The sequence below is a fragment of the Roseisolibacter agri genome (assembly GCF_030159095.1).
GTDB classification, from domain to species: domain Bacteria; phylum Gemmatimonadota; class Gemmatimonadetes; order Gemmatimonadales; family Gemmatimonadaceae; genus Roseisolibacter; species Roseisolibacter agri.
The window spans coordinates 341,238-456,131 of record NZ_BRXS01000005.1 but is presented as its reverse complement, the minus strand read 5'-3'; the positions used below and the strand labels follow the sequence as shown (position 1 = coordinate 456,131).

Annotated in this window: 95 protein-coding genes (2 of these 95 running past the window's edge); 47 read left to right on the top strand and 48 right to left on the bottom strand. The window is 74.5% G+C overall.

Going from position 1 to position 114,894, the window contains the following annotated elements; translation table 11 throughout:
* The 7 genes from rosag_RS17560 to rosag_RS17530 all read right to left on the bottom strand — a co-directional run.
* Positions 1-394 carry the 5' portion of a PEP-CTERM sorting domain-containing protein gene (locus tag rosag_RS17560; RefSeq protein ID WP_284351468.1) on the bottom strand. It extends 260 nt beyond the left edge of the window, so 394 of the gene's 654 nt are visible here — the first part of the coding sequence; it begins with the start codon at positions 392-394; the stop codon falls past the left edge of the window.
* Between the two features lie 166 nt (positions 395-560).
* Positions 561-1,883, bottom strand: a complete 1,323-nt coding sequence (fahA, locus tag rosag_RS17555; RefSeq protein ID WP_284351467.1) for a fumarylacetoacetase — start codon at positions 1,881-1,883, stop codon at positions 561-563.
* Complete coding sequence (locus rosag_RS17550; protein ID WP_284351466.1) at positions 1,880-2,827, bottom strand: hypothetical protein; 948 nt, start codon at positions 2,825-2,827, stop codon at positions 1,880-1,882. The genes fahA and rosag_RS17550 overlap by 4 nt, the downstream gene beginning before the upstream one ends.
* A gap of 388 nt (positions 2,828-3,215) precedes the next feature.
* Positions 3,216-3,908: a YiaD family glycine zipper/OmpA-like lipoprotein gene (locus rosag_RS17545; RefSeq protein ID WP_284351465.1), complete on the bottom strand. Its 693-nt coding sequence runs from the start codon at positions 3,906-3,908 to the stop codon at positions 3,216-3,218.
* Positions 3,909-4,105: 197 nt separating this feature from the next.
* Positions 4,106-4,888 carry an enoyl-CoA hydratase/isomerase family protein gene (locus tag rosag_RS17540; protein WP_284351464.1) on the bottom strand — a complete coding sequence of 261 codons (783 nt, stop codon included), beginning with the start codon at positions 4,886-4,888 and terminating at the stop codon, positions 4,106-4,108.
* 82 nt (positions 4,889-4,970) lie between these two features.
* Positions 4,971-5,732, bottom strand: a complete 762-nt coding sequence (locus tag rosag_RS17535; protein WP_284351463.1) for a hypothetical protein — start codon at positions 5,730-5,732, stop codon at positions 4,971-4,973.
* Between the two features lie 194 nt (positions 5,733-5,926).
* The gene (locus rosag_RS17530; RefSeq protein ID WP_284351462.1) at positions 5,927-6,481 is read right to left on the bottom strand and encodes a hypothetical protein; all 555 of its coding nucleotides are present in this window, start codon (positions 6,479-6,481) and stop codon (positions 5,927-5,929) included.
* A gap of 154 nt (positions 6,482-6,635) precedes the next feature.
* Between rosag_RS17530 and rosag_RS17525 the strand changes: the two genes are divergently transcribed.
* The gene (locus tag rosag_RS17525; RefSeq protein WP_284351461.1) at positions 6,636-7,211 is read left to right on the top strand and encodes a YybH family protein; all 576 of its coding nucleotides are present in this window, start codon (positions 6,636-6,638) and stop codon (positions 7,209-7,211) included.
* 323 nt (positions 7,212-7,534) lie between these two features.
* Here the strand turns inward: rosag_RS17525 and rosag_RS17520 are convergent, their stop codons facing one another.
* The 4 genes from rosag_RS17520 to rosag_RS17505 all read right to left on the bottom strand — a co-directional run bounded on the left by rosag_RS17520 (position 7,535) and on the right by rosag_RS17505 (position 12,326).
* Positions 7,535-8,200: a CHRD domain-containing protein gene (locus tag rosag_RS17520; protein WP_284351460.1), complete on the bottom strand. Its 666-nt coding sequence runs from the start codon at positions 8,198-8,200 to the stop codon at positions 7,535-7,537.
* Between the two features lie 214 nt (positions 8,201-8,414).
* Positions 8,415-9,650, bottom strand: coding sequence for a carboxylating nicotinate-nucleotide diphosphorylase (nadC, locus tag rosag_RS17515; protein ID WP_284351459.1), 1,236 nt, complete (start codon positions 9,648-9,650; stop codon positions 8,415-8,417).
* Positions 9,647-10,672 (bottom strand): quinolinate synthase NadA, encoded by a 1,026-nt coding sequence (gene nadA / locus rosag_RS17510; RefSeq protein WP_284351458.1) that lies wholly within the window; start codon positions 10,670-10,672, stop codon positions 9,647-9,649. Before nadA ends, nadC begins: the two co-directional genes overlap by 4 nt.
* Positions 10,673-10,790: 118 nt before the next feature.
* On the bottom strand, positions 10,791-12,326 hold the full coding sequence (locus rosag_RS17505; RefSeq protein ID WP_284351457.1) for an L-aspartate oxidase: 1,536 nt from the start codon (positions 12,324-12,326) through the stop codon (positions 10,791-10,793).
* A 227-nt stretch (positions 12,327-12,553) separates the two neighbouring features.
* Here rosag_RS17505 and rosag_RS17500 point away from each other — a divergent pair, with 227 nt between their 5' ends.
* The 7 genes from rosag_RS17500 (at position 12,554) to rosag_RS17470 (ending at position 21,544) form a co-directional block, all read left to right on the top strand.
* Positions 12,554-13,978 carry a tetratricopeptide repeat protein gene (locus rosag_RS17500; RefSeq protein WP_284351456.1) on the top strand — a complete coding sequence of 475 codons (1,425 nt, stop codon included), beginning with the start codon at positions 12,554-12,556 and terminating at the stop codon, positions 13,976-13,978.
* 402 nt (positions 13,979-14,380) lie between these two features.
* Entirely contained in the window at positions 14,381-15,454 is a 1,074-nt protein-coding gene (locus tag rosag_RS17495) for a BMP family lipoprotein (RefSeq protein ID WP_284351455.1), read from the top strand.
* Positions 15,455-15,512: 58 nt separating this feature from the next.
* Positions 15,513-17,108 (top strand): ABC transporter ATP-binding protein, encoded by a 1,596-nt coding sequence (locus tag rosag_RS17490; protein WP_284351454.1) that lies wholly within the window; start codon positions 15,513-15,515, stop codon positions 17,106-17,108.
* Complete coding sequence (locus tag rosag_RS17485; protein WP_284351453.1) at positions 17,105-18,241, top strand: ABC transporter permease; 1,137 nt, start codon at positions 17,105-17,107, stop codon at positions 18,239-18,241. Before rosag_RS17490 ends, rosag_RS17485 begins: the two co-directional genes overlap by 4 nt.
* Positions 18,238-19,131 carry an ABC transporter permease gene (locus tag rosag_RS17480; RefSeq protein WP_284351452.1) on the top strand — a complete coding sequence of 298 codons (894 nt, stop codon included), beginning with the start codon at positions 18,238-18,240 and terminating at the stop codon, positions 19,129-19,131. Before rosag_RS17485 ends, rosag_RS17480 begins: the two co-directional genes overlap by 4 nt.
* Complete coding sequence (locus tag rosag_RS17475; protein WP_284351451.1) at positions 19,128-20,402, top strand: MFS transporter; 1,275 nt, start codon at positions 19,128-19,130, stop codon at positions 20,400-20,402. Before rosag_RS17480 ends, rosag_RS17475 begins: the two co-directional genes overlap by 4 nt.
* 17 nt (positions 20,403-20,419) lie before the next feature.
* On the top strand, positions 20,420-21,544 hold the full coding sequence (locus rosag_RS17470; RefSeq protein ID WP_284351450.1) for a 2'-deoxycytidine 5'-triphosphate deaminase: 1,125 nt from the start codon (positions 20,420-20,422) through the stop codon (positions 21,542-21,544).
* 269 nt (positions 21,545-21,813) lie between these two features.
* On the opposite strand, the gene rosag_RS17465 is transcribed toward rosag_RS17470, so the two are convergent.
* Positions 21,814-22,149: a nucleoside triphosphate pyrophosphohydrolase family protein gene (locus rosag_RS17465; RefSeq protein ID WP_284351449.1), complete on the bottom strand. Its 336-nt coding sequence runs from the start codon at positions 22,147-22,149 to the stop codon at positions 21,814-21,816.
* A gap of 261 nt (positions 22,150-22,410) precedes the next feature.
* Between rosag_RS17465 and rosag_RS17460 the strand changes: the two genes are divergently transcribed.
* Entirely contained in the window at positions 22,411-22,659 is a 249-nt protein-coding gene (locus tag rosag_RS17460) for a hypothetical protein (RefSeq protein WP_284351448.1), read from the top strand.
* Positions 22,638-23,852, top strand: coding sequence for a tRNA epoxyqueuosine(34) reductase QueG (queG, locus tag rosag_RS17455; protein WP_284351447.1), 1,215 nt, complete (start codon positions 22,638-22,640; stop codon positions 23,850-23,852). Before rosag_RS17460 ends, queG begins: the two co-directional genes overlap by 22 nt.
* Here queG and rosag_RS17450 read toward each other — a convergent pair.
* Together rosag_RS17450 and rosag_RS17445 are read right to left on the bottom strand one after the other, a co-directional pair.
* A complete protein-coding gene (locus tag rosag_RS17450) occupies positions 23,838-26,468 on the bottom strand; it encodes an ADOP family duplicated permease (protein ID WP_284351446.1) in 2,631 nt (876 codons plus the stop codon). The two genes, queG and rosag_RS17450, sit on opposite strands and share 15 nt — an antisense overlap.
* 89 nt (positions 26,469-26,557) lie before the next feature.
* On the bottom strand, positions 26,558-26,917 hold the full coding sequence (locus rosag_RS17445; RefSeq protein WP_284351445.1) for a PadR family transcriptional regulator: 360 nt from the start codon (positions 26,915-26,917) through the stop codon (positions 26,558-26,560).
* Between the two features lie 99 nt (positions 26,918-27,016).
* On the opposite strand from rosag_RS17445, the gene rosag_RS17440 reads away from it, so the two are divergent.
* Entirely contained in the window at positions 27,017-27,367 is a 351-nt protein-coding gene (locus rosag_RS17440) for a hypothetical protein (protein WP_284351444.1), read from the top strand.
* 185 nt (positions 27,368-27,552) lie between these two features.
* A complete protein-coding gene (locus rosag_RS17435; RefSeq protein ID WP_284351443.1) occupies positions 27,553-28,260 on the top strand; it encodes a type 1 glutamine amidotransferase domain-containing protein in 708 nt (235 codons plus the stop codon).
* Positions 28,261-28,269: 9 nt separating this feature from the next.
* Here rosag_RS17435 and rosag_RS17430 read toward each other — a convergent pair whose 3' ends face one another.
* A complete protein-coding gene (locus rosag_RS17430) occupies positions 28,270-28,677 on the bottom strand; it encodes a MerR family transcriptional regulator (RefSeq protein WP_284351442.1) in 408 nt (135 codons plus the stop codon).
* An 85-nt stretch (positions 28,678-28,762) separates the two neighbouring features.
* Between rosag_RS17430 and rosag_RS17425 the strand changes: the two genes are divergently transcribed.
* Positions 28,763-30,004 carry an NADH:flavin oxidoreductase/NADH oxidase family protein gene (locus rosag_RS17425; RefSeq protein WP_284351441.1) on the top strand — a complete coding sequence of 414 codons (1,242 nt, stop codon included), beginning with the start codon at positions 28,763-28,765 and terminating at the stop codon, positions 30,002-30,004.
* Between the two features lie 74 nt (positions 30,005-30,078).
* Here rosag_RS17425 and rosag_RS17420 read toward each other — a convergent pair whose 3' ends face one another.
* Both rosag_RS17420 and rosag_RS17415 read right to left on the bottom strand, forming a co-directional pair.
* Entirely contained in the window at positions 30,079-30,639 is a 561-nt protein-coding gene (locus rosag_RS17420) for a hypothetical protein (RefSeq protein WP_284351440.1), read from the bottom strand.
* A 106-nt stretch (positions 30,640-30,745) separates the two neighbouring features.
* Complete coding sequence (locus tag rosag_RS17415) at positions 30,746-31,585, bottom strand: hypothetical protein (RefSeq protein ID WP_284351439.1); 840 nt, start codon at positions 31,583-31,585, stop codon at positions 30,746-30,748.
* Between the two features lie 205 nt (positions 31,586-31,790).
* On the opposite strand from rosag_RS17415, the gene rosag_RS17410 reads away from it, so the two are divergent.
* A complete protein-coding gene (locus rosag_RS17410; RefSeq protein ID WP_284351438.1) occupies positions 31,791-32,972 on the top strand; it encodes a class-III pyridoxal-phosphate-dependent aminotransferase in 1,182 nt (393 codons plus the stop codon).
* 26 nt (positions 32,973-32,998) lie between these two features.
* Here rosag_RS17410 and rosag_RS17405 read toward each other — a convergent pair whose 3' ends face one another.
* From rosag_RS17405 to rosag_RS17390, 4 genes are all read right to left on the bottom strand, one after another.
* Positions 32,999-35,698 (bottom strand): PAS domain-containing protein, encoded by a 2,700-nt coding sequence (locus rosag_RS17405; RefSeq protein WP_284351437.1) that lies wholly within the window; start codon positions 35,696-35,698, stop codon positions 32,999-33,001.
* Between the two features lie 90 nt (positions 35,699-35,788).
* Positions 35,789-36,970: a zinc-dependent alcohol dehydrogenase gene (locus rosag_RS17400; RefSeq protein ID WP_284351436.1), complete on the bottom strand. Its 1,182-nt coding sequence runs from the start codon at positions 36,968-36,970 to the stop codon at positions 35,789-35,791.
* A 24-nt stretch (positions 36,971-36,994) separates the two neighbouring features.
* Positions 36,995-38,053 carry an SRPBCC family protein gene (locus rosag_RS17395; protein ID WP_284351435.1) on the bottom strand — a complete coding sequence of 353 codons (1,059 nt, stop codon included), beginning with the start codon at positions 38,051-38,053 and terminating at the stop codon, positions 36,995-36,997.
* A gap of 32 nt (positions 38,054-38,085) precedes the next feature.
* On the bottom strand, positions 38,086-38,757 hold the full coding sequence (locus rosag_RS17390) for a type 1 glutamine amidotransferase domain-containing protein (protein WP_284351434.1): 672 nt from the start codon (positions 38,755-38,757) through the stop codon (positions 38,086-38,088).
* 371 nt (positions 38,758-39,128) lie between these two features.
* On the opposite strand from rosag_RS17390, the gene rosag_RS17385 reads away from it, so the two are divergent.
* Positions 39,129-41,198 (top strand): PAS domain S-box protein, encoded by a 2,070-nt coding sequence (locus rosag_RS17385; RefSeq protein ID WP_284351433.1) that lies wholly within the window; start codon positions 39,129-39,131, stop codon positions 41,196-41,198.
* A gap of 17 nt (positions 41,199-41,215) precedes the next feature.
* Here rosag_RS17385 and rosag_RS17380 read toward each other — a convergent pair whose 3' ends face one another.
* The gene (locus rosag_RS17380; protein WP_284351432.1) at positions 41,216-41,980 is read right to left on the bottom strand and encodes a response regulator; all 765 of its coding nucleotides are present in this window, start codon (positions 41,978-41,980) and stop codon (positions 41,216-41,218) included.
* Positions 41,981-42,317: 337 nt separating this feature from the next.
* Between rosag_RS17380 and rosag_RS17375 the strand changes: the two genes are divergently transcribed.
* On the top strand, positions 42,318-43,457 hold the full coding sequence (locus rosag_RS17375) for a hypothetical protein (RefSeq protein ID WP_284351431.1): 1,140 nt from the start codon (positions 42,318-42,320) through the stop codon (positions 43,455-43,457).
* A 72-nt stretch (positions 43,458-43,529) separates the two neighbouring features.
* A complete protein-coding gene (locus rosag_RS17370) occupies positions 43,530-46,265 on the top strand; it encodes a PAS domain S-box protein (protein ID WP_284351430.1) in 2,736 nt (911 codons plus the stop codon).
* Here rosag_RS17370 and rosag_RS17365 read toward each other — a convergent pair.
* From rosag_RS17365 to rosag_RS17355, 3 genes are all read right to left on the bottom strand, one after another.
* Positions 46,262-48,394, bottom strand: coding sequence for a PAS domain-containing protein (locus rosag_RS17365; RefSeq protein WP_284351429.1), 2,133 nt, complete (start codon positions 48,392-48,394; stop codon positions 46,262-46,264). The genes rosag_RS17370 and rosag_RS17365 overlap by 4 nt on opposite strands.
* Before the next feature lie 408 nt (positions 48,395-48,802).
* Positions 48,803-51,511, bottom strand: a complete 2,709-nt coding sequence (locus rosag_RS17360) for an ABC transporter permease (RefSeq protein WP_284351428.1) — start codon at positions 51,509-51,511, stop codon at positions 48,803-48,805.
* 22 nt (positions 51,512-51,533) lie between these two features.
* Positions 51,534-51,869 (bottom strand): PadR family transcriptional regulator, encoded by a 336-nt coding sequence (locus rosag_RS17355; protein WP_284351427.1) that lies wholly within the window; start codon positions 51,867-51,869, stop codon positions 51,534-51,536.
* 197 nt (positions 51,870-52,066) lie between these two features.
* Between rosag_RS17355 and rosag_RS17350 the strand changes: the two genes are divergently transcribed.
* The 5 genes from rosag_RS17350 to rosag_RS17330 all read left to right on the top strand — a co-directional run bounded on the left by rosag_RS17350 (position 52,067) and on the right by rosag_RS17330 (position 58,924).
* Positions 52,067-52,498 (top strand): GntR family transcriptional regulator, encoded by a 432-nt coding sequence (locus rosag_RS17350; RefSeq protein ID WP_284351426.1) that lies wholly within the window; start codon positions 52,067-52,069, stop codon positions 52,496-52,498.
* Positions 52,495-53,412: an ABC transporter ATP-binding protein gene (locus tag rosag_RS17345; RefSeq protein WP_284351425.1), complete on the top strand. Its 918-nt coding sequence runs from the start codon at positions 52,495-52,497 to the stop codon at positions 53,410-53,412. The genes rosag_RS17350 and rosag_RS17345 overlap by 4 nt, the downstream gene beginning before the upstream one ends.
* Positions 53,409-54,359 carry a hypothetical protein gene (locus tag rosag_RS17340; protein WP_284351424.1) on the top strand — a complete coding sequence of 317 codons (951 nt, stop codon included), beginning with the start codon at positions 53,409-53,411 and terminating at the stop codon, positions 54,357-54,359. The genes rosag_RS17345 and rosag_RS17340 overlap by 4 nt, the downstream gene beginning before the upstream one ends.
* Before the next feature lie 87 nt (positions 54,360-54,446).
* Positions 54,447-55,358, top strand: coding sequence for an ABC transporter ATP-binding protein (locus rosag_RS17335; protein WP_284351423.1), 912 nt, complete (start codon positions 54,447-54,449; stop codon positions 55,356-55,358).
* Complete coding sequence (locus rosag_RS17330; RefSeq protein WP_284351422.1) at positions 55,355-58,924, top strand: M1 family aminopeptidase; 3,570 nt, start codon at positions 55,355-55,357, stop codon at positions 58,922-58,924. Before rosag_RS17335 ends, rosag_RS17330 begins: the two co-directional genes overlap by 4 nt.
* Positions 58,925-59,211: 287 nt before the next feature.
* Here the strand turns inward: rosag_RS17330 and rosag_RS17325 are convergent, their stop codons facing one another.
* The 4 genes from rosag_RS17325 to rosag_RS17310 form a co-directional block, all read right to left on the bottom strand.
* Positions 59,212-59,583 (bottom strand): hypothetical protein, encoded by a 372-nt coding sequence (locus rosag_RS17325; RefSeq protein ID WP_284351421.1) that lies wholly within the window; start codon positions 59,581-59,583, stop codon positions 59,212-59,214.
* A gap of 209 nt (positions 59,584-59,792) precedes the next feature.
* Positions 59,793-60,461, bottom strand: a complete 669-nt coding sequence (locus rosag_RS17320) for a response regulator (RefSeq protein ID WP_284351420.1) — start codon at positions 60,459-60,461, stop codon at positions 59,793-59,795.
* On the bottom strand, positions 60,458-61,999 hold the full coding sequence (locus rosag_RS17315; RefSeq protein ID WP_284351419.1) for a PAS domain-containing sensor histidine kinase: 1,542 nt from the start codon (positions 61,997-61,999) through the stop codon (positions 60,458-60,460). Before rosag_RS17315 ends, rosag_RS17320 begins: the two co-directional genes overlap by 4 nt.
* A gap of 103 nt (positions 62,000-62,102) precedes the next feature.
* Positions 62,103-62,816, bottom strand: coding sequence for a hypothetical protein (locus rosag_RS17310; RefSeq protein ID WP_284351418.1), 714 nt, complete (start codon positions 62,814-62,816; stop codon positions 62,103-62,105).
* 126 nt (positions 62,817-62,942) lie between these two features.
* On the opposite strand from rosag_RS17310, the gene rosag_RS17305 reads away from it, so the two are divergent.
* A complete protein-coding gene (locus rosag_RS17305) occupies positions 62,943-63,602 on the top strand; it encodes a TetR/AcrR family transcriptional regulator (RefSeq protein ID WP_284351417.1) in 660 nt (219 codons plus the stop codon).
* 5 nt (positions 63,603-63,607) lie between these two features.
* Positions 63,608-64,309, top strand: a complete 702-nt coding sequence (locus tag rosag_RS17300; RefSeq protein ID WP_284351416.1) for a peptidylprolyl isomerase — start codon at positions 63,608-63,610, stop codon at positions 64,307-64,309.
* A 5-nt stretch (positions 64,310-64,314) separates the two neighbouring features.
* Here the strand turns inward: rosag_RS17300 and rosag_RS17295 are convergent, their stop codons facing one another.
* Both rosag_RS17295 and rosag_RS17290 read right to left on the bottom strand, forming a co-directional pair.
* Entirely contained in the window at positions 64,315-66,699 is a 2,385-nt protein-coding gene (locus rosag_RS17295; protein WP_284351415.1) for a PAS domain-containing sensor histidine kinase, read from the bottom strand.
* A gap of 193 nt (positions 66,700-66,892) precedes the next feature.
* The gene (locus rosag_RS17290; protein WP_284351414.1) at positions 66,893-68,371 is read right to left on the bottom strand and encodes an Ig-like domain-containing protein; all 1,479 of its coding nucleotides are present in this window, start codon (positions 68,369-68,371) and stop codon (positions 66,893-66,895) included.
* Between the two features lie 192 nt (positions 68,372-68,563).
* On the opposite strand from rosag_RS17290, the gene rosag_RS17285 reads away from it, so the two are divergent.
* Positions 68,564-69,643 carry a hypothetical protein gene (locus rosag_RS17285; RefSeq protein WP_284351413.1) on the top strand — a complete coding sequence of 360 codons (1,080 nt, stop codon included), beginning with the start codon at positions 68,564-68,566 and terminating at the stop codon, positions 69,641-69,643.
* 7 nt (positions 69,644-69,650) lie between these two features.
* On the opposite strand, the gene rosag_RS17280 is transcribed toward rosag_RS17285, so the two are convergent.
* Both rosag_RS17280 and rosag_RS17275 read right to left on the bottom strand, forming a co-directional pair.
* Positions 69,651-72,260 carry a serine/threonine-protein kinase gene (locus rosag_RS17280; protein ID WP_284351412.1) on the bottom strand — a complete coding sequence of 870 codons (2,610 nt, stop codon included), beginning with the start codon at positions 72,258-72,260 and terminating at the stop codon, positions 69,651-69,653.
* Positions 72,257-72,802, bottom strand: coding sequence for an ECF-type sigma factor (locus tag rosag_RS17275; RefSeq protein WP_284351411.1), 546 nt, complete (start codon positions 72,800-72,802; stop codon positions 72,257-72,259). Before rosag_RS17275 ends, rosag_RS17280 begins: the two co-directional genes overlap by 4 nt.
* Positions 72,803-72,948: 146 nt before the next feature.
* Here rosag_RS17275 and rosag_RS17270 point away from each other — a divergent pair, with 146 nt between their 5' ends.
* Together rosag_RS17270 and rosag_RS17265 are read left to right on the top strand one after the other, a co-directional pair.
* The gene (locus rosag_RS17270; RefSeq protein ID WP_284351410.1) at positions 72,949-73,515 is read left to right on the top strand and encodes a cupin domain-containing protein; all 567 of its coding nucleotides are present in this window, start codon (positions 72,949-72,951) and stop codon (positions 73,513-73,515) included.
* Between the two features lie 207 nt (positions 73,516-73,722).
* The gene (locus tag rosag_RS17265) at positions 73,723-74,223 is read left to right on the top strand and encodes a MarR family winged helix-turn-helix transcriptional regulator (RefSeq protein WP_284351409.1); all 501 of its coding nucleotides are present in this window, start codon (positions 73,723-73,725) and stop codon (positions 74,221-74,223) included.
* Here rosag_RS17265 and rosag_RS17260 read toward each other — a convergent pair.
* Positions 74,220-74,777 carry a DUF3455 domain-containing protein gene (locus rosag_RS17260; RefSeq protein WP_284351408.1) on the bottom strand — a complete coding sequence of 186 codons (558 nt, stop codon included), beginning with the start codon at positions 74,775-74,777 and terminating at the stop codon, positions 74,220-74,222. The two genes, rosag_RS17265 and rosag_RS17260, sit on opposite strands and share 4 nt — an antisense overlap.
* Positions 74,778-74,958: 181 nt before the next feature.
* On the opposite strand from rosag_RS17260, the gene rosag_RS17255 reads away from it, so the two are divergent.
* From rosag_RS17255 to rosag_RS17240, 4 genes are all read left to right on the top strand, one after another.
* Complete coding sequence (locus tag rosag_RS17255; protein ID WP_284351407.1) at positions 74,959-75,822, top strand: class I SAM-dependent methyltransferase; 864 nt, start codon at positions 74,959-74,961, stop codon at positions 75,820-75,822.
* Between the two features lie 52 nt (positions 75,823-75,874).
* A complete protein-coding gene (locus rosag_RS17250; protein WP_284351406.1) occupies positions 75,875-77,071 on the top strand; it encodes a vanadium-dependent haloperoxidase in 1,197 nt (398 codons plus the stop codon).
* A gap of 197 nt (positions 77,072-77,268) precedes the next feature.
* Positions 77,269-77,850 (top strand): sigma-70 family RNA polymerase sigma factor, encoded by a 582-nt coding sequence (locus rosag_RS17245; RefSeq protein ID WP_284351405.1) that lies wholly within the window; start codon positions 77,269-77,271, stop codon positions 77,848-77,850.
* A gap of 22 nt (positions 77,851-77,872) precedes the next feature.
* A complete protein-coding gene (locus rosag_RS17240; protein ID WP_284351404.1) occupies positions 77,873-80,695 on the top strand; it encodes a tetratricopeptide repeat protein in 2,823 nt (940 codons plus the stop codon).
* Positions 80,696-80,713: 18 nt separating this feature from the next.
* Here rosag_RS17240 and rosag_RS17235 read toward each other — a convergent pair whose 3' ends face one another.
* Entirely contained in the window at positions 80,714-82,294 is a 1,581-nt protein-coding gene (locus tag rosag_RS17235; protein WP_284351403.1) for a hybrid sensor histidine kinase/response regulator, read from the bottom strand.
* A 262-nt stretch (positions 82,295-82,556) separates the two neighbouring features.
* Between rosag_RS17235 and rosag_RS17230 the strand changes: the two genes are divergently transcribed.
* Entirely contained in the window at positions 82,557-83,180 is a 624-nt protein-coding gene (locus tag rosag_RS17230; protein WP_284351402.1) for a response regulator, read from the top strand.
* On the opposite strand, the gene rosag_RS17225 is transcribed toward rosag_RS17230, so the two are convergent.
* The 4 genes from rosag_RS17225 to rosag_RS17210 form a co-directional block, all read right to left on the bottom strand.
* Positions 83,161-84,984 (bottom strand): sensor histidine kinase, encoded by a 1,824-nt coding sequence (locus rosag_RS17225; protein ID WP_284351401.1) that lies wholly within the window; start codon positions 84,982-84,984, stop codon positions 83,161-83,163. The two genes, rosag_RS17230 and rosag_RS17225, sit on opposite strands and share 20 nt — an antisense overlap.
* A 16-nt stretch (positions 84,985-85,000) precedes the next feature.
* The gene (locus rosag_RS17220; protein ID WP_284351400.1) at positions 85,001-85,372 is read right to left on the bottom strand and encodes a response regulator; all 372 of its coding nucleotides are present in this window, start codon (positions 85,370-85,372) and stop codon (positions 85,001-85,003) included.
* A 72-nt stretch (positions 85,373-85,444) separates the two neighbouring features.
* Positions 85,445-86,074 carry a response regulator transcription factor gene (locus rosag_RS17215; protein WP_284351399.1) on the bottom strand — a complete coding sequence of 210 codons (630 nt, stop codon included), beginning with the start codon at positions 86,072-86,074 and terminating at the stop codon, positions 85,445-85,447.
* Positions 86,074-87,633: a PAS domain-containing sensor histidine kinase gene (locus rosag_RS17210; protein WP_284351398.1), complete on the bottom strand. Its 1,560-nt coding sequence runs from the start codon at positions 87,631-87,633 to the stop codon at positions 86,074-86,076. The genes rosag_RS17215 and rosag_RS17210 overlap by 1 nt, the downstream gene beginning before the upstream one ends.
* A 124-nt stretch (positions 87,634-87,757) precedes the next feature.
* On the opposite strand from rosag_RS17210, the gene rosag_RS17205 reads away from it, so the two are divergent.
* Entirely contained in the window at positions 87,758-89,683 is a 1,926-nt protein-coding gene (locus tag rosag_RS17205) for a serine/threonine-protein kinase (protein WP_284351397.1), read from the top strand.
* Positions 89,684-89,795: 112 nt separating this feature from the next.
* Here the strand turns inward: rosag_RS17205 and rosag_RS17200 are convergent, their stop codons facing one another.
* Positions 89,796-90,290, bottom strand: coding sequence for a hypothetical protein (locus rosag_RS17200; RefSeq protein WP_284351396.1), 495 nt, complete (start codon positions 90,288-90,290; stop codon positions 89,796-89,798).
* 196 nt (positions 90,291-90,486) lie between these two features.
* Here rosag_RS17200 and rosag_RS17195 point away from each other — a divergent pair, with 196 nt between their 5' ends.
* The 4 genes from rosag_RS17195 to rosag_RS17180 all read left to right on the top strand — a co-directional run bounded on the left by rosag_RS17195 (position 90,487) and on the right by rosag_RS17180 (position 94,932).
* Positions 90,487-91,086, top strand: a complete 600-nt coding sequence (locus rosag_RS17195) for a hypothetical protein (protein ID WP_284351395.1) — start codon at positions 90,487-90,489, stop codon at positions 91,084-91,086.
* Between the two features lie 186 nt (positions 91,087-91,272).
* On the top strand, positions 91,273-92,202 hold the full coding sequence (locus tag rosag_RS17190; RefSeq protein WP_284351394.1) for a DUF5715 family protein: 930 nt from the start codon (positions 91,273-91,275) through the stop codon (positions 92,200-92,202).
* Between the two features lie 34 nt (positions 92,203-92,236).
* Entirely contained in the window at positions 92,237-94,564 is a 2,328-nt protein-coding gene (locus rosag_RS17185; RefSeq protein ID WP_284351393.1) for a PAS domain S-box protein, read from the top strand.
* A gap of 155 nt (positions 94,565-94,719) precedes the next feature.
* Positions 94,720-94,932 (top strand): hypothetical protein, encoded by a 213-nt coding sequence (locus rosag_RS17180; protein WP_284351392.1) that lies wholly within the window; start codon positions 94,720-94,722, stop codon positions 94,930-94,932.
* A 55-nt stretch (positions 94,933-94,987) separates the two neighbouring features.
* Here rosag_RS17180 and wrbA read toward each other — a convergent pair whose 3' ends face one another.
* Both wrbA and rosag_RS17170 read right to left on the bottom strand, forming a co-directional pair.
* Positions 94,988-95,587 carry an NAD(P)H:quinone oxidoreductase gene (gene wrbA / locus rosag_RS17175; protein WP_284351391.1) on the bottom strand — a complete coding sequence of 200 codons (600 nt, stop codon included), beginning with the start codon at positions 95,585-95,587 and terminating at the stop codon, positions 94,988-94,990.
* 208 nt (positions 95,588-95,795) lie between these two features.
* Positions 95,796-96,437 (bottom strand): helix-turn-helix transcriptional regulator, encoded by a 642-nt coding sequence (locus tag rosag_RS17170; protein WP_284351390.1) that lies wholly within the window; start codon positions 96,435-96,437, stop codon positions 95,796-95,798.
* A 148-nt stretch (positions 96,438-96,585) separates the two neighbouring features.
* Between rosag_RS17170 and rosag_RS17165 the strand changes: the two genes are divergently transcribed.
* Both rosag_RS17165 and rosag_RS17160 read left to right on the top strand, forming a co-directional pair.
* Complete coding sequence (locus rosag_RS17165) at positions 96,586-97,122, top strand: DUF4142 domain-containing protein (protein WP_284351389.1); 537 nt, start codon at positions 96,586-96,588, stop codon at positions 97,120-97,122.
* 2 nt (positions 97,123-97,124) lie between these two features.
* Positions 97,125-98,312 carry a c-type cytochrome gene (locus rosag_RS17160; protein ID WP_284351388.1) on the top strand — a complete coding sequence of 396 codons (1,188 nt, stop codon included), beginning with the start codon at positions 97,125-97,127 and terminating at the stop codon, positions 98,310-98,312.
* Positions 98,313-98,337: 25 nt separating this feature from the next.
* Here rosag_RS17160 and rosag_RS17155 read toward each other — a convergent pair whose 3' ends face one another.
* Together rosag_RS17155 and rosag_RS17150 are read right to left on the bottom strand one after the other, a co-directional pair.
* Positions 98,338-98,982 (bottom strand): class I SAM-dependent methyltransferase, encoded by a 645-nt coding sequence (locus tag rosag_RS17155; RefSeq protein WP_284351387.1) that lies wholly within the window; start codon positions 98,980-98,982, stop codon positions 98,338-98,340.
* Complete coding sequence (locus rosag_RS17150; RefSeq protein ID WP_284351386.1) at positions 98,979-100,025, bottom strand: YeiH family protein; 1,047 nt, start codon at positions 100,023-100,025, stop codon at positions 98,979-98,981. The genes rosag_RS17155 and rosag_RS17150 overlap by 4 nt, the downstream gene beginning before the upstream one ends.
* A 69-nt stretch (positions 100,026-100,094) precedes the next feature.
* Here rosag_RS17150 and rosag_RS17145 point away from each other — a divergent pair, with 69 nt between their 5' ends.
* Positions 100,095-100,994, top strand: coding sequence for a LysR family transcriptional regulator (locus rosag_RS17145; RefSeq protein WP_284351385.1), 900 nt, complete (start codon positions 100,095-100,097; stop codon positions 100,992-100,994).
* The gene (locus rosag_RS17140; protein ID WP_284351384.1) at positions 100,991-102,100 is read left to right on the top strand and encodes an NAD(P)-binding domain-containing protein; all 1,110 of its coding nucleotides are present in this window, start codon (positions 100,991-100,993) and stop codon (positions 102,098-102,100) included. Before rosag_RS17145 ends, rosag_RS17140 begins: the two co-directional genes overlap by 4 nt.
* A 78-nt stretch (positions 102,101-102,178) precedes the next feature.
* On the opposite strand, the gene rosag_RS17135 is transcribed toward rosag_RS17140, so the two are convergent.
* Positions 102,179-102,646, bottom strand: coding sequence for a DoxX family protein (locus rosag_RS17135; RefSeq protein ID WP_284351383.1), 468 nt, complete (start codon positions 102,644-102,646; stop codon positions 102,179-102,181).
* 164 nt (positions 102,647-102,810) lie between these two features.
* Positions 102,811-104,883 carry an acyltransferase family protein gene (locus rosag_RS17130; RefSeq protein ID WP_284351382.1) on the bottom strand — a complete coding sequence of 691 codons (2,073 nt, stop codon included), beginning with the start codon at positions 104,881-104,883 and terminating at the stop codon, positions 102,811-102,813.
* Between the two features lie 247 nt (positions 104,884-105,130).
* Between rosag_RS17130 and rosag_RS17125 the strand changes: the two genes are divergently transcribed.
* From rosag_RS17125 to rosag_RS17110, 4 genes are all read left to right on the top strand, one after another.
* Entirely contained in the window at positions 105,131-106,102 is a 972-nt protein-coding gene (locus rosag_RS17125) for an NAD(P)-dependent alcohol dehydrogenase (protein WP_345784851.1), read from the top strand.
* A gap of 78 nt (positions 106,103-106,180) precedes the next feature.
* Positions 106,181-107,773: an amidase gene (locus rosag_RS17120; protein WP_284351380.1), complete on the top strand. Its 1,593-nt coding sequence runs from the start codon at positions 106,181-106,183 to the stop codon at positions 107,771-107,773.
* 91 nt (positions 107,774-107,864) lie between these two features.
* Positions 107,865-108,392 (top strand): hypothetical protein, encoded by a 528-nt coding sequence (locus rosag_RS17115; protein ID WP_284351379.1) that lies wholly within the window; start codon positions 107,865-107,867, stop codon positions 108,390-108,392.
* An 85-nt stretch (positions 108,393-108,477) separates the two neighbouring features.
* Positions 108,478-109,143: a hypothetical protein gene (locus tag rosag_RS17110; RefSeq protein ID WP_284351378.1), complete on the top strand. Its 666-nt coding sequence runs from the start codon at positions 108,478-108,480 to the stop codon at positions 109,141-109,143.
* Here the strand turns inward: rosag_RS17110 and rosag_RS17105 are convergent.
* On the bottom strand, positions 109,130-109,618 hold the full coding sequence (locus rosag_RS17105) for a VOC family protein (protein WP_284351377.1): 489 nt from the start codon (positions 109,616-109,618) through the stop codon (positions 109,130-109,132). The two genes, rosag_RS17110 and rosag_RS17105, sit on opposite strands and share 14 nt — an antisense overlap.
* Positions 109,619-109,822: 204 nt before the next feature.
* Between rosag_RS17105 and rosag_RS17100 the strand changes: the two genes are divergently transcribed.
* Complete coding sequence (locus rosag_RS17100) at positions 109,823-113,458, top strand: ABC transporter permease/M1 family aminopeptidase (RefSeq protein ID WP_284351376.1); 3,636 nt, start codon at positions 109,823-109,825, stop codon at positions 113,456-113,458.
* Here rosag_RS17100 and rosag_RS17095 read toward each other — a convergent pair whose 3' ends face one another.
* Positions 113,459-114,073, bottom strand: a complete 615-nt coding sequence (locus rosag_RS17095) for a class I SAM-dependent methyltransferase (RefSeq protein ID WP_284351375.1) — start codon at positions 114,071-114,073, stop codon at positions 113,459-113,461. It abuts the gene before it with no gap.
* A 74-nt stretch (positions 114,074-114,147) separates the two neighbouring features.
* On the opposite strand from rosag_RS17095, the gene gluQRS reads away from it, so the two are divergent.
* Positions 114,148-114,894: the 5' portion of a tRNA glutamyl-Q(34) synthetase GluQRS gene (gene gluQRS, locus rosag_RS17090; RefSeq protein WP_284351374.1), read on the top strand. It continues 174 nt past the right edge of the window; 747 of the gene's 921 nt are visible here — the first part of the coding sequence; it begins with the start codon at positions 114,148-114,150; the stop codon falls past the right edge of the window.

Here is a 114,894-nt window from a genome sequence, read left to right as displayed (position 1 = left end):
CCGGCATCGGGGTCGCGAACGTGGAGCCGAACACGTACGTCCCGTCGAAGCTCCGCGGGCTGTGGTAGCCGGCCGCGGCCCAGTCGAACAGCTGCACCGCGCGGGTCGCGTCGCCCGAGCTGCCCGGCATGTAGAGCAGGTACAGGCGCAGGTCGCCGGCGGCGGCGTCCACGAAGCCGTTCAGCCGCACGAAGACGTTCTGCCCCGTGAAGGGCACCGTGCCCGCGTCGGTGATCCGGATCGACGACGAGGTCTCGAAGTTGTCGCGCACCGAGATCGCGCCGCCGTGGTAGACGGTGCCCTCGGGCAGGGCCTGCGCGGCGGCCGGCGACGCGGCGGCGAGCGCGATCGCGAGTGCGGCGCGGGGACGGGCGAGCGATGCGGAGAGGCGCATGGGCGATGATGGCGACGGGTCGGGCCTGCGATGGAAGCGTCAGCTCCATCGTAGGCCCGACCGGTTTCCTCCCGACATCCGCCAGCTGACCCATGAGGCGCGGCTGCATCACCGCGCCTCGCGCTCACACCGCCGCGCTCACACCGCCGCGCTCACACCGCCGCGCTCACACCGCCGCCGTCACCACGCCGCGGCACTCGCCGAAGCCGATGCGCGCCGTGCCCTCGCGCGCGCAGTGCGCGCGCAGGATGACCTCGTCGCCGTCCTCGAGGAACGCGCGCGTCTCGCCGCCGGGCAGCGCGACGGGCTCCGCGCCGCGCCACGTCAGCTCCAGCAGGCAGCCGCGCGCGTCGCGCGCATCGCCCGAGATCGTGCCGCTTCCCAGCAGGTCGCCCGGCCGCATGTTGCAGCCGTTGCTCGCGTGATGCGTGAGCAGCTGCGCGACCGTCCAGTACATGTCGGCGAACGCGCCCTGCGACAGGCGCACCGCCGGCGCATCGGCCTCGCGCATGCGCGCGGTGCGCAGCCACGCCTCCACCGTGATGTCGTAGCCGCCGCGCGCCTGGTCGATCACCGACGTGAGGTACGGCAGCGGCTGCGGATCGCCCGCGGCGCGCGTGCGCGCCGGCACGCGGAACGGCTCCAGCGCCTCCAGCGTCACGACCCACGGCGACACGGTCGTCGCGAAGCTCTTGGCGAGGAAGGGGCCGAGCGGCTGGTACTCCCACGCCTGGAGGTCGCGCGCCGACCAGTCGTTGAGCAGCGCGAGGCCGAACAGGTGCGACTCGGCCTCGTCGATCGGGATGCGCGCGCCGAGCGGCGTGCCCGGTCCCACGAAGGCGCCGAGCTCCAGCTCGTAGTCGAGCGAGCGGCTCGGGCCGACGACGGGCGCGTCGTCGTTCGCGCCCTTCCGCTGGCCCGTCGGGCGGCGCACCGGCGTGCCGCTGGCGACGATGCTCGACGCGCGGCCGTGGTAGCCGATCGGCACCCACTTGTAGTTGGGCAGCAGCGGCGCGTCGGGACGGAACATGCTGCCGACGTTCGTCGCGTGCGACACCGACGCGTAGAAGTCGCTGTAGTCGCCGATCTCCGCCGGCACGAACAGCTCGGCCTCCGCCTGCGGCACGAGGATGCGCGCCGCGCGGTCGCGGTCGTAGCGCGACGGCGAGCCGCCCGCGCGCAGCACGCGGCTCACCTGCCGCCGCAGCATCGTCCAGTGCGGGCGGCCGAGCGACATCAGCGTGTTGAGCGACGGCGAGGCGCACGCGAGCGCGACGGGGCTCTCCTGCAGCTCGTCGAACAGGCTCTCGCCCAAGCATGCGCACAGGTCGAGGATCTGGTCGCCGATCGCGACGCCCACGCGCGGCATCTCGGTGGTGCCCGCGCGGCGGAACACGCCGAACGGCAGGTTCTGGATCGGGAAGTCGGTCGCGGGATCGTGGGCGGACTCCACCCAGCTCACCAGCGTCGGGTCGTTCGTGTCGGTCATGCGGGCGTGTGGCTCGGCCACCAGCCGAGCGTCGTGAGGTCGTGCACCGGCTCTTCGAACGAGCAGGAGCCGAAGGCGACGAGGCGTCGCGCGCGCGCGTCGGCGATCGTCGCGACGTCCACGCGCGATCCGCGCCACGATGCGCCGGCGTCGTCGAACGCGAACGCCGCCGGATCGCGCTCCTCCAGCAGCGGCGCGACGTCGGCGCTCGCGTGGCCCGCGCGCAGCAGCGCGGCGGCGAGGAAGACGTTGACGAAGCCGAACATCGTGCCGCGCGCGCATCCGGGCTCGTAGGTCAGCGCGTGCTCCGCCCGCAGCGGGTGGTGCAGCCCCGCGGTGCACTTGGCGGTGACGTCGTGCCTCTCGCACGCCGCGAGGAAGTCGAGCACCGCGGCCGGCGGCGGGAACGCGTCGGCGGTGACGCCGCCGGTGCGCAGCTTGAGGCGCACGCCCTTCGCGGCGGCGACCGCCGCGAACGGTGCGGCCGCGGCGCCGAACGGCAGCTCGACGTACAGCGTCGCGCGGTCGCGCAGGCCCGCGCGCGCGAGCGCGTCGGCCAGGCGCGCCACGTCGTCGGGCACCGCGGCGCGCGCCTCGAGCGCGTCGATGACCGCGCGGCCGCCCTCGGCGCCGGGCGCGTGGCGCGCGTTGAACGCCACGACCGCGCGCAGGTCCGACTCGGCCTCCGGCCCGACGAGCGCGGTCAGCGTCCACGGCTCGGGCGCGTCGGGCGGCTCGGCGTTCACGGGGAGGATCGCACTGGTCGCGGCCTCGAGCTCCTCCAGCCGCGCCACCGGGACCACGAAGCGGCCGAGCATCCACCGCGCGTCGCCGCCGCGGTAGGCGGCGTACAGGCGCGCCGCTGGCGCCATGGCCAGTCCGGCCGGCGGGAAGAGCCCGGCGTAGTCGACGACGTGCGCGAGCAGCGTGCGGAGGGCGAGCATGCGGTCATACTAACACGGCTGCGGACCGCGGGCTGCGGGTCCTTTCGTTCCGCGCCCTCGGCAACCGGCGTCGCGCCCGGGCTATTTGCCGTTGGTGAGGATGCGGATGCTCCGGATCGGAACGGATCATTCGGATCGCTCCGCGCGGTGCATGGGGCGTCGCCGCCATGCGGAACGATCCGAAGCATCCGTACCATCCGGAGCATCCGCATCCCTCCAAAGGCACAGGGGTCCGGCGCGCCGGGCCGAGACCGCGAGAGCGGACAGGATGACAGGATGACGAAGAGGCTCCGTGCAGCGCATGGAACGTCGCGCCGCACGGAGCCTCCTGGTCATCCTGTCCAAGCAGTTCGTCGTTCGGATCCGCAGCCCGCGGTCCGCAGCCGTGTTACGGTGCTGCCTGCCGCTGCGCCTGCGCCTTCGCCGCCTCGCTGGCCGTGATCGCGACCTCCACGCGGCGGTTCTGCTGGCGGTTCGCGTCGGTGTCGTTCTGCGCCACCGGCTCGGACTCGCCGCGGCCCGCGGTGCGCACGCGCTCGCGCGGCACGCCCTGCGACGCGAGGTACGTGGCCGCCGACGACGCGCGGCGCTCCGACAGGCGCTGGTTGTACGCGTCCTCGCCCTGCGCGTCCGTGTGGCCGACGATCAGCAGGTCCGTGTCGGGATAGCTCTTGTAGCCCGCCGCGAGCTCGCGCAGGTTCGCGCGCGCGGTCTCGCGCAGCACGTCGGAGTCGAAGTCGAACAGGAGCCCGCTGTCGAACGTCACCAGGATCCCCTCGGCCACACGCTCCACGCGCGCGCCCTTGATGTTCTGCTCCAGCGTCTTCGCGCGCTGGTCCATCTGGTGGCCGATGATCGCGCCCGCGGCACCGCCCACCGCCGCGCCGATGATCGCGCCGCGCGACGTGCTGCCGTTCGAGCGGCCGATCAGGCCACCCGCCACCGCGCCCGTCGTGGCGCCGATGACCGCGCCCTTCGCCTTGCTCGACTCGAGCGACGCGCACGCGGTCGCCCCCACGGCCAGCGACGCCGCGCTCACCACCAGCGCCGTCCGGCGCATCCACACGTTCGAAAGCTGCATCAGAACCTCATATGCTCGGGTGAGGGAGCGCGGCGGCGATCGCTCGCCCGCGCTCACCAACGATACCCCCCTCCCAAGGCAGGGTTCGTGCGCGGCCGGCCGGCACCGTCATTCCGTGACGCAGCGCACGCGGCGTGTCGCACGTGTGCGACACGCGTCACGCGCGACTACGCGCGGCTGCGCGCGGCTGCGCGCGCTCACGCGAAGCGCGGCGCGCGCTTCTGCAGGAACGCCGTCACGCCCTCGACGAAGTCCGCGTGGTGGAAGCACGCGTCCTGGTGCACCGCCTCGAACTCCAGCGCGCCCGCGAGGTCGCTCGTCTCGCCGTGCTGCAGCCCCTTCTTGATCGCGGTGATCGCCGCGCGCGGCGCGCGCGCGAGCCGTGTCGCGAGCTCCTCCACCGCGGCATCGAGCTGCTCCGCGGGCACCACGCGCGACACGATCCCCAAGCGCTCCGCGTCGCGCGCGGTCACGAGGTCGCCGAGCGCCATCAGCTCGAATGCCTTGTGGTAGCCGACGAGACGCGGGAGCAGGTACGTGCCGCCACCGTCGGGCATGAGGCCGATCTTCACGAACACCTGCCCGAACGTCGCGGCCTCGCTGGCGACGATCAGGTCGCACGCGAGCGCGAAGTTCATCCCCACGCCCGCGGCGGGACCGTGCACGCGCGCGATCACGGGCTTGGGCAGCGCGCGGATCGCCTGCACGACCGGGTTGTTGTGGTCGCGCAGCGCCGCCGTGACGTCGAAGCGCGCGATCTCCTCCGCGCTCGTCGCGGCCAGGTCGGCGCCCGCGCAGAACGCGTCGCCCGCGCCGGTCAGCACGACCACGCGCCCCTCGTCGGCGCCCGCGGCCACGAGCGCCTCGCGCAGCGCGGCGAGGGTCGGCAGGTCCACCGCGTTGCGGCGCGCGGGCCGGTCGATGGTGATGCGCGTGACCGCGCCTTCGCGGGCGACGTGGACGGTGGCGGCGGTGCTCATGCGCCGAAGTTATCCGCGCCCCGAACGCACGCGAGCCCCGGCCGCGTGATGGCAGCCGGGGCTCGCGTCGGTGTCGTCTCGGTCAGCGCGGGCGGCCGACCTGCGTCGCCACCTGCCGCAGGATCGTCCCCGCGGCCCCGCCCATCGGGCCGCCCCAGCCGCCGTTGGGCAGCCCCGGGAAGCGCCGGTTGATGGCGCCCTGCACCCCGCCGCCCATCCCGCCGCCCATCCCGCCGCGCCGGCCCGGCGCGTCGCGCTCGCAGTGGTCGATGTCGCCCATCCCGCCGCGGATGATCACGCCGCCCCAGCCGCCACCACCGCGCCCGCGCCGCCCGCGATCCCCCTCGTCGCGGTCGCCCTGCGCGACGCCCTCGTCGCCGCGGCCGACGGCCACGGGACGCTCGTCCACCGGCGCCGGCACGACGGCCGGCGCGGGCGTCGGCGTCGGCGTGTCCTCCACCCCGACCGCCGCTGGCGCCTCGACCATCGCGACCGTCGGCGCCGGCTCCTCGGCCACCGCGGGCGCGGGGCGCACGTCGGCGACGCGCCGCACGCCCTTGGTGGGCGCGCGGTGGCGCGCCGTCCCGCGGCGGTCGGCCACGGTCGTCTCGCGCCCCTCGCCGCGCGGCTGCCCCTCGGCCGCGCTCACGAACCGCGCGGTCGAGGCATCGCGGTTCGTCGCCAGCTCCACGCTCGCCGCGGCCGCCAGCTGCAGGTCGCGGCGCAGACCGTCGTCGAGCCCCGCGGTGGCCGTCGTCCCGCCACCGCCGCTGCACGCTCCCACCACCAGCACCGCGGCCATCGGGGCCGCCGTCCATCCGAGTCGTCTGCCGATCCGTCGCACGGGCTCCTCCCGCTGTCGCGTGTCCTGTCACGCGTCCTCGACCGCGCGCGATCGCGCACGGTGCGAGGCTCACCGAGGGCATGGGCCGAGCCGCGACCGCTCCCCAGGGAACCTTTCGAAAATCGCGCGAAAGCGTCCTCGCGCGGCGACGACACCCGTCCCCGCGCGGGGACGCCGTCGCCGCGCACGGACGCCTAGAACGGCGGCGCGAAAGGCACCGCGCCGGGCGATCGCGGGCCGGCCGGGACGCCGCCCAGCCGCACCGTCGTCGCGCGGTAGCCGAGCGTGGCCGGGGCGGGTCGGGCATGCGGCAGCGCGCGCTCGCAGTGGTCGTCGCCCACCGCGCCGCCGCGCAGCACGACGCCCACGAGCATCGACGACGCGCCCTCCTCGGCGGCGTAGCGCTGCATGCGCTCGGGCACCGGCTCGGGTGTGGGCGCGAGCGGCTCGACGACCGGCGCGACCGCGACCACGGGCACCTGCGCCGCGTGCGCCCGCGCGCCCACGCGGCGCACCGGACGGACGCGCCGCTCGGGCGCGACGTGCGGCGCCTCGTCAGCGGCGGGGAGGAAGCGCGCGGCCGGCGCGGCCGGCGTCGCGAGCGAGACCGTCGTGGCGGTGGCCAGCCGCAGGTCGCGCTGCAGCGCCGCGTCGACCCGTGCTGCCGGCGCGGCCCGGTCGCCGCACCCCGACACCAACAGCCAGGCGGCCAGCGCGCCGCCGAGCGCACCACGTCCCCGTGTCCTCATGGCCCGGTCCTCGAACGAGGGATCGGCGCGCGGGCGTGCGGGCACTGGCCCGCCGCTCGCGGGTATGCGCGCCGGCAGCGCTCGCCCGCCGCACGGACGGGGCCACGGCGCGCGCCCGTGCCGGCCGCACCACCCCCTCCCTTCCGCGCCTCCCATGCGCCGCCTCCGCTCCCTTCCCGCCGGCCTCGCGCTGACCGCCGCGCTCGCGCTGGCCGCCTGCCGCACCGAGAGCGCCGAGCCGGCCGCCGCGACCGGCCGCGCCACGGCCTCCCGCGCCACCGACGACGCGCGCGCCGCCGCGCTGGCCGACACGCTCGGCACGCTGCTGAGTGACGCGTACGACTTCTCGCGGCCGGACGTCGTCGCGCGGCTGATGGCGCTCTACGCGACCGAGGACCCGGTCGTCTCGGCGGCGGCGGGGCGCGTCACGACGTCGCGCGCCGCGCTGCAGCTGCAGATCCAGCGCTTCTGGGAGCGCGTCGGCCAGAACATGCGCGATCCGCGCTTCCTCCTCGGCACGCCGCACGTCACGGTGCTCGGCCCCGACGCGGCGGTGCTGACGACGACGTACGCGATCCCGCACCGCACGCCGGAGGATCGACCGCACACGCTCGCTGGCGCGTGGACGGCGGTGTTCCAGCGCCGCGGCGGCCGGTGGGTCATCGTGCAGGAGCATCTGTCGGATGCCGCGCCGACGACGACTTCGCCCGCGCCGAGTCCCGCGCGATAGGTGCTGCGGACTGCGGGCTGCGGATCCCACTCCGTGCCCTCGGCATCCGGCGTCGCCCCCGGGCCCTCTCCTGTTGGTGAGGATACGGATGCTCCGGATGAAACGGCTCGAACGGATCTGCTCCGCACCCGCGCGTGGAACGTCGCCGCCATGGGGAGCGATCCGGAGCATCCGCTCAGATCCGGAGCATCCGCGTCCTCCCCAATAGGAACAGCGGTCCAGCGCGCGAGACCCGAACGACGACTGCAGCAAGGATGAAAGTCCGAGAAGATCTTATCCTTGGTGCTGTTGCCGTTCGGGTCCGGCGCGTCGCACGGCGCGGACTAGATCCGACGACGCCGCAGCGCCGCGAGCCCCACGCCGGCGATCCCCGTCGCCATCAGCGCGTACGTCGACGGCTCGGGCACGACCTGCGTGATCTGGCCGCGGATCTCGCCGCCGGTGAACTGCGTCGTGTGGAAGTTGATGTAGGCCTCGTTGTTCAGCAGGTTGGGGAGCGACGTCGCCAGCGTCTGCCCGGCGTTCCCCTCCGTGAGGTCCCACGTCGAGCTGAACGTGCCGCCCACCGCGCCGCCGGGCAGCGGCGTGATCACCAGCTGCTTCGGGCTGATGTCGTTGTCGGGCATCCCGAAGAAGCCCCACCGCACGCCCGCCGCCCCCGGCGGGTTGGTGAGCGCCAGGCAGCAGTGGATGTGCGCCGCCTGCAGGTTGTCGTTGGCGTCGTTGGGCGTCTGCAGGCCGTTGATGTCGATGTTGAAGATCGTGGCCGTGAACGTCAGCGCCGTGCGCTCGGCGTTGAGCGTGAACGTCGCGGTGCCGAACGACAGCGGGCGCGGCGCGCCGGTGCTCGTCGTCGGCGGGATGGAGCTGATCGCCGGCGGCTCCTGGTCGTGCGTCAGGTTGGCCGTGAACTGCACGGCCTGCGCGGCCGCGGCGGCGGGGAGCAGCAGGATGGCGGCGACGGCGGACAGCACGCGAGCACGAGGCATCGGTCCCTCCGGTGGACGTCACGATCGGCGCGTCCCGCGGATGTGCGGACGCGCGGCCTGGAGCTGCAGCAGGGCGTCGCGCTGCGCGAATCGTGCCCGCACGGCACCGACCGGAACGCGCGGAATGACCCGTGAATGCAGAGACGGCACGGGCCGCGGATCTATTCCGCGGCCCGTGCCGTCTGCCTGCTGATCGGGTGTCGCGCGCCGCGCGCTACTCGAAGTCGAGCGCGAGGTCCAGCGCCGGGGCCGAGTGCGTGAGCGCGCCGACCGAGATCCAGTTCACGCCCGTCTCCGCGATCGCGCGCACCGTGTCGAGCCGCACGCCGCCCGACGCCTCGGTGATCGCGCGGCCCGCGCACAGCGCCGCGCACTCGCGCATGTCGTCGAGCGACATGTTGTCGAGCATGATGACGTCCGCGCCCGCCTCCAGCGCCGCCTCCACCTGCGCGCGCGTGTCGCACTCGACCTCCACGCGCGCGCCCTCGGGCGCCAGGTCGCGCGCGCGGCGCACCGCGAAGGCCACGTCGCCGTCCACCGCCGCCAGGTGGTTGTCCTTGATCAGCACCGCCGTCGCGAGGTCCAGGCGGTGGTTCATCCCGCCGCCCGCGCGCACCGCGAACTTCTCCAGCTTGCGCCACCCCGGCGTCGTCTTGCGCGTGTCGAGGATGCGCGCGCCCGTGCCCTCGACCGCCTTCACGTAGCGGTTCGTGAGCGACGCGATGCCCGACAGCCGCTGCAGGAAGTTGAGCGCCACGCGCTCCGCCGAGAGGATCCCGCGCGCGTGGCCCGACAGGAAGAGCACCGGCATGCCCGGCGTCAGCGCGCCGCCGTCGACGACGTCCACGCGCACGTTGATGCGCGGGTCGATCTGCCGGAACGCCTCGATCGCCAGCGCCACGCCCGCCAGCACGCCCGGCTGGCGGGCGACCAGGCGGCCGCGCGCGTGTCGTCCGCTCAGCACCGTGGCGAGCGTCGTCACGTCGTTGAACGCCTCGTCCTCGTGCAGCGCCTCGCGCACCAGGAGCGCGGTCTGCGCGGGCGTCAGCGGATAGTACAGCGGCTCGGTGGGCACGACGCTCGGGTTGCCGAAGAGGACCTGTCCCGCCACGCCGTCGCGCTCGGCCTCGCGCATGGCGTCCCCGGTGCCCTGCAGCATCCGGGAGAGATACGAATCGGCGCCCGACGCACCACCGGCGCCCGATCGCCGCTCCGCGCTGCGCCGCTCGGCCGCGCGGCGCGCGTCGCCGCGGCGGTCCGCGCCCCGTCGCTCGGGGCCCCGTCGGCTCGCGTCGTCCCGCCCGCCCAGCGCGTCCGCGAGCGGATCGCGCTCGAACGCCAGCGGGGCGTCGCCGCCGCGCAGCTGGTCGCCCAGTCGGCCGCCCAGCGGCCCGAACTCGGGAAGGTCGCCGGGATGCGGATCGCGCGGGCCGAGCGGGGGCGTCGTCATTCGCCGGGGTCCTCGTCCGAGGTGCGGAAGGGGGAGAGCGCCGGGCCGCCGCCCTGCCCTCCGATGGCGATCATGCGCTCGATCGACCGCCGGGCCCTCGCCGCGACGTCGTCCGGCACCGTGATCTCGTGCGACAGCGTCTCCAGCGACCGCAGGACCTTCGGCAGCGTCGTGACCTTCATGTACGCGCACTGCGCGCGGTCGTTCGCGGCGAAGAACGTCTTGCCCGGGTTCTCGCGCCGCAGGCGGTGCAGGATCCCGAGCTCGGTGGCGACGATGAACTCGTCGACCGGGCTCACCTGCGGGCGCTTGATCATCCCCTCGGTCGAGAGGATGTGCACGTCCTTCGGATCGATCGCCCCGGCCGAGATCGCCTCCACCACCGGCGTCGCGCAGCCGCACTCGGGGTGGATGAGGAACTCCGCTCCCGGGTGCGCCGCGCGCTGCAGGTTGATGTGCTCCGGGTCGATGCCGGCGTGCACGTGGCACTCCCCCATCCACACGTGGATGTTCTGCCGCCCCGTCACCCGGCGCACGTGCGCGCCCAGGAACATGTCGGGGAGGAAGAGGATCTCCCGGTCGGCCGGGATGGCGTTCACCACCTCGACCGCGTTGCCGCTCGTGCAGCAATAATCGCTCTCCGCCTTCACCTCGGCGGTGGTGTTCACGTAGGCGACCACCACCGCGCCCGGGTGCTCGGCCTTCCACGCCCGCAGCTGCGCCGCATCGATGGTCGCGGCCAGCGAGCAGCCCGCCGCCAGGTCCGGCAGCAGCACGGTCTTGCCCGGCGACAGGATCTTGGCCGTCTCGGCCATGAAGTGCACGCCGCAGAAGACGATGACGTCGGCGTCGGTCTTCGCGGCCTCGCGCGACAGCCCCAGCGAGTCGCCGACGTAGTGCGCGACGTCCTGGATCTCGGGGCGCTCGTAGTTGTGCGCCAGGATCACCGCGTTGCGCGCCGCGGCGAGCTCGCGGATGGCGTCGTGGAGGGCGGGATCGGTATGGGTCTCGAGTACGGTCATGGGAGGGGCAAATCTATTTCGGGCAATGGCTTTGGTAACCCTTCAAGCGTCGAGCGTCGAGCGGCGAGCGTCGAGCGTCGCGCATCACCCCTCGCCGCTCGACGCTCGACGCTCGCCGCTACCATTCGATGTGCCTGCCCGCCCACTTCCGCTTCGCCCGCGGGAAGTCGCTCCGGTAGTGCCCGCCGCGCGACTCGGTGCGCAGCAGCGCCGCCTCGGCGATCAGCCGCGCGGTCTGCACCATGTTGCGCTCCTCGGTCATGCCGGGCGTGAGGCGGCGGTCGATGTCGGCCAGCCGCGCCAGGCACTGCTGCAGCCCGCGCGCGTTCCGGTCGATCGCGGCGTGCTCCCACATCGTCGAGCGGATCGCGTCGGCGGCCACCTGCGCGGCGCCGCGGTCGGCCAGCGGCGGCACCTCCCACGAGCCGCGGCGGCGCGGCGCGCGCGGCAGCGGCTCGCGCGTCACCAGGTCGCGCGCCACCCGCTCCGCGAACACCAGCCCCTCCAGCAGGGAGTTCGACGCCAGCCGGTTGGCGCCGTGCACCCCCGTGCGCGCCACCTCGCCGGCCGCGTACAGCCGGTCCAGGCTCGAGCGCCCCGCGAGGTCGGTGACGATGCCGCCCATCAGGTAGTGCGCGGCCGGCGTCACGGGGATCGGGTCGCGGTCCGGGTCGATGCCGCGCGCCGTGCACAGCGCGTGGATCCCCGGGAAGCGCGAGCGGAAGCCGCCCTCCGCCGCCGCCAGGTGCCGCGCGTCGAGGAAGACGCGCCCGTGGTCCTGCTGCTCGCGGAAGATCTCGCGCGCCACGACGTCGCGCGGCGCCAGCTCGGCCAGCCGGTGGCGCTTGGGCATGAAGCGCTCGCCGCGCGCGTTCACCAGCGTCGCGCCCTCCCCCCGCACCGCCTCCGAGATCAGCACGAGCGGGTTCTCGGGCGTGTCGAGCGCCGTCGGGTGGAACTGCACGAACTCCATATCCGAGAGCGTCACGCCGGCCCGGAAGGCGATCGCCAGCCCGTCGCCGGTGGCCACCTGCGGGTTGGTCGTGTAGCGGTAGACCTGGCCGCAGCCCCCGGTCGCCAGCACGGTCGCGTCGGCGAGGATCTCGGTCGCGCGCCCCTCCACGCTCGCCCGCACGCCGACGCACCGCCGGTCGTCGCCCTCCCCCTCGACGATCAGGTCGAGCACGCGGGCGTGCTCCAGCACCCGCACGCGCGGGCTCGCGTGCACCCGCTCGATCAGCGTGCGGGCGACCTCGGCGCCGGTCTGGTCACCCTGCGCGTGGACGATGCGACGCCGCGAATGCGCCGCCTCCTTGCCGAGCTTGAAGCGGCCGGCATCGGTGAGGTCGAAGTCGGCGCCGGCGGCGTGCAGCTCGCGCACCCGGTCGGGGCCTTCCTCCACCAGCACCTGCACGGCGGCCGCGTCGCAGAGGGCCGCGCCGGCCGCGAGCGTGTCGTTCCGGTGGAGCGCCGGCGAGTCCCCGGCGCCGAGCGCGGCCGCGATGCCGCCCTGGGCGTAGGCCGTCGCGGAGTCGAAGAGGGTGCGCTTGGTGAGCAGGAGGACGTCGTCGCCCTGCTCCGCCACGCGCCACGCGGTGTGCAGGCCGGCCACGCCGGTCCCCACCACGAGGAAGCGGGTGCGGAGTCGATCCATGGGGCAAAGCTAAGGCGGCCGCGGCCGCGAGGGCGACGGTCGCCGGGACGGGCGACGGGACGGAATGGCGCGCGCACGGCACCGGCCGCTGGCCGGCGCGTCAGCCGCCCGCGCACGAATGGGGCCGTGGATCGGAACCGACGCGCGCACATTCGGTATATTTTGCGGCTGTCCCTCGCGCGCCCGGTCCCCGCGGCGCGTCGTCCGCGACCCGTGGTCCCTCTCCAATGAACCGTTCCTTCCGTCGCGCCGTGCCCTTCCTCGGCGCGCTCGCGCCCGCGCTGTTCGCCGTCGCCGCCCCCGCGGGTGCGCAGGGCGCCGCGGCCTCGTGCGACGTCGACCAGAACAAGCCCGGCTCGCTCGCCCAGGCCGTGTTCACGATCACGCGCGTGCAGTCCGCCACGGACACCGCCGTCAAGAACAAGGCGCTGCGCGACGTCATCTCGAAGGTCTCCGGGGACCCGAAGGCCGCCAAGGAGAACCCGGTCGGCACGGCGTTCACGCTGGCGCAGGCGTACACGATGCTCGCCCAGGACGTGCGCCTGGCCAACCACGCGACGCGCGCGGACCTCGGCCTCGCCGGCAGCGAGCCGGTGGACCTCCTCAAGCTCGTGGACTCGACGGTGAAGGTCGTCGAGGCGGCGAAGCCGGGCTGCGCGGAGAACGCGCTGCAGGTCCGGCAGTTCGCGTGGCGCAACGTCATCAACGCGGCGCTCACGAACCTCAACAACCAGCAGCTCGACTCGGCGCAGTACTACGCGACGCGCGCCGCGATCGTGGTGCCGGAGAGCCCGTTCAGCCACCACATCCTCGGCTCGGTGGCGCTGACCAAGAAGGACTACGCCGGCGCCGGCCAGCACTTCGACCGCGTGCTCGCGCTGACGGCGAACGACACGTCGATGAAGGACCTGCGCGTGGCGGCCGAGCAGAACATCCAGGCCGTGCGCTTCACGCAGGCGAACGCGATGATCGAGTCGGGCAACTACGACGCGATCCTCGCCGACCCGGCGAAGTTCGGCGACATGGCGCTGACGCAGGCCGGCGTCGCGGCGTCGCAGGCCAACAAGCACGAGGCGGCGGCCAAGCTGTTCGCCGCGGCGCTGGAGCAGAACAAGCTGCAGCGCGACGCGCTGAACAACCTGGCGGCGACGTACATGCAGCTGAAGCAGTACGAGCCGATGCTGCCGATCACGCAGCGCCTGGTCGAGATCGACCCGGGCAACCCGGACAACTACCTCTTCATCGCCATCGCCTACCAGGGCATCGCGAACGCGTCGAAGAACCCGGCGCAGAAGAAGGCGTTCACGGACTCGCTCCTGAAGTACAACCGCCTCTCGAGCGAGATGCCGGTGAAGGTCACGTTCACCGAGTTCACGCGCGGCGACGCGAAGTCGACGCTCGGCCTGAGCGTGGAGAACCTGGCGAAGACCGCCGCCGCCGCGCCGGCGCGCGCCGGGGCGAAGCCCGCCGCCGCGGCCGCCGCGGGCCCGAAGACGTTCAACCTGACCGTCGAGTTCCTGGACAAGGCGGGCGCGGTGATCGACACGCAGCAGGTCAGCGTGGGCCCGGTCGCGGCGGGCGAGAAGAAGACGGCGAAGGTCGAGGTGGCCAAGCCGGGCGTGCAGTCGTTCCGCTACAAGATCGCGAGCTGACCGCAGGCAGCAGCTGACGTCAGCACGGGGCCGGGCGACGACGTCGCCCGGCCCCGTGTCGCATTCAGGCCGCTCCTCTCGTTCAGGGACCGGTGCGCCGGACCTGTTGGCCTGTTGGTGAGGAACGGATGCTCCGGATGCGCCGGATCATGCGGATCGCTCCGTGTGGCGCATGGGACGTCGCCGCCACGCGGAGCGATCCGGAGCATCCGCAACATCCGGAGCATCCGAAACCTCCCCAAAGGCCAGGAAGCCAGAGCACGTCGGTGCGTGCCGGGCGCGCAGCCCAGCCTCTCCGGGGACTGGAGCAGATCGGGCCCACACCGCCCCGACACCCGGATGACGGGTCCGCCCGCCGTGCGGCTTGCCCCGGCTGTGCGGCGGCGTGACCTTTGGAGACTCATGCGCAAGCTGCTCCTCCTGATCGGCGCGCTCCTCGCCGTCCACGTCGCCCTCCTCCTCGTCCGCCCGTCGGGCGCCCTCGAGCCACCCTCCGACGAGGGGCTCGACGTCGGCATCGTCTTCGACGTCGGCGGCCGCGGCGACAAGTCGTTCAACGACGGCGCCTACCTCGGCGCCACGCGCGCCGCCGAGAAGCTCGGCGCGCGCGTCCGGTTCATCGAGCCCGGCGAGGGCTCCGACCGCGAGGCCGGCCTCCGGCTGCTGGCGGCCGAGGGGATGGATCTCGTCGTCGGCGTCGGCTTCATCTTCACCGACGACCTGACGCTGCTGGCGAAGGAGTACCCGAACGTCCGCTTCGCGGGCGTGGACCTCGCCGTCGCGAGCGACTCCGCCGGCCGCCCCATCCCGCCGCCGCCCAACCTCGCGGCGCTCAAGTTCCGCGAGGAGGAGGGCTCGTACCTCGTCGGCGCGCTGGCGGCGCTGCTGTCGCGCGAGTCGCGCATCGGTGACCGCGCGTACCGTCCGACGACGCGGGTCGGCTTCGTGGGCGGCATGGACATCCCGCTGATCCACAAGTTCGAGGCGGGCTACCGCGCCGGCGTGACGCACGTCTGCCCGACGTGCACGGTGGTCGCGCAGTACGCCGGCGTGACCCCCGAGGCGTTCCGCAATCCCGGCCGCGGCAAGGAGCTCGCGCTCAGCCAGTACCAGTCCGGCGTGAACGTGATCTTCCACGCCTCCGGCTCCACGGGCCTCGGCGTGTTCGAGGCGGCGCGCGCGACCGGCAAGCTGGCCATCGGCGTCGACGCCGACCAGTTCGCGGAGGCGCCGGGCTTCATCCTCACCTCGATGGTGAAGGGCGTGGACGCCGCGGTGTTCGACGCCATCCAGCGCGTGCAGGCGGGCACGTTCACCGGCGGCATCCAGCAGTTCGGCCTCAAGGAGCAGGGCGTCGGCTACGTGTACGACGCGAACAACCGCGCGCTGATCCCCGAGGCGCTGCGCGCGCGGCTGGAGACGCTGCGCGACTCGATCATCGCGGGCGCGATCACCGTGCCGTCCGACCGGCAGTGATGGTCGAGCGTCCAGCGTCCGGCCGCACGCGGCGCTCCCCTTCCCTTCATCGCAGCCTGTGACGTCGGCAACCGCCCTCCGCCTGCGCGGAGTCCAGAAGTCCTTCGGCCCCGTCGTCGCCAACCGTGACGCGTCGCTGGAGGTCGCCGCCGGCGAGATCCACGCGCTCGTCGGCGAGAACGGCGCCGGCAAGTCCACGCTCATGCGCATCCTGAGCGGGATGTACGGGCCCGACGCGGGCACGATCGAGGTCGCGCCCAACGGCACCGGCGCGCTGCGCGACGTCACCGGCTGGAGCACCAACGAGGCGATCGCCGCCGGCGTGGGCATGGTGCACCAGCACTTCATGCTCGTGCCGACGCTCACCGTCGCCGAGAACGTCGTGCTGGGCCAGGAGCTGACGCGCGGCTGGCAGCTCGACCGCGCGCGGGCGGAGGCCGAGGTGCGCGCGCTCTCGGAGCGCACCGGGCTCGCCGTCGCCGCCGACCGGCTGGTGTCGGAGCTGAGCGTCGGCGAGGCGCAGCGCGTCGAGATCCTGAAGGTGCTCTACCGCGGCGCGCGCATCCTCATCCTCGACGAGCCGACCGCCGTGCTGTCGCCGCCCGAGGTGCAGGAGCTGTGGACCGTGCTGCGCGGCCTCGCGGCGCAGGGCGGCACGGTGGTGCTGATCACGCACAAGCTCGACGAGGTCGTGGACATCTCGGACACGATCACGGTGATGCGCGCCGGCACGACGGTGGAGCGCATCCGCACCGCCGACACGACGCCGCAGGCGATCGCGCGGGCGATGGTGGGACGCGACGTCGCGCTCGCCCTCGATGCCGTCGGCCTGCCGGATGGCGACGGCGCGCGCCGCGACGACGACGCGCCGGCCACCGCGCGCGGCACGCCGCTGCTGTCGGTGACCGATCTCGTCGTCCCCGGCGCGCGACGCGCGAACGAGGTGGACGGCGTCTCCTTCACCGTCGCCCCCGGCGAGATCTTCGGCATCGCCGGCGTCGAGGGGAACGGCCAGACGGAGCTGCTGGAGGCGCTCGCGGGCCTCGCGCGCCCGACGTCCGGCCGCATCGCGCTCGCGGGCCAGGACGTGACCGCGCTCGGCGTGCGCGCGCGGGCCGACGCTGGCCTGTCGCACATCCCAGAGGACCGGCACCGCCGCGGCCTCGTGCTCGACTACTCGATCGCCGACAACCTGATCCTCGGCCTGCAGCACCGCTTCGCGAGGGGCGTGCGGCTCGACCAGCCGCGCGTCGCCGAGAACGCGCGCCGCCTCGTCGCGGAATACGACATCCGTCCCGCCGACCCGTCGCTGCCGGCGCGGGCGCTCTCCGGCGGCAACCAGCAGAAGATCGTGATCGCGCGCGAGATGACCGGGCGCGACTACCACGTGCTCCTCGCCGCGCAGCCCACGCGCGGCGTGGACGTGGGCGCGATCGAGTTCATTCACGACCAGCTCCGCCGCGCGCGCGCGGCCGGGAAGGCCATCGTGCTCGTCTCCGCCGACCTGGCCGAGATCCTCGCCCTCGCGGACCGCGTGGCGGTGATGTACCGCGGCCGCTTCGCCACCGTGCTCCCGCGCCGCGAGGCGTCGGCCGAGCGCCTCGGCCCCTACATGACCGGCGCGGCCGGCGCCGCGGGCGAGGTGGCCGCGTGAGCGCGCCGGCCGCCCAGATTCCCGGCACCGGATCGCTGCAGGCCGGTCGCGACGCGCGCCGCCGCACGCTGTTCGAGGAGGCGATCCTGCCGCCGCTCGTGGCGCTCGGCATCGCGCTCGTCGTGGGCGACCTGCTGATCCTCACCTTCGGCCAGGCGCCGGGCGCGGTGTTCCGGCTGCTGCTGGAAGGCACGTGGGCCAACGCCTACGGCTTCGGGCAGGTGCTCTACAAGGCGACGACGCTGACCTTCACGGGGCTCGCGTTCGCGATCGCCGCGCGCGCGGGCCTGTTCAACATCGGCGCCGAGAGCCAGCTCGCCGCGGGCGGCTTCGTCGCGGCGCTGGCGGGGCTCGCGCTGCCCGCGGGCACGCCGTGGCTGCTCGCGGTGCCGCTGTGCATCGTCGCATCTGCGATCGGCGGCGGCGCCGTGGGCGCGGTGCCCGGCGTGCTGAAGGCGCGCTTCGGCGCGAGCGAGGTGATCGTCACGATCATGCTCAACTTCATCGTGCTGGCGCTGCTGAACTACGTCGTCGCGGCGCACCTGCACGTGCCGGAGACGCTGCACACGCCCGAGATGGCGGTCGGCGGCGTCGTGCGCCTCGCCGACGTGAGCGACGCGTTCCGCGGCTCGGCGGCGAACGCGATCCTGCTGCTCGCCATCGCGACGGCGGGCACGGTGTGGTGGTACCTGTTCCGCACGCGTCCCGGCTTCGAGCTGCGCGCGGTGGGGCTGCAGCCCGACGCCGCGGAGTACGGCGGCGTGCACGTCGGCCGCGTGTGGGTGCGCGCGATGATGCTCTCGGGCGCGCTCGCGGGGCTCGGGGGGCTGAACTACGTCCTCGGCTACAAGCACTACTACGAGGAGGGCTTCGCGGCCGGCTCCGGCTTTCTCGGCGTCGCGGTCGCGCTGGTCGGACGCAATCACCCGCTCGGCATCATGCTGGCCGCGCTGCTGTTCGCCACGCTGTCGCAGGGCGGCCTCGCGGTGAACGCGCTCGTGCCCAAGCAGATGGTCGAGGTGCTGCAGGCGGTCGTGATCCTCGCGGTCGTGACGTCGGTGCCCGAGGTGCGGCGCGTGCTGCGCGCGGCGGTGCGGCCGGCGGCAAAGGCCGACGCGAAGGTGAGCGCATGATCCTCCTCGCCTTCCTCGCGCAGACGCTGCGCATCGTCATCCCGTACCTGCTCGCCGCCGCCGGCGGCGTGCTGAGCGAGCGCGCGGGCATCGTCGCGCTGACGCTCGAGGGCTTCATGCTCACGGGCGCGTTCACCGCGGCGCTGGGCAGCTACTACGCGGGCTCGCCGTGGGTCGGGCTGCTGACCGGCCTGCTGGGCGGCGTCGCGCTCGCGCTGCTGCTGGCGCTCGCGACGGTCCGCTACAAGGCCGACCAGGTCGTCGCGGGCATCGCGCTCAACCTGCTCGCCATCGGCGGCACGCGCTTCTTCCTGCGCTACGCCTTCGACAGCTCGTCCAACTCGCCGCGCGTGCCGGGCTTCGGCGGCGAGAGCGGCGGCGCGACGGGCGTGCTGGCGACGCTCGCCGCCTCCGCGCAGAACCCGCTCGTCTGGATCGGGCTCCTGATCGTGCCCGCGACCGCGTGGCTGCTCTACCGCACGCCGTTCGGCCTCCGCATCCGCGCCGCCGGCGAGAAGCCCGAGGCCGCGCGCTCGCTCGGCGTGCCGGTGGCGCGCGTGCGCGTGCTGGGCGTCGCGTGCGCGGGCGCGCTGGCGGGGCTCGCCGGCGCGTACCTCGCGCTCGACCAGCACCAGTTCACCGACGGCATGACGGCCGGCCGCGGCTTCATCGCGCTCGCCGCAGTGATCTTCGGACGCTGGGACCCGAAGCGCGTCGCGCTGGCGTGCGTGCTGTTCGCGGCGGCCGAGACGTTCCAGATCCAGCTGCAGGGCGCGCAGCTCATCCCGTCGCAGTTCGTCGAGATGATCCCCTACGTGCTGACGATCGTCGCGCTGGCCGGCGTGGTGGGCCGCTCGGCGGCGCCGGCCGCGCTGGGGAAGGCGGAGTGAGCGACCGGCAGGAGGGCGGCGCGGGCGTCGGCAAGCTGGTCGCGCTGATGTTCACGGCCTTCCTCGACATGGTCGGCCTGCTGATGGTGATCCCGCTGATCCCGTTCTACGCCCAGCACCTCGGCGGGAACGGGATCGACGTGGCGCTCGGCTCCATCCGCTACCACCTGGGCATCGGGCAGATCACCGCGCTGCTGGTGAGCGCGTACACGGTCGCGCAGCTTCTCAGCGCGCCGCTGTGGGGCCGCTTCTCCGACCGCTACGGCCGGCGCCCCGCGCTCGTCGTCGCGCTCACCGCGTCGGCGGTCGCGTACATCATCTTCGGCTACGCGACGTCGCTCGTCGTGCTCTTCCTGTCGCGCGTGGTGCAGGGCGCGGGCGGCGGCACGGTGGGCGTGATCCAGGCCTACGTGGCCGACGTCGCGCGCCCCGACGACCGCGCGAAGAGCCTCGGCTGGCTCTCCGCCGCCACGAACGCCGGCGTCGCGCTCGGCCCCGTGCTCGGCTCGTGGATGCAGGGCGCGGGCAAGGCGGCGCCCGGGCTGCTCGCGGCGGCGCTCTGCCTCGTCAACATCCTCTTCGTGTGGCGCTTCCTGCGCGAGTCGCGCGAGGTCGAGCGCACCGCGACCGGCTCGCACAAGGCGATCGTGCCGCGCCAGCGCTCGCACCAGGCGGTGGCGCGCGTGCTCACGCACCCGGGCGAGCCCGCGTCGCGCCTGATCTCGATCTACGCCATTGCCATCGGCGCGTTCCAGGGCGTGACGTCGATCCTCGCGCTCTTCCTGGCGGCGCGCTACGGCGTCACCGAGCGCACGATCGGCTACTTCTTCATGTACATCGGCATCATCTCGGTCGTCACGCGCGCCGCGATCCTCGGCAAGCTGGTGGACCGGCTGGGCGAGGCGCGGCTGGCGCGCCTGGGCCTGACGCTGATGGCGATCGGCCTCGCGGCGCTGCCGCTCACGAACGGCTACCCGACGCTCGCGGCCGCCGTCGCGCTGATGCCGCTCGGCACCGCGTTCACCTTCCCCTGCGTGACGGCGATGCTCTCGCGCGTGACGCCCAAGGAGGAGCGCGGGCTGTACATGGGCGTGCAGCAGACGTTCGGCGGCGCGTCGCGCGCCATCTTCCCGATCATCGCCGGCCTCGCGTTCGACAAGCTGGGCGTCGGCGTGCCGTTCTTCATCGCGGCCGCGCTGGTCGCCCTGACGCTGCTGCTGGGCGCGGACCTGGAGCGCTACGCCAAGCGCGAGTCCGCGGCGCCGGCCTGACGTACTCGCCCCACCACATGACGACTCCCGACGCCCGTCCGTCCCGAACGCGCGCCGGCGTGCTGGCCGCGCAGCACCTCGAGGAGCTGATCGCCGCGGGGCGCATCACCGGCGAGCCGGCCGTGCAGCCCGCGCAGGTGCAGCCCGCGAGCGTGGACCTGCGCCTGGGCGCCACGGGCTACCGCGTGCAGGCGAGCTTCCTCCCGGGCGAGCGCGCGACGGTGCGCGAGCGGCTGGACGAGCTGGTGATGCACGAGATCGACCTCACGCGCCCGTGCGTGCTGGAGAAGGGGTGCGTGTACCTGGTGCCGCTGGCGGAGACGCTGGACCTGCCCGAGACGCTCTCCGGCAAGGCGAACCCGAAGAGCACCACGGGGCGGCTCGACATCTTCACGCGGCTGATCGTCGACCACGCGACGGAGTTCGACGTCGTGCCGGCCGGCTACCGCGGGCCGCTCTACCTGGAGATCGTGCCGCGCACGTTCAGCGTGCTGGTGACGCAGGGCACGCGGCTGAACCAGCTGCGCCTCGCGCTCGGCGCGCCCGAGTCGAACGACGCGCTGCTCGACGAGCTGCACGACCGCGAGGGGCTGGTGTTCGTGGGCGACGCGCCGATCGACGCGCGCATCGCCGGCGGCCTCTGGATCGGCGTCGACCTCGTGGGCGCCGACGCGACGAGCGTCGTCGGCTACCGCGCGCGCGCGCACGCGCCGCTTATCGACCTGTCGCGCATCGCGCACTACGATCCGCGCGACTTCTGGGAGTCGATCCCCCGCCCCGGGAAGGGCCGGCTGATCCTCAACCCGGACGACTTCTACATCCTGATGTCGCGCGAGCGCGTGCGCGTGCCGGCGCGCTACGCGGCGGCGATGGTGCCGTACGAGCCCGCGATCGGCGAGTTCCGCGTGCACTACGCGGGCTTCTTCGACCCGGGCTTCGGCCACGGCCCGCACGCGCCCACGGGCACGCGCGCGGTGCTGGAGGTGCGCTCGCACGAGGTGCCGTTCGTGCTGGAGGACGGGCAGATCGTGGGGCGCCTGCTGTACGAGCGGCTGCTCGACGAACCCACGAAGCTGTACGGCGCCGACATCGGCTCGTCGTACTCGACCCAGCTGCTGCGGCTGGCCAAGCAGTTCCGCTGAGGGGTTCGGCGCGGGGTCTGGTGCGCCGGCGGGGACGCGCGGCATGCGCTCCGGCTCCCGGCGATCGCGGCCGCTGCGGAGCCTCACCGCTTCGCGTGAGTCTCCTTGCTGCGATCGAGGTCGCCTCCGCGCACGCCGCGCGTCCCCGCCCCACACGTCGGCGCTCGGCGCTCGGCGCTCGGGCTGCCGCCACGCGTGGGTCGCGCGCACGCGCAGCCGTCAGGCCGAGGTGAGGAGCGCGCGCCTGCTCGACGCTCGACGCTCGACGCTCAGGTATCGTCCGCCGCGCGATTCAAGCTCCGGTGCTCCTCGAATCCCTCGGGGTATCGCCGCCGCAGCTTCTCGATGTTCGTCGTGCCGATCTCGTCGAGCGACACGCCCACCGCGCCGGCCATCGCGGCCACGTACCAGAGGATGTCGCCCAGCTCCTTCACGACCGCCGTGCGGTCGAGCGGGCCGCCGTGGAAGAGGTGCTTCTTCACGTGCTCCGCGACCTCGCCTGCCTCGCCCGTGAGGCCGAGTGCCCAGTTGGCGAGCGCCTGCTCGGGCGGGCGGCCGGGGCGGATGGTGCGGGCCGCCAGCTGCTGGTAGTCGTCGAGCGTCATCGGGGGCGCAGTACGGGTGGGGCCTGCATGGTCCGCTAGCTGCACTCCGGGCCGCGGACGCATGCGACGGAGGCAACGTAATGGCGGACTCGAGGGGCCGGAAATCGAGCTGGGTGCTGGTAGCGCTCGCGCTGGTGCTGGTGGTGGGGTGGGTGGCGATGAACCTCTTCGGCTCCGCGGCCAGCCAGCGCTGACGTCAGGGCGCCGCGACCGCGCCCGGTGAGTTGAAGGGGGTCGGCGGCGAGGCGAGATTTCGGGGTCATGTCCTGGCCCCGCCTCGTGCTCGCCGTCGCGTCCCGCGCGCTCGTCTCGCCCCCGCTCGCCATCGACCTGCTGCGCGTGGCGTGGCGGTTCCGCGTGCGGCGCTGGTGGGCGCGCCCGCCGTTCCTGCCCGTGCCGTCGCGCGACTACGTGCGCTGGCGCATGCACACGGCCTACGGCGACGAGGGCGCGATCCCGCCGGCCGAGGACGTGATCCGGTACGCGCGATGGGTGGGACGGCAGCGCTGACGGCGCCCACGCCGGACGCGTCGGACGCGTCGGACGCCGCGGACGTCGCCGCGCTCACGACGCTGCTCAAGGGGCAGGCGTTCGGCCTCGGCTTCGACCTCGCGGGCGTGGTGCGGCTGGGCCCCGCCGAGTCGGCGGACGCGTTCGACGCGTGGATCGCGGCGGGCTACGCGGGCGAGATGGACTACCTCGCGCGCGGGGCCGAGAAGCGCCGCGACACGCGGCTGACGGTGCCGGCGTCGCGCGCGCACACGACCGAGCGCGCCGCCGCGGTGAGCGCGCTCGTCGTGGCGCTCGACTACGGCGGCCGCGAGCCCGACGGCCCGGTGGCGCGCTACGCGCGCGGCGACGACTACCACGACGTGATGCAGGCGCGCCTGGAGGCGCTGCACCGCTGGGTGGAGGCGCGCGTGGGCCGCGCGGTGCCGGGCCGCGCGTACGTCGACACGGGCCCGCTGCTGGAGCGCGACCTCGCGCGGCGCGCGGGACTCGGCTGGTTCGGGAAGAACACGAACCTGATCAACCCGCAGCGCGGCTCGTTCTTCTTCCTGGGCGCGCTGCTGCTGGGGATCGAGCTCGCGCCCGACGCGCCGTTCGCGGCCGACCGCTGCGGCACGTGCACGCGCTGCCTCGACGCCTGCCCCACCGACGCGTTCGTGGGGCCGCGCGTGCTGGACGCGACGCGCTGCATCTCGTACCTGACGATCGAGCAGCGCGGCGCGATCCCCGAGGCGCTGCGCGCGCGGATCGGCGCGCACGCGTACGGGTGCGACGTGTGTCAGGACGTGTGCCCGTGGAACGTGCGCTTCGCGAGCGAATTGAAGGAGCCGACGTTCGCGCCGCGCGCGGCGATCGCGGGGAAGGACGCGCGCGCCTTCGCGCGCGACGTGCTGGCGATGGACGTCGACGCGTACCGCGCGGCGTTCCGCGGCTCGCCGATGAAGCGCGCGAAGCTGCCGGCGATGAAGCGCAACGCGGCCGTCGTCCTCGGCAACGTAGGAACGGCGGACGACGTCGACGTGCTCACCCGCGTTCTACACGAGGAGCCCGACTCCATCGTCCGCCAGCACGCCGCGTGGGCGCTCGACGTGCTCGACGCCCGAAACTCGGCGCCTGGTCGACCCGGATCGCCACGCCAGCCAGCGCCGGATCCCCGCCCTGATCGCGAAGGGGCCAGCTCAGTTCTCGAGTAGCGACTGCGCTGGCTCGATCCCGGCGACGCGACGGGCGGGGAGGTAGCAGGCCACCGCGGCGACGAGCGCCAGACCGACCGCGACGGCGCCGAGCGTGAGGGGATCGAACGGGGAGACGCCCACCAGCACGCCGCCCACCAGGCGGCTCGCGAGGTAGATCCCCGGCGCCCCGATGAGCAGTCCCAGGCCGACCAGGCGTGCCCCCTCACCGAGGATCAGCCGCAGCACGCGGCGGTGGTCCGCACCGAGCGCGAGCCGCACCGCGATCTCGTGCCGCCGACGGCTCACCGATCCCGCGATGACGCCGTAGAGGCCCATGGCCGCGAGGAGCAGCGCGCCCAGCGAGAAGCCCGACAGGAGCACCGCGCTCAGGCGCGGCTGCTGCACCGCCGCGCTCACGATCTCGTCCATCGACCGGACCTGCGAGACGGCGAGCTGCGGATCGACCCGCGCGATCGCGGCCCGCACCTCCGGCACGAGCCCGGTCGGCGAGCGGTCGCTGCGGAGCGCGAAGCTGAGCGCGTTCTCCGTGTAGTCCTCGTCGCGCACGTAGAGCTGCGGCCGGCCGTCCTGGTGGACGTCGTGGAGCCGCGCGTGCTCCACGACCCCCACGACGCGGAGCGTGTCGTCGAAGAACTCGAGCGTCGCCCCGACCGCGCTGCCCGTCGGGAAGAACCGCTGCGCCAGCGTCCGGTCGATCACCGCCTCGCGGACACCGCGCGACGGCGTCGGCTCGAACGCGCGGCCGGCGAGCACGCGGATGCCCAGCGCCTCGAAGTAGCCCGCGCGCGTCTGCACGTAGTCGACGAGCGGGCGGTCGCGCTCCGTGTCCCCCGAGTTGCCCGGCGCGCCCGGGAAGTGGACGGTCGACTGGGCCGGGTCGCCGCTCAGGGGGAGCGCTCCCGACGCGCCCACGGCGGTGATGCCGGGGATCGCCGCGAGCGCGCGGTGCAGCCGCTCGTGCACCGCCACCACCTGCGTGTCGGTCGGGTAGCGCGCGCCGGGCACCGGCACCCCGAACGTGAGCACGCCGGCCGGCGAGAACCCGGGGTCGATGCGGAGCAGGTGCTCGAAGCTCCGGACCACGAGGCCGCCCGCGCTGAGCAGCACGAGCGAGAGCGCCACCTGGGCGACGACCATGGCGCGCCGCAGCGGTCCGTAGCCTCCCCCACCCCCGCGCACCGCGGCGTTCCGGAGCAGCGTGGCGAGCCCCGCGCGCGTGGACCACACGGCCGGCAGCGTGCCGGCGAGCGCGCCGAGCAGCGCGCCGACGCCGACGACCACCGCCGCCAGGCGCCAGTCGACGGCGATGGTCTCCCGGCGCGGGAGGTCCAGCGGCGCGAGCGCGACCAGCGCGCGCGTGCCCCACACCGCCGCCAGCGCGCCCAGCGCGCCGCCCGCCGTGCCGAGGAGCACCGCCTCGAGCAGCGTCGCGCGCACCAGCGCCAGGCGGTTCGCGCCGAGTGCGCGTGAGATCGCGAGCTCCCGCTCGCGCTGCGCCGCGCGCACGAGCAGCAGCGTCGCCATGTTCACGCCGAGCACGAGCACGAGGAGCACGCCCGCGGCGCCGAGCACCAGCAGGGGCGCTCGCACCGCGTCGAGCAGGTCGGCCTTGATCCCCACCGGGTAGAGGCTGATCCCCTTCCCCTGGAAATCGCGCTCGTCCACCATCTTGCCGACCGCACCGACGGCCGACGCGACCAGCGCCGGCGGCGTGCCGGCCCGCGCGCGGATCATCACGCTGTAGCTGCCGGCGCCCGGGTTCGTCTCGGCGAGGTTCACGAGGTGGGTGACGTACGCGTCGGACGCCAGCTCCCCCTCGAGGCGGAAGTCCGGCCCCAGGACCCCGATGACCTGGTACGGCGTGCCGTCGAGCACGACGTCGGCGCCGACCACGTCGCGGCGGCCGCCGAAGCGCCGCTGCCACAGCTCGTGCCCGAGCACGACCAGGGCCGGCCGGCCGGGTCCGGCTTCCCCCGCCGCGAACGTCCGCCCGAGCGCCGGTCGGACGCCGAGCAGGTGGAAGAGGTTGGGCGAGGTGATGAGCACGCTCACCTGCTCCGGGGCGGTGTCGTCCGACCCGGATCCCGCCGCGGTCAGCGTCGCCCGCGCCCGGTCCACGCCCGCCGCGCCCTCGATCACCCCGCCGGCGGCCCCGAGCGCCACGACGTCGGTCCCCGCCAGGCTGCCGTGCTTGAGGTCGAAGACCTTCCCGTAGTCGCGCCACACGAGGTACAGGTCGTCCGGGCGCTCGTACGGCAGCGGGGCGAGCAGGACCTTCTGCACGACGGTGGCGACCATCGCGAACGCGCCCAGGCCCACGGTGAGCGTCGCGATCATGCTGAGCGTGAACAGCGGCGCACGCACCAGCCGGCGGACGGCGCGCTCGGTGTCGCGCCCCCAGTTGCCGCTCCGGCGCCAGCCGACCGCCGGCCGCATCCGCTCGCCGAGGCCGTTGCGCGTGGAGTCCGCCAGCGACAGCAGCCAGACGCCGGCGAGCGCTGCCACGCCTCCATCGCGGACGGCCGCCCGGCTGCGGTCGCGATAGGTCTCGAGGAAGGCCTCCCCCATCTCGTCGCGGAAGTCGGCGGGGTAGAGCCGGAGCAGGAGGCGCATCCAGCGGTCCGAGGCCCGGACCAACCGCTCCTCGTTCGCGCGACCGCCATCCGTGGGCACGTGCCGCTGCTTGGACATGACGTGGAGGGTCACGTGGCTACCGCCTCGATCAGCCCGCTGGCCGCGGCCGCGCGCATCAGCGCGGCCAGGCGCCGCGCCTCTGCCCGGGCGACTTCCAGCCCCAGGGGCGTGATCTGGTAATAGTGCCGGCGCTCGTCGGCGCTCTCCGGCACGTCGCGGCGCGCCGAGGCGCCGATCAACCCCTGGTCCTGCATCCGGCGGAGGGCGCGGTAGAGCGTCCCGACATCGGGCACGGCAGTCGCGCCGCGCGCCTCGCTGTCGAGAATGATCCCGTAGCCGTGCCGCTCACCGGCCGCCAGGCTCAGCAGCACGTCGAACTCGACGGGCCGCAGCGGCAGGAACCGCTCGACCGAGCGATCGCGATCCATCCCCATTCCAGAGCCCCCTCGAGTCCGCGCCCCGGTTGCTTGCGCAACGCATATTTGTGCGACGCATACTGGCGCGCTGCATATGTACGTGATGCATGCATGGAGGTCAAGCCGCGGGCCGCCGGCTGGGGTCAGGGCGACGCGCGTCCGTGGGCCGCGGCGATCGCGGGCGGGGACGCGCGCCTTCGCGCGCGACGTGCCGGGGATGGACGTCGACGCGTACCGCGCGGCGTTCCGCGGCTCGCCGATGAAACGCGCCAGGCTGCCGGCGATGCAGCACAACGCGGCCGCGGCGCTCGGAATGTGGGCACGGCGGACGACGCCGGGGTGCTGACGCGCGTGCTGGACGAGGAGCCTGATCCCATCATGCGCGGGCACGCCGCGTCGGCGCTCCGGCGGCTCGACGGCGATCGTGACACGCCCTCCGCCCCCGGACGCGGGCGGTTCTGAAGCCCGGCGAGCGACGGCCGTGAGACGCGGACGCCGAGTCGGGTCAGCGACGGTTCCCACGTGCGCGGCACCGTTGAACGCGCACCCTTGACCCTGATGTCGGGTTCAGGGTTAGCGTCATCGAGGGCGGCGCCACGGCGTTCTCGCCACTTCGGCGCTGCAACACGCGGGGAAACGTGGGCACCATGAGCAAGCGCATCCTCCACGTCGTCAGCAACGTGGCGCACTACGACGACCCGTCGCACCCGACCGGCCTGTGGCTCTCCGAGCTGACCCACGCATGGGACGTCTTTGACGACCGGGGCTACGAACAGCGGATCGTCAGCCCGCGGGGCGGACGGTCGCCGCTGGAGCCCCGCGCGTTGAAGTGGCCGCTGCTGGATCGGTCCGCGAAAGCCTGGCTCGACGATCCGGCGCGTATGGCGCTGCTGGCGTCGACCGCGCGGCCCGACGAGATCGATCCGGCGGAGTTCGACGCGATCTACTTCACCGGCGGCCATGCGGTGATGTGGGATTTTCCCGACAGCGAGGGCCTGCAGACCATCACGCGCGCGATCTGGGAGCAGGGCGGTGTCGTCTCCGCCGTCTGCCACGGCTACTGCGGGCTGCTCAACACTCGGCTGTCGGACGGGACGCTGCTCGTGGCCCACCGGCGGGTGACCGGCTTCTCCTGGACGGAAGAGGTGCTGGCCGGCGTGGCGAAGCGCATGCCGTACAACGCCGAGGCCGAGATGACGCGACGCGGCGCGGAGTACCGCAAGGCGCTGCTGCCGTTCGTCTCCCACGTCGTGACCGACGGCCGACTGGTGACCGGCCAGAACCCGTTCTCGGCGAAGGCGACCGCGAACACGGTGGCCGAGCGTCTGGAGCGGCTCGCCAGCGCGTCTCGCTAGCGCGTCTCGCTAGTCGCCGTCGAACAGGCTCGCCAACACGCGTCGCGCATTGTCGGCGCAGTCGATGTCGTCCGGCCGCGCCTCGATCTCGTCGATCAGCGTGACGAGCTGCGCCCTTCGCTGCGCGAGCCGCAATGCGAGCGCGTCGATGTCGGCGACCTTTCGCCGCAGCGTATCGGTCAGCGCGTCGTGGTCCCAGTGCGCTCGGTCGTCCGGCAGCAGCGTGCGGATCTCGTCGAGGCTGAACCCGGCGGACTGGGCGATCGCGATCACCCTGAGGATGACGAGCGCCTCCGGCGGGTAGACGCGATACCCGTTGGCCCGGCGCTCGACCGTCGTCAGCAGCCCGATCCTCTCGTAGAAGCGGATGCGCGACTGCGTCAGTCCGCTCCGCTTCGCCAGCTCACCGATCGTCATCGCTCCCGCAGGCCTCAGGTGTCCCCTTGACCTTCAACTTAACTCCAAGGTTATGCTTCGAGCAAGTTGACCCAGGAGCCCTGCCATGTCCCTGTTCGCACCGCTCACGCTGCCCAACGGAGCGATCATCCCCAACCGCATCGCCAAGGCGGCGATGGAGGAGAATCTGGCGGACGCCGACCACGCGCCGTCGGCCGCGCTGATCCGCCTCTACCGCGCGTGGGGCGAGGGCGGTGCGGGCCTCATCATCACCGGCAACGTGATGGTGGACGCGCGCGCCATGACCGGCCCGGCCGGCGTGGTGCTGGAGGATGACCGGCACCTCGACCGCTTCCGCGCCTGGGCGGGCGCCATGCGGGCAGGCGGCGGGCAGGCGTGGATGCAGATCAACCATCCCGGCCGCCAGACGCCGGCCGCACTGGCCCAGGACGCGCTCGCGCCGTCGGCGATCGCGCTCGACCTCGGCGCGCAGTCGAAGCGGTTCCCCGTGCCGCGTGCGATGACGGCCGACGACATCGCGGACGTCGAACACCGCTTCGCGACCACCGCGGCGCTGGCGGAACGGGCCAGGTTCACGGGCGTCGAGATCCATGCCGCGCATGGCTATCTGCTCAGCCAGTTCCTCTCTCCGCTCGCGAATCACCGTGCCGACCGGTGGGGTGGGAGCTTGGAGAACCGGGCGCGGTTGCTGGTCGATGTGGTGCGCGCGGTCCGCGCGGCGGTGTCGCCGGGGTTTGCGGTCGCGGTGAAGCTCAACTCGGCGGACTTCCAGCGCGGCGGCTTCTCGCCCGAGGATGCGCGGGCGGTGGTGGCGATGATCGGCCCGCTCGGCGTCGACCTCGTGGAGCTGTCCGGCGGCAGCTACGAAGCACCGGCGATGATGGGCGCGTCACGCGACGAGCGCACGCTGGCGCGCGAGGCCTACTTCCTCGACTTCGCGCGCGACATCGCCGCCGTCGCGACCATGCCGCTGATGGTGACCGGCGGCATCCGGCGGCGTGCGGCCGCCGAGCAGGTGATCGCCGGCGGCGTCGCGATGGCTGGCATCGCCACGGCGATCGCGATCCAGCCCGACCTTCCGGAGCGGTGGCGGCGTGGCGGCGACGACGCGCCGGCGCTCAGGGCCATCACCTGGAAGAACAAGCCGCTCGCCTCGTCGGCGCACATGTCCGCCGTGCGCTACCAGCTGGCCCGGCTCAGCCGGGGAAGGCTCACCGCTCCGAACGTCTCGCCGCTCTGGGCGCTCATCACCGCACAGCTCGCGGCGAAGCGGCGAGCGAGGCGCTATCGCCGCTGGATCACCGCCCGCGCGGCGAACGCGCCGTGACTGCTTCACGACGGCGACACGGCGGTGAAGCATGAGGGCCCACGAAAAGCGCTGAGCCCAAGGGCCATCGAGCCTCAGGCCACGAGCTTCTCGGCCTCCACGTTCAGCATCTCCAGGTCGGGCATCGAGCCGAGCAGGGTGAGCGCGTGCTTCGCCAGCTCGCGCGGAACGCCGCCGGCAAGGTGGGCGAATCGGCCGCCGTTGTCCGGAAAGACGTCGAAGATGCCGTATTCGCCTTCATCGGTGTGGATCGCGAACCACGCCGTGGTCCTGGGCTCGTCCATGACCACCGGCTGCGCGTCACGCAGAAACTGCTCGACTTCCGGCTCGTGTCCGGACTTCGCCCGGAACGTGAGCAGCAGGCCTTTCGTGTCCGGCTCGCGCGTGCCGGCCGTCGGCAGCTTGTTCGCGAGCACGACGAGCTTCCGGATGCGCGGTGCGTTCGCGAGGAGCTCACCGCCGCGCTGCTCGAGCGCCTGGGCCACCGGTCCGGCGAGGTGCGCGTCACGTGCCGCGTCGTCCTGAAAGACGTCGAAGATGCCGTACTCGCCGCGCCCGAAGCGCACGGCGAACCACGCCGTGGTTCCCGCTTCCCGCTGCACGAGGGGCAGCGCGGCACGGAGGAACGCTTCCACGTCCGCCTCCTTCCCCGCTCTGGCTTCCAGTCGAACGAGCAGACCACGGCTGACCATCGAGTGCCTCCAGTCATGTCCGAATGTGCGTCGCACGCGCGTGCCGGGGTCAGCGCATCCCGGCGTCGCGCTCGTCCGGTCCCCGCGGCGGCCGCCGGTCGGCGTCCGGACGGTCCCCGCCGTGGATGTCGATCGTCGGCTCGCCGTCCGGTCCGGCGGTGAGGCCGCCGAGGAGCTGGCCGTCGCGGTAGACGAGCTCCGAGCCGCCCGCCTCGTCGTAGTCGCCGCCGCCGAGCGCCCCCTCCATGCGCACCTCCGCGTCCGGCGGGACGCCCTCGGCGCCGCGCGGCCAGACGCCCGTGCGCCCGCCGATCTCGTCACGGCGGCCCTGTCCGCCGCCGGGCTGCCCGCTCTCACGCCGCGCCGCGTCGCCGCCGCGCGTGCGATCGGTCTCGTGCTCACCCATGCGTCCTCCCGTGCTCCCACGTGCGGAGCGCGTCGTCGCGGCCGCGCCGGGGCGCCCGGTCGCCGGATACGGCTCCTCGGGCGGCAGCGCACCGCGGTCGTACGCGATGCCGGACTCTCGCAGCAGGATGTGCCAGCGCTCGCGCACCCAGTGGTCGAGCCGCGCATCCAGCGTCGCGCGCTCCGCCGCAGTGATCGCGGGCGGCTCCGGAGCGCTCGGCGGGTCGACCTCGGCGTACGGGCGGCCGTCGTTCCAGCGGAAGCGCGCGACCTCGCGGTCGGAGACCCGTGCGTCGGCGCGCGGAGCCGCCGGACGCCATCCCTCCGGGAGCTCGTCCTCCCGCACGGCCACGCGGATCACGTCGAACTCGGCCGGCGCCCACCGCAGCACGCCGAAGTCGGGGCGCGCATCCGCACCGTGGCCCAACTGCTCCCACTGCTCGCGCGTGAGTGGGATCCCCAGATCCAGGTTGTGCATCGTCATGGCGTCTCTCGCGTCTCGATACGTCTCTCGCGCGCCGATGCCCGGCACCGAACACTGACGTCGGCGCGGCGCCGCCGCTGCCGGGAAACCGGGAAGCCCGTCGCGCACGTCGATCGGGGACGGAACGCCCGAGGCCCGGGCCTGGCATGCCTACTGCCGCACGCCAGCGGGCAGATCCCGCACGTTCGCTTCACGGGGGGACTGAATGGCGATTCCCCGCGCCGTGCGCCGCTACGTCGTCAGCGATCGCGAGCCGGAGCTGCAGATCACGCGATCGAGCGGCAGCCACGTCTTCGACGAGCGCGGACGGCGATACGTCGACTTCCTGACGGGATGGTGCGTCGGGAATCTCGGGTGGGGACATCCGCCGCTCGAGCGCGTCGCGCGGTCGTTCCGGGGTCCCGACTACGTGTACCCGGGCTACGCGTACGAGCCGTGGGGTGAGCTGGCGCAGCTGCTCGTGTCGGTCGCGCCACGCGGCCTCGCCAGGTGCGCTCGCGCGACGGGCGGATCGGAGGCCGTCGACATCGCGCTGCAGGCAGCGATGATCCACACGGGCCGTCGCCGCTTTCTCTCGCTCGAGGACAGCTACCACGGCAACACGATCGGCGCGCTCAGCGTCGGCGAATCGAGCTACCGCGAGCACATGCCCGCGCTGCTGCCGAACTGCGCGAAGATCCGGACGCCGCTCGACGAGCGCGCGCTCGAGCGCATCCGGAAACGGCTCGCACGCCGCGACGTCGCCGCGTTCATCTTCGAGCCCATCTCGATCAACCTCGGCGTGACCGAGCCGACGCGCGAGATCGCGCAGGAGATCCAGCGCCTGTGTCGCCGCTTCGGCACGATGCTGATCGCCGACGAGGTGGCGAGCGGCTTCGGGCGCACCGGACGCCTCTTCGCGTGCGAGCACTTCGATCTCGAGCCCGACATCATGACGGTGGCGAAGGCGCTCACCGGCGGCGTCTCGGGCATCGGCGCGGTGCTCATGACGGAAGACGTGGCCGCGTCGCTCCGCGAGCATGGCAACGTCTATTCGACGTACGGCTGGCATCCACGAAGCACCGCGGTCGCGATCGCGACGATGAAGTATCTCATCCGGCGGCGCGGCCCCCTCCTGCGCGGCGTCGAGCGGATGAGCGAGTACTTCCGCGAGCGATTCCTGCAGATGCCCTTCGACGACGAGCCCGAGCTCCGCATCCGGGGCATGGCGCTCGCCGTGGACATCCACGACGAGGCGCGCGCCGACGCGATCCAGAAGCGCTGCCGCCGGAACGGCCTGCTGCTCGACACGAACGATGGAGCGCTGCTGCTGCTGCCCGCGCTCACCATCGCGCGCGACGTGGCGGAGGAGGGGCTCGACCTCCTCGTCGAGTCGATCGCGGGCTGACGGCCCGGCGTCGCGGACGATCGCGCCTAGCCCTCGCGACGCGCCGTCCGGCGCAACGCCGCGCGCACCGCGTCGAGCAGGCGCTCGGGGGTGAACGGCTTCTCGAGCAGCGCCATGGTCGGCACCACGAGCCCTCGCCGGACGATCTCGTCGTCCGTGTACCCGGACATGCAGAGCACCCGCAGCTCCGGGTAGCGCGCGGTGAGCTGCTCCACGAGCTCCCGGCCGTTCATCTCGGGCATCACGATGTCGGTCAGCACGAGGTGGATCGGCCGCGCGGAGGCTCCGGCCACGCGAAGCGCGTCCCGGCCATCGGTGGCCGTGAGCACGGTGTAGCCAGCGCGCGTCAGGATCCGGCCGACGCCCGCGCGCACGGCCGCGTCGTCCTCGACCAGCAGCACCGTCTCGGTGCCGCGCCCCACGCCGGGCGCGGCGGTCTCCGCCACACCGGACGGCGCGGGGGCGGCCGCGGCCGGCAGGTCGATGTCGAACCGCGTCCCGTCGCCCGGCGCGCTCGTGACCCACACGTGCCCGCCCGACTGCTTCACGATGCCGTACACCGTCGAGAGGCCGAGCCCGGTCCCCTGGCTGGACGCCTTCGTGGTGAAGAACGGCTCGAAGATGCGGGCGACCGTCCCCTCGTCCATGCCGACCCCCGTGTCGCGCACCGTCAGGCGCACGTAGGCGCCCGGCTCGACCACGTCCCCGCGGTGAAGCGCCTCGACCGCCGCCGCGTCGACGTTGGCGGTCTCGATCCGCAGGGTGCCACCGTTCGGCATCGCGTCGCGCGCGTTGACGGCGAGGTTCATCAGCACCTGCTCGAGCTGCCCCGGATCGGCGACGACCGGAGCCAGCGACGCGCCCGGCATCGTGAGCACCCGGATGTCCTCGCCGATGAGCCGGCGCAGCATGGGCGTCACGCCCTCCACCACGCGGTTGAGGTCGAGCACCTCGGCCTTGAGCAGCTGCTTCCGGCTGAACACGAGGAGCTGCCGCGTGAGCTGGACCGCACGGGCCGTCGCCTCCTCGACGGCCGCGAGCTCCTCGGCCGCCGGGGTTCCGGAAGGGAGCGTCTCACGCGCGAAGCGGGTGCTGGCCATGATGACCTGCAGCAGGTTGTTGAAGTCGTGCGCCACCCCGCCGGCCAGCTGCCCGACCGCCTCCATCTTCTGCGCCTGCCGGAGCTGCGACTCGAGCCGGCCGCGCTCGCTCACATCCAGCCCCAGCCCGACGACCGACCCGTCCGACAGCGCGACCGTCGCCCAGCTCGTCTGCAGCATGCGACCGTCGCGACTCCGCATCCGGAACTCGCCGGGACGGCCCGTGGCGGCGCGCGTGAACTCCACGACCCGCGCGCGCTCCGCCGGATCGGGATAGAGCTCGGCGAGCAGGTCCAGCGTGCGCGCCTCCGCCCAGCTCCAGCCGCTGAGGCGCGTCCACTCCGCGTTCGCGAACACGGGCTCGCCCGTCGCGCTCGTCACGGTCACCATCGCCGGGATGTGGTCGAGGATCGCCTGCAGCAGCTCGTACTGCCGGCGCGCGAGCGCCTCGGCGCGCCGGCGGTCGGTGACGTCGAGCAGCAGGCCGTCCCACAGGATGCTGCCGTCGGGCTGCCGCTGCGGCTGCGCCGCGCCCTGCACCCACCGCTCCTCGCCGCTGGGCAGCAGCAGGCGGCCCTCCCAGCCCCACCGCTCGAGCGTCGCGGCCGACGCGGCGACCGTCCGCGCCCACTCGGCACGGTCGTCGGGGTGCACGAGGGCGAACGCCTCCTGCGGATCGCGCTGCATCGCCTCGGGCGAGAGCCCGTAGATCTCGCGCGCCCCCGCGCTCACGTACGGCAGCGCCTCGGTGCCGTCGGGGGCGAGGACGTACTGGAAGACCATGCCGGGCACCTTCGCCGCGACACGGTCGAAGCGCGCCTGGCTCTCCTGCAGCGCCTCCACCGTGCGCACGCGCTCGGTCACGTCCTGGCAGCTCCCGGCGACGCGCACGACGGCGCCCTCGGGCCCGCGCGTCACGCGACCGCGGCAGTGCAGCGTGCGCTCGGTGCCGTCGGGCCGGACGATCCGGTAGTCGTGCGCGAACGCGCCGCCGACGCGCACCGCGTCGGCGTGGTCCGCCGTCACCCGCGCCCGGTCGTCGGGATGCACGAGGCCGATGAACCGCTCGTACGAGGCCTCCACGCCCCCCGGCGCGAAGCCGTGGATGCGGTACAGCTCGTCCGACCAGGTGGTCGCCCCCGTGCCGACCTCCCAGCTCCAGCTCCCGATGCTCGCGATCTCCTGCGTCTCGCGGAGGAGCGCTTCGCTCGCCCGGAGCCTCGCCTCGGCCGTCCGCTGCGCGGTGACGTCGGTGGCGATGCTGTGGCAGCGCCCCTGCGCGTCCGGCGCCGAGACGATCCACGAGAGCCAGCGATAGGACCCGTCGCGGCACCGAAAGCGGTTCACGAACGGGTCGAGCGCGCCGTCGGAGCGGACCGTCCTGCTCGCCGCCAGGGTCGCCACGCGGTCGTCCGGGTGCACGAAGTCCAGCAGCGGCCGCCCCAGCAGCTCGTCGACCGTCCACCCCAGCGCGCGCTCCCACGCGGGATTCACGTGCAGGAAGGTCCCCTCCGGTCCGGTGACGCAGAGCAGGTTGCGCGTGAGGGCGAAGAGGCGGCCGACCACCTCGACGGGCACGGCGCCGGTGGCGCCATCCGGGGCGGCGGGTGGCGGAGGGTGCGACATCGGCGCGAAGGGGACGTGCGGCGGTTACGACGGGGATGCGAGCTCCGGCCCGGGCGGCGGGGCGCTGCTCCCGCCGCCCGGCCCCGGTCGTCACGCCTTGAGCACGACCTTCTCGCAGCCGTCCATCTTGTTGACGAACATGTCGTACCCCTTCGGAGCGTCGGCCAGCGGGAGGATGTGGCTGATCACCATCGTCGGGTCGATCTCCCCGCGCTCGATGCGGCCGAGCAGCGGCTTCATGTAGCGCGGGACGTGCGTCTGCCCGGTCTTGATCGTGATCGCGCGGTTCATCAGGGAGCCTAGTGGGAACTTGTCCACCATCCCGCCGTAGACGCCGATGATCGAGACCGTGCCGCCGCTGCGACACGCCATGATCGCCTCACGGACCGCGATCGGCCGGTCGATCTCGAGCTTGAGCGCCTGCTTCGTGCGGTCGTAGGCGTAGGCGAGGCCCGGCGCGTGCGCCTCCATCCCCACCGCGTCGATGCACTTGTCGGGGCCGCGGCCGCCGGTCAGCTCCTTGAGCGCGTCGACGACCGTCGTGCCGTCGAGCTGCTCGTAGTTGATCACGTCGGTCGCGCCGGCGCGCGCGACGGCGCGCTGCAGCCGGTAGTCGAAGCGATCGATCGCGACCACGCGCTCGGCGCCCAGCAGCTTCGCGCTCGCCATCGCGAACAGCCCCACCGGGCCGGCGCCCCACACCGCGACGAAATCGCCGGGCTGGATGTCGCACATCTCCGCCGCCATGTAGCCGGTCGGCAGGATGTCCGACAGGAAGAGCACCTGCTCGTCGGTGAAGCCGTTCTCGATCTTGAGCGGCCCCACGTCGGCGTACGGCACGCGCGCGTACTCCGCCTGCCCGCCCGCGAAGCCACCGGTCAGGCGCGAGTAGCCGAAGAACCCGCACAGCGGATGGCCGACGACGGCCTCGGAGACCTGCGGGATCGGGTTCGAGTTCTCGCAGCACGAGAAGGCCTCGGCCCGGCAGGCGTTGCACACCCCGCAGGAGATCGTGAACGGGACGACGACGCGGTCGCCGACCTTGAGGTTCTTGACCGCGCGCCCGCACTCGACCACCTCGCCCATGAACTCGTGGCCGAGGATGTCGCCCTTCTCCATCGTCGGCATGAAGCCGTTGTAGAGGTGGAGGTCCGACCCGCAGATCGCGGTGCTCGTGATCTTCACGATGCAGTCGCGCTCGTTCAGGATCTGTGGATCGGGGACGTCGCGGACTTCCACGCGCTGCGTGCCCATCCAGCAGTTCGCTCTCATGTCATCCTCCTCTCGTGGGGCGGGTCAGAGGCGCGGCATCGCGCTCGACGGGCGGGGCTCGCCCGGCGGGGTGCTCGAGGCGCGGTCCCGGTTGCTCGTCGTGGCCGCCGTGTCGGCGGACCGCTCGGCGAGGATGGCCTCCTCGCGGTCGTACAGCTGGGGCGCCTGTCCCTCGGGCGGATGGGCGGGGCGCAGCCCGCTGGCGATCGACGCGTCCGAGTACAGGACCTCGCCGACCTCCAGCACCTGCTTGAAGCGCCGCAGGTCGCCGTCCACCTGCTGACCCGGCTCGTCGCCGAACAGCTTCGCGACGAGGGCGCCGAGCTTGCCCGCGGGCGGATCGTAGCGCAGGTCGACGTGGATCTCGGTGCCGCGCCCGCCGGGCGCCTGGAGGAAGCGCACCACACCGGCGTTGGGCACCTCGGCGCCCTCGACCGAGCGCCAGGCGATCAGCGCGTTCGGCCGGTCGTCGGTGATCTCCGCGTCCCACTCCACGCTCGTCCCGGCCGGGGCCTTCGCCCTCCAGTGCGACCGCCCGCCGCCGGTGACCTGCACCGACTCGAGGTTCTTCATGAAGCGCGGCAGGTTCTCGAGGTTGCGCCAGAAGGCGTAGACCTCGTCGGCCGGCCGGTTCACGGTGACGCTCTTGCGGACCCGGATGCCTTCCTGCCGTTCCGCGTCGACTGCCGTCGTCATCGGGGCTCTCCGTGTGTTGGTGAGGCGCTGGGCGCAGTACACGTCCAGCGCGGTGATCCCGAACAGCAGGGCCAGCGTGGTCGCCGCTCGGGGTCGGTCGTTGTCGTCCGAGTTGAGGGCGTCGCCGACCAGCACGAGGTCCATCGCGTCGCCCGCGACCCGCCCCCATGCCCACTGGGTCGGGCGGGGCTGCGAGAGGAGGCCCACGCCCGCCGCGATCTCGCGCACCCCGATGGCGCGCATCGTCGCCGTGCTCTTTCCGTCGGGGTCGACGCCGATCAGCCGATTCATGCGCCGCGGGGCCGCCAGCTGCGCGACCCCCAGCCCGATGCTGAACCACCCGAGCGCCTTCGCGAGCCGTTCGCCGTCGCTGCGTTGCGCTGCCATCCGTCCCTCCGGAGTGGATGCCGCCACCGCGTTCACCGCGCCCGCCACGCCTGTCGGGCCACGAGGCCGACCGTCGCCGCCGCGACGCTGCCCGCGAGGAGCCGCTGCCACGACCCGTCGCGCGCCGCGGCCGGCGTGGTGCGGCCGGTGTGGGCGGCGCCCTGGGCGAAGTGCTCGACGATGGCCTTGTCGAACGCGTGCAGATCCTGGGGCCCGCGGCTGGAGACCCAGTTGCGGTCGTGCACCACCGGCGAGTCCACCCACACGCCGCCCGCGTTGCGCACGTCGTCCTTGATCCCGGGCCACGACGTGAGGCGGCGCCCCCGCACGAGACCCGCCGAGACGAGCACCCACGGGCCGTGGCAGATCGTCGCGATCGGCTTGCCCGCGGCCTCGAACGCGCGCACGAACTCGAGCGCCTCGTCGCTCTGCCGCACGAAGTCGGGGTTGATGAACCCGCCGGGGATGTGCAGGCCGTCGTACGCGGCGGGGTCCGCGGTGAACACCGTCCGGTCGACGTCGATCTTCTTGCCCGGGTAGAGCAGGTTCATCCCCTGGATCGACCCCGGGCGGAGCGACACGATCTCCACCTCCGCCCCGTGCTTCTCCAGTGCCTTGACGGGCCGCGTCACCTCGACCTGCTCGAACCCGTCCGCCGCCAGCACGGCGATGCGCACCCCGTCCAGCTCCTGGCTGTCGAACATGGCGTAGCCCTCCCGATGCATCCTGATGCATCCTGATGCGGCGTCGTCTGCGTCGGGCGGTCGCACTCGCGCACGGCGACACACCACAGCACCGCTTCGCTCCGGGAGGCTATCCGCACGCCCGCGCGCGCGCTGCCGGACGACCGCGAACCGCCAAGTTCGTGGTTCCCCGACAGCGCTCGTGGCGCGGGCGCGCGAGATGCGCCGCGCCGCATTGCGCGGCGCCCGATCACGTCCCATGCTCCCAACTGTTGGGGACCCATGAGACTGCCGCGCACCCGATCATCGACGCGGAGGCCGCCATCGTCCATCACGCAGCCGATGCTGCTCGGCATGCCATCCGCCCGGGCGACGGCGAGCTGGCGCTCCGGATGCGCCTCCAGTTCGAGCGCATGCCGCTCGGCTGCATCGTCCTCGACGCGGCGCATCGCATCGTCGACTGGAACCCCGCGGCGGAAGCGATCTTCGGCCATCGACGCGAGGACGTCCTCGGCCAGGACGGGCCCGCGGTGCTGCTTCCGCGCGGCGCCCACCCGTCGCTCGACGCGATCCTGCACCGCCTCGCGGCCGGCGACATGGCGGCGCACTCGGTCAACGAGAACGTCACGCGGGACGGCCGCACCATCGTCTGCGAGTGGCACAACACGCCGCTGCGCGGCGCGGACGGCGCGATCGTCGCGCTGCTGTGCATGGTCCAGGACATCACCGAGCGCGTGCGCGCGGAGGAGGCGCTGCGCGCGAGCGAGCGGGCGCTCGCCGCGGAGCTGACGGCGATGGCGCGGCTCCAGGAGGTGAGCACGCGCCTCGTCGGCGCCGAGGGCGGGACGCCGCTGCTCGAGGAGATCATCGACGCCGCGATCACGATCACCGGCGCGGAGCGCGGCCTCATCCAGCTCCTGGACGCCGACGGCGCGGGACTCACGATGGTCGCGAGCCGCGGCTTCGACGCGGGCTTCCGGGAGCGCTTCCGGCACCTGCGCGGCGTGCGCGCCGCCTCCACGGAGGCGGCACGGACCGGCGAGCGCGTGGTGGTGGAGGACGTCGCGGAGAGCCCGCTCTACACGGGCACGCTCGCGCGCGACGTCAAGCTCGTGGCCGGCGTGCGCGCCGTGCAGTCGACGCCGCTGATCGCGCGCTCCGGGCGTCTCGTCGGCGTGCTCTCCACGCACTATCGCCAGCGCGGCCGCCCGGCGGAGCACCACCTCCGCGTCGTCGACCTGCTGGCACGCCAGGCCGCGGACTGGATCGAGCGCACGCAGGCCGAGGACGCCGTCCGCGTGAGCGAGGAGCGCTACCGCGCGCTCGTCTCCCAGGTGCGCGAGTACGCCATCTTCTCCACCGACGCGCGCGGCGTGATCACGACGTGGAACGAGGGCTGTCACCACGTGCTCGGCTACGCGCGCGACGACTTCGTGGGCCTCGACCTGGCCGCGCTGTTCACGCCGGAGGACCGCGCCTCCGGCGTGCCGCGGACGTACCGGCGGCGGATCGGCCGCGGACGCGCCGTCCAGGACGAGCGCTGGATGGTCGCCGACGGCGGCCGCCGGTTCTTCGCGATGGGAGCCGCGACGGCGCTGCGCGACGCCGCCGGGCGGCCGCTCGGCGCCAGCATCGTGCTGCGCGACGTGACGCGGATGAAGCTCGCCCAGGATGCGCTCGCGCACCGGGGCGAGCGCCTCGAGCGTCTCGTGAGCGAGCGCACCGACGCGCTGCAGCGGGCGACCGAGCGGCTGCGCGCCTCGGAGCGCATGGCGTCGCTCGGCACGCTCGCCGCGGGGCTCGGGCACGACCTCGGCAACCTGCTGCTCCCGCTGGAGGCGCGCCTCCAGCTGCTGGAGCGCGCGGCGCTGCCGGCCGAGCTGCGCGAGCAGGTCGTCGGCATCGCGAGCTGCGTGGAGTACCTCCAGCGGCTGTCGGGCGGCCTGCGGCTCCTCGCGACCGACCCGGGGGACACGCGGCTCACCGAGCCCACGGAGCTCGGGGCCTGGTGGAAGGACATCAGCCGGCTGCTGAAGAACGTGCTGCCGCGCGACGTCGCGTTCGAGGGGACCATCCCGCCCACGGAGAGCTGGGTGTCGATGGGCCGCGCCGGGCTGACGCAGGCGGTGTTCAACGTGGTGCAGAACGCGGCGGACGCGCTGCGCGAGCGCGGCGCCGGCCATGTCGGCGTCCGCGTGGAGTCCGGCCCGCGCCCGTCGACGGTGGCGATCGACGTCACCGACGACGGGCCGGGCATGACGGCCGACGTCCTCCATCGGTGCGCCGAGCCGTACTTCAGCACCAAGCCGCGGGGCCTCTCCACCGGCCTCGGACTGGCGCTGGTGCACGGGCTGGTGACGGCGGCCGGCGGGGAGCTGTCGATCACGTCGACGCCGGGCGCGGGCACCGCGGTGCGGCTCGTGCTGCCCGGCGCGATCCTGCCCGAGCGCCGACCGCCGTGAGGGCGGCCGACCGTCCGCTACGCGCCGAGGATCTCCGCCTCGATCGCGAACCGCACGTACTCCGTGCGATGCTGCAGCCCGAGCTTGTCGTGGATGCGATGCTTGTACGCATCCACGGTCTTGGTGCTCACGTCGAGCTGGCGCGCGATCTCGGCGCCGCTGTACCCCTCGGCGACGAGGCGGAGCACCGTCGCCTCGCGGTCGCTCAGCGCCCGGAACCGGTCGCGCGCCGACGTGGCCGCGCCCTTCGGCGCCACCGCCGTGGCCAGCAGCCGCGCGACCGCGGGTCGCACGTACACGTCGCCGCTGGCGACGACGCGGATGGCCTCCACGAGCTCGCGCGACGCCGCCGCCTTGGTGAGGTAGCCCCGCGCCCCGCCCGCCAGCAGCGGCACGAGCCGCGTCTGCTCGGGATACATCGTGAGGATCAGGACGCGCACCTCCGGCAGCTGGCTCCGCAGCGCCGCGAGCACCGATTCGCCGTCGGCGCCCGGCATGTCGAGGTCGAGGACGACCACGTCGGGCACGGCGCGCCGGGCGAGCTCCAGCGCGGCGGCGCCGTTCTCCGCCTCCCCGACGACGGCGATGTCGGGGGCCGACTGGAGCAGCACGCGCACCCCCTCGCGGATCAGCGTGTGGTCGTCGACGAGGATCACGCGGATGGTCTCGTCGCGGACGGGGACCCCGCGAACCGCGTACGAGCGCGCCGCGAGGGCCGCCCCCAGCTGCGCCAGGACGCGCGGCGAATCGCCGCCTCCGGCTTCCCGTCTGTGCGTGGTCATGACAGCGCCACTCCGAGTCTCGCGCCCGGCCCCGGCCGACCCGTGCTCGACCACGGCCCGAGCGTCCGTCGCCGGTAGTATCGACGGCGGCCCGCGGCGTCGCTACCGGGGAACCGCGAAGTCGCGGCGATCGCCGCGACGGTCCGTGCCGGGCAACGTGGAGGCGCCGCTTCCCGGATTCCCGGCACCGTGTGCCGCGCCCGCCCGCTAGCGTGCCGGGCGTTCGACTCGATGCACGGACGCCCGGAGGATCTCGGATGCGCCAGACGCGCGACGAACGACGACACCCGGTCCGGCACGCGGGCCGGCGCGAGACGCCGCGGAGCAGGCGGGCGTGATGGCACTCCTGGAACAGGCGCTCGGCGTCGTCGTCACGCTCGTCTTCCTGCTCGACGTCTTCCTGACCGTGCTCTACGCCCGGATCGGGACCGGCATCGTCAGCCCGTGGATCGCGCGGCTCATCTGGCGCACGATGCGCGGAATCGCGGCGCCGTTCGGCCGCCGACGCGGCGCGGTGCTCTCGTTCTGCGGGCCGATCATCCTGGTCGCGTTCCTCACCGTCTGGACGCTCGGGCTGACGCTCGGCGCGGCGCTCCTCATCCATCCCGCGCTCGGCACGGGCGTCCGCGTCTCCGAGGGGCCGACGCCGACGGACTTCGTGGCCGCCCTCTACGCCGGCGGGACCAGCCTGGCGATCACCGGGTCGAGCGAGTTCTCGCCGCAGACGAGCGGGTGGCGGCTCGTCTACCTGTTCCTCTCGCTCGTCGGCACGTCGGTGGTCTCGCTGACGCTGACGTATCTCATGCAGGTGTACAGCGCGCTGCAGCGTCGCAACGCGCTCGGGCTGCAGCTCCACGCGCAGTCCGGCGAGTCGGCCGACGCCGCGGAGCTGCTGGCGCGGCTCGGACCCGACGGGCAGTTCAGCGGCGGGTACAACAACCTGTCGGAGGTGGCGACGCAGCTCACCGAGGTGAAGGAGGCGCACCATCACTACCCGGTGCTCTTCTACTTCCGCTTCAGCGAGCCGTACTACTCGGCGTCGCGCATCACCCTGCTCGCGCTGGACACGACGACGCTGATCGGGAGCGCGCTGAGCGACGACGAGTACGGGTGGCTCCCGCGATCGGCCGCCGTGGCCCAGCTCCGACGCGTGTCGCTGATGCTCCTCACGTCGCTCGAGGAGAACTTCGTGACGCACGACGCGCCGAGTGGCGAGCCGCAGCCCGACGAGCGCACGCAGGAGCGGTGGCGTCGGCGGCAGGCGGCCGCGGTGCGGCGGCTCCGGCAGGCGGGCATCGCGACGGTCGCCGACGAGCGGGGCGGCGCGGAGTCGTACGTGGCGCTGCGCCGGGAGTGGGACGGGCACGTCGCGACGCTCGCGCCGGCCATGCTGTACGACATGGACGAGATCGACCCGGCGATGTCGCGGGCTGGCGAGCCCGGCAGCCGCGCCGCGCGGGCGCACGTCGCCCGATAGCTCGGGCGGCCGACGCGGGGCCAAGCGCGGGGTCGCCGTCAGGGCACGGCGGATGAAGTACGTTCGGCCTCGATGCCAGCAAGAGACCCGGCGCGCCCTGCAGCCAGCGCAGACGTCACGGCCGAACACGAGCGACTGACCGTCCGCGCGGCCCGGCTGCGCGCCCATCCCGCCGCCCGATACGGGGCGGCGGTCGCGCTGGTGGCCGTGGGCACGCTCGCCACCGCGGGTATCGGGCCGGAGATCGAGACCTACACGGTCAACGTCTACGTGATGGCCCTGGCGCTCGCCGCGTGGTATGGCGGGCTCGGCCCCGGGCTGCTGGGCACCGCGCTCTCGGTGCTGGCGCTGACCTACTTCTTCGTCCCGCCGTACTTCGCGCTCTTCCCGCTCACCCGCAGCGACGCGATCCGGGTCGCCCTGTTCGCGGCCTCCGGGGTGACCATCTCGTGGGTGAGCCACCTGCTGCGGCGGGCGGTACGGGAGGTCGCGGCGGGCGTCGAGCGCGCGGCCACGCGCGAGGCGCTGTTCCGGCACACCTTCGAGCAGGCCGCCGTGGGCATCGCCCACGTCGGCCTCGATGGCCGCTGGCTGCGGATCAACGCGCGGCTGGCGGAGATCCTCGGCTACGCCCCGGAGGAGCTGCTCGCCCGGACCTTCCAGGACGTCACGCTGCCGGAGGACCTGGACGCCGACCTGGCGCACGTGCAGGCGCTCCTGCGCGGCGAGGCCGCCCACTACGCGATGGACAAGCGGTACCGCTGCCGCGACGGCTCGACGGTGTGGGTGCGGCTCACGGTCGCGCTGGTGCGCGACGCCGCCGGGCGGCCCGACTACTTCATCTCCGTGGTGGAGGACATCGGCGCGCAGAAGCGCGCCGAGGCCGAGCTGCAGGCCGCCGCCGCGCAGAACGCCCACCTCGCCGAGACGGAGCGCGAGGCGCGCGAGGAGGCGGAGGCGGCCGCGCTGCAGCTGCAGGAGCAGGCGAGCGAGCTCGAGATCGCCAACCAGCAGCTGCAGGACGAGGCGGCCGAGCGCGCCCGCGCGGAGGCCGCCGCGCGCGAGAGCGAGGCCCGCTTCCGCAACGTGGCCGACGCCGCGCCCGTCATGCTCTGGGTGACGGCGCCGGACGGCCGGTGCACCTTCCTCAACCGCCAGTGGCTCGAGTTCACCGGGCAGACGCTGGCGGAAGGGCGCGGCTACGGGTGGCTCGACGCCGTGCACCCGGAGGACCGTCCGCGCGCCGAGCAGCAGTTCGTCGAGTCGAACGCGCGACGGGCGCCGTTCCGCGCCGACTACCGGCTCCGGCGCCACGACGGCGCGTACCGATGGGCCGTGGACGCGGCCGCCCCGCGCTTCACCCCCGACGGCGAGTACCTGGGCTACGTCGGCTCGGTGATCGACATCGACGAGCGGACGCGGCTGCTGGAGGCCGAGCGGGCGGCCCGCGTCGCGGCCGAGGATGCGCGCGCGACGGCGGAGGCGCTCGGCCGGCGCGCGGAGACGTCCGAGGTGCTCGCGCGGCAGCTCTTCGCGCTCTCGCCGCTGCCGAAGTGGGTCTACGACGCGGAGACGCTCGCCTTCCTCGACGTGAACGACGTCGCGGTCCGGCGCTACGGATACACGCGCGAGGAGTTCCTCTCGATGACCATCCGCGACATCCGGCCGCCCGAGGAGGTGCCGCGCATGCTCGACCTGGCGCGGGCGCCGCACCGCGCCGAGGGGTCGCAGGGGGTCTTCCGCCACCGCACCAAGGGGGGCGAGCTGCTCGACGTCGAGGTCTTCCTCCGCGACGTCCCGTACGAGGGTCGGCGCGCCGTCATCGCGGTCGTGCAGGACGTGACGGAGCGCCAGCGCGCGGACGCGGCGCTGCGAGAGGCGACGCGGGCCGCCGAGGCCGCGCGCGACGAGGCCGAGGCGGCGCAGCGCGGCGCGGAGGCCGCGAACCGGGCGAAGAGCGAGTTCCTCGCCAACATGAGCCACGAGCTGCGCACGCCGCTGAACGCCATCGGTGGCTACGCGCAGCTGCTCGAGATGGGGCTGCACGGCCCGGTCACGGGGGAGCAGCACGCCGCGCTCGGACGGGTGACGCGCGCGCAGCAGCACCTCCTCGGCCTGATCAACGACGTGCTCAACTACGCGAAGCTCGAGGCCGGCCGCGTCGAGTACGACCTGCAGCCGGTCGACCTGAACGAGATGGCGGCCCAGGTCGCGCCGCTCGTCGAGCCGATGGTGCGGGCCAAAGGCTTGGTGCTCGAGGTGCGGCCGTCCGCGCCCTGCCTCGTGTGGGCCGACCGCGAGAAGCTCTCGCAGGTGCTCGTCAACCTGCTCTCCAACGCGGTCAAGTTCACGGACTCGCCCGACCCGCGCACCGGCGCACCGGGCCGGGTGACGATGAGCATCACGTCGCGCGACGACGGAGACGCCCCCCAGCCGGGGCTCGGGTTCGTGCGGGTCGCGGACACCGGCGTGGGCATCCCGCGGGACCAGCAGGACCGCATCTTCGAGCCGTTCGTCCAGGTGCGCGCCGCCGCCCGAAGCGCGTACGCGCAGCCGGTCGAGGGGACGGGCCTCGGCCTCGCGATCAGCCGCGACCTGGCGCAGGGCATGGGAGGCGACCTGCGCGTCCGGAGCGCGCCGGGCGAGGGGTCGACGTTCACCGTCTCGCTCCGCCGCGTGGTGGACGCGGCAGGGCAACCGACCGACCGCCGAGTGGACGGCGAGCGACGCGGCGACGAGCGCCGCGTCCGTCGTGCCCGTCGTGGCGACGCGGTCGAGGTTGCGCCCGCCGACACCGGGACCGACTAGGCGCGCGGCAGCGTGAGGCTGAAGGTGCTCCCCACGCCAGGGACGCTCGCGGCGGTCAGGTCGCCCCCCATGCCGCGTGCGAGGTCGCGGCTGATGGCGAGACCGAGCCCCACCCCTTCCTGCGCGCGCGTGAGGCGCTGGTCGGCCTGGACGAACGGCTCGAAGATGCGCTCGAGCTGCTCGGGCGCGATGCCCACGCCGGTATCGCGCACGTGCAGGTGCACCCGCTCCTCGTCGACCGTGCACGCCACCTCGATGCGCCCCGGCACGCCGTCGCGCGGCCGCGTGAACTTCACGGCGTTGCCGAGCAGGTTGAGCAGGATCTGCTGCAGCTTCTCGCGGTCGGCGCGCATGTGCAGCTCCGGCGGCGCGCCCGACCACGCGTAGCCGAGCCCCTTGGCCCGGAGCTGCGGGGCGACGAGCGCCTCCGCTTCCGCGACGGCCTCGCCCACCGGCACGTCGGCCAGCCGGTACGTCACCGCGCCGGCCTCGACGCGCGAGTAGTCGAGCACCCCGGCGATGAGCCCGAGCAGGTGGCGCTGGCTCTGCTGGATGCGCGCGAGGGCCGTGCGCTGCGCCTCGGTGACCGGCCCGTGGATCCCGAGCTCGATGAGCTCCGCGTAGCCGCCGATCGCGTTCAGCGGCGTGCGCAGCTCGTGCGACATCACCGCCAGGAACTCGCTCTTGCCGCGGTTCGCCTGCTCCGCCTCCGCCCGCGCCCCCTCCGCGCGTGCGACGGCCGCCTCGCGCGCCGCCTCCGCCGTCTTGCGAGCCGTGATGTCGCGGAAATAGCACGCGAGCCCGCCACCGGCCTCGGGATAGATGCTCACGTCGATCCAGAGGTCGGTGAGCGGCGAGATCGTCTCGTAGTGCACCGGCCGGCGCTCCGACATGACCTGGTGGTGCATCCGGTAGCTCTCGCTCCCCACGGCGGCGGGGAACTCGCTCCAGTAGTGCCGGCCGATCAGGTCCTCCCGGCAGCGCTGCCAGAGCGCCTCGGCCCGCCGGTTCACGTACGTGAAGCGGAACTCGGCGTCGACGGCGTAGAAGGCGTCGCCGATGCTCTCGAGCACCGCCGTCACCCGCGCGCGCGCGGCCTCGCTCTCCGCGAGGAGCCGCTCGCGCTCGGTCACGTCCACCGAGGTGACGAGCGCGCCGTCCACCCGCCCGTCGGCGTCGCGCACCGGCGCCGCGCTCAGGCTCACCAGCCGGCGCGCCCCGTCCGGGCGCTCGATCTCGACCAGCTCGTCCTGCACCACCTCGCCCTGGGCCAGCGCGCGCGCGAGCGGCCACTCGTGGCTCGCGATCCGCCGCGCCGCCTCCTCGGGGGAGCCGGGCGCGCCCGGGCCGGGCCGGAATCCGACGAAGTCGCGGCTGTACGCGGCGACCTCCGGCGACGCGGGGACCACGCCCCAGATCGCGACCGCGGCCGGGTTGCTCACGGAGTGCCGGCCGGCCGGGGCCTCCGCGAACGTCACGCCCACGGGCAGGTGCTCGAGCACGGCCGCCAGCCGCTGGCGCTCGCGCTCGGCGGCCAGATGGGCGCGCGTCTGCTCGGTCACGTCCACGCCGTAGCTGAGCAGTGCGAACACGCGCCCCTCGGCGTCGCGCACCGGCTCGTAGCGCAGGTCGAAGTAGGCGTCCTCCAGGCCGGCGCCCAGCCGGTCGTAGCGCACCGGGACGGCCGTCGCGGCCCACGGCTCGCCGGTGGCGTAGACGCGGTCCTGGATGTCGAAGAACGGCTGGCCCTCGAGCTCCGGGAACGCCTCACGGTACGTGAGGCCGGTGACGTCGCGCCCGCCGCTCACGCGCTTGTACGCATCGTTGACGAGCTCCAGCCGGTGCTCGGGGCCCACGAGCAGCGCCATCGGCGTCATCGCCTGCAGGAGCGCGGCGCGGAGCTGCCCCCGCTCGGCGGCCAGCGCGGCGACGAGCCGCGCGCGCTCGGCCTCCGCGTGCACGCGCTCCGTCACGTCCTCGACGTAGTGCACCAGGTAGCGCACCGCGCCGTCCCGCCCGACGACCGGGCTGTTCCGCGGCGCCCAGTGGCGTTCCTCCCACGCCCCGTCGGGGCGGCGCACGTCGTAGCGCTGGACCGGCATCGCGTGCGGCGCGCCGGTGCGGAGCACCGCGTCGAGCGGGCGCGGAGGTTGGCCACGCCCGTGGGGGCCAGGTTGCCCGGGTTCGCGTCGGGGAGCGCCTCGAACACCGAGCGCCCCACCAGGGCGTCGCGCGACTGCAGCGTGGCCTGCAAGTACGCGTCGGTCGCCCCCACGATCGTGAAGACGGGCGCGTCGGGCCGCAGGACCAGCAGCGCCGCCGGCGCCGCGGCGAAGAGCGCCGGGAAGTCGTCCAGGTCGAGCGCGGGACTGGCGGTCACCGGGGGCGGCGTGGCATGCGGCGCGGGCGAGGGCGGTCGGCGGCGGAGCTCGTCCCGAGTGCACCGGGTGTGCCGCGGGCGAGCCCGGGCGCGTCGCGCGCGCGGCCGGACGGCTCCCCGATGCGGTGCGCGAAGGTGCCGGCGATGACGGGTCGACCTAGTCGACCCGCATCGCCACGGTCGGCTCCACCCGGAGCGCGCGCCGCGTGGGGACGATGCAGGCGAGCAGGCACACGCCGAGCATGAACACCGAGTACGCCAGCGCTCCCGCGAGGGCGGCGGGGGTCGCCTCCTCGACATCGCGCAGCAGCACGGTGAGCACGCCCCCGGCGACGACGCCGAGCGCCACCTGCGCCAGCGGCCGCGCGAACACCGAGGCGACGAGGCGCCGCCGACTCGCACCGAGGGCGACGCGGATCCCGATCTCGCGCGTGCGCCGCGCCACCGTGAACGCCATCACCGCGTAGATCCCCGCCATGGAGAGGAGCATCGCCACCGCGCTCACGACACCGAGGAGCCGGACCCAGAACATGGAGAACGCGATCCCGGCGTCGCTGAGGGTGTCCATGCGGGCGACGTCGTCGACGCGCAGCGTGGGGTCCACCGCCGCGGCGACGGCGCGCAGCCGCGGGGCGAACGCCGCCGCGTCGCCCCCGCGCACGCGCACCGCGACGTGGAGCGGCACGACGACGTCCGCCGCGAGCGGGTGGTAGAAGCCCGCGACCTTCGGGTCCGCCGCCGCCGACATCCCGAGGTCGGGGACGACGCCGACGATCTCGTACCACGGGGCCGGCCCAGCGCTCTCCGAGAGCGGCCCGCTCTCGTCGTTCCGCCAATCATAGCGGAGGTGCCGGCCGATCGGGTTGCGTCCGCCGAGCACGAGCCGGACGAACGACTCGTTCACGATGACGACGCGGGAGCCGGGCGCGAGGTCCCCGGCGTGGAACGCGCGACCGGCGCGCACCGGCACGCCCAGCACGTCGAAGTAGTCCGCGTCGACGGCCGCGGAGCTCGTCCGGTAGCCGCCCGGGAATCTCGGGTCCTGCGGCGCCGCGCCGCCGGAGTCCACCTCGATCCAGTGGGGCAGGTGGTGCATCCGCGGCAGCCGCTCGGCGAACGTGACCCCGACGACCCCCGGCTCCGCGTGCAGCCGCCGCTCCAGCTCGCGCGCGGTCGCCCGCCGGCGCGCGACGAACGCGGCGAGCGACGTGTCCGCGCCCGGCGAGGCCTCCCGGTCGAGCGCGATGCGCGCGGAGAGGAACTCCGCCGCCGGGAAGTCGGCCACCATCGTGCGGGCTCCCCTCACGCCGCCGTAGACGCTGAAGGCGACCACGGGGAAGCCGAGGGTGACCGCGATCTGCGCGACGATCACCGCCGTCCAGATCCCGCCGAACCTCAGGCCCCCCGCCCCCGCGGCCGTCTGGCGCAGCCGCGCCTGCAGCCCCCGCGTCACCTTGAGCCCCGGCAGCACGCCGGCGATCGCCGCGCCGAGCACCGTCAGCAGCACGGCGTAGAGCACCGTCCACGGCGACAGGCCCGCGTGGAACCAGAACGGGAGGCGGCCCGAGTGCGCTTCGAAGGCGCGGACGAGCAGGCGCACACCGAGGCCGGCGGCTCCGAGCCCCACCGCCGCCGCGACGCCGCCGAGGACGAGCGCCTCGGCGAAGAGCTGCGCGACGATCCGCCGGCGGGTCGCGCCGAGCGAGTTGCGGACGGCGATCTCCCCCTCGCGCGTCGCCGCCCGCGCGAACATGAGCAGCGCGACGTTCCCGCAGATCAGCACGACCAGCATGACGAAGAAGACGTAGCTCGACTTCGTCACGAGCAGCGCCGACCCGTCGACGAGGGCGACCGACTGCGCGTACGGCATCACCCGCGGACGCAGGTGCCGGTGCGTGCCCGGGAAGTCGGCGGCGGCGCGTCGCCCCCACGTCGTCAGCTCCGCCTGCGCCTCGTCCAGCGTCGCGCCGCGGGCGAGCCGCCCGAAGATCGTGATGGCGGGGCCCGCACCGCGCGGGTAGTCGAGCGGCGACAGGCGGAGCGGCACCCACAGGCTCTGCGCCACCGGGAACGCGAACCCTTCCGGCATCACGCCCACCACGGTGGTCGGCGTCCGCCCGAGCCGCACCTCGCGCCCCACGACGCCGGAGTCCGCGCCGAAGCGCGCGCGCCACACGTCGTGCCCGATCACGGCGACGGCCGGCGCGTCGGGCCGCTCGTCGGCCTCGCTCAGCGCGCGGCCGAGGAGCGGGCGGGCGCGCGCGACGCGGAAGGCCGCGGCGCTGATCTCCGCCACCTCCGTCGGCAGCGACTCGCCGTCGGCGGTAATGAGGTTGCGCTGCGCCAGCCGGTACGCCCCGAGCTCGGTGACCGACCTCAGATCGGAGCGCCAGGCGGCGAAGTCGTGCAGCGCCTGCGGCTGGGCGCGCCCCGCGGCCGCGTCCCAGCGCTCGAGCGCCACCACGCGGTCGGCATCGGGGAGCGGGAGCCGCGGGAAGAGCACCTGGCCGGTGAACTCGAACGCGCCCGCGGCCACCCAGATGGCGAACGCCATGGCGAGCCCGCCGACGGCCGTCAGCCCCGGGTACTTCACCAGCATCCGCCCCCCGAGCCTCAGGTCGAGCGCGAGGCCACCGAGCCAGGCGAGGCCCCGCCCGTCCCGCATCGCGTCCTCGTGCTGCGCGGCGAGGCCGAAGGCGATCACCGCCCGGCGCCGCGCCTCCGGCGGCGTGAGCCCCTCCTCGCGCACGAGCCGCTCGGCCTCCATGTCGAGGTGGAAGCGGAACTCCTCGCGCATGCGCGACTCCGCGTCGCGCCGGGCGAAGAGGAGGCGCAGGCGCGCGCGCGCCGCGTGGACCAGTCGCATGCGGGGCTCCGGGAGTGGCCGGTCAGGTGGTGCGGAGGACGGCCTCGAGGCCGGCGGCGAAGCGGCGCCAGCTCTCCAGCTCGGTCCCGAGCGCGCGGCGGCCGGCGGCGGTCAGGCTGTAGTAGCGCGCCCGCCGGTTGTGGTCCGTGGTGCTCCACGCGCTGGTGACCAGCCCCGCCTTCTCCAGCCGCTGCAGCGCCGGGTAGAGCGAGCCCTGGTTGACCTCGAGCACGCCGTCGGAGATCTGCTGGACGCGCTGGCTGATCCCCCAGCCGTGCATCGGCTGGAGCGAGAGCGTCTTGAGCACGAGCAGGTCGAGCGAGCCGCGCAGGGCGTCGCTCGGCGGACGAGTGGTCACGGGCGGGTCGGTGCGGGGTTCCTGTCGCCGTCTGGAGGAAGGTGCGGCCCCGTCCTGTAGACGTCAAGAGAAACTCGGGACGCGAGGGCCGCGGGTAGACCGGCATCCGTCGATTCCTGCCCGGGCGACGCGCGCACCGCTTGTGCGCCGCGCACGCCAGATGTAGTGTGGTACACACACCGCAACACCGACCGCTGATGCTTGTCACTCTCGACCCGCGCGACGAGCGGCCGCTGTACCTGCAGATCGTGGATCAGGTCCGGCGTGCGCTCCTGGACGGCACGCTCCGGGCCGAGGATCCGCTGCCGTCGGTCCGGGAGCTCGCCGGCCAGCTGGTGGTGAATCCGCGGACGGTGTCGCAGGCCTACCGCGAGCTGGAGGGCGAGGGCGTGATCTACGTGCGACGGGGACAGGGCACCTTCGTGGCGCCCACCATCCACCCCGACCGCCGGGAGCGGCGCGCCCTCGTCCGCGGGGTGGCCGAGCGCGCGCTGCTCGAGGCGCGGCGCAACGGGCTCGGCGTGGACGAGCTCGTCGGCATGATCTGGGAAGTGGCGGCCGAGGACGAGGGGGAGGGCTCCCCGTCGGCCTCCGCCGCGAGGACGGGCGAGGAAGGAGGAGCCGCGTGACGCACAGCGAAGCACGAGCCGGCGACCACGCGGTGGCCACCCATGGGCTGTCCAAGCGGTACGGCCGCGACTCCGCCCTCGAGAGCGTGGACCTGCGCGTCCCCGACGGCGCGGTGTACGTGCTCGTCGGGGTCAACGGCGCCGGCAAGAGCACGCTGTTCAAGGTGCTCATGAACCTGGAGCGCCCCGACGCCGGCTCGGCCGAGGTCTTCGGGCTCGACACCGGCCGTGACGGGCCCGAGGTGCGCGCGCAGGTGGGCTACGTCCCCGAGCGCCAGGATGCGCCCTACCGGTCGATGACGTGCGCTGGCCTGCTGCGGCACGCGTCGGCCTTCTATCCCGGGTGGGATCACGCCTACGCGGACCACCTCGCGCGCGCCCTCGGCGTCCGGCCGGAGAAGCGGGTCGGCGGGCTCTCGAAGGGCGAGACGCGGCGCCTGCAGCTCGTGCTGGCGCTCGCGCACCGACCGCCGCTCCTGCTGCTCGACGAGCCGACGGACGGCCTCGACCCGGTGGTCCGGCGGCGCGCGCTGGCGCTGCTGGCCGAGCATCTGGCCGACGCGCCGACCACGGTCGTGGTGTCGACGCACCACATCCACGAGCTGGAGAGCCTCGCGGACCACGTCGGCGTGCTGCGGGACGGGCGCCTGGTGGCGCAGATGCCGCGCGAGGAGCTGCAGCGCACGGTGCGCAGCTACCAGCTGGAGGTGCCCGATGGCTGGTCGCCACCGCCGGAGCTGCAGCCGACCGGCCTGCGGCGCTCCAGCGCCGGGCGCGACGTTCGATGCACGCTGGTGGGCGACGAGCGCGACGTCGCGCGGCGCCTGGCCGCCACCGGCGCCCGCGTGCGCCAGGCGAGCACGCTGGCGCTCGAGGACGCGGCGCTCGCCTTCCTACCGGAGGACCCGTCGTGACGACGGCGCCCGCCTTCCGGACCGACGAGCGGCCGGCGCGCGGCACGCGGCCGCGGCTGCCGCATCCGCGAGCCGTGCTGCGCGAGCAGCTCCGCACGACGGGGCACGCGCTGCGCTGGCCGGCGCTGGTCGTGGCGGCGCTCGTCGCGCTCGCGACGCTCCGACTCGCGTCCCGGATCCTGAGCCGCGGCGCGGCGGTCGAGCTCCACGATGAGCCGACGGCGCTGCTCGGGCTCGTGGGCGCGCTGATGCCGATCGCCGTGTGGGCGCGCGACGAGCGCTTCGGGCCGGGGTTCCTCTGGACGCTCCCCGTGGACCGCCGCCGGCACGCGCTCATCAAGGTCCTGGCCGGGTGGCTGTGGCTGATGGGCGGCGTCGCGCTCCTCGCGCTCTGGATGCTCGTGCTCGCCGTCGCGTCCGGCGGCCGCGTGCTGCCGCTCGAGACGCTGCAGGTCCTCGGCGGGCCGGCTCCCGTGGCGGGCGCGCTCGACCCGGCGGCGCTGCGGACGGTCCAGTGGGCGCCCGGCCCGGTGATCTGGGCGGTCCCCTTCACCGCGGCGACCGTCAGCTACCTGCTCGCCAGCGCGCTCGCGCTGGGCACCCGCCACCCGCTCCGGTGGGTGGTCGGCACCGCGCTCGCCTTGCCGCTCTCGTCCATCGCCGGCGAGGTGGCGGGCGAGCAGCTGGGCATGAGCTGGCTGGCCAACGCGCCGCCGCGCGCGCTGGAGCTGCTCATCGAGAGCCGCTTCGGGCTCGACGCGGTGCTCACCGCGCGGACGTCGTCGCTCGACGACGCGGCGACGCTCACGACCGGCCAGCAGGTCATGGTCTGGTCGGCGGTGCCCGATCTCGCCGACTGGCGCACCGCCACCCTGCTCTGGACCGGCCTCGGCCTGCTCGCCCTCTGGGCCGCGGCCTCCCGACACCGCGAGCGCCGGCGCGCCTGAGCGCGCCCTCCCCTCCTCTCCCGCCCTGCCCCGCCCGGGCGCCGCCAGCTGGCGACGCCCCGGGTCCCCCATTGCCCGAGATCCGCCATGGAACTCCGGATCGAGCACCTCTCCAAGACGTACCCCAACGGGGTGCACGCGCTGCACGACGTCACGCTCACGATCCCGAGCGGGATGTTCGGGCTCCTGGGCCCCAACGGCGCGGGCAAGTCGAGCCTCATGCGCACGCTCGCGACGCTGCAGCAGCCCGACACGGGCAGCATCCATCTCGGCGCGATCGACGTGCTGGGAGCGCCCGACCGGCTGCGGCAGACGCTCGGCTACCTGCCGCAGGAGTTCGGGGTGCATCCCAAGGCGAGCGCCGAGGAGCTGCTGACGCACTTCGCGATCCTCAAGGGGATCACCGATCGCCGCGAGCGCCGCGCGACGGTCGAGCGGCTGCTGCGTCAGGTGAACCTGTGGGATGCGCGGCACCGGAAGCTCGGCGGCTACTCGGGCGGCATGCGCCAGCGCTTCGGCGTCGCGGTCGCGCTGCTCGGCGATCCCACGCTGCTCATCGTCGACGAGCCGACCGCGGGGCTCGATCCGGCGGAGCGCGTGCGCTTCCTCAACCTGCTCGCGGAGCTGGGCGAGCGCGCGGTCGTCATCCTCTCGACGCACATCGTGGAGGACGTGAGCGAGCTGTGCACGCGCATGGCGATCATCGACCGCGGGCGCATCCTGCTGGAGGCCGAGCCGCTGCGCGCGGTCGCCGCGCTGGAGGGGCGCATCTGGCGCCGCCTGGTCGACCGCGACGCGCTGCCGGAGATCGAGCGCGCGCACGCCGTCGTGTCGATGAAGCTGCTCGCCGGCCGCACGATGGTGCGCGTGTTCGCGAGCGAGTCGCCGGGCCCGGAGTTCACGCCGGCGGAGCCCGACCTCGAGGACGTCTACTTCTGCACGCTGGGCGGACACCTCGCCCGGACGGACGCGCCGCCCGCGCTCGTGGAGGTCGGATGAGGCTCCGCGAGACGATCCGCTACGAGCTGTGGTACCAGGCGCGCCGCGCCACCACGTGGCTCTACATCGGTGCCGTGCTGGCGCTCGCGTTCCTGCTCGCGCGCATGGAGGTCGGCGGCGTCGTGGACGTCGCCGACGGCGAGGCGCCGATCAACGCGCCGTACATGCTGGCGATGATGATGCGCCTCGCGAACATCGCGGCGCTGCTGCCGATCGGCGTGATCGCGGGCGAGGCCGCGGGGCGCGACGCGATGACGCGCATGGCGCCCCTCGTCTACACGGCGCCGGTGGCGAAGGCGACGTACCTCGGCGGCCGCATCGTCGCGGCGCTGCTCCTCGGCGTGCTGGTGTCGCTGGCGGTGCCGGCCGGCACCCTGCTCGCGGTCCTGCTCTCCGGCGCCCCGGCCGACGTGCTCGGCCCGCTGCGCGTCGGGTCGTACGCGTCCGCGTGGCTCGTGATGCACCTGCCCAACGCGGTGGTCGCGACGTCGCTGGCGTTCGCGATGGCGACGTTCGCGCGGCGTCCGATGGTCGGCTGGGTGGCGGGCGCGCTGCTGTTCATCGGGTCGATGCTGTGCCTGACGATGTTGCCGGACATCGGGCAGTGGACGCTCGCCTCGCTGCTCGACCCGCTCGGGATCGCGACGCTCCAGGAGATGAGCCAGTCGTGGACGCCGGAGGCGAAGCGCAACGACGTCCCGTGGCTCATGACGAGCTTCCTCCGCAACCGCGCGCTCTGGCTCGGCGCCGGTGCGGCGGTGCTCGCGCTGACGCACCACCGCTTCCGGCTCGCGCATCACGTCCCTGCACCGCGGCGGACGCGCGCCGCGACGGAGCCGCCGGCGACCACGCCGATCGCGCTCGCCCCACATCCACCGCGGCCGCGCACCTTCGGCGCGGGCACGCACGCGTCGCAGCTGCTCGCCGTCGCGCGCGAGTCGTGGCGCGTCGTCGTGATCGGTGGCGGCGGGCTCGTGATGCTGCTCGTCGCCGCGCTCGTCGTCGCGGCGGCGCCCGGCGAGCTGGCGGTGAACGGCGTGCCGCTCGCTCCGTCGACCGCGATGCTGGCGGACACCGTCGCCGATCCCGGCGCGCCGTTCACGATGATCGCGCTGCTGCTCCTCCTCTTCTACGCGGGAGAGCTGGTGTGGCGCGATCGCGAGGCCGGACTCGGCGAGATCGCCGGCGCGGCGCCGGTCCCCGAGTGGGCGCAGCTGCTCGGACGCGTCACCGGCCTCGCGCTCGCGCTGGCGACCTTCCAGGCGGTGCTGATGATCGCGGCGATGGCCGCGCAGCTGCGGGTGGGATACCGCCCGATCGAGCCGTGGCTGCACGCGCGCCTCTTCCTCGGCATGCGCCTCGCCGACTACGTGCTGCTGGTGGCGCTCGCCATCGTCGTGCACGTGATCGTCGCGCACAAGTACGTCGGGCACCTCGTGACGCTCCTCGTCTACGGCTTCGTGCTGTTCGCGGCGAAGCTCGGCGTGCAGCACCGGCTGCTCGTCTTCGCGGCCGACCCGGGCTGGTCGTACTCCGACATGCGCGGCTTCGGCGGCGCCGTGGGGCCGTGGCTCACGCTCCAGCTCTACTGGGCCGCGTGGACCGCGCTGCTCCTCGTCGCGGCCTCGCTCCTCTGGGTGCGCGGGCGCGAGGACGCCCTCGCCGCGCGACTGCAGGCGATGCGCCGCCGCGCGACGCGGCGCGCGCTGGGCGTGGCGGCCGGCGCGTCGGCGCTCGTGCTCGCGCTGGGCGGGTTCACGTTCTACAACACGAACGTCCTGCACGAGTACCTGACGCCGACCGACGTCGCCGCGCGGAAGGCCGAGTACGAGCGCCGGTACGCGCGTCACGCGCGCGCGCCGCAGCCGCGACTCGAGGGCGTGCGGCTGCACGCGGAGCTCCATCCCGAACAGGGCCGCGCGGAGATCCGCGGCACGTACCAGCTGGTGAATCGCGAGGCCGTGGCGATCGACACCCTGCACGTCACCACGTCGCCCGACGTCGCCACGGGCGCGATGACGCTCGATCGCGCCGCGACGCCCGCGGTCGCGGACGACCGGCTCGGCTACCGCGTCCTCGCGCTGCGCGCGCCGCTGCAGCCCGGCGACACGCTGCGGCTGCACTGGGTCGTGCGCATCGGCACGCGCGGCTTCGCGAACGACGGCGTGCCGCAGATGGTGACCGCGAACGGCACGTACATCCGCAACTTCGAGCTCCCCTGGATCGGCTACCAGGACTGGCGCGAGCTCGGCGAGGCGAGCGCGCGCGCCGCGCACGGCCTTCCGGCCAAGCCGGCCACGCCGTCGCTGGACGACGAGGCGGCGCGGCGCGACCTGCGCGCGGCCGCCGAGCGCGTGATGGTCGAGGCGACCATCGGCACGAGCGCGGAGCAGCATGCGGTGGGGCCGGGCGCGCTCCGGCGGACGTGGACCGCCGATGGCCGCCGCTACTTCGCGTACGCGACCGAGCGGCCGATCCGCAGCGACTTCTCGCTCTTCTCCGCGCGCTACGCCGTGCGTGCCGCGACGTGGAACGGCATCGCGATCGAGGTCGTGCACCACGCCGCGCACGCGGCGAACGTCGACCGCATGCTCGCGAGCGCCCGCGCGTCGCTCGAGCACCTCTCCGCGACGCTGGGCCCGTACCCGCACCGCCAGCTGCGGCTCGTCGAGCATCCCGGCACGGGCGGCCTGCACGCGTCGCCGATCAACATCTCGTATCAGGAAGGCGCGGCGCTCTTCGATCCCGAGCGCGACGAGCGCGGGCTCGACTTCCCCTTCGCCGTCGTGGCGCACGAGCTGGCGCACCAGTGGTGGGGGAACCAGCTCACGCCGGCGCGCGTGGAAGGCGCCAACGTGATGAGCGAGAGCCTCGCGTGGTACTCGGCGATGGGCGTCGTGGAGCACGCGCGCGGCCGCGCGGAGCTGGAGCGGCTGGTGGCGTTCATGCGCGAGGCCTGGATGCCGCCGAAGGCGCCGTCGGATCCGCCGCTGCTGCGCGCGACCGACTGGTTCCTCGGCTACCGCAAGGGACCGCTCGCGCTCTACGCGCTGCGCGAGTACGTGGGCGCCCAGTCGGTGGACGTGGCGCTGCGCCGGCTGCTCGCGGCGCACGCGGAGGCGCGCCCGCCGCTGCCCACCACGCGCGATCTCTATCGCGAGCTCGAGGCGGTCACGCCCGACTCGCTGCGTCCGCTGCTGCACGACCTGTTCGCCGCCAACACGCTGTGGGACCTCACCACCGAGCAGGTGTCGGCCGCGCCCGCGCCGGGCGGGATGGTGGCGCTGACGCTGACGGTGCGCGCGCGCAAGATCGTGATCGACACCAGCGGCACGGTGCGCGAGCTCCCGATCCACGACCTCGTGGAGATCGGCGCGTTCCGCGATGGCGGCGGCAAGGCGCGTGGAGCGGAGGTCCACCGGCAGCTGCACCGGATCCGCTCGGGCGTGCAGCGCATCACGCTCACGGTGCCGGCCGGCGCCACGTGGGCCGGCGTGGATCCGCGCGCGCTGCTGTTCGACCTGAAGCCGTGGAACAACGCGAAGCGGCTGCCAGCGGAGCCGTGAGGGCTGCGGACACGGTGCAGGGGTCGACGTCTATGCGCGGGACACGCCCCGCTCCGTCCGCAATGCCGCCGCCGCGCGACGCACGACCGCGCTCGTCGACCGCGCCTCCGCACTCCGCTCGCGCGCGGCCCGGGCGCGCTCCGTCAGCGCCCGCCGCGCGCTCGCGAGCGCCGCGCTCCGCGCCCCCAGCTCGCGGAGCGCGTCGAGCGACGCCACGTGCGGCCGCGGTGGCGGTGGCGTCAGCGGCGCGCGGAGCGGGACGCGCTCGCGTGCCCCCGCGACCGGCGTCACCGGTCGTAGTACGCGTCGATGCTCCAGCCGACCACGGCGTCGGTCAGCTCGCGCATGCACTCCGGGTCGCGCCAGCCTTCGGCCGCCAGCGCATCGCGCACCATCGCCTTCACGCGCACGAGCATCTGCTCCGGCGGCGCCCCGTCCGCCCGGAGGCGCACGACGAAGCGCGTGGTCACCGCGCGCAGCTCGGCCAGCAGTCCGACGAGCGGATCCGAGGCGGCGCCCTCGGGGATGGCGAGCAACGCGACCGGGGCGTCGTGCACCGTCCGCCGCCGCCGCTCGCTCTCGATGCGCAGCTCGTGCAGCGCGCGCCGGACCACGGGCTCCGGGCCGGCCGGATCGGTGGCGGGTGCCGTGCGATGCATGGTGTCGAGATGATCTGGGATGCGAACCATCCGGTCGGCTGCGGCGTGCGTTGCGTCGCGACGCGACACACCCGCGACGTGCGGGGTTCGGCGACCTTCTGAGGGTATCCGCCGCCGGGGTCGGCCCCCATCCGGAGATGCCGGGGCGCCGGATCGGGCGTCCCCCGCCCCCTCAGGGAGATCCCCGAGACGCGCCGCCCGCGTCGCGGTCAGTCCTCGGCGAGCCACCCCTGGTCGAGCGCGAAGCGCACGAGCGCCGCGCGGCTGGTCAGCCCGAGCTTCGCCATCGCGTTCGCCTTGTGCGTCTCGACCGTCTTCACGCCGATCGCGAGCGACGCGGCGATCTCCTTGTTCAGGTGCCCGCGGACGACCAGCTGCAGCACCTCCGCCTCGCGAGGGGTCAGCGCGCCCGGCCCCGCGGCGCCCGGCGCGCCCCGCGCCGGCTCCACGAGCAGCGCGGCGGCGATCGACGGATCCACGTAGGTGCCGCCCGCGGCCACCACCCGGATCGCGCGCACCAGCTCGGCGCCCGCGGTGCGCTTGACCAGGTAGCCCGCCGCGCCCGCGCCCAGCAGCCGCGTCACGTAGCCCCGCTCCTCGTGCGCGGTGAGCGCGAGGATCCGCACGCCCGGGCAGTCGCGCGCGATCCGCTCGGCGCCGTCGATGCCGGTCACCCGCGGCATCGACAGGTCGAGCAGGAGCACGTCCGGCTTGAGCTCGCACGCGCGGCGCCACGCCTCGTCGCCGTCACCCGCCTCGCCGACGACCTCGAGCCCCGGCTGTGCCTCGATGAGCGAGCGCAGCCCGTCGCGCACGATCGCGTGGTCGTCGGCGATGACGATCCGGATCACGCCGGCACGCGTCGTCGGCTGCGTCACGGCGGGGACTCCGCGATCGAGGTGTCGGCCGCCTGCGCGCGGGGAGCCGGCGCCCGCATCGGGATGCGGACCAGCAGCGTGGTGCCCGCGCCGGGACTCGACTCGATGGCCAGCGTCCCGCCCGCGAGCGCCGCGCGCTCGCGCATCCCCGCCATGCCGAGCCGCCGCTCCGCGCGCACCCGGACCGCCGTGTCGTCCGCGTCGAAGCCGCGGCCGTCGTCCTCCACGAGCAGCCGCACCTCGCCGTTGGGCTTCTCCAGGATCACGCTCACCTGCGACGCCTGCGCGTGCCTGGCGACGTTGGTCAGCGCCTCCTGCACGATGCGATAGAGCGCGCTGCCCGCCTCGGCCGGCACATCGTCGTCCACGGCGCCCAGCACCGCCAGCTCCGCCGCCACCCCGTGCCGCTCGCCCCAGTCCCGCACGTAGGTCGCGAGCGCGCTCGCGAGGCCCACGTCGTCCAGCTCCGGCGGGCGCAGCTCCAGCGCGAGGCTGCGCGCGTCGCGCGTCATCAGCCGCGCGAGCTCCTCCAGCTGGTCGAGCCGGGCGTCGGCGGGATTGCCCGCCGCCAGCTGCCGGCGCACCTCGCCGAGCCCCAGCGCGAAGCCGGTCAGGTGCTGGCCGAGCTGGTCGTGCAGCTCGCGCGCGAGCCGGCGCCGCTCGGCCTCCTCCGCGGCGGCGAGCGCGCGGCGCAGCTCGTCGCGCGCGGCCGCCAGCCGCCGCTGCTCGGCCGCCTCCGCGGCCAGTCGGCGCTCCGTGAGGTCGCGGCTGATCTTCGTGAACCCCGCCAGCTGCCCGTCGGCGTCGCGGATCGCGGTGGCGATCTCGTTCACCCAGAAGCGCTCGCCGCCCTTGCGCACGCGCCACGCCTCGCGCTCCGCGCGCCCGGTCGCCGCCGCCTCGGCCAGCTCGCGCTCGACCTCGCCCGCCGCCACGTCCTCCGGTGGATAGAACAGCGCGAGGTGCCGGCCGACGACCTCCCGGGCGGTGTACCCCTTCACGCGTTCGGCGCCCGCGGTCCACTCGGTGATGATGCCCGCGGGGTCGAGCAGGAAGATGGCGTAGTCGCGCACGTTCTCGACGAGCGTGCGGTAGCGCGCCTCGCTCGCGCGCAGCGCCTCGTCCAGCGCGCGACGCTGCGTGACGTCCTGCCCGACCTTGAGGAAGCCGCGCAGCGCGCCCTCCCCGTCGCGCAGCGCGCGCGTGGTGCCCTCGATGAAGACGCGCGCGCCGTCGCGGCGCTGATGCCAGCGCACGTCGGGCGCCATCCCGTCCCGACGCGCGATCTCCAGCTCGAGCCGCGGCACGCCGACGGCGCGGTCCTCGGGCACGAACGTCATGGCCGAATCCTGGCCCACCGCCTCGCGCGCCGTCCAGCCGTACACGGCCTCCGCGCCGGGGGACCAGGTGGCGATCCGCCCCTCGGTGTCGGTGGTGAGGATCGCGTAGTCGCGCGCGCCGTCGACGATCAGCCGGTACTGCTCCTCGCTCGCGGCGAGCGCGGCCTCGACCTGTCTCGCGCGACGATCCTCCTTCACGGGCGCCTCCCACGGTCCGGCCCTGCGCGGCGCACGGCGGCTCCGTACGCCCCGCAGGGCGGCCATGACGCACGCGCAGGTAGCGCGCCGCGCGCGACCGATCCTACTCGTGCGCGTGGGCCGGCGCCTTGTGGCTCGCGCACGAGACGCGCGGGTTGAACTGCGCGAACGTCCCGTTCGGGTTCTCGCGGTACAGCCAGGCGTGCAGCTCGTAGTGCGGCTCGAAGCCGTGCGCCTCGTCGGCGGTGGTGAGCGGGTTGTCGATCATGTGGTAGTACTCCTGCCCGGCGAACTGCGGCGGCTCGGTGTTGCCGGCGGCGCGCCACGCCTTCTCGAACACCAGGTTCTCGACGGCGACCAGACGGAGCGATCCGTCGGGCTGCGGCTCGTAGATCAGCACCCCGGGCGTGCGAAAATCGGTGTGCGTCCCCGTGCCGCTGACGCGCGGGTTCGGCGGCGCGGTGATCCCCAGCAGGTCGGGGCGGAAGTAGTGGATCCCCATCCCGCCCAGCTGGCGCGGCATCCCCTCCATCTCCGCGACCATGCACATCGACGACGGGTCGCGCACGTAGCCCTCCTTGAGCGCGACGCGCACGTCGCGGAAGCGCGCCGTGGCCGCGCGCACGGCCGCCAGCGTGGGCGCCGCCTCGACGTCGCGGACGGCCGTGGGGCCGGAGACGTTGGCGGCCGCCCGCGTCTGCGCGGCGGCGGGAACGGCGAGAAGGGCGCCGGCCAGGGCAGCCGTCAGGATCGCGGTGCGGCGGATCGGCGTGCGGTCGAGCTGCGAAAGCTGTGGGAGCTGCTGCGTCGTGGACATGGGATCGCCTCCGGAGCGAGAGGTGGAAGTCAATTTCAACAGACATCACTGTTCACCGAACGGAGGCGACGATACGGACGGCGCGCGCGCTTGTCAAGAGTTCAGTGAACAGGTATGTTCACCGGCATGACGACCCAGCGAGCTCCCCGGAAGTACGAGCAGAAGCGCCGAGCCGAGCAGCAGGCGGAGACCCGGCGCCGGATCGTGGAGGCGATGGTGGCGCTGCACGCCGAGGTCGGCCCGGCGCGCACCACCATCAGCGCGATCGCCGAGCGGGCGGGCGTGGAGCGGCTCACGGTGTACCGCCACTTCGGCGACGAGACGGCGATGTTCGAGGCCTGCTCGTCGCACTTCGCCAGCGAGGTCGTGTCGCCACCCGACCCCGCCGCGTGGGTCGGGATCGAGGACGCCGCGGAGCGCCTGCACGCGGCGCTGCGCGCCTTCTACGCGTACTACCGGCGCGCGGAGCGGATGCTCACGCACGTGCACCGCGACCTGCCCACGCTCCCGGCGCTGGCGGCCGTGATGGCGCCGTGGGACGCGTTCGTCGCCGACGTGCGGGACGGCGTCGTCGCCGCGTGGGCGCGCGAGGGGCTCGACGGAGCGGCCGCGCGCGCGCGGCTGGCCGCGGTGGTCGCGCACGCGCTCCGCTTCGAGACGTGGCGGTCGCTGGCGGGCACCGGCGCGGTGGACGCCGCGATCGGGGACGCGGACGTCGCGGAGCTGATGGTCGCGCTCGCGCGCGCGGCCGCGGCGCCCGCCGACGTCCCGGCCGTGCGGGGCTGACCCCCATGCGTCGCATGCTCCTTCTCGCGGGCGTTCTCGCGGTCGCGACGCAGCAGTCGCGCGCGCAGGCGCCGGCTCGGCGCCCCGCCGCGGCGCCGCCCGCCGCCGCGCCGCTCGACTCGGCCCGACTGCGCGGCATGCTGTACTGGCCGACCGATCCGTACTGGGCGACGCGGGCGCCGGACACCGTGCTGATGGACGTCCAGACCAACCGCGGCACGATCACCATCGAGCTGCGACGCGCGTGGGCGCCGCACGGCGTCGACCGCGTGTACAACCTCGCGCGCGCCGGCTACTTCGACGACTCGCGCTTCTACCGGGTGGTCGACGGCTTCATCGCGCAGTTCGGCCTCGCGGGCGATCCGGTGATCGCCGAGCGGTGGAGCCACCAGACGCTGCCGCCCGACGCGCGGCGCGCGTCGAACACGCGCGGCACGGTCACGCTCGCGCAGTTCAAGCCGGACGACCGCACGACCAACGTCTTCATCAACCTGCGCGACAACTCGCGCCTGGACGCGATGGGCTTCGCGCCCATCGGGCGCGTGGTGAAGGGGATGGCGGTCGCCGACCGCCTGTACGCCGGCTACGGCGAGCGGCCGATGGCGGCGGCCAACACGAAGCGCGTGTACGGCGAGGCGAACCGGTTCCTCGACGCGAAGTACCCGAAGCTCGATCGCATCCGGAAGGTCACGGTCCGCACGCGCTGAGTCGGTCACCCGGACTTCGTCGCGTCGCCCTCCGCCGTCGCCGGCGGCAGCCAGAGCGTGAAGGTCGCGCCGCGCCCCGCCGCGCTCTCGACGGTGAGGTCGCCGCCCAGCAGCTGCGCGATGCGCCGGCTGATCGCGAGCCCGATCCCCGCCCCCGGCTGCGCCGTGGGGTCGAGCCGCGTGAACTCCTGGAAGATCGACGCCTGCTTCTCGATCGGGATGCCGGGACCGGTGTCCCTCACGCTGGCCGCCACCCACGGCCCGGGTCGCGGACCGCCCGACGGGCGCAGCGTCGTCTCCACCGTGACCGTGCCCGTCGGCGCGTACTTCACCGCGTTCGAGAGGAGGTTCGCGAGGATCTGGCGCAGCCGCGTCGGGTCGGTGTCGGCGAGCACGCCGTCCGGCAGCTGGCACTCGACCGCGAGCCCCACGCCGGTCGCCTGCCCGCGGAAGTCCTCCACCACCTCGCGCGCCGCCGCGCTCACGTCGGTCGTCACGCACTCGACCTCCAGCTGCCCCGCCTCCGCCTGCGCCAGCTCCAGCAGGTCGTGGATCAGCCGCAGCGACGTGTGGATGGAGCGGCGGATGCGCCGCACGCTGGCGCGCTGCTTCTCCGTGAGCTCACCGAGGATCCCCTCCTCCAGCAGCTGCGCGTGGCCGTCCGCGGCGCCGAGGGGGTTCTTCACATCGTGGCTGAAGCCGCGCATGAGGCGCGTGCGGCTCTCGGTCACGCGCTCCAGCTCCTCGCGCCGCCGCACCGCCTCGGCGCGCGCCTCGATCTCCGCGGTGATGTCCGTGTTCGTGCCGAACCAGCGCAGCACCCGGCCGCCGGAGTCGCGGATCGGCACGGCGCGCGAGAGGAACCAGCGATACTCGCCGGTGCGGCTGCGCAGCGGGAACGTGTCCTCCCACGGCGTGCCGCTCTCGAACGCGTGGCGGATGCGCTCGACGACGCCCGCGACGTGCGCGGGGTGGTGGACCTTCTGCCATCCCCACCCTTCCATCTCCGCGAGCGTGGTGCCGGTGTACTCGTGCCAGCGCTCGTTGTACCAGAAGATCCAGCCCGCGGCGTCGGCCATCCACGCGAGCTGCGGGATGCTGTTGGCGAGCGCGCGGAAGCTCCGCTCGCTCTCGCGCAGCCGCTCCTCCGCGACGCGCCGCGCCGTCACGTCGCGGAAGAACACCGAGAGCCCGTCGTCCGACGGATACGCGCGCGCGTTCACCCAGAGCCCGATGGTCGGGGCGTACGCCTCGAAGTCGACCGTCGTGCGTTCCGCGGCGGCGCGGTGGTACTCGCGATGGAAGGCCGAGCCGACCGCGTCGGGGAACTCCTCCCACATGACGCGGCCGAGCAATTCCTCGCGCGGGCGCTTCAGCAGGCGTTCGGCCTCGCGGTTCACGTGGGTGAAGCGCCACTCCCGGTCGAGCGCGTAGAACGCGTCGGTGATGCTCTCGAGGATCGTCGTGACCTGCGCGCGCGCCGCGCGCTCGCTCGCGAGCAGCCGCTCGCGCTCCTCGTCGAGCTGCTTCCGCTCGGTGATGTCCGTCGCCGTCCCGAACCACTCGACGATCTCGCCGGCGTCGTCGCGCAGCGGCATCGCCTTGCCGAGGAACCAGTGGTACGCGCCGTCGGCGCCGCGGAAGCGGTACTCGATCTCGTAGGGCTCGCCCGTCTGCAGCGAGTGCTTCCAGCGCGCGTGCATCCGATCGCGGTCGTCGGGATGGATGTACCGCGTCCACGCCTCGCCGTGCGACTCCTCGGGCGTCGCGCCCGTGAACGCGTACCACCGGCGGCTGAAGTACGTGTGGTGCCCCGTCGCGTCGGTGGTCCAGATGTTCTGCGGGATCATGTCCGCGAGCAGGCGGTAGCGCGCCTCGCTCTCGCGCAGCCGCGCGAGGATCGCCTCGACCGACACGCGCGCCTCCGTCTCGCGCGTGAGCCGGCGGCTCGCCTCCGCGGCCACCGACTCCAGCGTCCGCAGCCGGCGGTGCGCGAGCACCTGGTCGGTGACGTCCTCGACCCGGTGGATGATCGAGACGAGGGCCCCGCTCGCGTCGAAGACGGGCGCGTTCAGCGGCTCCCAGTACCGCTCCTCGAAGGCGCCGCCGGGGCCGCGGATGTCGTACTTCTGCAGCGCCATGCGGTGCGGCTGCCGGGTCCGCAGCACCTCGTGCAGCGACGCGCGGAGGTTGCGCACGCCCGTCGCGCCGAGCTCCTCGGGGTTGTCGGGGAACACCTCGAAGAGCGGCCGGCCGATGACGTCCTCGCGGCGCGTCCCCGTCGCGCGCAGGCGCGCCTCGTTGGCCGCGAGCATCGTGAAGCGCGGCGGGTCGGGCGCCAGCAGCAGGTAGACGTCGGGCGCGCCGTCGAACACGGCCCGGTAGTCCACCACGGGCGCCCCTTCCGACGTGCTCGGGCCCCCGCCCCGCCCCCGCCGCTCCGATCCGGAGCGGACGTGCCCGTCCGCCCCCGCGGCAGCGGGATCGGCCGGTCTCGTCGTCGACTCTCCTCGGGACATGTCGGAGCGAACGTGCAGCCGGCATGCCCCGGCGAGCGCGGGCCTCGCGGGAGGCGGCAGCGCGCTACGGCACGCGCTCGATCTTCAGCGTGTATGCGCCGTAGGGAGCGCTCGGGCCGCCGTTCTTGAAGACGACGACCTCGTGGTAGCTGTCAAAGGTGGCCGTCCAGTCGAGCGTCACCGTACCGGGCGTGGTGCTCGAGGCGACCTTGAGCGTGGGAGACGCCGGGCCGAGCCGGTCGTCGCGCAGCACGAGGCCCGGAGGCATCGTGGTCGTGGTGAGGGTGACGCGGACCCGGTCGCCGGTGCGGAGCGGGAGCACGATCCAGTCCTCGTAGGTGCCGGCCACGACGGGGCTCTCACAGTCCTTCGCCGGATCGAGCGCGCTGGCGATCGTGACGCCGAGGGTGGCCTGCAGCTGGGGGCGGCAGACGACGTCGGTGTTGGACTCGACCGTGGACTGCAGCGTGTAGCCGCCCGTCGCGCCGGCGGCGCCCGCCTGCACCTCGACGACGTAGGTGTCGGGGGCGAGCACGACGCGCTGGACGAGCGTGTCCCCGACCGTGGTGATGAAGGGGCCGCCGAGGGAGAGCGTGACGTAGTCGTTCGCCCCGCTCTTCCGGCGGATGCGCAGCGTGCGCGACCCGGACGCCGCCAGCCGGAACGCGATCGTCTGCTGCGCGGCGAGGGTCAGCTCGTACTGGTCGTAGAGCGCGCCGACGGGATCGAACACGCCGCGCGCGCCGGGCGAGGCGCAGTCGCCCGCGGCCCAGGCGCCCGGGATCCGCGCGCCGACGACGTACGGGGCGGCGGTGCAGCCGGTCGGCAGCGCGCCGGTCGCGCTGAACGTCGTCGCGAGCGTGCCTGCGCTGGCGCGCAGCGTCTGCGCCCCCGGCTCGACGCCGAGGGTCCAGCCGCCGACGGTGGCGGTGCCGGTCGCGTCGGTGGTGGCCGTGGCGCCGCTGACCGTGCCCCCGCCGGTGGCGACCGCGAAGCTGACCGTCACGCCCGCGACCGGGTTGCCGTACTGGTCCTTCACCTGCACCGCGGGGCGGCTCGCGACGGCGGCGCCGGTCAGGGCGTCGTTGGTCGCGCCGGCGACGGCGGTGATGCTCGCCGCGGCGGCCGCGGTGGCGCTCGCCGTGAAGGTCACCGTGCGCGCGCCCGCCGTGGCGACGACGGTCTGCGCGCCCGCGCCGGTGCCGAGGGTCCAGCTCCCCACGCTGGCGGTGCCGCTGGCGTCGGTGGTGGCGCTCGTGCGGCCGATCGCGCCGCCGCCGGTGACCGTGAACGTCACGGGGAGCCCCGCGACGGGTCGGCCGCCAGCGTCGGTCGCCTTCACGCTGGGCGCCGGGGAGACCGTGGTGGCCACGGTACCGCTGACCTGCGCCGCGCTGCTCGCGGTGAAGCTGGCCGTGGCCTGCTCGGGGCCGAGCGGCGCGTCGCCGCCCCCGCCCGAGCACGCGGTGGTCGCCGCGAGCGCCGCGGCACCGGCCAGGAGAACGACGCGCTGCAGCAGGGGCCAGGTCGGAGATGTGCGCATGACGTGGGAGCGAGGAGAGCGAACGGGGGTCCAGCCCGTGCCCGCCGAGGAGTGGCGGGCTCGACCACGCGAAGGGACGATTCCGCCTGCACCCGGGAAACGCCCCAGAGTCCGCGGCGGCGTTAACGCGGCCGGCCGCCGGGCGTCTGTGGCGCCACGGATCACCACGCCGCTCCCTGCTCGCGCCCCCGGATGAAGCTCCGCTCGCTCGCCCTCCCGATCGCCGCCGTCGCGGCGGCCGCCTGCTCCTCGGCCTCCGCCCCGACCGACGTCACGACCTCCCCGGGCGTGAGCGCCTGCGCCGGCCGCCGCGACACGACCAGGGTCCCGCTGAACGACCTCGGCGCCGGCTGCTACCTGTCGTTCCAGGGCGGGCTCTACCCGGACGGCGCGAACGACGTCCCCGCCGCGCACCTCGCCGCCGGCCAGGCCGCCGCGGCGCGCATCCGGCCGCTGGACGTCGCGGGCAATCCCAGCCCGACCGGCCGCTACGTCCTGCTGTCGATCGGGATGTCGAACACGACGCAGGAGTTCTGCTCCGGCGGCGGGCTCCCCGGCTCGTGCGAGCCGTGGAGCTTCGTCGGCCAGGCGAACGCCGATCCGGCGGTGAACCACACGACGCTCGCGCTCGTGAACGGCGCCTTCGGCGGACGCGCCGCGCCGTCGTGGACGTCCCCGACCGCGCCCGACTACGACCGCATCCGCGACACGTGGCTGCGGCCGATGGGGCTCAGCGAGCAGCAGGTGCAGATCGTGTGGCTCAAGCTCGCGAACTCGCAGCCGCGCGTCGCGCTCCCCGACAGCGCGGCGGATGCGTACGTGCTGGAGCGGCAGCTCGGCGACGTCGCGCGCGCGCTGAAGGTGCGCTACCCGAACCTCCGCCAGGTCTTCCTCACGAGCCGCATCTACGCGGGCTACGCGACGTCGCAGCTGAACCCCGAGCCGTACGCGTACGAGACGGGCTTCGCGGTGAAGTGGCTCGTGCAGTCGCAGATCGAGCAGATGGCCGGCCGCGCGGGCGACGCGCGCACGGGCACCCTCCGCCACGACGGCAACGTCGCGCCCTGGCTGGCGTGGGGCCCGTATCCGTGGGCGGCGGGCGCGAAGCCGCGCTCCGACGGGCTCACGTGGGTGCCGGGCGACTTCAATCCGTCGGACTACACGCACCCCGCGCAGGGCGCGCGGCAGAAGGTGGGCGCGATGCTCCTGCAGTTCTTCAAGACGTCGCCGGCCACGCGCTGCTGGTTCCTCGCAGGGCAGAGCTGCGCCTGACCGCGCGTCAGCGCAGCCCCATCTCGCGGTCCACGCGCGCGTTCAGGCGCGCGAAGCGCGGATCGGCGCGCACGGGATCGAGCCCGGGGTCGTAGCGGTTCCCGCGGTGCGGCCAGCGCCAGTCGGCGCGCTCGAACCACGCGAACGCGGTGTCCGCCTCGCCGAGCGCGACGTGCGCGCGACCGATGGAGAACGCCGCGTTGCGCAGGCGCTGCTCGTCGGGGAGCGACGCGACCTCGTGCAGGATCCGGCGCGCCTCGTCGCGACGGCCGGCGAGGGCCAGGACGTACGCCAGGTCCGCCCGGAAGTCCGGCACGAGCGGCGCCGCCTGCACGAGGCGCCGGAGCTCGCGCTCGGCGTCCGCGTGCCGCCCCGTCAGCGCGTGGAGGATGCCGAGCGCTCGACGCGAGAAGGGGTGGCTCGGATCGATCTCGAGCGCGCCGCGCGCGACGGCGATGGCGCCGTCGTACTCGCGCGCGAGCACCAGCTGATCGGCGTAGTTGGTGTGGCCCGAGAGGTTGAACGGGTCCAGGTCGTAGGCGCGGCGCGCCTCCCGCACGGCCTCGTCGATGCGCCCCGTGAGCCCGAGCAGCGCGCCGTACCAGTTGTGCGCCATCTCGTCGCCGGGGTTGAGCGCGAGCGTGCGCTGCAGCTCGCGCTCCGCCGCGGGCCAGTCGCGCTGCCAGAAGCGCAGCATCGCCAGCGCGCGGTGCGCCGGCGCCGAGGCGTCGTCGAGGGCCACCGCGCGCTCGGCCGCCCACTTGAGGTTCGCGTACGTCTCCACCTCGCGGTCCGCGAAGCCCGGGATGTACTGCGCGTAGCCGGTGAGGTACACGACCGCGAGCCCGGCGTACGCGTCGGCGTAGCCGGAGTCCCGCTCGATCGCGCGCCGGTAGTACGCGACGGCCTGCTCGTGCCCGGCCTGCGTGCGCTTCTGCCAGTGGTAGCGCGCGCGCAGGTACAGCTCGTACGCGCCCGGGTCGCGCGTCCCGCGCGCCGGGGCCGCGGCGCGCGGCGCGGCGAGCGTCAGCGCGAGGGCGTCGGCGACCTCGCGCGCGATGGCCTCCTGGACGGTGATGACGTCCACGAGCCGCCGATCGTAGCTCCGCGACCACAGGTGCTGATCGGTGCGCGCGTTGATCAGCTGCACCGCGATGCGCACGCGGTCGCCGTCGCGGCGCACGCTCCCTTCGAGCACGTGCGCGACGCCCAGCTCGTCCGCGATCTGCCGCAGCGGCGCGCGGCTCTGCTTGTAGTGCATCGCCGAGGTGCGCGAGATGACCTTGAGCGACGGCACGGCGGCGAGCTGCGTGATGAGCTCCTCGGTGATGCCGTCGCTGAAGTACTCGTTCCCGGCGTCCGCCGTCATGTTGGCGAACGGCAGCACGACGATCGACGGCGCCGCCGACGATGCGCGCTCCACGGGCGCCGGCGAGCGCTCCAGCGACACCGCGGTGCCGATCGCGACGACCGTCGCGACCACGGCGGCGAGCGCGCCGACCGTCGCGCGTCGCGAGAGGCGGAGTCGCGCGCGCACCGGCAGGAGCATCGCCTCGCCCGTCGCGAGGCCGAGCGCCAGCAGCTCGCGCTCCATCGCCCGCGCGGACTGGTAGCGCGCCTGGGGCGCCCGCGCGAGCGCGGTGTCCACGATCGTCGCGAGCGCGGGCGGCACGTCCCGGCGGTGCTCGACGAGCGGGTCGTGCCTCCCCTGCTGGATCCGCTCGAGCACCGCGCTCGCGACGTCGCCCGGGAACGGCCGCCGCCCCGCGAGCATCTCGTACAGCACCACGCCCAGCGACCAGACGTCGGAGCGATGGTCCACCGCGTCGCCGCGCGCCTGCTCGGGGCTCATGTACGCCACGGTGCCCATCGGCCCCACGGCGCCGCTCGCGGTCAGCGACGCGTCCGCGAGCTTCGCGATGCCGAAGTCGAGCAGCTTCACGACCCCGTCGGCCGTGAGGAAGACGTTCGACGGCTTCACGTCGCGGTGCACCACGCCCGCGCCGTGCGCCTTCGCGAGGCCGCGCGCGATCTGGATGGCGATCGCCACCGCGTCGCCGACGGGGAGCGGCCCACGCGCGATGCGCTCCTGCAGCGTCTCGCCGTCGTACAGCGGCATCGCGATGTACAGCCGGCCATCCGCGCTCTCGCCGATCTCGTGCACCGTGCAGATGTTCGGATGCTCGAGCGCCGCCACCGTGCGCGCCTCGCGGCGGAACCGCTCGGCCGCCGAGTCGTCGGCGTGGAAGCGCGGCTGCAGGAACTTGAGCGCGACGGTGCGACCCAGCTGCTCGTCGATGGCGCGGTGCACCACGCCCATGCCGCCGCCCGCGACGCGCGCGCCGACGCGGTAGCGGCCCACCCGCTCCGGCACGTCGGGCGTCGCGCCGGGGCCACGCAGCCGCGCGGTGAGCGGCGCGACGTCCACCGCGAGCCGATCGAGCGCGCCGGAGCCGTCGTGCGCCGCGAGCAGCGACTCCACCTCGCGACGCAGCCCGGGATCATCGGCGCAGGCCGCGTCCAGATACGCGACGCGACACGATGGCTCGTGCTCGAGCGCCGCGCCCACGATCTCCGCCACGCGCGCCCAGCGCCCGCGCGTCCCGCCGGAGGTCACTGCGCCAGCTCGCGATTGAGGTAGGCGCGGGCGATGGCCCACTCGCGCTTCACCGTCGCGGGCGAGGTGCCGAGCGCCTCCGCGGTCTCCTCGATGCTCATGCCGCCATAGAAGCGGCACTCCACCACGCGCGCCGTGCGCTCGTGCAGCGCCGCGAGCCGCTCCAGCGCCTCGTCGAGCGCGATCAGCTGGTCGCTGCGCGCGACGGCCATGCCGACCGCGTCGTCGAGCGCCACCGTCGCGACGCCGCCGCCGCGCTTCTGTGCGCGGCGCGCGTTCGCGTAGTCGATCAGGATCCGGCGCATCGCCTGCGAGGCGGCCGCGAGCACGTACGCGCGGCTCGGCCACCGGACGTGCTCGAGGCGCGCGAGCTGGAGATAGGCCTCGTGCACCAGCCCGGTCGTGCCGAGGGTGTGCCCCGTCCGCTCGCCGTCGAGGTGGCGATGCGCGACGCGACGCAGCTCGGCGTACACCGCCGCGTAGAGGTCGTCGAGCGCCCGGCCGGACGGTGGGGGCGTCGTGGGTTCGGACGTGGGGGGCATCCGGGCCGATCATATCCGGCCTCGGCAGGGGGCGGAAGAGCGCCGTGAGCCGATCCAGGGGCGGTTTCCCGCTTCTACGTCGCATCGACCGGCCGGCGCCCGAGGACCACCGCGCCCGGTCGCCTTCCCCACAACAGAGGTGCTCCATGCGCATCGCCCGCTTCCTGCCCCTGCCGCTCCTCGCCGCTGCCGCCGTCTCCTGCCGCGACGCGGCCGCGGACGCGCCCACCGCGCCGGCGCCGCCGCTCGCCCCGTCGGCGGCGCGCAGCGCGAGTCGGTCCGCGGCGGATCCGGTCGTGATCCCGGCGCCGAACGGCTTCGTCTCCACGGTGCTGGCGCGCGGCAGCTTCGTCGACGCCATCGACGCGACCTTCCGGATCAAGCACCACACGGCGACGCGGGTCGTCCACGTCGACGACCCGACGCAGATGGTGATGGCGCGCATCACCATCGCGCCGGGCGGCGCCCTGCCGTGGCACACGCATCCGGGACCGGCCCTCGTCACGGTCGCGGCGGGCGCCCTCACGGTCGTCGACAGTGAGGGGTGCGAGGCGCACACCTATCCGGCGGGGACCTCGTTCATGGACTCCGGGCAGGGGCACGTGCACACGGCCTTCAACGGCGGGAACGTCGAGATGGTGCTGTACGTGACCTACCTCGACGTGCCGGTCGGGCAGTCGCCGCTGGTCGTGGCGAGCAATCCGGGCTGCTGAAGCGCGGAGCGGAACGAGGAGCGGGGCGCGGTGCGGGAGAGCTCCCGCACCGCGCCCCGCTCGACGCGTCGGGATGACGGCGCCCGGCGCATCGCACGTCGTCACGGATGACGGGACAGGGAATGTCGGCGGCGCGGCGCATCGTCAGGGTCGGTGTTACCGTTCCGGTCGCACGCCACCCTTCCCTCGCACTCCCAGCCGGTCGCCATGGTCGGTGAGCTCCGCGCCCAGATCCGCCAGCCGGGCCCGTTCCGGAGCCTCGAAGCCGAGGCCTACCTGAACGTCCTCCGCACCTCCACCGCGCTGCTGGCCGAGCTGGTGGAGCTGCTGCGGCCGCACGAGCTCACGCAGCCGCAGTACAACGTGCTGCGCATCCTCCGCGGCGCCGGCGAGCAGGGGCTGCCGAGCGGGGAGATCGGCGAGCGGATGGTGAGCCGCGAGCCGGATATGACGCGCCTCCTCGACCGCATGGAGGCGCGCGGCTTCGTCTCGCGGCAGCGCGGCCCCGCCGACCGGCGCGTGGTCACGGCGCGGATCACCGACGAGGGGCGCCGCGTCGTCGATGCGCTCGACGTCCCCGTGCAGGAGATGCACGCGCGCCAGCTCGGCCACCTCTCGGAGGAGGAGCTGCGCACGCTGGTCGCGCTGCTGGAGCGCGCGCGGCGGGAGCCCCAGCAGCGCGGCTCCCGTCCGGTCGGCGACGGCTAGCGATAGAAGTAGTACTCCGCCGTGTAGGGCACCTGCCGCACCTCGCCGGGCGCGGTGCCCGGCGTGCCCGGCGCCCGGCCGCCCACGGTGTTGACGCGCTGGATCGCGACCACGCGGCCGAAGATGCCGGCGTGCGACTCGGGCGTGGCGCGCAGCAGCAGCCAGGGGATCGCGTCCGCGTCCACCGTGCACGCCACCGGTGACGCCCCGCGCACCGTGCTGCCGCCCGCGTGCACCCAGGTCGGTCCGGCGAAGTGGGTGCCGACCTGTCCGGTGAACCCCGCGTCGGCGTAGAGCGCCGCGGACGGCCCCTCGAACGCCCAGCTCGCGCCGTTCCACCGGTAGATCTGCACGCCGCGCGCGTAGAGATGCGCGGCGACCACGCTCCCCTCGGGCGCACGCAGCTGCCCGCACGCGCCGAGGTCCACGCCCCGGCGGAAGGCCGGCGCCTCGCGCGGGCCGAGCGTCCTCTCGCCGCCGCATGCGGCCGCCGAAGCCACGATCGCGGCGACGCGCATCGCGTGCGCCGTCCGGTGCCATCGAGTGCTGTGCATCCCGTCCTCCGTGTGTGGTGATGTCGCTGTCGTGTCGATGTCGCTGGGCACACGGGAAGGCGCGGGATCCCATCGAAACGAGCCACGGACCGCCCGAGCAGTCACGTGGCTCGATCCGGCGACCGGTTGCGCCTACAGCGGCACACCGGTTCGACCACACCTCCGCGACCTGGAGCCTTCGATGGAATACACGACCACCGCGAGCAGCGTCGCGCCGCGCGACCTGGCGCCCGCCATCCGTCACGACGCCGACGCACTCACCGAGCGCTCGCTCCGCATCTGGGGCGCCGGCGACTACGACCGCATCGCCGCCGGCTTCCGCCACGAGGCCGACGCGTTCGTCGCCCGGCGCTCGCTCCGCACCGGCGACGTGGTGCTCGACGCCGCGTGCGGCTCGGGCAACCTCACCATCCCGGCGGCGCGCACCGGCGCGACGGTCACGGGGCTCGATCTCGTGCCCGCGCTGCTCGCCGACGCCGCGCGGTGGGCGCGCGGCGAGCGCCTCACCATCGCGCTCGACCAGGGCAACGCCGAGGCGCTGCCGTACGCGGACGGCCGGTTCGACGTCGTGATGTCGATGTTCGGCGTGATGTTCGCCGCGCGCCCCGAGCGCGTCGCGGCCGAGCTGGCGCGCGTGACGCGCCGCGGTGGCCGCCTGGCGCTCGCGAACTGGACGCGCACGGGCTTCACCGGCCGCATGCTCGCGATGCACGCCGCCGTCGTCCCGCCGCCGGCCGGCGTGCCGAGCCCCCTGCTGTGGGGCGACGAGACGCACGTGCGCGCGCTGCTCGGTGAGGATCAGTGGGAGATCGCGACGACGCTGCGCACGCTGACGTTCCGCTTTCCGCACGTGCCCGCGGAGACGGCCGCGCTGTTCGGCGCCACGTACGGCCCGACGGTGCGCACGCTCGAGGCGCTGGAGCCCGCGCGCCGCGCGCCCTTCATGGCCGACCTCACCGCGCACTGGTCGCAGCACCAGCGCGCGACCGGCGCCACGACCGAGGTCGACGCCGAGTACCTCGAGGTCGTCGCGGTCCGGCGCTGACGCCACCGCTGCTCGCATCACTCACGCATCCGACTCTCCAGGAGCCACTTCGATGACTTCCCTCTCCACTCGCGCCGTGCGCCGCACCCTCGCCTTCGCGACCGTCGCGCTGGCCGCCTGCCAGGACCCCGTCGCCGTCGGCGATGCGGTGCGCCCGAACGCCGCGGTGACGGCGAGCCCCTCCACCGCCGACGCGACGCTGGCGTGGAACGAGGTCGCGCGCGATCTCGTCGCGAAGCACTCGACGAGCGCGCCCGCCTCGATCCGCACCTTCGCGCTGCTCAGCGTCGCGCAGCACAACGCGATCGTCGCCGCGGAGCAGCGGTCGCGCGTGTCCGACCGCGGCGCTATCGCGGGCGCGTCCGCCGCGGTGCTGACGTACGTCTATCCGCAGGAGGCCGCGTTCCTCGCGACGCTGGCGAGCGCGCAGCGCGCGGCCGCGCCGTCGCCCGACCGCGCGCACGACGACTTCGCCGCCGGCGAGGCGGTCGGGCAGATGGCCGCCGCGCCGCTCATCACGCGAGCGCAGACGGACGGCTACTTCGCGCCGTTCACCGGCACGGTGCCGGTGTGCGCGGCGTGCTGGCAGGCGGTGCCCACGCCGCCCGCGTTCGCGACGCTCGGCCAGGCGAAGCCGTACTTCCTCGCGCACGCGGCGCAGTTCCGTCCGGCGCCGCCGCCGGCCTTCGGCTCGCCCGCGTACCTCGCCGCGCTCGCGGAGGTGCGGCAGATCGCGGACACGCGCACCGCGGCGCAGGACTCGATCGCGAAGTTCTGGGCGCTGCCGGCCGGCACCGTCGGCGCGCAGGGCTACCTCAACGCCGTCGCCGCGGAGCTGCTGCGGCGCTACCACCGCTCGGAGCGCGAGGCCGCGCACACGCTGGCGCTGCTCAACGTCGCGGCCTACGACGCCATCGTCGCGAGCCACGAGGCCAAGTTCCACTACTGGCTGATCCGGCCGAGCCAGGCGGATCCCGCGATCGTGCGCGCGATCGGGCTGCCGAGCTTCCCCTCGTATCCGTCCAACCACGCGACGCTCGTGACCGTGGCGGCGGCCGTGCTCGGCGCACAGTTCCCCAGCGAGCGCGCGCGGCTCGACGCGATGGCCGAGGAGGGCGCGATGTCGCGCGTCTACGGCGGCATCCACTACCGCTTCGACGCCGACGCCGGGCTCGCGCTCGGCCGGCGGATCGCGGCCTGGACGCTCGCGCAGGCGCCGTCGCGGCGTGCGCCGTTCGTGCTGCGGTAGCACGCGGCGACGAGCAGCCGCGACCCATGCGCATCGAGGCCCACGACCGTGATGCACGACACGTGGAGCACGCGCTCCCAACGGGCGGCCGTTCTTGCCGCCCGCCCGAGGGAGCCGCAAGTTGGGAGCGTCGCGCGGCGCCCGGCCGCGCGACGCTCCGTCACGGTGCACGCCGGTGCACCGGTCCCATCTCGCGCATGCTGGCATCCCAGGCTGGCGGCCCGGTCACCGCACTCCTCGCGAAGGCCGGCGCGGGCGACGCGTCCGCGCTCTCCGACGTGTTCCCGCTGATCTACGGCGAGCTGCACCGGCTCGCCGAGCGGCAGCTGCGGCAGGAGCCGGACGGCCACACGCTGAGCCCGACGGCGCTGGTCCACGAGGCCTACATGCGCCTCGTCGACTACTCGCGCATGGAGTGGAGCGGCCGCGCGCACTTCCTCGCCGTCGCGTCGACGGCGATGCGGCGGATCCTCGTGGAGCACGCGCGCGGCCATCGGAGCGCCAAGCGCGGCGGCGCGCTGCGCCGCGTCCCCATCGACTCGGTGGAGCTGGGCACCGACGAGCGCTCCGAGCTGCTGCTCGCGCTCGACGAGGCGCTCGTCCGGCTGCAGGCGCTCGACCGGCGGCAGGCGCAGGTGGTGGAGTGCCGCTTCTTCGGCGGCCTGACCGAGGAGGAGACGGCGGAGGCGCTCGGCATCGGGCTGCGCACGGCCAAGCGCGACTGGGCCAAGGCGCGCAGCTGGCTCCACCGCGAGCTGTACGGCGACCGCCCCATGTGACGCAGGAACGCTCGGAGGACACGTGAGCGGATCGACGACCGATCGGTTCCGGCGCGCCGACGCGATCTTCGACGCCGCGCTCGACCTGCCGGACGACGAGCAGACGGCGTACGTCGCGCGCGCCTGCGCCGACGACGTCGAGCTGCGCGACGAGGTGCTGGAGCTGCTGCGCGCCAGCCACAGCGACGGCGGCTTGCTCGACGGCGCGGCGGCACCGATCGCGGCGCTGCTCGCCGACAGCGGGGCCGCGGCCGACGTGGAGGTTCCCACGCGCGTCGGCGCGTATCGCGTCGTGCGCGAGATCGGGCGCGGCGGGATGGGCCGCGTGTTCCTCGCGGAGCGCGCGGACGCGGAGTTCGACCAGCGCGTCGCGCTCAAGCTGCTGCAGCACGCGTCGCCGGGGCTCGTGCGCCGCTTCCTCGCGGAGCGCCGCATCCTGGCGCGGCTGGAGCACCCGGCCATCGCGCGCCTGATCGACGGCGGCGTGGCGGCGAACGGGCTGCCGTACTTCGCGCTCGAGTACGTCGAGGGCGAGCACGTCGACCGGTACTGCGCCGCGCGCGAGCTGTCGCTGGACGCGCGGCTCGCGCTCGTCGCGCGCGTGTGCGAGGCGGTGAGCTACGCGCACCGCCACCTGGTGATCCATCGCGACCTCAAGCCGTCCAACATCCTCGTCACGCCGTCGGGCGACGTGAAGCTGCTCGACTTCGGCATCGCGAAGCTGCTGGACGACGGCGAGGCGGACGACACGCGCACCGAGCTCCGCATGCTGACGCCGGAGTTCGCGGCGCCGGAGCAGGTGCGCGGCGCGCCGGTGAGCACCGCCACGGACGTGTACGCGCTAGGCGTGCTGCTCTACCTGCTGCTCACGGGCGAGCGGCCCTACGAGGTGCGCGGGCGCTCGCCCGCCGAGATCGAGCGGATCGTGTGCGACACCACGCCGGTGCCACCGTCGGCCCGCGCGCCCGAGACGTTGCGCCGCCGGCTGCGCGGCGACCTCGATCTGATCGTGATGACGGCGCTGCAGAAGTCCGAGGCGCGACGCTACCCGACGCCGGCCGCGCTCGCGCAGGACCTGGAGCGCTTCCGCACGGGACGGCCCATCCGCGCGCGCGCCGACAGCGCGGCGTACCGCATCCGGCGGTTCGTCGGGCGGCATCGCGCGGGCGTGGCGGCCGCCGCGGCGCTCGTGCTCGCGCTGGCCGGCGCCGCCAGCCGGGAGCGCGTGCTGCGCACGCGGGCGGAGGTCGCGCTCGACCGGGCGACGGAGGTCGAGCGGTTCCTGGTCGGCGTGTTCGACGTCGCCGATCCGTACGCGACGGCGTCGGCGGACAGCGGCAGGGTCACCGCGCGCGAGCTGCTCGACCGCAGCGCGCGGCGCATCGACTCGACGCTCGCGGGACAGCCGGAGGTGCAGGCGGAGCTGCGCACGGCGCTGGGCCGCGTGTACGCCAACCTGGGGCTCTACGACCAGGCGACGCCACTGCTGCGGCAGTCGCTCGCGCAGCGCACGGCGCTGCACGGCGCGGAAGGTGCCGCGATCGCGGCGAACCTCGACCTGCTCGGCGCCGCGCTCACGCAGCAGGACCGGTACGACGAGGCGGAGCCGCTGCTGCGCCGCGCGCTCGCGCAGCGGCGGCGGCTGCTCGGCGACCGCGACACGGCGACGGCCGCGAGCCTGGTGCGGCTCGCGACGCTGATGGAGCAGCGCAACCAGTACGAGCCCGCCGAGCCGCTCTATCGCGAGGCGCTGGACATCTACCGCACCGCGCTCGGCGACACGGCCGTGCAGGTCGGCAGCGCCCTGAACAACCTCGGGCTGGTGCGCTACAACCGGGGCGCGTACGCGGACGCGGAGGCCCACTACCGGCAGGCGCTCGCCATCGTGCGGCAGCGCCTCGGCGAGGACCACCCGCTGACCGCGGAGGTGATGCACAACCTCGCGCAGACGCTCCAGCTGCGCCGCGAGTTCGCGGAGGCGGAGCGCTACTATCGCGCGTCGCTGCAGGCGAAGCGGCGCGCGCTCGGCGACGCGCACCCGAGCGTCACCATCGGCATCAACAACCTCGCGCAGTTCCTCACCGTCAACTCGACGCGGCTGGACGAGGCGGAGGCGCTGGCGCGCGAGGCGATCGCGCTCGATCGCCGGACGTTCGGCCCGCGCCACTCGTACGTGGCCGAAGGGCTGCGGAACCTGGGCGTCGTGCTGCGGACGAAGGGCGACTTCGCGGCGGCCGAGCGCGCGCTGCGCGAGGCGCTGGAGATGGACCGCGCGCTGCTCGGCGAGCCGCACCGGAAGGTCGCGACCATCTACGCCCACCTCGCGCAGACCGTCTACCAGACCGGCGACGCGCGCGAGGCCGTGCGGCTGATGCGGGAGTCGCTCGCGCAGTACCGCGCGCTGCTGGGCGACGGCCACGTCAACACGCTCGTCACCGCGGGCAACCTCGGGCGCATGCTGGCGGCGACGGGCGACGCCGCGGAAGCGGAGCGGCTGCTCCGCGCGACGCTGAGCCGGACGGACACGACGAAGAGCGAGCATCGCCGCGGCTACGTCGACGCCCGGCGCTCCCTCGGCGAGGCCGTGCTGGCGCAGGGGCGGGCGGGCGAGGCGCTGCCGATCCTCGCGGAGGCGCTCGCGGCATCGCAGGCGCGCAATGGTCCCGACAACTGGCGCACCGCGGAGGCGCAGCTCACGTACGGTCGTGCGCTCGCAGCCTTGCGGCGGCACGCCGAGGCGCGGCCGCTGCTGCTGGCCGCGAGCGCGACGCTCGAGCGGCAGCGCCGCACGCAGCCGCGACTCGCCGCCGCCGCCGCCGCGGTGGCGCGGCTGCCGGAATCGTAGGCAGGCGCGGCGCCCGCGCTATCGGCGCGCGGCGGAGGTGCCCAGCAGACCGCTGACGGCCACCGAGAGCTCGTGCGGCGAGAACGGCTTGCTGAGCAGCCGGGTCTCGGGCCGGGCGCCGTCGCGGCCCGTCACGTGGTCGATCGCGTAGCCCGTCATGAAGAGCACGGGCACGTCCCGCCGGAGCTCGCCGAAGCGCTCCGCGAGCTCCGTCCCGCTCATCGCCGGCATCACCACGTCGGTGACGAGGAGGTCGATGGGGCCGTCGTGCCAGCGGGCGACCGCCAGCGCCTCCACGCCGTTCCGCGCGCTCAGCACGCGACAGCCCTGCCGTCGCAGCACCCGCTCGGCCAGCGCGCGCACGATCGCCTCGTCCTCCACCAGCAGCACCGTCGCGCCCTCGGGCGCGGGCGCCGGCGGCACCTCCCGCGCACGCGCGACGTCGCGCGTCGCAACCGTCGCTCCCGGCAGCAGCACGCTGAACGTCGCGCCCTCGCTCGGCACGCTGTCCGCCCACACGACACCGCCGCTCTGCCGCACGATGCGGTACACGGTGGAGAGCCCGAGCCCGGTCCCCTTGCCCGGCTCCTTCGTCGTGTAGAAGGGCTCGAACATGTGCGCCATCGTGCGCTCGTCCATCCCGCAGCCGGTGTCGCGCACGCGAATGCGCGCGTACTCGCCGGGTGCGACGGACGGATGACGGCCGCGCGCCCCGGCGGGCACCGCCACGACGTCGACCTCGATCGTGAGCCGGCCGCCGGACGGCATCGCGTCGCGGGCGTTGACGACGAGGTTCATCACCACCTGCTCCAGCTGCACGCGATCGACGAGCGCGTGCACCGGTGCGGCGCCCTCGCTCACGACGAACTCGATGTGCTCGCCGATGAGCCGCTCCAGCATCCGCCGCATCTCGCCGATCACGCGGCGCGTGTCGACCACCTGCGGCGTCAGCGCCTGCCGGCGGCTGAACATGAGGATCTGCTGGGTGAGCTCCGCCGCACGATCGGCGGCGCCCTTCACCTCCACGAGGTCCGCGTGGTTGGGATCCTCGGGCGGCACCTGCGCCAGCAGCATCGACGTGTAGCCGGTGATGACGGTGAGCAGGTTGTTGAAGTCGTGCGCGACGCCGCCCGCCAGCCGGCCGATGGCGTCCAGGCGCTGCGCCTGCTGCAGCTGCTCCTCGACCGCGAGGTGCTCCGTCACGTCGCGCGCGTTCACGACGAAGCCGCCGATCGCCGGCTCGTGCCGCAGATCCGTGATCCGCAGCTGCAGCCGGCACCAGCCGCCGCGCTTCGAGCGGACGCGGACCGGCCGCGACGGCCCCGCGCTGCCGTCGCGCACGACGGCCTCGCGCAGCCCGGCGAGGTACTCCACGTCCTCGTCGTGGATCAGCGCCCGCAGGTCCATCGCCGCGAGGTCCGCGGCCGTGTAGCCGAGGACCCGCGCGTGTGCGGGGCTCGCGTAGACGAGGCGCTGGGAGGCGTCGACGATCGCCACCAGATCGAACGCATGCTCGACGAGCAGCGCGAGGCGCCGGTCCTCGTCGCCGTGCACGTTCGCCGGCGCGCCGTCGTCGCCGGCCGGACGGCGATTCGTCACCCGACGCCGCTCCACGCGCTCCCGGAACACTGCTCCTCCGCCTGCTCTGACATCGCCCTCGGCCATCCCGCCGCGCCATCCGTCGGCCACCGCGACCGCTCGTGCACCGGCACGGGAAGCCTAGACGCCCCGCGCGGCCGGCGCGTCGCACGAACGCACAGTCTTGCGCTACCCCGATGGTGGTAGGCGCCGCGCGAGCGCACCACCGGTCTACCACCAAAGTGGTATTGCGGCGTCCGTGGCCGCGGCGCTTCGTACGATCGTGACGATTCGCGTAATGACGGTCGACGACCACCCCATCGTGCGGGCGGGCATCCGCGCGCTGATCGAGAACGAGGCCGACATGACCGTGGTCGCGGAGGGCGGCGACGGGGCGGAGGCCGTCGCGCTCTTCGAGGCGCACCGGCCCGACGTCGTGCTCATGGACCTCCGGCTCCCGCGCCTCGACGGCGTCGGCGCCACGCGCGCGATCGTCGCCGCCCACCCGGCCGCGCGCATCGTCGCGCTCACCAGCTACGACGGCGACGCGGACATCTATCGCGCCCTCGACGCCGGCGCCTGCGGCTACCTGATCAAGGACATGCTGGGCACGGAGGTCGTCGGGGCCGTGCGCAGCGCCGCCACCGGCAAGCGCGTGATCCCCACCGAGGTCGCCAACCGGCTGGCCGAGTTCGTGCCGCGGGTCGACCTGACGGCGCGCGAGATCGAGGTGCTGCGCCTCGCCGCCAAGGGGCTGCGCAACCGCGCCATCGCGCAGCGCATCGGCCGCACCGAGGCGACCGTGAAGGTGCACCTGCGCAACGTGATGGCGAAGCTCGGCGTCGACGATCGCACCGAGGCCGTGATGATCGCGCTGCAGCGCGGCGTCATCCACCTCGACGACTGAGCGCGTCTCCCGGCTCGCTCGCGACGCGCCGCCCCGCGCACGGCACGCGCAGCGCGATCGTCGTCCCCTCGCCCCGCGCGCTGGCCACGGTGAGCGTGGCGCCGATGCGGTCGGCACGCTCGCGCATGCCGATCAGGCCCCAGTGGCCGGCGTAGCTGCGGAAGCCCGCGTCGAACTCGAAGCCCTGCCCATCGTCGGCGACCGTCAGGTGCACGGCCCCGCGCGCGTAGCGCAGTCGCAGCTCGATGCGGCGCGCCGCGGCGTGCCGCACCGCGTTGGCGACCGCCTCCTGCGCCACGTGATAGATCGCGTCGTGGACGAGCCGCGGCAGCGCGCGCGGCGTGCCCTGCACCGCCGACTCCACGGCTGGCCCCGCCCCGCCTGCCGCGCGCCGCGCCATGTCGAGCAGCGCGCGCGGCAGCCCGCCCTCGCCCGCCACCGGCCCGCGCAGGTCCCACACGGCCCGGCGCGCGTCCCGGCTCGTCGCCTCGGCCAGCGCCATCATCCGCTCCAGCACCTCCGCCGCGCCCTCGGGCGAGCGGCGCACGTGCGGCAGCGTGGCGCGCAGCTGCAACGCGATTCCCGTCACGCCCTGCAGCAGCGTGTCGTGGATCTCGCGCGCCATGCGGGTGCGCTCCTCCAGCACGCCGGCGAAGCGCGCCTCCATCGCGCGCGCGCGGGCGCGCTGCCGGGCACGGGCGCGCTTGCCCGCCGCCGCGGCGGCGTCGGCGCGGCGGCGCCGCTCCTCGTACGCGCGCCCCGCCGCGATCGCGGCCGCGACCTGTCCCGCCACCAGCTCCAGGAAGCTGCGGTACCCCGGGTCCAGCGCGCGCCGCGCGCTCACCCCGACCACGAGCACCGCCTCCGGCCGCTCGCACCCCGGCGGCGCGAGCGGGATGGCGAGCGCCACGCGCGGCGCGAACGGCCAGTCGCCCCCGGGCAGCGCTCCGAAGCGCGTCGCGACGTCGTCCACCGTGAGCGTCTCGTCGCGGGCGAGCGCCGCCGCGATCGGCCAGCCGGGCGCCGGGGCGGTCAGCGTGAGCGCGACGCGCTCGGGGCTCGCCGGCCCGCCCGCGGCGAGTCCGGCCGCGCCCACGAGGTGTGCCTCGCCGCCGGCCGCGTCGGGCGCGTAGAGCAGCGCGAACGGCACGTCCGCGGGATGCCGCGCCAGCTCGGCCATGCTGCGCGCGTGCGCGTCCTCCACCGACCGCACGCGTGCCGCCTCGGCCGCGAGCGCGCGCAGCACCTCGGTGCGCCGCGCGCTCAGCACGCGGTCCGTCGTCTCGGTGAGCACGAGCAGCACGCCGCCCACGCCGCCGGCGCCGTCCGCGACCGGCTCCAGCCGGCAGCTGACGTACGCCTCCTCCACGCGCCCGTTGCGGGCGACGCAGCTCAGGTGGTCCTCCACGACCGTGGGCTGCCCGTCCTGCCGCACGGCCGCGAGGCGCGGGCCCAGCGCGGGGTCGTGGAGGAGCGGCCACTTCTCGCGGCTGGACGCGCCGATCAGGTCCGCGCGCCCGTCCACGGCCAGCAGCCGCGCGAACGCGTCGTTGCAGAGGTGCAGCGGCTCCGTGCCCCACGCGAGCGCCGCCGGCTGCAGCGCGGCGAACAGGGAGCGGACGGCCTGCCGCAGCGGCTGCGGCCACCGCTCGGGACTGCCCAGCGACGTCGCCGCCCAGTCGTGCGCGCGCACGCACGCGCCCATCGCGCCGCCGCCGCTCAGGAAGTCGAGCGCGTCGTCGCACGTCGCCTCGACGGCCGGGACGATGGCGAGCGTCACCGCCGACGCACGCGCCGCGCGCACGCGGCCCACCGGCGCCTCAGCCCTGCATCGCGGCACGGATCGCCTCGAACAGCGCGTCGTCGGTGAACGGCTTGTGCAGGCGCGGCACGGGCCCCGCCTGCCGCAGGAGCTCCTGCGTGCCCGGATCGTCGCGGCCGGTGACGAGCACCGCCGGCACCGCCTCCCCGCGCGCGTCCAGCGCCCGCAGCAGCGCCACCCCGCTCATGCCGGGGAGGTTCACGTCCGCCACCAGGCAGTCGATCGCCGTCGCGCGCCGCGCCGACAGCAGCTCCTCCGCGGACGCGAACGTCAGCGCGTCGAACTGCGCGGACCGCAGCAGCTGGCGCAGCGCGGTGCGCACGCCGGCGTCGTCCTCGACGACCGCGATCGTGGTGCGGGGGGAAGCCATGGAGTGGAGGGTAGCCCCCGGGCGCCGGGCATCGCCATCACACCTTGGTACGATGCGCCGCGGCGCGCGCCGTCAGGCGTCGGGCGCGCGCACCGGCCCGGCGCGCTCGACGAGCCGCACCAGCTCCGCGACGGAGCCCACCGCGAGCTTCCGCATCACGCGCCCGCGGTGCTGCTTCACCGTCTGCTCCGCGGCGCCCAGCGCGGCGCCGATCTGCTTGTTGGTGCGGCCGGTGACGATCAGCGCGAGCACCTCCAGCTCGCGCGGCGTCAGGCGCGCCATGCGCGCGCGCAGCTCGGCCAGCGTGCGGCGCTCCGCGCGCGCGGCGGCGTCGCGCGCCAGCGCGTGGTGGATCGCCGCCAGCAGCTCCTCCTCCTGGAACGGCTTGGCGAGGAACTCCACCGCGCCCGCCTTCATCGCGCGCACGCTCATCGGGATCGTGCCGTGCCCGGTGATGAAGATGACCGGGATCGGGACCTCGGCGCCGTCCAGCGCGCGCATGAGATCGAGGCCGCTCCCGTCGGGCAGCTGCACGTCGAGCACGAGGCACGCCGGCGCCTCGGCGCGCGGATGGCGCAGGAAGTCGGTCGCCGACGCGAACGTCTCCACGCGCAGCCCCACCGAGCGGATCACGCTGCCCAGCGCCTGGCGCACCGAGAGGTCGTCGTCCACCACGTACACGATCGGGTCGGTGGCGACCATCACGCGTCCCCGTTCCCTCCCGGCAGCGTGATCGCGATCGTCGCCCCCGCGCCCTCGTTCGGCGTCGCCGCGATGCGCCCGCCGTGCGCCTCGACGATCGAGCGGCTGATGGCGAGGCCGAGCCCGAGGCCACCCGGCTTGGTCGAGAAGAAGGGCTCGAACAGCTGCGCGGCGCTGGCCGGGTCCAGCCCCTTCCCGCGATCCGACACCGCGACACGCACGCCGCCCGCGCCGTCGTCCTGCGACGCGATCTCCAGCAGCCGCTGGCTCTCCGGCACCTCCGCCATCGCCTCGATCCCGTTCAGCACGACGTTCACGAGCACCTGCTGCAGCTGCACGCGATCGCCGCTCACCATCGGGAGGCCGTCGCGCAGCGCCACGCGCAGCGTCACGCCCTGGCGGTCGATCTCGCCGCGGGTGAACGCGAGCGCCTCGCCGACCACCTCGTTGAGCGACAGCGGCTGCTTCTCCGGCGCGCCGCCGTGCAGCAGCGCCCGCACGCGCGCGATCACCTGCGCCGCGCGCGTCCCGTCGCGCACCACGCGCTCGGCGGCCTCGCGCGCCTCGGCGAGGTCGGGCGGATCGAGCGCGAGCCAGCGGCGGCACGCGTTGCCGTTCATCACCACGGCGGCCAGCGGCTGGTTGACCTCGTGGGCGATGGACGCCGTGATCTCGCCGAGCGTCGTCACGCGCGTCACGCGGGCGAGCGCGGCCCGCGCCTCGTCGCGCATCTCGTCCGCGCGCCGGCGTGCGGTGACGTCGCTGTTGGTCTCCAGGATCCCGACGGGCCTTCCTTCGGCGTCCGTCTGCAGCGACCAGCGGCTCGTGACGATGACGCGCGCGCCGTCCCGCGTCGTCTGTACCAGCTCGCCCTCCCACCGGCCGGTGCGATACAGCTCCGCCTCGATCGCGGACTTCGGGATCGGGAAGACGGTGCGGAGCATCGCATGGCTCGACCGGCCGCAGGCCTCCTCGCTGGTCCAGCCGTACAGCTCCGTCGCGCCGCGGTTCCAGTACGTGGTGACGTCCCCGCCGTCGCGCACGTAGATGCCGTCGTGCGTCAGGTCCAGCAGGCTCGCCTGCTTCCGGACCTCCACCGCCATGCGCTCGCGCTCGGCGATCTCGGTGCGCAGGTCGGCGTTCGCGGCCCGCAGGTCGTGCATGCGCGCCGTGAGCTCGTCGCGCGCCACCAGGAGCGCGTCCGTCGTGCGCTGCTGGATCGCCGTCAGCCACGCCACGAGCACCACCGAGACCGTGTAGACGGCCAGGAACGCCCAGTCCTCCTCGGTCGCCACCGAGAGGCTGTAGAGCGGCTCGGTGAAGAAGTAGCTGATGGACAGCGACGCGATGGCGACGGTCACCAGCCCCGGGCCGATGCCGCCGTACCAGGCGGCGAACAGCACGGCCGGCGTGAGGATCTCGTCGCCGAGCTCGGCGTGGCCCACCGACACCGCGACGGCGACGCTCAGCACCATCAACGCGACGGGTGCGGCGTACCGGACGACCGGGGATCGCGACCGGAGTCGGAGCAGCGCCTGCGGGAGCGAGCCCGTGGTCATGCCGTGCATCTCGAGGCGAGGGAGCGGGTGGCGCCGCGCGAGGGTCCGCCACGAGACTGCGGTCGAACCTCGATGGTGACAAGAGCGGCAGGAAACGTCCCCGGCGCTGACTCGTAATACCGGCATGACGCACCCCGACGGCGCATTCCTCGAGCTCCAGGCGGCCCTCGCCGGCGAGTATTCCCTCCAGCGCGAGCTCGGCCGCGGCGGCATGGGGATCGTGTACCTCGCGCGCGACGTGCAGCTCGACCGCGACGTCGCCATCAAGGTGCTCCCGCCGCACCTCGGCACCGCCGAGTCGCGCGAGCGCTTCCTGCGCGAGGCGCGCACCGCCGCCGGGCTGTCGCATCCGCACATCGTCCCCATCCACCGCGTCGGGGAGGCGAGGGGGTTCGTCTTCTTCGTGATGAGCTACGTGGAGGGCGAGACGCTCGGCGAGCGGCTGCGCACGCGCGGCCCCCTCGCGCCGGCCGAGGCCACGCGCGTGCTGCGCGAGGTCGCGTGGGCGCTCGCCTACGCGCACGGCCGCGGCATCGTCCATCGCGACGTGAAGCCGGACAACATCCTGCTGGAGGGCGGCACCGGCCGGGCGCTGGTCACCGACTTCGGCATCGCGCACGGTGGCGCGCACGCGGGGCCCGGGACCGAGCCGGGGAGGATCATGGGCACCGCCCACTTCATGAGCCCCGAGCAGGCCGCGAGCGAGACCGTCGACGGCCGCAGCGACCTGTACGCGCTGGGCGTGGTCGGCTACCTGGCGGTGAGCGGCCGCCTGCCGTTCGAGGCGCCGAGCCTCCCGGCGCTGCTGGTGCGCCAGGCGACCGAGGAGCCGCCCAGCGTGCTGCGCGTGGCGCCGGGCCTCCCGCCCGCGCTGGGCGCGGCGATCGACCGGTGCCTCGTCCGCGACCCGGACGGCCGCTTCCGCGATGGCGAGGCGCTGGCCGCGGCGCTCGCGCCGACGACCGACGCCCGGCCCGCGCTGCCGCCGACGCTGCGCGCGTGGCTGGCCGCGCGGAACCCGCTCCTCGTCCCCTACCTGGGATGGTCCGCGGGCTTCACCGCGCTCGCCCTGGGGAACGCGTACGCCAACGCGACGGGCAATCCCGGCTCGCACTGGTACGACGTGGCGATGCTGACGGTGGCCGCGTCGCTCCCGCTCTTCCCGACCGTCGGCTTCCACCTCAACCAGGCGCGCCGGCAGTTCCGGGCCGGGCACTCGCTCGCCGACCTGCGCACGGCGCTCGAGGTCGCGCGGCGCGAGCGGGCGGAGACGGACGCGATCGCGCTCGAGCCGCAGGAGACGCGCTCGCACCGCGTGCTGCGCGTCGCCACCGTCGCCGCGGCGCTCTGGCTCGCCGCCACGTTCGTGCTGGTCGTCGAGGGGACGCTGCACGAGAACAGGGTCAGCTTCCTCTGGTTCCTCGTGCCCCTGCTCACGACGATGCTGCTGGGCGCGATCAGCAACGCGCTGGACGTGTCGTTCGTCCCGTCCGCGATCCGCAACTGGTGGCAGACGGGGCTCCGCGATCGGCTCTGGAACGGCCGCGTGGGCGAGTGGCTGGCGCGCCGGCTCGGCGCGCCGGAGCGCTCGGGCGCGGTGGGCGCCACCGCGTTCCGCGCCACCGAGGTGGCCCTCGGCGTGGCGGCGGGCGAGCTGTTCGCCGCGCTGCCGCAGCCCTACCGCGACCAGCTGGCCGGGCTGCCGGCGACGATCGCTTCGCTGGAGGCGCGGGCGGCGGAGGCGCGCGCGGAGCTCGACCTCGTCGGCGCGCTCGCGCCCTCGGGCTCGCGCGACGCCGACATGCTGGGCGCGCGGCGGCAGATGGCCGCGTCGCACCTGTCGCAGAGCGTCGCCGCGCTGGAGGGAATCCGGCTGGACCTGCTGCGCCTGCACGCCGACGCGAGCGACCTCGCGCCGCTCACGACGCTGCTCGACGCCGCGCGGTCGATCGGCGAGGACGCGGGCCGGCTGGCCGACGCCCGGCGCGAGGTCGACGCCGCGACCATCCGGCGCCCGCTGGGCCCCGGCCGGATCCCGACGCCCGGGTGACGGCCGGGTGAATCCCTGGTGAAGCGCGACGGGCGCCCCACCGCGAGGGTGGGGCGCCCGTCCACGACCCGATCGGCCGGGCCGCCGTCGGCGACTTCAGGTCAACGGCCGGTCACTTGACCTCGAACTCCACCGACTTCGCCTCCTTCCCGTTGTACATCACGCGGAAGTGGTACTTGCCGGGCGCCCAGCCGCCGGCCTTGCCCTTGAAGACCGTGCGCGCCTTGTCGCCGGTGACGACGGTGCGCGTCTCCTCGGAGATCAGCTGGTCGTTGTCCCCCATCGTCCAGCGGGCGACGACCTCCTTCCCCGACTCGTTGGCGTCGGTCTCCATGACCGCGTAGATCGTGTCGCCGGCCTTGAAGTCGTCGGACGCGTCGGCGACGGAGCTGTCGGGCTTCAGAGCGTTGCCGAGGTGGAGCTCCTCGACGTCGATCTCGTCGGCGGCGGGGGTGGTGCCGGTCTGGGCCGCGGTCGCATTGGCGGCGGAGTCCGCGACGGCCGCGCTGTCGTGACCTTTCTCGCCGGCGCCGCCGCAGGCCGTGGCGAGGAGCAGGGCGAGCGCAGCGCCGAGGGGCGCGCGCAGGGCGACGTGACGCTGATGCACGGTATCCTCCAGTGAGATGACGCGCGGAGAGCCGGTCCGCGCTCGTCGGTGAGACGGCAGGGCGATCGCCGTCTCGGTGCACGCGACGTGCCGGACCGGCCCGGTGCCGCGTGCCACCGGTCTCGTCCGTGACGTCGCGCCGCACGTGGCGTCTCCCCCGCACATGGCCAACTCGCCGCTCCCCACCCCGCCCGCCATGCCGCGCCCCCGCGTCCGGCCCTGGGTCGTGGGGCTCGCCCTCGGCGTCGGGGCGCTGGGCGTCTGGTGGCCCCGCCTGCTGCCGGGCCGCCGGGTCGTGCCGGTCGCCACGGGCGTGGTCCTGGTACGGGGCGACGGTCCGGTCGACAGCGCGATCGTGCCGGTCGCGCGGGAAGCGGCGCGACGCGTCCGCCGCGCGGGCCTCGCCATCCCCGAGCGGCAGCTGGTGCTGCTCTGCCGCACGCGGGCGTGCTGGTGGGCCAGCCCGTCGCCCCGCTGGTCGCGCGCGACGACGCGGCTGCTCGATGGGCTGGTGGTGCTGTCGCCCTACGTCCCGCTGGGTCCTGCCCCGGCACCGGTGGCGACGCCGCCGGGTGCGTGGAAGCGCCCGGCGTACTGGACGATCCCGGCGTCGCGCCACGAGTGCGCGGTGCGCGTGCTGACGCACGAGCTGGCGCACGTGGCCGACATCCGCCGCCGCGGCCGCGTGCGCGCCTGGCGCGAGGGCGCGCCGGAGGCTGAGGCGTTCGCGGCACGGGTCGCGCGGGCGACGGCGCGCCCCGACGCCGGCCTCGGCCCCATCGAGTGCGCGGGGTAGTCGACGTCCGGATGCCCGCCGGCGCGACGGCGTGAAGTCTCCGCGGGTGGGTCGTCTGCCAGAATGAGGGCGCGCGCGGCATCGGGGTCGGTCGACCGATGCACGACGCCGCCCCGCGCGTGTACCATTCGCGCCGGTCCCGCCCGGACCGCTCCCACGCCCGTCGCCATCAGCCGCTCCGACTCCGTGCGCCTGCCGCTCGCACACGGCCTTCCGTTTCGTCTCGCCCTCGCGCTGGCCGCCCTGACGGTCGGTGCCGCGGCCGCGCGCGCGCAGTCGCTGCGCGGCTCGCCCGAGAGCGTGGACCGCATGTACCAGGAGGCGCAGCGCGAGGCGCTGGCCTTCCACGAGACGCCCGACGCCGTGCGCACCGCCGTCGACGCGGGCGCGCTCGTGCGCCTGACGACGGGGCGCGACGTGACGCTCCGCCGCGTCGCCTTCCCGTACGTCACCCCGGCCACCGAGGCGTTCGTGCTCGCGCTGGGCCGGCAGCACCGCGCGGCGTGCGGCACGCCGCTGATGGTCACGAGCGCGGCGCGGCCCACCACGCGCCAGCCGCGCAACAGCGTCGCGCAGAGCGTGCATCCCACCGGGATGGCGATCGACCTGCACAAGCCGCGCGGCCGCTGCCTGCGCTGGCTGCGCGCGACGCTGCTGGAGCTGGAGGACGCGGGCGTGCTGGAGGCGACCGAGGAGTTCCGCCCACCGCACTTCCACGTCGCGGTCTATCCCACGGCCTACACGCGCTACGCGGCCGCGCAGCCGCCGGCCGCGTCGTCGCCGTCGTCCACGGTGGCGCTGCAGTCGCTCGCGACGGTCGCCACGGCGCCGCGGCCGCAGACGCGCGCGAAGCCGAGCGCGAAGGCGGCCGCGAAGCCGCGCGCGAGCACGCGTTCCAGCACGCGCGTCGCGTCGGCCGCGCCGCGCGCCACGCAGCGCTACCGCGTCCGCGCGGGCGACACGCTGTGGGACATCGCGCGCGCCCGCGGCCTGACGGTGAAGCAGATCCTCGCCGCCAACGGCATGTCGCGCGCGGTCATCCGCCCGGGACAGCGGATCGTGCTGCCGAGCGCGCGCGCGCGGCAGCTGTCGAGCGCGGACGCCGTGGGCCAGTGAGCGACGCGCACGTCGCGATGCAGGCGTAGTTCCGTTGTCCACCACCTCGCCGCTCGATCCCGCCGCCCGCATCGCGCGCGCGGCGGCCGCGCACTTCTTCGCGCACTCGAGCGACCTGCTGTGCGTCGTCGACGCGGACGGCGTCGTGCGACACGCGAACCCGACGTTCGCCGGCGCCACCGGCTGGTCGCCCGGGTCGGCGCACGACCGCACGTTCGCGTCCTGCGTGCACGCCGACGACCGCGCGACGCTCGCGACGGCGTGGGCCGGCGTCGTGTGCGGGCGCGCGGTGGACGGCCTCGTGCTGCGCGTCCGCGGCGTCGACGACTCCGATCGCTGGATCGCGTGGCACCTCGCGGCGCCCGACGCGATGGGGCTGGTGCACGCCATCGGCCGCGACGTGAGCGAGCGCGAGGCCGCCGTCCACGCGCTGCGCGAGAGCGAGGCGCGCTACCGGCACGTCGCGTCCAGCGTCCCCGGCGTCGTCTACCAGTTCGTCTACCGGGCCGACGGCAGCCGCGGCTACACGCTGGTGAGCGAGGGCGCGCGCACGCTGTTCGGCGTCGCGCCCGAGGACGCGCTCGCGGACCCGGAGGCGTTCCTGCGGCTCGTCCACCCGGACGAGCAGGCGCAGTTCCGCGCCATCGGCCTGCAGGCCGTCGCGCGGCGCGAGGAGTTCCGCTGGGAAGGGCGCGTCCTGCTGGACACGGGCGAGGAGCGCTTCGCCCAGATCGCGGCGCGCAACTCGGGGCAGCCGGACGGCTCCGTCGTCTGCGACGGGTTGATCATGGACGTCACGGAGCTGCACCGCGCGCAGCGGCGGCTCGAGGAGAGCGAGGAGCGCTTCCGCTCGCTGTTCGAGCAGAACCCGGACGCGGTCTACAGCTTCGCGCACGACCTGAACTTCACGAGCGCCAATCCGGCCGCCGAGGCGCTGACGGGCTACACGCGCGACGAGATCCTCGCCGGCGCGGCGAGCCCGATCGTGGTCCCCGAGGATCGCGACGCCGCGCGCGCCGCGTTCGAGAGCGCGCTGCGTGGCGAGGCGGCGCGCGTCGACCTGGGGATCCGCCACCGGTCGGGCCGCGTGGTGCGCGTGGGCGTCACGAACGTGCCGATCGTCGTCGGCGGCAGCGTCGTCGGCATGTTCGGCATCGCGAAGGACCTCACCGCGCACCGCGCGCTCGAGGATCGGCTGCGCCAGGCGCAGAAGATGGAGGCGGTCGGCAAGCTCGCGGGCGGCGTCGCGCACGACTTCAACAACCTGCTGATGGTGATCCAGAGCTTCGGCGGCTTCCTCGCCGACGACCTGGCGGAAGGCACCACGGCGCGCGCGGATCTCGACGAGGTGCTCCGCGCGGCGGGGCGCGCCCAGGAGCTCACGCGGCAGCTGCTCGCGTTCGGGCGGCAGCAGGTGCTGCGGCCGCGCCGGCTGGACACCAACCAGAAGGTGGCGAACGTCGCGGGCATGCTGCGCCGCCTCATCGGCGAGGACATCGCGCTCGAGACCGACCTCGCGCCCGCGGCATGGGCCGTCGTCGCCGACCCAGGGCAGCTGGAGCAGGTGCTGCTCAACCTCGCGGTCAACGCGCGCGACGCGATGCCGAACGGCGGCACGCTGCGCCTCCGCACCGAGAACCATCACGTCGGCCCGTCGGAGACCGCGCCGTCGCCCGGCCAGGCGCACGGCCGCTACGTCGCGCTGGTCGTCGAGGACGACGGCGTCGGCATCGCGGCCGACGTGCTGCCGCGCATCTTCGAGCCGTTCTTCACGACGAAGCCGGTCGGCCACGGCACGGGACTCGGCCTCGCCACGGTCTACGGCATCGTCGAGCAGTCGGGCGGCGTGGTCACGGTCGACAGCGCACCGGGCCGCGGCAGCCGCTTCACGGTGATGCTGCCGGCGGTCGACGCGCCGGCGCCGTCGCCCGCCACGCGCGAGGACGCCGCGCTCCCCACCGGCGCCGAGACGGTCCTTCTGGTCGAGGACGAGACGAAGGTGCGCGCCGCGCTGCGCCGCATGCTGGAGCAGCAGGGCTACGTCGTGCACGAGGCGTCCAACGGCGCCGAGGCGCTGCGGATCGTGGAGGCCGCGGCCGCCGGGAGCGAGACGCGGTTCGACCTCGTGCTCACCGACCTCGTCATGCCGGAGCTGGGCGGCCATGCCCTCGGCGAGCGGCTCGCGGCGCGCCATCCGGAGATCCGCGTGCTCTACATGTCGGGCTACACCGACGACGAGATCGTCCGGCGCGGGCTCGCCGATCCCGGCGCGAGCTTCCTGGAGAAGCCGTTCACCGCGAGCCGGCTCGCGCACGCCGTCCGCCGGGCGCTCGAGGACGGCGCGGACGGCCGGCGCCGCTAGGGGATGGGGGCTGCGGCTCCCCGCGGGCAGCAGCGCGCGACGCGCGCCACCTCCCAGCGCCTGCGACGCGGCCGGCGACGCCCTGGTGAATTCGACCCTATTGCAGCCCCCCGGTCCGCCCCGATTATGGGGCCACCCCGTTACCGGAGCGCCGCATGAGCACCATCCAGAACACCCGCCGCGAGACCGCCACGTCGTACACGCCCTCGTCGGCGCGCGACGCCCTGCTGACCGACGCCCTGACGAGCATCATCAGCGGGCGTCCGTTCCCGCCCGAGCTGAACGCCGCGGCCGACGTCGCCGGCGCGCCGGTGGACAGCACCGAGAGCGGCATCCGGCGCATCCTCGCGGGTCCGGACGCGCGCTGAGCGGCGGTGAGTCGAGCCGGCGCGGGCGCACGCGGCCCGCGCCGGCTCGTGACGGTCAGCCCGCGATCTTCGCCGCGTACTCCACGAGGCGCCGCGCCTGATGGCGGATCGCCTCCTGCACCGCGTCGGGGATCGGCTGGCCAGCGGCCGTGACGGTCACGCCGTAGGGGTTGCCGCCCGACTGGAAGGTGACCGGATCGGTGTAGCCGGGCGGCACGAGGATGCAGCCCCAGTGCGCGAACATGTTGTTCAGCGACTGCACCGTGGTCTCCTGGCCGCCGTGCGCGTTCTGCGCGCTCGACATCGCGCTCGCCGCCTTGTTGGCGAGCTTGCCGGTGGCCCAGAGCGGGCCGGTCTGGTCGAGGAAGGCGCGCATCTGGCTGGCCGCGGCGCCGTAGCGCGTGGGGGCGCTGAAGAGGAACGCGTTCGCCCACTCGAGGTCCGCGTTCGTCGCCTCCTCCACGTGCGCGGTCCGCTCGGCCGTCGCGCGCCAGGCGTCCTGCCCGGCGACGACGCCCTCGGGCGCGGTCTCGCGCACCTTGCGCAGGCGCACCTCGGCACCGGCCGCGCGCGCCGCCTCCGCGGCGATCTCCGCCATCTGGTGGTTCGTGCCGTAGGTGCTGTAGTAGACGATGGCTAGGCGGACCGTGCTCATGCGCTGTCTCCGTCGAGTTGAGAGCCGTCGAGCGAGGTCACGGTCGGGGGGCGGCCGCGACGCGAGGCTCGGGGTGGGGCAACTGCCACGCCCATCGCGCCCGATCGGGTCAGACGCCGGGGCGCCTCGAAGCGGAGCGATGAGAGGTCAAACAACTTCTCATCACTGAGACAGCAGGACAAGTGCCGCCGCGCCCCGGCAGAGTCGATCAGGACACCGGCGTGACCGCGAAGCAGCAGCGCGGACGGGTGGCGCGGTCGCAGCACTCCGTCACCGGCGTCCCGGCGACCTCGGTCACCAGGGCCTCGACGGCGCGGCACACCTCGGGACGCCGCGCGACGGTGGCCGAGAGCGGGCACGCGTAGCCGCGGAGCCGCCAGGTCCCGTCGTCCGGGACCACGTCGACCTCCCCGCCGAGCGCGTTGAGGACCGCCGCCGCGGCCCCGAGTCGGGCCTCCAGGTCGCCGCCCGCCCGGCCGCCGACGTCGCGCGCGAGCCGGCGGCCGACCTCGCGCAGCAGCGCGTCGGCGCGCTCCGGCGGCAGCTCGTCGACCAGCACCTCGAGCATCGCGCTCAGCACCGGCGGATAGGCGCGCGACAGCAGCGGCTCCGCTCCGGGGTGCACGTCGTAGAGCACCGCCGGCTTCCCTGCCCCCTGGCCGCGCCGGACGCCCTCCTGTCGCACGATCCCGTCGCGCTCGAGCGTGGCGAGGTGGGCGCGGACCGCGTTGTCCGTGAGGCCGAGCGAGCGGGCCAGCTCCTCGACGGTGCGGGCGCCGCGCCGCAGCAGGGCGACGATCTGCCCGCGCGTGGTCTCCAGGAAGCGCCTGCCGAGCTCGATCGCGGTCATGGGTCGGTGGGGTGTGGGACGGGTGAATGGTAGCCCACGAGCCCGAGGACGTCCAATAAGTCAAATATGTTCTTGACTTATTCTCGCGCGGCAGCGATACCTACCGACAACAAGTGCAGCACCGTTCCCACCCACGCAGGAGGTCGGCATGCGGAGCACTCTCGTCACCACCGTCTGCACCCTCACCGCCGTCGCGCTGTCCAGCGCGGCCCCCAGCGCCGCCGCCGCGCAGGCGCTCGACGACCCGACGATCGTCGCGATCTTCGACGGCGCGAACACGGCCGACATCGAGACCGGCCGGCTCGCCGCCACGCGCGGCCACTCGAAGCAGGTGCGCGACTTCGGCGCGATGCTGGCCCGCGACCACGCGCAGGTCCGCCAGCAGGGCCGCGACCTCGCCGCGAAGCTCGGCGTCACGCCGACCCCGCCGAAGCCCGACCAGGGCGCGAAGGACCATGCGGCCGCGATGAAGCAGCTGCGCGCGCTGAAGGGCGCCGCGTTCGACCGCGCCTTCCTCGCGCACGAGGTCGCGTACCACAAGGCGGTCATCGACGCCGTGCAGACGACGCTCCTTCCCGCCATCAGGAACGCCGAGGTGAAGGCGCTGGTGGTGAAGGTCGCGCCGGCGTTCCAGGCGCACATGCTCGCGGCGCAGAACCTCGAGAAGCAGCTCGCGGGACGGTGACCATGCGACGCACGCTGCTCGCGCTCGCGTGCGTCGTTGTCCTCGCCGCCTGTGGCGGCGAGGACGCGCCCACCGAGCCGTCACCAGAGCCGCTCGATCCCGCGCTCGTCGCCGAAGGGCGCGAGATCTTCCGCTTCGACACCTTCGGCGACGAGAAGTACTGGACGGACACGCTGCGGATGCACGAGGTCGTGCAGCGCGCCGTGACGCCGGCGGTCGCGCTGTCGGTCGGCCTCAAGGTCGACGCCGACGCGCTGCCGCAGTCGGTGAAGGACGCGCTGAAGGCGGGAGCGGTGGACCTCAACAGCACCGCGACGACGCTCGCGCTACTCAAGCTGAACGCGGTCGTCGGGTTGAAGGGCCAGGTGCAGACCGTCGCCGGCCGCGACACGCTCGTGCGACTCGGCATCACCTGCGCGCTGTGCCACTCCACCGTCGACGACGCGTTCGCGAAGGGGATCGGGCAGCGGCGTGACGGGTGGCCGAACGGCGACCTGAATCCGGGCGCGATCGTCGCGCTGTCGCCAGCCGTCGCGGAGAACGTGAAGGCCGTGCTGCGCACGTGGGGCCCGGGGAAGTACGACCCGCGCACCAGCTTCGACGGTCAGAGCACGCCGCTGGTGCTGCCGCCCGCGTACGGCCTGCGCGGCGTCGCGATGGAGACGTTCACGGCCGAGGGGCCGGTATCGTACTGGAACGCGTACGTCGCGGTGACACAGATGCACGGGCAGGGCAACTTCGACGATCCGCGCCTGGGCATCAGCGTGCGCCAGTCGCCGGACCTCGTGACGCCCCGGCTGCCGGCGCTGCGCGCGTACCAGCTGAGCCTCGAGAAGCCCGCGCCGCCGCCGGGCAGCTTCGACGCGGCGGCGGCCGAGCGTGGACGCACCGTATTCGTGCGCGAGGGCCAGTGCGCGACGTGCCACGCGGGCACCACGTTCAGCGACGTGAACGCGGGCACGCTGCACGCGGCGTCGGAGACGGGCATGGATCCGCGCTACGCCGCGCGCACGGCGCGGAAGGCGTACCGCACGACGCCGCTGCGCGGGCTCTGGCAGCACGCGCCGTACTTCCACGACGGCAGCGCGCGCACGCTCGCCGACGTGGTCGCGCACTACGACCGCGTGCGCAGCCTGCGCCTCACGGACGCGCAGAAGCGCGACCTGGTCGAGTACCTGAAGACGCTCTGATGCGCGCGTGCTGCGCCGTCGTGCCTCAGCGCCGGCGCAGCACCGCGTACGTGAACCGCTGCTCGGCGCCCGCGGGCGTGTGGTGCACCTCGCGGTCGCCGCGCAGCAGCGCGAAGTCGTCGCCGAACGCGCGCGCCAGCGCGTCGGCGTCGTAGCGCGCGACGTCGAGGCCACTGCAGCGCGTCGGGCCGTCGGCCGCGAACGTCGCGACGACGAGCGTGCCGCCAGGGCGGAGCGCGTCGCGCGCGGCGGCCACGTAGCGCGCGCGGTCCGCCGGATCGGTGAGGAAGTGGAACGCCGCGCGGTCGTGCCACGCGTCGAAGCGCGCGGCCGGCAGCGCGGCCCGCGTGACGTCCGCCTCGATCCACGTCACGGCGTCACCTGCAGCACCGAGTCGTGCGCGCGCCCGCGCGAGCGCGGCGGCCGAGACGTCCAGCACCGTGACGTCGCGGAAGCCGCGGGCGACCAGCGCGTCCACGAGCGTCGAGTCGCCACCGCCGACGTCGACGATCGCGCTCGTGGGCCCGACGCCCGCCTCGGTCAGCAGCGCGAGCGATCGGGTGGGCTCGCGCTGGAACCAGCTCACCTCGTGCGACTGCCGCGTGTGGTAGACGTGCTCCCAGTGCGCCCGACGCTCGGTCGCGTCCTCGCCTCCGTCGCGTCGCGTCACTGGATGCCGAGCCCCCGGATGAGCGCGAGGCTCAACACGACGAGCACGAGCAGCGATCCCGTCACCGTCGCGACCACGGGCCGGCCGACGCGCGCGATCGCCTTCAGGTCGACGCCGAGCCCCAGCGCCGCCATCGCGACGATCGTCAGCCAGCCTGAGACCGTGCGCGCCGGATCCGCCACCGCCGCGGGAATCACGCCCGTCGAGCGCAATACGGCGAGGGCGAGGAACCCCGCGATGAACCACGGCACCACGCGCGCGACACCGAGCCGCGGCGCGGCGGCACCGGCGCGCGACGCGCGATGGCGCAGCGCGAAGAAGACGACCACGGGTCCGAGCATCAGCACGCGCACCAGCTTCACGAGCGTCCCCACCTGCCCCGACAGCACGCTCACGGGAAAGGCCGCGGCGAGCACCTGCGGCACCGCGTACACCGTGAGCCCCGCCAGCACGCCGTACTGGTAGAGCGAGAGCCCGAGCGGGTGCACCAGCAGCGGCAGCCCGAGCACCACCGCGACTCCCAGGATCGCCGTGAAGGCGATGGACGACGCGACGTGCTCCGGGTCGGCGTCGATGACCGGCGCGACGGCGGCGATGGCGGAGTTGCCGCAGATCGAGTTCCCGCAGGCGACGAGCACCGCGAGCTTGTGCGGGAGCCCGAGCACCCGCCCGAGCCCGTAGCTCAGCGCGAGCCCGAGCACCACGAGCAGCACGATCCCCACGGCAAGCGCGGGCCCCGCGCGCAGCAGGAGCGGCAGGTCGACCGAGACGCCGAGCAGCAGGACCGCGACCTCGAGCACCTCCTTCGCGGCGAAGCCGACGCCGGGCGACAGGCGCGCCGGCAGCGTCCAGCAGGTGCGCACGAGCATCCCCACCACGATCGCGACGACCAGCGCCTCCACCACCGGATGGCCGAACGCGCGCGACTCGGCCCACCCGACCGTCCACGCGACCGCGCCGACGGCGAGGGCGAGGGCAAGGCCGGGCGCGAGCCGCGCGAGGGCGCGGGGCGACGGGGACGGATCCGACGGACGTGCGGGCATGCCCGAACGATCTCCGCCGTGCGGCCATAAGTCCAAGACATGCTCGTCATGCGGCCATTACCTTGACGCATGCCCCTCAACCTCCAGGCGCTGCGCGTGTTCGTGGCCGTGGCCGACCAGGGCGGCTTCTCGCGCGCCGCGGCGGTGCTGCACCTCAGCCAGCCCGCGGTCTCGAAGGCGGTGGCGGGACTGGAGCGCGAGGTCGGGCTGCCGCTGCTCGAGCGCGGCGCCCGGGGCGTGCGGCTGACCGAGGGCGGTGCGGCGCTGCACGCGCGGGCGCGCGAGCTGTTCGCCGTCGAGCGGAGCGCGGAGGAGGAGCTGCGCGCGCTGCGCGGGCTCGACGCGGGCGTGCTGCGGATCGGCGCCAGCACCACCGTGGCGACCTACTTCCTCCCGCCCCTGCTCGGCGACTTCCACGCCGCGCATCCGGGCGTCGCGCTGCGCGTGACGAGCGCGAACACGCGCGCGGTCGCGCGGCTGCTGCTGCAGCGGCGCCTGGACGTGGCGCTGGTGGAGGGCCCGGTGCGGCACCCGCGCATCGCGGTGGCGCCGTGGCGCACGGACGATCTGGTCGTCATCGCGCCGCCCGGTCATCGACTGGTCGGCCGCGCGGGCGTGCCGGCGAGCGCGCTCGCGGAGGAGTCGTTCATCCTGCGCGAGCGCGGCTCCGGCACGCGCACGGTGGCGGAGGCGGCGTTCCGAGCCCACGGCATCGTCGCGCGGGTCGCGCTGACGCTCGGAAGCACGGAGGCGATCAAGCAGACCGTGCTCGCGGGGCTCGGGCTCGCGGTCGTGTCGCGCGCCGCCGTCGCCGATCAGCTGGCGAGCGGCGTCCTCGCAGCGGTGGCGGTGCGCGGGTGGGACGTGCGGCGCGAGCTGACGCTGCTCCGTCTGCGCGGACGGGCGCCGAGCGCCGCGGCGCGCCGCTTCGAGGAGGCGCTGGGCGTCGAGCGCGGCGAGGTCGCGTGACGGAGCACGGCGCACCCGCGCCGGGCGTCGGCGTGCGGCTGCGGACCGACGTCGTCGTGATCGGCGCGGGCCAGGCCGGGCTCTCGACCGCCTACCACCTGCGACGGCTCGGCCTCGCGCCGAACCGCGGCTACGTCGTGCTCGATCGCGCACCGGCGCCGGGCGGCGCGTGGCAGTTCCGCTGGCCGTCGCTCACGCTCGGCACGGTCAACCGCATTCACGACCTGCCGGGGATGCGCTTCACCGACGTCGTCGGTGACGCCGACGCGGAGGTGCAGGCGGCGGTCGCGGTGCCGCGGTACTTCGCCGCCTACGAGCGCGCGTTCCAGCTGCCCGTCTACCGGCCGGTGACGGTGCGCGTGGTGTGCGAGCGCGACGGACGCCTCATCGTCGAGACGGACCGCTTCGAGCTGTCCGCGCGCGGCATCGTCAACGCGACGGGCACGTGGGAGGCGCCGTACGTCCCCGAGTATCCGGGCGCCGAGCGCTTCCGCGGGCGCCAGCTGCACACGCGCGACTATCGCACGGCCGCGGAGTTCACCGGCCAGCACGTCGTCATCGTCGGCGGCGGCATCTCGGCCGTGCAGCTGCTGGACGAGGTCTCGCAGGTCACCACGACGACGTGGGTGACGCGGCGCCCACCCGAGTTCCGCGAGGGACCGTTCGACGAGGCGGCGGGCCGCGCCGCGGTGGCGATCGTGGAGGACCGCGTGCGGCACGGGCTGCCGCCGACGTCCGTCGTGTCGGTGACCGGGCTGCCCGTGACGCCGCGCATCGAGGCGATGCGCGCGCGCGGCGTGCTGCACCGGCTCCCCATGTTCAGCGACATCGTGGAGGACGGTGTGCGCTGGCCCGACGGCACCGTGGTGCGCGCGGACGTGATCCTCTGGTGCACGGGCTTCCGGAGCGCGCTCGACCACCTGGCACCGCTGCAGCTGCGCGGGCCCGACGGTGGCATCGTCATGACCGGCCGCCTGGCGACGCAGGTCGCACGCGATCCGCGCGTGCATCTCGTCGGCTACGGGCCGTCGGCGTCCACCATCGGCGCGAACCGCGCGGGCGCCGCCGCGGCCACCGAGCTCACCGCGTTCCTCGGATTGCGCTGAGCACACGCGACAACGGCGACGGCGCCCACCGAACCATGTCGGTGGGCGCCGTCGCCGTTGTCGCGCGGACGAACGGGATCAGGCCGCGCGGCGCAGCGGCTGGGCGTTTGCGGGGGCCAGGGCCGGCGCGCGCCCCGCGAGGCGGGCGTCGAGCGACCAGCGGCCGGCGCCCGTGAGCACCAGCGTCGCGGCAGCGGCGGTCAGCGCGAGCGGGAACTCGAAGCCGTTCGGGGCGAAGAAGCCGGCGCCGAGGTGGACCATGAAGATCGCGCCGAGCATGGTGATCGCGAGGCCCAGGGAGGCGAGGCGCGTGAGCAGGCCGACGATCAGGGCGAGGCCGCCGAAGAACTCGACGAGCGCGACCGCGGGGCCCGTGATGCCGGGGAGCGGAATCCCCATGCCGCCGAAGGCGCCGGTCACGCCGGCGAAGCCGTAGACGAAGAGCTTCTGGCCGCCGTGGGCCGCGAAGACGAGGCCGGTGACGCCGCGCAGGATCGCGAGGCCGAGGTCGAGCTGACGGGCGGAGGCGGGAGCGGCGAGGCGCATGGTCGGGTCCTGAGAATGGGGGGCGGCGCCGTTCAGTGTTGCGATCTTCGGTGTCACAACACTTATCAGGCCGAGACGTCGGGTGCGACGACGAGCACGGAGCGATATTTAAGTGTTGAAACACCCGATGTCAAGACACCAGCCGCCCCCGCTTCCCACTCCGCTCAGGGCAGCCGCACCCCCAGCGTCCGCGCCGCCCCGTCCAGCCGCGCCCCCAGGATCGGCGCGGCGGCCCGCGTGAAGCTCGCAGCGAGGTGGTTGTCGTCCGTGTACACCACCCGTCTCCCCTGCACCGCCGCGCACCGCGCGGTCGGGCACACCACGTCCGCCATGTCGACCGCCCGCACGCGGAGCCCGCGGGCCGCCGCGTCGCGCACCGCCGCCTCCTGCGCCGCGCGCGCCGCCGCATGCAGCCCCTCCGAGCGCGCGAAGGTGCATGGCTGCGCGAGCGGCAGCCGGTCCGCGCGGCGCGACAGGCACGCCGGCACGTCGAAGCCCGCCTGCGGCGTCCCGCGGATCGCGACGACGGGGACACCAGCACCCGCCAGTCGGCCATAGGTACTGCGCAGCCCGCGCCCCCACGCCTCGGGCGAGATGCGCGACCGCTCCGCGCGCCCCTCCTGGCCGCGCGTCACGTACTCGTCCCAGCTCGAGAGGATGGCGACCGCCGGGCGGAGCGCGATCAGCCGCCGCACCGACGCCTCGCGGTACGCCGCGCACTCGCGGCCGCGGCGCGCCGTGCGCCAGCCGTTCAGCTCCGGCGCGTCCGAGACCGGGCAGCCGCCGTTGACCAGCAGCACCACGCGCCAGCCACGCTCGCGCCCCAGCCGGTCGACGGCGCCGAGCCAGTGCTCCGCGTGCGAGTCGCCGAAGAGCGCGACCGTGGTGGCGCCGCGCGGGTCGCCGAAGACGCAGGTGCCCGAGGTCTTGGCGCCCCAGCACTCGTGCGTCATGCGGTCGTGCCGCGCCGTCGCGAACCGCCGTTGGTCGGACGTCTTCACGTGGCGCACCGCCGCCTGCCGCAGCGCGCCGGCGCCGAGCGCGAGCGCCACGCACCCGGCCAGCGCCGCCGCGGGCCAGCCGAACGGCGAGCCGCCGTCATCGGTGCGCGCGCCGCGCGCGGGGCGCTCGACGAGGCGCAGCGTGAGCCAGGCGGGGCCGAGCGCCGCCACCGACCACGCGAGGCGACCCGCGACGCCGATCGAGGGCCAGAGCACGGCCGCGGTCACCACGATCGGCCAGTGCCACAGGTACCAGGAGTACGACAGCGTCCCGAGCCAGCGCAGCGCCCGCGCGACCGCGTGGTCGCCGGAGAGCGCGCCGTGCCCGCGCGCGCCCCCCGCGACGATCGCGGCCGCGCCGAGCACGGGGAGCAGCGCCGCGAAGCCCGGGTAGGGCGTGTTGCGGTCGTAGACGATCGCGGCCAGCGCGAGCGCGAGCAGCCCGGCGACCTGGAACCACCAGCCCGATCCGCGACGCGTCTCGGCGTCCGCGGTGGAGGAGGCCGGCGCGGCGTCGGTGGGCAGCAGGAGCGCGAGCAGGCCGCCGATGGCGAACTCCCACGCGCGCGCGGCGCTGCCGAAGAACGCCCACGACGGCTCGGTCCCCGTGAGCCACACCGCGGCCGCGAACGACAGCGCGGCGACGAGCGCGAGCCCCACGCCGATGCCGCGCAGCAGCCCGGCCGCGCGGCGCGACGACTCCTCGGAGGCCGCGGCGCCCTCGCGCCGCCGCGCGACCGTCCAGCCGCCGATGGCCGCGAGGGCGAGGAACAGCAGCGGCCCGAAGAGCGAGACCTGCTGCTCGACGGCCAGCGACCAGGTGTGCAGGAACGGCGAGTCGGCGCCGCCGAAGTAGTTCACCGACTGGCGCGCGAACGCGTTGTTCGCGGTGCCCAGCGCCACGCTGCGCGCGGTCGCCGCGATGGCGGCGCGGTCGATGGGGGCGTAGAGCGTCCACACCGCGGCCAGCGTCGCCGCGACCACGACCAGCAGCGCGGGGAGCAGGCGTCGCGCGCGCCGGCCGTAGAAGGCGGCCAGGTCCACGGAGCCCGTCGCGGCGTACTCGCGCACCAGGAGCCGCGTCGTGAAGAAGCCGGACAGGACGAAGAACACGTCCACGCCGACGAAGCCGCCCGCGAGCGCGGGCACCCCCGCGTGGTACGCGACCACGAGGAGGATCGCCAGGCCACGCAGCGCTTCGAGGTCGGTCCGGAAGGGGGGCCGGGACGTCGACATGTTCCGGCCTACGGCCCGCGCCGTCCCGTGTTTCACGCGAGCTGGCCCTGACACCGTGCAATTCGACCGACCGTAGGGGCCCGGGCGGGCAACTCGCCACCGGAGGATCCGGCTCATGCGGCTCAAGCGCGCCCTGAAGTGGACGGCCGTCGTGCTCCCGCTCGCGCTGCTCGCGACGGGCGCCATCGCGTACTGGCGCTCCGACAACGCCTGCAGCGATCCCGTCACCGGCCCACCGCGCGTCCCGATGCGCGCGGCGGTCTACTGCGACTACGGGCCGCCGCGCGTGGTCCGGATCGCGCAGGTCGAGAAGCCCGTCGCCGGCGACGGCCAGATCGTCGTGCGGGTGCGCGCGGCGGCGGTGAATCCGCTCGACTGGCACTACATCCGCGGCACGCCGTACATCGGGCGCCTCGAGATGGGGCTGCGCCGGCCGAAGGTGACGCGCCTCGGCGTGGACTTCGCGGGCACGGTCGAGTCGGTCGGCCCGCACGTGACGCGCTTCAAGGTCGGCGACGAGGTGTACGGCGGGCGCACCGGCGCGTTCGCGCAGTACGTGGCCGTGCGTGCGGACCGCGCGGTGGTCCCCAAGCCCGCCCGGCTCTCGTTCGAGCAGGCGGCGGCGATCCCGATCGCGGCCGTCACCGCGCTGCAGGCGCTGCGCGACCAGGGCGCGGTGCGCCCCGGACAGCGCGTGCTGATCAACGGCGCCTCCGGCGGCGTGGGCACGTTCGCGGTGCAGATCGCCAAGTCGCTCGGCGCGCACGTGACGGGCGTCTGCAGCGCACGCAACGTCGCGATGGTCCGGTCGATCGGCGCCGACAGCGTGATCGACTACACGAAGGACGACTTCACGCGCGGCGCGCAGCGCTACGACGTCATCATCGACAACGTCGGCAACCACTCGCTCTCCGCGCTGCGACGCGTGCTCACGCCCACGGGACGCTACGTCATCGTCGGCGGCCCGTCGGGGCGGTGGCTCGACCCCCTGCCACGCGCGTTCGCCGCGAAGGCGACGTCGTGGTTCGTGAAGCAGGACCTGCGCTTCTTCATCTCCGAGTTCAACCAGCGCGACCTGACGCTCCTGCGCGACCTCGCGCAGGCGGGCCGCGTGACGCCGGTCATCGACCGCACGTATCCGCTGGACCAGCTGCAGGCGGCGGTCGCGTACCTCGAGACGGGGCGGGCGCGCGGCAAGGTGGTCGTGACGATCGACTGAGCGCCCCTTGTCGCGCCGCACGCGCGCACGGCATCGTGTGTCGGTCACACGCCCGCACCGCCCCTTCGACCGCCTGCGATGTCCCCGACCCGCCGCGAAGCGCTCGCGCAGCTCGCCGCCCTCGTCGCCCTCCCGATGCCCGCGCTGGCGGCACCCGCCGACGATCCGCTCGATGGCACCGTCGCGGACTACCAGGCCGGCCGCCGGCGCGGCGCGTGGACCGCGGCCGAGGTGACCGCGCGCGCCCTGGACCGCGGCCGCACGGACGGGATGAAGTGGCGCGCGATCGACGCGCTGGCCGACACCGCGCGGGCCGAGTCGCGCGCAGCGGATGCGCGGCTGCGCGCGCGGCGCACGCGCGGGCCGCTCGACGGCGTCCCCGTGTTCGCGAAGTCGATCTACGACATGGCAGGCCTGCCGACGACCGGCTCCAGCGCCGACTGGGCGCGCCTCTTCCCCGAGCGCGTGCGGCGCGATGCGATCGAGATCGCGCGGCTGCGCGCGGCGGGCGCGATCGTGCTCGGGAAGACGGCGGCCGACGACTTCGCGTACCGCGGCAACGGCACGAGCAGCCACACGGGCCAGGTGCTCAACCCGTACGACCGCGCGGGGATCCGCACGCCCGGCGGCTCGAGCGCCGGCTCCGCGGTCGCCGTCGCCGGTGGGATGGCGTTCGCCGCGCTCGGCACCGACGACGGCGGCTCGAACCGCATCCCCGCGCAGTTCACGGGCGTCGTGGGGATGAAGCCGACGTTCGGCCTCGTGCCGCGCACGGGCGTGATCCCGACGTGGCCATACCTCGACACGCACGGGCCGCTCGCGCGCACCGTCGCCGACGCGGCGCTGATGCTGGCGGCGATCGCGGGCATCGACGCGTCGGATCCGCTCAGCCTCGCGATGACGGGCGATCGCGCCTCCCTTGCCACGCTGCGCGACGACGCGCTCTCTGGCGTCCGGCTCGGACTCGTCGAGCTGCACGCGCCGCGCGCGCAGATGTCGGCCGAGGCGCTGAGCGTGTGGGACCGCGCGCTGGGGGACCTGCGCGCGGCGGGCGCCGTCGTGGACGCGTTCGCGCCGTCGGTCACGCGCGTCGACTTCCGCGACGCGTTCTCGGCGGCCGCGCGCGCGCGTGGCGACGTCGCACCGGACTCGCGCTCGCCCGCGCCCACCGCCAACGCGCTGCTCCGCTACTTCGCGGGCCGCACCTCGGATGCGCGCGCGGCGCGCGAGGCGGTGAAGCGCGGCTACGCGGCGTTCCGCGCGTTCTACGACGTGCTTCCCGCGACCTACGAGGCGTGCGAGCCGCTGCTCGACCAGCCGATGGCCGCCGACGCGGCGGGGCGCTCGTTCGCCCGGTCGCGCGCGGAGGTCGTCGCGGGCCTCGCGGCGTCGATGCGCGCGGCGGGCGTGACCGCGATGGTCTATCCGACGATGCCCTTCAACGCGCCGCGCGCCGTCGATCCGTGGCCGGACGTCCGCACGCCGCTGGGCTACGGCAACTGGCTCGGGCTCCCCGAGGTCTCGGTGCCCGCAGGGCTGGGCGCGGACGGGATGCCCGCGCTCAACCTCTCGATCGTCGGGCTGCCGGGCGAGGACGCGCGCGTGCTCGCGCTGGCGCACGCCTACGAGCGGCAGTCGCGCCGCTTCGTGGCGCCGCCGCGCGCGACCTGACGCAGCGATCCGACACGCGGCGCGTCGTCGCGGTACGGGCGCCACGCCCCTCGCCACGTAGCCTTCGCCCATCCTCAACCGGAGGGCGGGCGTGCGGTACACGATATCGAGCGGCGGCGTGACGATCGGCGAGACCGACCTGGGCTTCGTGCGCTCGGCGGTCCGGATCCGCGCGGGCTGGTTCCACCCGAACGCGGAGGGCGAGCGCCTGCTGCCGCGACTCCTCCCGCCGCTCGCGTTGCGCGCCCACCTGGACCGCGACGCCTGGAAGGGCGGCCTCGCCGCCTCGGCCCACCACGCCGATGCGCATCCGCTCGTTCTGCATCGCGAGGACGGCTCCGTCGTGCCGACCCGCATGCTGGGGATCCAGGACACGGTCGAGCTGCTCGCGGCCGCGGAGGCGGAGGAGGCGCGCCGCGAGTCGCTGCCGTGGACGCCCGAGCACGACGAGGACGACGACGACCTCGGACCGGTCGCGATCGCCCTCGACGACGACGAGGCACTGCTCGACGGCGACCCGGCCGACCTCGACGTGGAATGGGCGCCCGACGAGGAGCCGATCGAGCAGCCGCGCTACCAGATCATCCTGGAGCTCGTCGACGACGGGGCGATCCCGTGACCGGCCCGAACGTGGGATGGCGAAACCGCCCCCCGGGTCGCCATCGTCGTGTGGAGGCAGGCCACGCGACCCGACGGAGGCGACGATGCAGGACCGACGGTACTCGGAGGAGGACGTCCAGCGAATCCTGGCCCTGGCCGCGGAGGCGGAGTCGACCGCGCTCGCGTCCGGCGAGCGGCAGTGGACGCTCGCGGAGATCCAGCGCGCCGGCGCGGAGGCGGGGATCGCGCCCGCCTCGGTGGCCGCGGCCGCGATCGCCCTCGACGGCCAGGCCGCCGCGCCCGGCGACCGCCGCTACCTCGGACTCCCCGTCGCCGTGTCGCGCGCCGTCCCGCTCGCGCGCCCGCTGAGCGACGAGGACTGGGGCCGCCTGGTCGCCCAGCTGCGCGACACCTTCGCCGCGCAGGGCCGCATCGAGGTCATCGGCGGCCGGCGCGAGTGGCGCAACGGCAACCTCCGCGTCTCGCACGAGCCCACGGACGCCGGCGCCGTCCTCGCGCTGCGCACGCGCAAGGGCGATGCGCCCGCGATGTTCGCGCTGGCCGGCACGGTGCTCCTCGCCGCCATCGCCATCGGCGTGGTGGCCGCACTCGGCGCCGACGGCGAGCGGCTGACCCGCGCGATGCTCGCAGGCGTGCTCGGCGCCCTGATCCTGCTCGTCGGCGCGCTGCGCCTGCCCCTCTGGGCAGGCGCGCGCGGCCGTCAGTTCGACGCGATCGCCGGCTTCGCCCGCCGCCTCACGGGCTCGTAGCATCGGCAGCGCCCGCGGCGGCCAGCTCGCCGTCGCGCGCCTCGCGGATCGCCGCGACGTCGATCTTCCGCATCCCCATCATCGCCTGCATGGCGCGGCGGGCACGTACGGGGTCGGGGTGGCTCAGCAGCGACGCGAAGTCCCGCGGCGCGACCTGCCACGACACGCCGAAGCGGTCCGTCAGCCAACCGCACTGCCCCTCGGCACCGCCCTGCACCAACGCCCCCCAGTAGCGGTCGATCTCCTCCTGCGTGTCGCACGGCACGAGGATCGAGCACGCGTCGGTGAACGCCGTCTCGAGACGGCCGTTGAGCGCCAGGAAGGGCGCGCCATCCAGCACGAACTCGACGGCGACGACCCCGCCGCCGGCGCGCAGGACCTGCCCGACCTTCGAGTTGGGGAAGATCGCGACGTAGTGCCGCGCCGCCTCCTCGGCTTCGGAGCGGAACCAGAGGCAGGTCTGGAGTGCGGGCATGGGACGTTCTCCTGGTGTGATGGTGGTGGACCGCCTGCGAGTCTCACCCTGTAGTCGGAGCCGGACGGCGCGCCTCGACATCGCGCCACGAGAAGCAGCCGGTGACACCGGCGACGGCGGCGGACCGTAGAGCCGGCGGGGCAGAGCACGCGGGACGCGCCCCACCTCCCCGGTCCCGCCGCCCGCTCCGCCCGCCCCCACCGCATGTCGAAGCTCTGGTCGATCCTCCGCTTCGAGGTGGCCTACCAGCTGCGCCGCGTCTCGACGTGGCTGTACTTCGCGGTGCTGCTGGGGCTCACCTACCAGTTCGCGACCGAAGCCTACATCGACAGCGCCCGGCGCGGCGGCTTCCACTTCAACTCCCCGTTCGTCGTCGCGGCGGTGACGCTGCTCGGCAGCGTGATGGTGCTGCTGGTGGCCGCGGCCACGGCCGGCGACGCGGGCGCGCGCGACGTGCAGACGCGCATGCACGCGCTGGTCTACTCCGCGCCGCTCGACCGCGCGAGCTACCTCGGCGGACGCTTCCTGGGCGCGTTCCTCGTGAGCGCGATCGTGCTGCTCGGCGTGCCCGCCGGGGTGCTGCTGGCAGCGCTCGTCCCGGGCCCGGAAGCGGCGCTCCTCGGGCCGTTCCGACCAGCGGTCTACGTGGGCGCGTACGTGCAGCTCGCCCTCCCGAACGCCTTCATCGCCACGGCCGTCGCCTTCGCGCTGGCCACGCTCGGCCGACGCCCGGGACTGAGCTACCTGGGCGCCGTGCTCCTGTTCTTCGTGACGATGCTCGCGTGGCAGCTCGTCGCGGTCGGACTCGGACGCTGGGAGCTCGGCAGGCTGCTCGACCCGCTCGCCCTCACCGCGATGAGCGAGCTCTCGCGCTCGTGGACGGCCGCGGAGAAGAACGCCCGCGCCGTCACGCTGGAAGGCGCGCTGCTCACGAACCGCCTGCTGTGGCTCGGCGTCGCGTGCGGCCTGCTCGCGCTCACGCACCTGCGCTTCCGCTTCGCGCATCCCGGCGCGCGCAGCTGGCGACGTGCCGCTCCTGACGCGGGAACGAGCGCCGCACCCGACGACGCGGCCGCGATGCTGGAGGCGGCGCGACGCGCACCGATCGCCGCCCCCCGCGTGCGCCGGACGTTCGATCGCGCGGCGCAGACGCGGCAGCTGCGGCGTGTCACGCGCGAGTCGTTCGCGGAGATCGTCACCGGGTGGGGCGGGCTCGGGCTGGCGGCGCTGACGGTGCTGCTGGTCCTCGCCATCCAGTCGATGACGCAGCACCTGGGCGTGCCGCTGCTCCCGACGACCGGGCACCTGACGACGTACATCGGCGACACGGGCGAGATCGTGTGGATGATCATCCCGCTGCTCATCGCCTACTACGCGGGTGAGCTGGTGTGGCGCGAGCGCGATGCGGGGCTCCACGAGATCGCCGACGCCGCGCCGGTGCCCGAGTGGATCGCGGCCCTCGGCAGGTTCCTCGGCCTCGCGCTCGTGCTCGCGGCGCTGCAGCTGCTCATGATGGGCGCCGCGATGCTCGTGCAGGCACGCATGGGCTACCACGACTTCGAGCTGGGGCTCTACGCGAGGATCCTCCTCGGCCTGCAGCTCGGCGATTACCTGCTGTTCGCGCTGCTGGCGATCGCGATGCACGTGATCGTCGACCAGAAGTACGTCGGCCACACGCTCGTGCTGCTCGCGTACGCGCTCACCACCTTCGCGACCAGCCTCGGGATCGACCAGCCGATGCTCGTCTACCGGTCGGATCCGGGCTGGTCGTACTCCGACCTGCGCGGCTTCGGGCCGACGCTCGCGCCGGTGCTCTGGTTCCGGCTGTACTGGGCGGCGTGGGCGCTGCTGCTGGCCGTCGCCACGCGCCTCCTCTGGGTGCGCGGCACCGAGCGCGGCCTCGCGGCGCGGCTGCAGCTCGCGCGGCGCCGCTTCACGCGCCCCGTCGGCGTGACGACGCTTGCGGCGACGAGCCTCGTGGTCGCGGTGGGCGGCTACCTGTTCTACAACACGGCCGTCCTGCGCGCGCCCAGCACCGGCGACGACGCGGTGCGGCGCAGCGTCGCGTACGAGCGCCTGTACGGTCGCTTCGAGGGCGCGCCGCAGCCGCAGCTCGCGAGCGTGCGGCTGCGTGTCGAGCTGCATCCGACGGAGGGCGCCGCGGACATCGACGGCAGCTACCGGCTGGTGAACGCGAGCGGCGTGGCGATCGACACGGTGCACGTCGCGACGGCGACGCGCGTCGGGACGGGCGAGCTGCGCTTCGACCGCGCCGCGACGCGCGCGCTGGTGGACGACACGCTCGGCCACCGCGTCTACGTGCTGGCCGCGCCGCTGCCGCCGGGCGACTCGCTGCGGATGGACTTCACGGTGCGCCACCGGCCGCGCGGCTTCGCGAGCGGCGGCATCGACCTCGCGGTGACGCCGAAGGCGACGTACGTCGCGCAGTCGGAGTGGCTGCCCGCGATCGGCTACCAGCCGGAGCGCGCGTTGAGCGGCGCGGGCGAGCGTCGCGCGCAGGGGCTGCCGCCGCGGCCGTCCGTGCGCGCGCTGGAGGACGAGGCGGCGCGGCGCGACATGGCGGGCGCGGAGCGCATCACCGTCGACGCCGTCGTCGGCACGGACGCGGGCCAGGTGGCCGTCGCGCCGGGCGCGCTGCGGCGCACGTGGACCGAGCGCGGGCGCCGGTACTTCCACTACGCGACCGACGTCCCGATCCGCAACGAGCTCGCGATCTACTCGGCCGCGTACGCGGTGGACGAGGCGCGATGGAGCGCGCCGGCGGGCACGTCGGCGCAGCCCGTCGCGCTCCAGGTGCTGCACCACCCCGCGCACACGCGGAACGTCGCGCGCATGCTGCGCAGCATGCGGGCGACGCTCGACTACCAGACGGCGCGCTTCGGCCCGTATCCGTACGGGCAGCTGCGGCTCGTGGAGCGGGCCGGGCGGTCGATGAGCCTGCACGCCTCGCCCATCGACATGTGGTTCCAGGAGGGGTTCGCGATCATGAACCCCGACGACGACCCGCGCGACATCGACTTCGCGTACGCGGTGGTGGCGCACGAGGTGGCGCACCAGTGGTGGGGCAACCAGCTGATGCCCGCCGTCGTCCAGGGCGCGCCGCTGCTCACCGAGAGCCTCGCGTGGTACTCGGCCCTCGGCGTCGTGGAGCAGACGTACGGGCGCGCGCACCTCGACCGGCTGCTGGCGATGATGCGCGAGTCCTACCTCAGCCCGCGCGCGCGCGCCGGCCAGCCGCTGCTGCGGACCTACGACCGCCTCATCGTCTCCCGCAAGGGGCCGTTCGCGATGTTCGCGGCGCGCGAGTACGTCGGCGAGGCGCGCGTGGACGGCGCGCTGCGACGCCTGGTCGAGCGGTTCGGCGACGGCGCGGCGCCGCTTCCCACGTCGCTCGACCTGTACCACGAGCTGCGCGCGGCCACGCCCGACTCGCTGCACCCGCTGCTCGCGGACCTGTTCGAGCGGAACGCCTACTGGCAGCTCGCGACCGAGCGCGCGACGGCAGAGCCCATGGCGGGCGGCGCGTGGCGCGTGACCATGGACGTGAAGGCGCGCAAGGTGGTCGTCGACAGCCTGGGCATCGAGACCGAGCTGCCGATGGACGACCTCGTGGAGATCGGCGTGCAGGCGGCGGGGCGCGACGGCGAGCCGGGCGCGCCGCTCTACCGGCGCCTGCACCGCGTGCGCGGTGGGACGCAGCGCATCGTCGTGACCGTGCCCGCGCGCCCCGCGCGCGCCGGGCTCGATCCGCGCCACCTGCTGATAGACGTCGGGCCGGGCGACAACGTGAGCGACGTGACGACCGGCGCGCGTCCGTGACTACAGGGTGACCTCGCGCCCGCCGCGGAACGCGCGCACGCCGAGGTTCGTGTCGTGCAGCAGGAGGAGTGCGTCGGGGTTGCCGTACTGGCGCATCACGTCGTGCATGAGATCCGCCTCCCCGCCCCACGGGTAGCCGAACACGACGTCGAAGTCGTCGAGCGCGTGGCCGAGCTGCAGGTAGCCCGACGGCCCGTCGCCGATGGTGCCCTTGCGCGTGTCGCCGTCGCGCGCGCGCCAGCGGTAGCCCGTGGGCAGGAAGCTTCCCGCGACGAAGCGGGCGCGCGAGCCGTGCCGCGCCGCAAGGGCGCGCGCCGTCTCCACGAGCTTCGCGTCGAGCTCGATGCCGCACGCGTCGAAGCCGACGATGTCGGCCATGATCGTGATGATGCCCGAGGCCGAGCCCCATTCCAGGAAGCGGCCGCGCGCGGGCCGCCGCGCGGCCAGGCGCTGCAGCGCCGCGCGCACGACGTCGTAGTCGGCGGCGACGAACGGGTGGAAGCCCGGCTCGCGCACCTCGCGGTCGAACCGCTCCCAGATCGCCCACCCTTCGGCGCACACGGCGTCGAGCCGCGCGTCGATCGCGGCGGCATCGCCGCCGGCGTCCTGCGTCACGAGGTCACCACGAGATCATCTGCGAGAGGGTGCGAGGCCCCGCAAGCTACACGCGTGCGGAACCCCGACGTTCGGTGCGCTGGAACTCGCCGCTGCGCCCGCGCAACTTCCGCGCGACTCCGGACGAGGACCGCTTCCTGACCACCGCCCACACCTGGCACGCCACGTACCGCGGCCGCATCGCACCCACGCCCACCGGCGACATGCACGTCGGCCATGCGCGGACGTTCGTCGCGGCGTGGCGGCGGGCGGCGGACGCGGGCGGCGCGCTCGTGCTGCGCATCGAGGACCTGGATCCGCTGCGCAGCCGCGACGAGTGGACCGCGCGCGCGATCGAGGACCTGACGTGGCTCGGCGTGCAGTGGACCGAGGGACCGGTGTACCAGTCGCGACGGCGCCCGGTGTACGAGGCGACCTGGCGCGCGCTGCGCGACGCGGGGCTCGTCTATCCCAGCCACGTCTCGCGGAAGGAGGTGCGCGACGCCGCGCACGCGCCGCACGAGGATGAGGAGGGGAGCGAGCCGGTGTTCCCACCCGAGCTGCGCCCGACCGCCCACGCGGGGCGCGACGCCGAGTCGCCGGCGGGCGTCGTGTGGCGCTTCCGCGTTCCCGACGGCGAGGTCGTGCGTTTCACCGACGCGATCCGGGGCCCGCAGGCGTTCACCGCCGGCGTCGACTTCGGTGACTTCGTCGTCTGGCGCAAGGACGACGTGCCCGCGTACGAGCTCGCGGTCGTGGCCGACGACGTCGCGATGGGGATCACCGAGGTCGTGCGCGGCGAGGACCTGCTGCGCTCCACCGCGCGGCAGCTGCTCGTCTAT

What these genes read in the sequence shown, in the direction of transcription:
- fahA (WP_284351467.1), bottom strand. Translation starts at nt 1,883, where the DNA reads ATGACCGACACGAACGACCCGACGCTGGTGAGCTGGGTGGAGTCCGCC.
- rosag_RS17550 (WP_284351466.1), bottom strand. Translation starts at nt 2,827, where the DNA reads ATGCTCGCCCTCCGCACGCTGCTCGCGCACGTCGTCGACTACGCCGGG.
- rosag_RS17545 (WP_284351465.1), bottom strand. Translation starts at nt 3,908, where the DNA reads ATGCAGCTTTCGAACGTGTGGATGCGCCGGACGGCGCTGGTGGTGAGC.
- rosag_RS17540 (WP_284351464.1), bottom strand. Translation starts at nt 4,888, where the DNA reads ATGAGCACCGCCGCCACCGTCCACGTCGCCCGCGAAGGCGCGGTCACG.
- rosag_RS17530 (WP_284351462.1), bottom strand. Translation starts at nt 6,481, where the DNA reads ATGAGGACACGGGGACGTGGTGCGCTCGGCGGCGCGCTGGCCGCCTGG.
- rosag_RS17525 (WP_284351461.1), top strand. Translation starts at nt 6,636, where the DNA reads ATGCGCCGCCTCCGCTCCCTTCCCGCCGGCCTCGCGCTGACCGCCGCG.
- rosag_RS17520 (WP_284351460.1), bottom strand. Translation starts at nt 8,200, where the DNA reads ATGCCTCGTGCTCGCGTGCTGTCCGCCGTCGCCGCCATCCTGCTGCTC.
- nadC (WP_284351459.1), bottom strand. Translation starts at nt 9,650, where the DNA reads ATGACGACGCCCCCGCTCGGCCCGCGCGATCCGCATCCCGGCGACCTT.
- nadA (WP_284351458.1), bottom strand. Translation starts at nt 10,672, where the DNA reads ATGACCGTACTCGAGACCCATACCGATCCCGCCCTCCACGACGCCATC.
- rosag_RS17505 (WP_284351457.1), bottom strand. Translation starts at nt 12,326, where the DNA reads ATGGATCGACTCCGCACCCGCTTCCTCGTGGTGGGGACCGGCGTGGCC.
- rosag_RS17500 (WP_284351456.1), top strand. Translation starts at nt 12,554, where the DNA reads ATGAACCGTTCCTTCCGTCGCGCCGTGCCCTTCCTCGGCGCGCTCGCG.
- rosag_RS17495 (WP_284351455.1), top strand. Translation starts at nt 14,381, where the DNA reads ATGCGCAAGCTGCTCCTCCTGATCGGCGCGCTCCTCGCCGTCCACGTC.
- rosag_RS17480 (WP_284351452.1), top strand. Translation starts at nt 18,238, where the DNA reads ATGATCCTCCTCGCCTTCCTCGCGCAGACGCTGCGCATCGTCATCCCG.
- rosag_RS17470 (WP_284351450.1), top strand. Translation starts at nt 20,420, where the DNA reads ATGACGACTCCCGACGCCCGTCCGTCCCGAACGCGCGCCGGCGTGCTG.
- rosag_RS17465 (WP_284351449.1), bottom strand. Translation starts at nt 22,149, where the DNA reads ATGACGCTCGACGACTACCAGCAGCTGGCGGCCCGCACCATCCGCCCC.
- rosag_RS17460 (WP_284351448.1), top strand. Translation starts at nt 22,411, where the DNA reads ATGTCCTGGCCCCGCCTCGTGCTCGCCGTCGCGTCCCGCGCGCTCGTC.
- queG (WP_284351447.1), top strand. Translation starts at nt 22,638, where the DNA reads ATGGGTGGGACGGCAGCGCTGACGGCGCCCACGCCGGACGCGTCGGAC.
- rosag_RS17450 (WP_284351446.1), bottom strand. Translation starts at nt 26,468, where the DNA reads ATGCGCCTCCTGCTCCGGCTCTACCCCGCCGACTTCCGCGACGAGATG.
- rosag_RS17445 (WP_284351445.1), bottom strand. Translation starts at nt 26,917, where the DNA reads ATGGATCGCGATCGCTCGGTCGAGCGGTTCCTGCCGCTGCGGCCCGTC.
- rosag_RS17440 (WP_284351444.1), top strand. Translation starts at nt 27,017, where the DNA reads ATGGAGGTCAAGCCGCGGGCCGCCGGCTGGGGTCAGGGCGACGCGCGT.
- rosag_RS17435 (WP_284351443.1), top strand. Translation starts at nt 27,553, where the DNA reads ATGAGCAAGCGCATCCTCCACGTCGTCAGCAACGTGGCGCACTACGAC.
- rosag_RS17430 (WP_284351442.1), bottom strand. Translation starts at nt 28,677, where the DNA reads ATGACGATCGGTGAGCTGGCGAAGCGGAGCGGACTGACGCAGTCGCGC.
- rosag_RS17425 (WP_284351441.1), top strand. Translation starts at nt 28,763, where the DNA reads ATGTCCCTGTTCGCACCGCTCACGCTGCCCAACGGAGCGATCATCCCC.
- rosag_RS17415 (WP_284351439.1), bottom strand. Translation starts at nt 31,585, where the DNA reads ATGACGATGCACAACCTGGATCTGGGGATCCCACTCACGCGCGAGCAG.
- rosag_RS17410 (WP_284351438.1), top strand. Translation starts at nt 31,791, where the DNA reads ATGGCGATTCCCCGCGCCGTGCGCCGCTACGTCGTCAGCGATCGCGAG.
- rosag_RS17405 (WP_284351437.1), bottom strand. Translation starts at nt 35,698, where the DNA reads ATGTCGCACCCTCCGCCACCCGCCGCCCCGGATGGCGCCACCGGCGCC.
- rosag_RS17400 (WP_284351436.1), bottom strand. Translation starts at nt 36,970, where the DNA reads ATGAGAGCGAACTGCTGGATGGGCACGCAGCGCGTGGAAGTCCGCGAC.
- rosag_RS17395 (WP_284351435.1), bottom strand. Translation starts at nt 38,053, where the DNA reads ATGGCAGCGCAACGCAGCGACGGCGAACGGCTCGCGAAGGCGCTCGGG.
- rosag_RS17390 (WP_284351434.1), bottom strand. Translation starts at nt 38,757, where the DNA reads ATGTTCGACAGCCAGGAGCTGGACGGGGTGCGCATCGCCGTGCTGGCG.
- rosag_RS17385 (WP_284351433.1), top strand. Translation starts at nt 39,129, where the DNA reads ATGCGCCTCCAGTTCGAGCGCATGCCGCTCGGCTGCATCGTCCTCGAC.
- rosag_RS17380 (WP_284351432.1), bottom strand. Translation starts at nt 41,980, where the DNA reads ATGACCACGCACAGACGGGAAGCCGGAGGCGGCGATTCGCCGCGCGTC.
- rosag_RS17375 (WP_284351431.1), top strand. Translation starts at nt 42,318, where the DNA reads ATGGCACTCCTGGAACAGGCGCTCGGCGTCGTCGTCACGCTCGTCTTC.
- rosag_RS17370 (WP_284351430.1), top strand. Translation starts at nt 43,530, where the DNA reads ATGCCAGCAAGAGACCCGGCGCGCCCTGCAGCCAGCGCAGACGTCACG.
- rosag_RS17360 (WP_284351428.1), bottom strand. Translation starts at nt 51,511, where the DNA reads ATGCGACTGGTCCACGCGGCGCGCGCGCGCCTGCGCCTCCTCTTCGCC.
- rosag_RS17350 (WP_284351426.1), top strand. Translation starts at nt 52,067, where the DNA reads ATGCTTGTCACTCTCGACCCGCGCGACGAGCGGCCGCTGTACCTGCAG.
- rosag_RS17335 (WP_284351423.1), top strand. Translation starts at nt 54,447, where the DNA reads ATGGAACTCCGGATCGAGCACCTCTCCAAGACGTACCCCAACGGGGTG.
- rosag_RS17330 (WP_284351422.1), top strand. Translation starts at nt 55,355, where the DNA reads ATGAGGCTCCGCGAGACGATCCGCTACGAGCTGTGGTACCAGGCGCGC.
- rosag_RS17325 (WP_284351421.1), bottom strand. Translation starts at nt 59,583, where the DNA reads ATGCATCGCACGGCACCCGCCACCGATCCGGCCGGCCCGGAGCCCGTG.
- rosag_RS17310 (WP_284351418.1), bottom strand. Translation starts at nt 62,816, where the DNA reads ATGTCCACGACGCAGCAGCTCCCACAGCTTTCGCAGCTCGACCGCACG.
- rosag_RS17305 (WP_284351417.1), top strand. Translation starts at nt 62,943, where the DNA reads ATGACGACCCAGCGAGCTCCCCGGAAGTACGAGCAGAAGCGCCGAGCC.
- rosag_RS17300 (WP_284351416.1), top strand. Translation starts at nt 63,608, where the DNA reads ATGCGTCGCATGCTCCTTCTCGCGGGCGTTCTCGCGGTCGCGACGCAG.
- rosag_RS17290 (WP_284351414.1), bottom strand. Translation starts at nt 68,371, where the DNA reads ATGCGCACATCTCCGACCTGGCCCCTGCTGCAGCGCGTCGTTCTCCTG.
- rosag_RS17285 (WP_284351413.1), top strand. Translation starts at nt 68,564, where the DNA reads ATGAAGCTCCGCTCGCTCGCCCTCCCGATCGCCGCCGTCGCGGCGGCC.
- rosag_RS17275 (WP_284351411.1), bottom strand. Translation starts at nt 72,802, where the DNA reads ATGCCCCCCACGTCCGAACCCACGACGCCCCCACCGTCCGGCCGGGCG.
- rosag_RS17270 (WP_284351410.1), top strand. Translation starts at nt 72,949, where the DNA reads ATGCGCATCGCCCGCTTCCTGCCCCTGCCGCTCCTCGCCGCTGCCGCC.
- rosag_RS17265 (WP_284351409.1), top strand. Translation starts at nt 73,723, where the DNA reads ATGGTCGGTGAGCTCCGCGCCCAGATCCGCCAGCCGGGCCCGTTCCGG.
- rosag_RS17260 (WP_284351408.1), bottom strand. Translation starts at nt 74,777, where the DNA reads ATGCACAGCACTCGATGGCACCGGACGGCGCACGCGATGCGCGTCGCC.
- rosag_RS17255 (WP_284351407.1), top strand. Translation starts at nt 74,959, where the DNA reads ATGGAATACACGACCACCGCGAGCAGCGTCGCGCCGCGCGACCTGGCG.
- rosag_RS17250 (WP_284351406.1), top strand. Translation starts at nt 75,875, where the DNA reads ATGACTTCCCTCTCCACTCGCGCCGTGCGCCGCACCCTCGCCTTCGCG.
- rosag_RS17245 (WP_284351405.1), top strand. Translation starts at nt 77,269, where the DNA reads ATGCTGGCATCCCAGGCTGGCGGCCCGGTCACCGCACTCCTCGCGAAG.
- rosag_RS17220 (WP_284351400.1), bottom strand. Translation starts at nt 85,372, where the DNA reads ATGGCTTCCCCCCGCACCACGATCGCGGTCGTCGAGGACGACGCCGGC.
- rosag_RS17215 (WP_284351399.1), bottom strand. Translation starts at nt 86,074, where the DNA reads ATGGTCGCCACCGACCCGATCGTGTACGTGGTGGACGACGACCTCTCG.
- rosag_RS17210 (WP_284351398.1), bottom strand. Translation starts at nt 87,633, where the DNA reads ATGACCACGGGCTCGCTCCCGCAGGCGCTGCTCCGACTCCGGTCGCGA.
- rosag_RS17205 (WP_284351397.1), top strand. Translation starts at nt 87,758, where the DNA reads ATGACGCACCCCGACGGCGCATTCCTCGAGCTCCAGGCGGCCCTCGCC.
- rosag_RS17195 (WP_284351395.1), top strand. Translation starts at nt 90,487, where the DNA reads ATGCCGCGCCCCCGCGTCCGGCCCTGGGTCGTGGGGCTCGCCCTCGGC.
- rosag_RS17180 (WP_284351392.1), top strand. Translation starts at nt 94,720, where the DNA reads ATGAGCACCATCCAGAACACCCGCCGCGAGACCGCCACGTCGTACACG.
- wrbA (WP_284351391.1), bottom strand. Translation starts at nt 95,587, where the DNA reads ATGAGCACGGTCCGCCTAGCCATCGTCTACTACAGCACCTACGGCACG.
- rosag_RS17170 (WP_284351390.1), bottom strand. Translation starts at nt 96,437, where the DNA reads ATGACCGCGATCGAGCTCGGCAGGCGCTTCCTGGAGACCACGCGCGGG.
- rosag_RS17165 (WP_284351389.1), top strand. Translation starts at nt 96,586, where the DNA reads ATGCGGAGCACTCTCGTCACCACCGTCTGCACCCTCACCGCCGTCGCG.
- rosag_RS17160 (WP_284351388.1), top strand. Translation starts at nt 97,125, where the DNA reads ATGCGACGCACGCTGCTCGCGCTCGCGTGCGTCGTTGTCCTCGCCGCC.
- rosag_RS17150 (WP_284351386.1), bottom strand. Translation starts at nt 100,025, where the DNA reads ATGCCCGCACGTCCGTCGGATCCGTCCCCGTCGCCCCGCGCCCTCGCG.
- rosag_RS17145 (WP_284351385.1), top strand. Translation starts at nt 100,095, where the DNA reads ATGCCCCTCAACCTCCAGGCGCTGCGCGTGTTCGTGGCCGTGGCCGAC.
- rosag_RS17135 (WP_284351383.1), bottom strand. Translation starts at nt 102,646, where the DNA reads ATGCGCCTCGCCGCTCCCGCCTCCGCCCGTCAGCTCGACCTCGGCCTC.
- rosag_RS17130 (WP_284351382.1), bottom strand. Translation starts at nt 104,883, where the DNA reads ATGTCGACGTCCCGGCCCCCCTTCCGGACCGACCTCGAAGCGCTGCGT.
- rosag_RS17125 (WP_345784851.1), top strand. Translation starts at nt 105,131, where the DNA reads ATGCGCGCGGCGGTCTACTGCGACTACGGGCCGCCGCGCGTGGTCCGG.
- rosag_RS17120 (WP_284351380.1), top strand. Translation starts at nt 106,181, where the DNA reads ATGTCCCCGACCCGCCGCGAAGCGCTCGCGCAGCTCGCCGCCCTCGTC.
- rosag_RS17110 (WP_284351378.1), top strand. Translation starts at nt 108,478, where the DNA reads ATGCAGGACCGACGGTACTCGGAGGAGGACGTCCAGCGAATCCTGGCC.
- rosag_RS17105 (WP_284351377.1), bottom strand. Translation starts at nt 109,618, where the DNA reads ATGCCCGCACTCCAGACCTGCCTCTGGTTCCGCTCCGAAGCCGAGGAG.
- rosag_RS17100 (WP_284351376.1), top strand. Translation starts at nt 109,823, where the DNA reads ATGTCGAAGCTCTGGTCGATCCTCCGCTTCGAGGTGGCCTACCAGCTG.